Source organism: Myroides profundi, assembly GCF_000833025.1.
Lineage (GTDB): Bacteria > Bacteroidota > Bacteroidia > Flavobacteriales > Flavobacteriaceae > Flavobacterium > Flavobacterium profundi_A.
In genome coordinates this window covers 865,073-980,415 of the sequence record NZ_CP010817.1, presented here as the reverse complement: position 1 = coordinate 980,415, position 115,343 = coordinate 865,073, and the positions used below count along the sequence as shown (strand labels likewise).

Genomic DNA, 115,343 nt, shown 5'->3' with positions numbered 1-115,343 from the left:
AAACTCCTAGCAAACCCCTAGAAAGTGCAAGCCAAACGACATCAAGAACAGATTTATAGGATGAGATTCTTAGTAAGCGCAGAATAACAATAAGAGTGGATATGTAGAATGGGATTCTTCATAAGCTCTGAATAACTACTAGAGAGGATGTACAGGGTGGAATTCTTCACAGACTCAGAAAGACATTGCGAATAGAAATACGCTAGTATAAAGTCTCAGATCACGATTCTCTGACAGCGCGATAACTTTTAGCATATATTAATAATGTATAACTCTTAAGAATAAGTATATTTGTACTTTCATAAATTCAAACTATGGACACAATCTTAGACTCAAATATAGAACCTAAAGCTAAACCAAAATGGCTTCGTGTGAAACTTCCTACTGGGAAGAAGTACACTGAACTTAGAGGTTTAGTGGATAAGTATAAACTAAACACAATTTGTACCTCAGGTAGTTGCCCTAATATGGGAGAATGTTGGGGAGAAGGAACTGCTACATTCATGATATTAGGAAATATCTGTACGCGTTCTTGTGGATTCTGTGGGGTAAAAACAGGACGACCAGAAACAGTAGACTGGGATGAACCTGAGAAAGTAGCTCGCTCTATCAAATTAATGTCTATCAAACATGCTGTTATCACTAGCGTGGATAGAGATGACCTTAAAGATGGTGGGTCTATTATCTGGGCAGAAACTGTACAAGCAGTAAGAAGAATCAGCCCTGGAACTACAATGGAAACACTGATACCAGACTTCCAAGGAATAGAGAGAAATATCGATAGAATCATAGAGGTTAATCCTGAGATTGTATCTCATAATATGGAAACTGTTAGAAGACTAACTCGTGAAGTGCGTATTCAGGCTAAATATGACCGAAGCTTAGAAGTACTTAGATACCTAAAAGAAAAGGGAATCAATAGAACTAAATCAGGTATCATGTTAGGGTTAGGAGAAACAGAAGAAGAGGTAATCCAGACTATGCATGACCTTAGAGCTGTAAACCTAGATGTACTAACGATAGGTCAATACCTACAACCTAGTAAAAAGCACTTGCCTGTAAAAGAGTTTATCACTCCTGAGCAATTCGAGAAATACGAAAAGATAGGGCTAGAATTAGGATTCAGACACGTAGAAAGTGGTGCCTTAGTTCGCTCATCTTACCGAGCGCAAAAACACCTTTTATAATATAAATAAGGTCGCGTTCTCCGCGACCTTCTTCTTTTTACACTTATGAGTAAAATAAAAATAGCAATAAATGGTTTTGGTCGTATTGGCCGTAACCTTTTTAAACTCCTTTTAGATCATCCTACCATAGAGGTAGTTGCTATAAATGATCTGGCTGATACGCAGACCATGTCTCACCTACTAAAATATGATAGTATACATGGTATACTGAATAAAGAGGTAAGTTATGACAAGGACCATATCATCGTAGCAGGTAAGAAAATAGCATTCTTTAGAGAAAGTGAGATATCTGGTCTAGACTGGAAAACGTTAGATATAGACTATGTCATAGAAGCTACTGGACGTAGAAAAACCTATACCTTATTAGAACAACATATCCAGCAAGGAGCTAAACGTGTCATCTTATCTGTACCACCAGAAGACAATGTCATCAAGACTATCGTACTCGGTGTGAATCACAATATCTTGACTGGAGAAGAGCTTATCATCTCTAATGCGAGCTGTACGACTAACAATGCTGCTCCTATGGTCAAAGTAATTAAAGAATTATGTGGTATAGAACATGCTTATATCACTACTGTACACTCTTATACTACTGATCAGAGCCTACATGATCAACCTCATAAAGATCTGAGAAGAGCTAGAGGTGCTGCTCAGTCTATAGTACCTACTACTACAGGAGCTGCAAAGGCACTGACCAAAATATTTCCTGAATACGAAGGCAATATAGGTGGTGGTGGTATCCGAGTACCTGTACCAGATGGATCACTAACAGATATTACTTGTATCGTCAAAAGAAAAGTAGAAATAGAGGAAATCAATGCTGCATTCAAAAAAGCGGCAGAAGGAGAGCTAAAAGGTATCTTAGCTTATACTACAGACCCTATAGTCTCTGTAGATATCTTAGGGAATACAAACTCGTGTCTATTCGATTCTCAACTAACTTCTGTCTTAGACAAGATGGTAAAAGTAGTAGGATGGTATGACAACGAAATTGGTTATTCTTCTAGGTTAATAGACTTGATTACTTACTTCGAAAAGATTAAAAAGTAATTTTTATCGAAAAAAAAGACATAAAAAAAGCGTTATCAATATATTGATAACGCTTTTTTTATAGTGTAATGAGAATTACTTTTTCTCATTTAATTTTTGACTCATTTCCATAGAGATCGCAGAGCGCTCCATTTGTAACTTACCAGCCATCGTCTCGATAATTACTGTAGTTTCGTGTAATTCATTGATTCTACCGTGAATTCCAGACTTAGTAACAATACGATCACCTACTTTAATACTAGCTTCATAAGCTTTCTCTTGTTTCATTTTCTTTTGTTGTGGGCGAATCATTAAGAAATAGATTACCACGAACATTAAAACTATAGGTAAAAATTGTTGTAAATTTTCCATTTGGTATTATTTATAGATTATTAATTACTACGAAGACCTACGTTAGCTTTAATCGTAAGTGTCTCATTTCCTTTTTTTGTATTTGTAACCAAAGTTACTGTTTTTTGTTGTTGTCCTTCTGCCCCTGTTTGAAACTTAACAGTTAATTTAGAAGTTTCTCCTGGTTTAATAGGTGTTTTTTGATATTCGGGAACTGTACATCCACAAGATGCTGTAGCATTAATAATAACTAAATCAGCTTTTCCTGTATTCTTTAGTTCGATCTCAGTAGTTACAGATTCATTATTTGCAATATTACCGAAATCATGTACTGTTCTGTCAAAAACAATCTCTGGATACTCTCCATTAGTTTTAGAGCTCTCTACTTTAGCAGCATTCTCTCTGTCAATCAAGCTAGAAGCAGCATTATTCTCTTTACAAGAAACTACTGTAAAAGCTAACCCTAATGTTAATAATAAAATTTTTCTCATAGTTCTTTACTTAGTGTAGAAAGGTTATAGCAATCCTTTCCCGATTTTATTAAGTCTATTCTCATCGTTATACGCTTTAGAAATATTATCTAAAACTCCATTGATAAAAATACTACTTTTTGCAGTAGAATACTCTTTTGCAATCTCTAAATATTCATTAATTGTCACTTTTACTGGAATAGAGCTAAACTTCAAGAATTCACAGATAGCCATTCTCAAGACAATTGTGTCTAATTCTGCAATACGCTCAGGATCCCAGTTAGGTGTTTTATCTTCAAACTCTTTCGTTAATTCCGCAAAGTTTAAAATCGTCTTTCTATAAAGATTAATAGCAAACTCTTGGTCTTCTGAATCTTTATAAACCTTAGGTACAATGAACTGTACATCTCTTTCTTTTAACTTGCGAAGTTGTTTTTGGATCATGGTATTCACCACAGGAATATCGTCTAACCAAGTCAACTTACTGTCTTCTAAGAACTCATAGATCTTCTCATTAGGCGCGATAACTTCTGTAAAGATGTCACATACGAACTGACGATCATCTTCAAAAGTCACTTCACTCTTAGCCATATAAGCTTTAAAGAAAGTACTCTCTTTCACTTCATCCAATAACATTTGGATATAGTTATCATGTACTTGCCATGTAGTAATCTTCTTCTCCTCTATCTTATTCGATATAGAAGTAGAGCTTTCTAATAGGTCTAGAACTCTGTTCTCGATAAAACGCTTGCTTGGGTTTCGTTCTGCGGCAGTAGCTAAATGTTTTTTTTGTGCTAAGGAGATATACTCGACTTCTTTTTTTCTAATCTCTACTAAGGTTGTAATCATTAATAAGTATAGATCTTGTATATTCTCTATACTATTGATTAGAAACTTTTCTCCTGACTGAATTTGTTCAGAATTACTTTGTTGCATTGCATAAAGCGTTTGCATAACCTTTATACGAATGTGTCTTCTGTTTAACATGCTACTTAAGAACTTTAAAAAAAATAAATTATATGTTGTTTGTATAACGAGGGCAAAGGTATAAAAATATACTTTTAATCAAATCAGAAATTTAATAGAACTATATAATTTAACTTGAATTTTAATAATTTATTTAAAACTCTAAAATTTAGGATCTCTAATAATCCTTTATCTTTGCAAAGCTAGACAAGCTTTTTTTGTCTAGTTTTATCAATTATTAAAAATGCTTCTATATAGCATTTATCCCAAGTATGAGCGCATTAAGTCAATTAAATAAGTATTTCTATAAATATAAATATCGTTTCTTAATAGGTATTATTATTACCATAGTAGCACAGATATTTACATTATACACCCCTAAACTAGTCGGGGACTCTATCCGTACACTAGAACAGATGACTGTCTTCGATAAAGGAGAAGTGACCTCTATCCTACTAAATAATATTCTGTGGATACTAATCACTACCTTAATAGCAGGATTCTTAACCTTCTTAATGAGACAAACACTGATCGTGATGTCACGTCATATCGAGTTTGACTTAAAGAATGATGTCTTTAAACATTATGAGGTGTTGTCTCAGAGTTTCTATAAAAGAAATAGAACTGGAGACTTAATGAACCGCATCAGCGAAGATGTAGGTAAAGTAAGACAGTATGTAGGACCAGCAGTGATGTACTCTATCAATACATTAATCCGTTTTGCGGTAGTATTGACACAGATGTACTTAATCTCTCCACAGTTAACCCTGTATTCGTTAGTACCACTTCCTTTGCTTGGATATTTTATCTACAAATTAAGCAAACAGATTAACGAGAGAAGTTCTATCTTCCAAGCTAACTTATCTAAACTAACTACATTCTCACAAGAGATGTTCTCTGGAATAAGAGTAATCAAAGCTTATTCTATAGAACAAGAAAAGCAAAACGAGTTTAGAACACTAACACAAGAGAGTAAAGACAAATACTTAAACTTAGCGAAGTCTAGTGCTTTAATAGCCCCTCTGATGATCTTCTTAATCGGGTTGAGTAACTTAGTGGTGATTGCTGTCGGAGCCTTAATGTTCTTTAATGGTAGTATCCCTGATATCGGTATCATCGCTCAGTTTATCCTATACATTAATATGCTGACATGGCCTATTGCTTCTATTGGTTGGGTATCTTCAATGATCCAAGAAGCAGAAGCTTCTCAAAAGCGTATCAATGAATTCTTAAATGAACAACCTGAGATATACAATACAAATCCAAACCAGACTAATGTAGAAGGGAATATCACCTTTGACAATGTGTCATACACTTATGAAGACACTGGCATACAAGCTCTAAAGAATGTATCATTCACTTTAGAAAAAGGAAAAACACTTGCTATATTAGGTAAAACGGGTTCTGGTAAGTCTACTCTACTTACGCTAATCAGTAGAATGTATGATGTCACTAGCGGAAATATCTATATAGATAATACACCTATTAAGGACTGTAATCTAAAAGACCTGAGAAATAGTATCGCTGTAGTACCTCAAGATGCTTTCTTATTCTCAGATACAATCAGTAATAATATTAGATTCGGTAAAGAAGATGCTACTGAAGAAGAAATCATCGAAGTAGCTAAAAAGGCTGTTGTACACGATAATATCACTCAATTCAATGAAGGATATAACACAACACTAGGAGAAAGAGGGCTTACACTATCTGGAGGTCAGAAACAACGTGTTTCTATCGCTAGAGCGTTGATAAAAGACGCTCCTATACTAATTTTAGACGATGCATTATCTGCTGTAGATACAGAAACTGAAGAGAAAATACTACAAAATCTAGAAGAACACAGCAAAGAAATCACGACACTAATTGTCACGCACAGAGTTTCTTCTGCTAAGAATGCAGACCAAATAATCGTGCTAGACAATGGTCAAATCGTAGAACAGGGTACACACAACGAACTTATTAATACTGACGGGTACTATAGAGAGTTGTACCAAAAACAATTAAATGAAAAAGAATTGTTATAAATAGTTGGTTTATTAGGTTTTTTTTTAGACTTTTGAATGCTATATGAACAAATCAATTAATTGATAAGAAGGAATTATGAGAGATAACGAAATGTTAGAAAAAGAAGAAATTTTTTCAAAAGTACTAAGAGCGGGTAGAAGAACTTATTTCTTTGATGTTAGATCTACAAAGGCAGATGACTATTACATAACAATTACTGAGAGTAAAAAGTTCACGGAAGAAGATGGATCTTTTCACTTTAAAAAACACAAAATCTATTTATACAAAGAAGATTTCGGTGCTTTTAGAGAGATTTTAGATGAGATGACTCAATTCGTAGTAGATCACAAGGGAGAAGAAGTTATTTCTGAGAGACATCAAAAAGATTTCAAAAAAGAATATCAGTCAGAGAATGAGGTAAATTCATTTACTGATGTTAGTTTTGACGATATTTAATAGAAACACACAAAATAAAATAGGTCCGAGTTCTTTAGCTTGGACTTTTTTTTTACCTTTGACTTATTAAATCATGGGCAATGATGTCTGCCTCGAACCGCTTCTCTATAGAATGCTGATGACGTCTAACATAATAGTATACTAACGTAAAACTGAATGATAGACTATGCATTTTAATTTCTCAAGCTTTAAACAAGCCTTTAATCCAAAAAACATTTCTTTTTCTCTACTGATAAGATGGTTCATTGTTATCTTACTCTCGGGGATATTAATAGGTAGTATATCTGCACTGTTTCTATATGTATTAGAAAAGGTGACAGCAATAAGGAGTACACACACTTACTTATTATACGGTTTACCTATTGGTGGATTTATAATAGGATTATTATATCACTACTACGGCAAAGAAGCTAATCAAGGTAACAACCTAATCATAACAGAATATCACACCCCTTCTAAAACAATACCCTTCAGAATGTTTCCTTTAGTACTGTTAGGGACTTGGGTTACTCATCTCTTTGGAGGTTCTGCAGGTCGTGAAGGCACTGCTGTGCAAATGGGAGGTACTATAGCAGATCAGCTTGGTAAATATTTACATCTAGGTGCTGAGGCTAGAAAGACTATTCTACTGATGGGAGTTAGTGCTGGATTTGCCTCTGTATTTGGTACTCCTATAGCAGGCATTTTCTTTGCATTTGAATTAATGCTTCTAAGAAATTTTAAACTTCATAGTCTATTGCCTGTTGTACTGACAGCTTATATAAGTCACTACACTTGTATCGCCTGGGGAATACATCATACTATATATACTGTGGATGTACCTGTCTCAGATATGATGATTACCCTACTGAAATGTGTTGTAGTAGGAGTCGTCTTCGGTCTAGCAGCTTATTTATTCATCCTGTGTTTACAAAAATGGGGAAAGCTTTTTACAACAACAATCACCTACCCTCCCCTAAGACCATTTATAGGAGCATTACTCTTTATACTATTAATCCATACCATAGGTAATGAAAGCTACTTAGGACTCGGTGTTCCAACAATCGTAGAATCTTTTACTACTTCCATGAGTTGGGAAGTATTTATACTAAAAATAGCATTCACCACATTAATCTTAGGCTCGGGCTTTAAAGGAGGCGAAGTGACACCTCTATTCTTCATAGGAGCAACACTAGGTAGTTTTCTCTCTATCTATATAGGCTTACCTATAAGTCTTATGGCTGCTTTAGGCTTTGTAGCTGTTTTTGCAGGAGCTACTAAAACACCTCTCGCTTGTACATTTATGGGAATAGAACTTTTTGGCATAGAATATGCTATATTACTAGCAGTAGTATGCTTTGTAGCCTATTTTACATCAGGGAAACAAAGTATCTATAGCGAACAGTTTAAAAACAAGAATAAGATAATAGATATAAAATTGAAATAAGTGTATATAATCAAAGGATAAATAGCATATTTTCAAAGTACTAGTAGTAAATTAGTATTAAATTATCAATATGATATTTTCAAGGCTTTATATTCACAAAATTATAATTACAAAAACGAGGTAAATTCAAAATCTTTGCTACCTTTGCTTCGTAAATTTCATAAGGTATTGATTGATTTGAGACTAAGAAATTAGGGCAATCTTCATAAAATAACTTATGAAAAAGAATAACAAAATAAACGCTAATTCTATTACAAACTAAACAACAAAAGATTGCATTAAAATTCTATTTTATGTTTCACAAAAAATTTTTAAATCGGTTTACATTTGGACAATTAACGATGGCTATCGTTTTCCTTTACCTTATTTACGCAATTACTTCATTTGTATTGTACCAATCAACTGCTAGTATAGTAAATATCGTTATTTCAGGTTTTCTTGCAACACTTGCTATAATCGACAAAATACAAAACAAACATACAATTCGTAAAAACTACCCAATTTTTGCACGATTCAGATATATGTTTGAATCAATCAGACCAGAGATGCGTCAGTACTTTTGGGAAGGAGAATTAGACGGTAAACCATTCAATAGACGTGAGCGTTCTATTGTTTATCAAAGAGCAAAAAACGAGAAACAAACTGTTTCTTTTGGTATGCAAGATGACCCTAACCGTATCGGTTACGAATGGGCTTCTCACTCAGTATACCCTAAACATATATCAGATACAAATTTTAGAACTACTATCGGTAGTGACTTATGTAGCCAACCTTATAGTGCAAGTGTTTACAACATTAGTGCGATGAGTTATGGTGCTTTAAGTAAAAAAGCTATTACTGCTCTTAACGAAGGAGCTAAGATTGGTGGTTTTGCACACAATACAGGAGAAGGAGGTATTAGTCAATACCACCGTTCTGGAGGAGATTTAATTTGGCAAATCGGTACTGGATACTTTGGATGTCGTAATGAAAAAGGTTTCTTTGACGATACTTTATTCGAAGAGCGTTCTAACTACCCAGAGGTAAAAATGATTGAGCTTAAATTATCTCAAGGAGCTAAACCTGGTCACGGAGGTCTTTTACCTGCTGAGAAAAATACAGTTGAGATTTCTAAAATCCGTAGTATTACTCCTCACACTACAGTACACTCTCCATCAGGACATACAGCTTTCTCTAATCCTACTGAATTAGTTCACTTCATCGCTAGATTAAGAAAACTATCTAATGGTAAACCAATTGGTTTTAAAATCTGTATTGGTAAGAAAGATGAGTTCTTAGATATCGTAGCTGCAATGGTTGAAACAGGTATTCACCCTGACTTTATCACTATCGATGGTGCTGAAGGAGGAACAGGAGCTGCACCATTAGAGTTTATTGACTACATGGGTATGGCATTAAATGATGCTTTAGTATTCGCTAATAAAACATTAATCGAAAACGGATTAAGAGATAAAATAAAATTACTTGCTTCAGGACGTATTATCTCTGCTTTTGACATTGCTAAAACAATGGCTTTAGGTGCAGATGCTTGTTATAGTGCTCGTGGTATGATGTTCGCATTAGGATGTATCCAAGCTCTACAATGTGATAGTGGTCACTGTCCAGTAGGTATTGCAACTCAAGATGAGACCTTATACAAAGGATTAGACGTTACAGACAAGAGAATGCGTGTTGCTAACTTCCATAAAAACACAATGAAAGCTTTAGGTGAATTCATCAGTGCTTGTGGATATGAAAACACTCAAGAAGTTAACCCTAAAACATTCTACAAACGTATTGACCACGGAGTGATCAAAAGTTTCCAAGAAATGTATTTCGGTAACTTAGATACTAGAAAAGTAAAATAGTAAGCTGACTAAGCTTCGTTTATATAAAAGACCACAAAGTTATTGTGGTCTTTTTTTATATTAGCCCTATCAAAACAACATAATAATAAACGCCTTGAAACTTAAACTAAAACATTGGGTAACACTCATTATCCTTTCCTTAATATGGGGATCGTCTTTTATCCTTATCAAACGAGGTTTAGAATATTTCACTCCTATACAAGTAGGTGCACTTAGAATTACTTTTGCAGGTTTATTCTTGTTGCCTATTTCTCTAAAGCATATTAAAAAATTACCTAAGAAAACATTTCACTGGTTGTTTCTTACTGCTCTAGTAGGAAGCTTTATTCCTATGTTTTTATTCCCAATAGCAGAAGTACACCTAGATAGTTCTATCGCAGGAATATTAAATGCCTTAATGTCAATATTCGTAATTGTATTAGGTGTTTTATTCTTTAAGTACAAAACTCATCTAGGGGAAGTCACAGGAGTTATTCTGTCTTTTATTGGAGTCATTTTATTATTACAATCTCCAGACTCTACAGGTCTTGTATCTGATGATTGGTTCTATCATTTATTATTAGTAATCGCTTCCTTAATGTATGCTTATAGTGGTCTATTGACTCAGAAATACATGGGCAATATTCCTCCTATTGTCTGGACAGCATTTATAGAACTAGTCTTACTTATACCTGCTTTAATCGTATTGGTATCATCAGGCTTCTTTCAAACCATAGGTGAACATCCTGAAGCGTTAAAAGGACTTGGTTTTGTATTTCTATTAGCTCTATTCGGCAGTGCCTTAGCTAATATTTATTATTATAAACTAATACATGAAACAAATGCTAGCTTTGCCTCTTCTGTGTCCCTACTAATGCCTTTAGTAGCTTTCTGTTGGGGATTATTAGATGATGAAGTATTAGGTATCTTACAGATATTAGGAGGTATACTAATCGTAGCTGGACTTTACTTCGGTAGAAAAGAAATAAAACTTCCTGCTCTAAAAAAGAAACCGATATAAAAAAGGGTGTCATTAGTTTGACACCCTTTTTTAATGATTTATTCGAAAGGTAAATTATTCAAATCTACATTACCTCCTGAAAGAATTATACCTACTTTCTTTCCTGCAAAAGAAGGTCTTTCTTTTATTAATACTGCTAAAGCAACAGCACTACTTGGTTCTACAACAATCTTCATACGTTCCCATATCAAACGCATAGAACTAATAATTTCATTTTCTCGTACACGTATAATCTTAGAAACATGATCTTTAATAATAGGGAATGTAATATCGCCTAACTGGGTGCGCAAACCATCAGCTATAGTATCTGTAGTCTCATTACACTCGATCTGCCCACTCATTAAAGAACGATAGGCATCGTCAGCTTCTAAAGGCTCACCTCCTATTACCTCTATAGTCTCCTTACCAAAAGCTTTTGCTGCTAATGCAGTACCTGCAATTAGGCCTCCTCCACCTACTGGAGTGATGATAACATCTAGATCAGGGTAAGCTTCTAACAATTCCATAGCAGCAGTACCTTGTCCCATAATAACATCTTTATTATTAGATGCATGTATAAATGTCGCTCCTGTATCCTCTATTACTTGATTACAAATACGTTCTCGAGACTCTAATGTCGCAATACAATCCATAATCTCTCCTCCATAAGCTATCACAGCATTACGCTTAACATCAGGAGCGTCTTTAGGCATTACGATATAACATTTCACTCCAAGGTATTTAGCTGCAAGAGCTAAAGCCTGAGCAAAGTTACCAGAAGAGTGAGTGATTACTCCTTTTGCTCTCTGATCATCTGTTAACTGAAGAATAGCATTGGCTGCTCCTCTCATCTTAAATGCACCTGCACGTTGAAAATTCTCACACTTAAAGTACAAATCGTTACCTAAAAAGTTTTCTATTTGACCAGACTCCATAATTGGAGTATAACGTGCATACGGTCGAATACGTTCTAAACAAGCTAAGAAATCCTCTTTCATAAAATGTAATCATTTAAACAAAAAACTCCCAACTGTAAGTTGAGAGTTTTTATATAACTTATTATTTTACGTCCATTAACTCTACGTCAAATACTAAAGTAGCATTTGGAGGAATAACCCCACCTGCACCAGCTTCTCCATATCCTAAGTAAGAAGGGATAACAAATCTAGCTTTATCTCCAACGTTTAATAAAGCAATTCCTTCGTCCCATCCTTCGATTACATAACCTTGTCCTAATGGGAATTCAATAGGTTTTTTTCTTTTATAAGAGCTATCAAACTCTTGTCCATTTGCTAAAGCACCTTTGTAGTGTACAGAAACAGTTTTTCCTTTCTCTGCTTTCTTACCTGTACCTTTAACAATCATTTGATATCTTAATCCACTTGGAGTTTCTTCAAAACCAGCAGATAGCTTCTCTACTTCTACTAATGCTGCTTTTTTCGCTTCAGCTTCTCTTTTTTCTCTAGCTCCTTCGAAAGTTCTGAAAGCTTCAATAGCATTCCATTTCTCAGCAGTCTCTCCTACTCTTACAATCTCTACAGACTCTAAAATATCTCCTTGTGCAACTGCATCTACGATATCTTGTCCTTCAACAACTTTACCAAAAACAGTATGTTTACCATCTAACCAAGGTGTAGCAACATGCGTAATAAAGAACTGAGATCCGTTAGTACCAGGACCTGCATTAGCCATAGATAATACTCCAGGACCATCATGTCTTAAAGCTGGGTGGAACTCATCATCAAATTTATAACCTGGACCTCCAGAACCTTGACCTAATGGACAACCTCCTTGGATCATAAAGTCAGGAATAACTCTGTGAAACTTAAGACCGTCATAATAAGGTTTCCCTTGTGGACGTGCACTATTTTCTAAATTACCTTCTGCTAAAGCTACGAAGTTACCAACTGTACCAGGTGTTAATTCTTCTGTAAGCTTTACTAATATTGCTCCTTTTGATGTGTTGAACTTAGCGTAAATACCGTTTTCCATTGTTCTAATTTTTATCGTTTTTGAATTACTTCACTTAGTCTTAAGACTAATTCTTTCTTTTATGATTTCTTATTTGCAGCAAGATATACTACTAGAGATAATAATGCTAAACACATACCTCCTATACATACTCCACTCCATCCAAAAAACTTCCACAAATATAGTCCAAAAGCCGAGCCAAAAGCAGTTCCAAGGAAACTAAATGACATATAGACAGTATTTAATCTATTACGAGCCTCTGGTAAAAGAGAATAAATACGCGTTTGATTAGACACATGTATAGTCTGTAATCCTAAGTCTATCAAAACAATACCAATAATAAGTCCTATCACTGAGGCACCTGAAAAATAAAATATAACAAAACTTATGAATGTCATGAATATGCCATATAATATCAACTTTCTAGCTCCTCCTGCTCCCCCTATTTTTCCTACTAAAGGAGCTGCAAAAGCACCACATGCTCCAATCAGTCCGAATGCTCCTATTACAGCTGAATCATATCCGAAAGGCTCATTGTGTAAAAGTAATACCATCGTAGTCCAAAAAGTACCAAACTGGGCAAAAGCTAAAGCTGTCACTCCTGTTGATTCTCTTAATACAGGTTGTTCTTTTATTAGGACAAAAAGAGATTTATATAAGTCTTTCACCTTTCCATTAAAAGTAGGTTTATTATATGGTAATCTAATTTGAATCATGATTACGATAATAACACTTACTATAGTAGCTATCCAAAACATACCTCGCCATCCTAACCACACACCTACAAAGCCACTAAGCGTTCTAGAAAACAGTATCCCTATAAGTAATCCACTCACTACTGTTCCGATTACTTTTCCACGCTGTTCATCGGAAGATAAACTAGCAGCTAATGGCAAGACTAGCTGAGGGACAATAGAGGTCGCTCCTAATACAAAACTAATGATCTGTAATAAAAAGAAATTTTGAACAACTGCAGTTAGCGCCAAAGCAATAGTAGCAAATATCGTTGTTATAATAATTTGCTTTTTCCTTTCAAGCATATCACCTAAAGGAATCATTAAAAACATCCCGACAGCATATCCTGCTTGTGTCAGATAAGTAAGTGTCCCTGCTGAAGCTTCTGAGACACCAAATTCTTCTGATATCAAAGGAATTAATGGTTGACAATAATATAAATTAGCAATGATTAGTCCTGTAATCGCTGCCATAAATAGCACATTTGATTTTGATAAACTCATAGATACAAATTTAGACTAATTCAGATGTAGAAATCTTAAGCTAGCGTAAGAAATTATAATTTTTACAGTAAAATTAGAAGTATTACAACAGTCTATTTATTTTATTTAGACTCATGACTATCATAGAACTTAGTTTCTACTACTCATAATTACATTCTAACAAGCTATATGCCATTCCTTCTAATAAAGTACTGAACAATTCATAAATCGTAAGGTATTTTACTTTAGATGATTTCAATAGACCTAATAAAAAACTATTTTTGCAGTAAAAAAATGAAGAATATACTATTCTTACTTCTTGCTATACTCTTAGAGACTATAGCCACAACGACACTTAAAGCTAGTGAAGGTTTTACTAAGCTTATTCCTACAGCGATTACCTTATTAGGCTATGCAGGTGCTTTTTACTTATTAAGCTTGACCTTGCGTACTATCCCTATTGGTATTGCTTATGCTTTATGGTCAGGTATTGGAATTGTATTGGTAACTATAGCTGCTTATTTTTTATATAAACAAAAACTAGACACACCAGCCTTGATTGGGATAGCATTTATAATTGCAGGAGTCTTAATCATTCAGCTTTTTTCAAAAAGTCAAGCTCACTAATACAATTTTGTAGGTTACAGAATACAATTGTACATTTGCCAAAATATCAAAAGTCATTATGCGCATAGACATTATTTCCGTTTTACCAGAATTAATAGAGAGTCCTTTTCAAGCCTCAATCCTAAAAAGAGCAATAGAGAAAGGATTAGTAGAAGTACATTTTCACAATTTACGTGATTATAGTACTAATAAGCATAAGAATGTAGATGATTATCAATTCGGTGGTGGTGCTGGAATGGTTATGAGTGTAGAACCAATAGATAAATGTATTACTGCATTAAAAGCAGAGAGAGAATATGATGAAGTAATCTATATGACTCCTGATGGCGAAACTTTAAATCAACAAATGGCCAATGGAATGTCTATGCTTAAGAACATTATCATTCTATGTGGACACTATAAAGGAGTAGACCAACGTGTACGAGACCATTTCATCACAAAAGAGATTTCTATAGGAGATTATGTATTGTCTGGTGGAGAGTTAGGAGCTGCTATCTTATGTGATGCTATTATCCGTCTTATCCCAGGCGTACTTTCTAATGAAACTTCAGCATTGACTGATAGCTTTCAAGATAACTTATTAGCCCCTCCTATATATACTAGACCTTCTGAATATAAGGGTTGGAAAGTTCCGGATGTATTACTAAGTGGAAACTTCGCTGCTATAGATAAATGGAGAGAAGATATGGCTTATGAACACACTAAAACAAGAAGACCAGATTTATTAGAAAGAGAAGATTAAATATAATATTTTTCATTTATAAAGTAAACAATACTTTAATAACAAACAGAATAACAAGTAGTTATTTATTAAAAATAATCACTTATTATTCTGTTTTATTTTTTATATTTGCACTCGATTTTAGACCAACCTCTGGCGAGGTCCGTGTATGTTGTTCTGAAAAATAACTTTTATACATTATTACAATGGCAGATTTAATGAAATTCGTTCAAGACGAATTAGTTGCAAAAAAAGATTTTCCTCAATTCAACGCAGGAGATACTATCACTGTTTACTACGAAATTAAAGAGGGTGACAAAAAAAGAACTCAGTTCTTTAAAGGTGTAGTTATCCAAAGAAGAGGACACGGTACTACTGAAACTTTTACTATCCGTAAAATGTCAGGTAACGTAGGTGTAGAGCGTATCTTCCCAATCAACATGCCAGCTTTAGAAAAAATCGAAGTTAATCAAAGAGGTAAAGTACGTAGAGCTCGTATCTTCTACTTCAGAGAGCTTACTGGTAAAAAAGCAAAAATCAAAGAAAGAAGAAGATAATCAACTTTCTAAGAGTTATAAAAAAAGAGATTGTACAATGTACAGTCTCTTTTTTTTATGTCAAAAAAAGGGAAGAGATAATTAAATCCCTTCCCTATATATTAATTTACACCTTTTCTATTATCATAAGATCTTGTGTCGATCAACTTATTATATGGATCGATACCAACCTCTGTTGGTTTCTCGTCTACTATAATAGTAAAATCATTCATAATATCTGATACTTTTACTTTTTTCAGATATAAGACTTTCTCTTTACTATTTTTAGACTTGTCTTTTACATCCTCTTGTGCAAAAATCCCTATTTCTATATAATCTGCTAATGGAAGTGATTTAATTTCTACTCCTTTATCCGATTTGTAGACACGTGTATTCAGATCAGAACCAGACTTAGTCGTTGTATCCGTATAGCTCTTTTCTCCTTTATCATCAGCTCTATATTTACTTACGATAGCTTTAATTTTCACTTCATACTTACCATTGTCTAACTTTTTCACTTCTGCTTTATCTATGTAATTGTCATATAAAGTAATTGTCTCAAACATATCCTTAACTAAGTATTTCAGTGAGTCAGGAGTTGCCTCTTTAATATCCGCTACTAACTCAGATGCAGTAGTATAAGGAGCATCTTGAAAAGCTACCTTTTTAATATATCCTTTTAAAACATCATTAAGCTGCTTATCTCCCAGATAATCACTCATCGTGTAGAATACTAAAGAGCCCTTTTGATAATGGATATACTGTTGGTTTTCATTATACATCAATGCTTTTTCTTTTTTACTCTCACCACTACGTCCTCCTAAGTATCTATCTAATGCTTCTTTCAAGAACTTACGCATCTGTCCTTTTCCATATTCTGCTTCTAATACTTTTAAAGAACTATATTCAGCTAAACTCTCAGACAACATCGTTGCACCTTGGACATAAGCCCCTATCACTTGATGCCCCCACCATTGGTGCGCTACCTCATGTGAAGTTACTGCGAATGGATAATCTACCTTATTATCTGCCTCTTCATCTACTTTAGCAATAAATCCAATAGCTTCTGAGAATGGTATTGTATTCGCAAATGACTGTGCAAAAGATCCCATTGAACTAGGAAATTCAATAATACGAACTTGTTTATGTTGGTATGGACTAAATTCTTTCTCATAATAAGCTAGGGACTTCTTCACTCCATTTACCATGCGATCAATATTATATTCATGCCCTTTATGATAATACACCTCTATATTAATATCATTCCATTTATCGCGTTTCACTTCATATCTAGCAGAATTATAAGCATAGAAATTCAGCATTTTCTGATCCATTTTATAATGGAAATAGCGTCTCCCCCCTTCTGTCCACTCTTTCTGTAGGTATCCAGGAGCTATCGCTATTTGATCTGCTGATGTACTTACAGTAGTTTCAAATGTTACCCAATCTGAGTCAGAACTTATATAAGTATTTTGTAATGCTTTCTTATCTGTTTGCTCAGCCATGCGCTCTTTTGGTTTTAGACCATACTTTTTACGCACCTCATCATCTGATAATTCACCTCTACTTATATATCCGAAAGAAGGAAACAACTCACCATTATTAATGAATGTACCATTCTCTAGTACAGAAGAATTACTGCGAATAGCGGTATTTTCTTTATTCTTTACTTCAAACTTAAACACCAATTTCTCTCCATGAGCTAAAGGCTTAGTTAATTTATATAATCTAATACCAATCACAGTATCATTTAATACTTCTTTTGCTCCATCAACAGTAATGGTATTAATATATTTTTTAACATAGTTTACATAAAGACTATCTACGGCTTTCTCATTCTTGTTCTCTAGTACATACTGTCCTTTTGCTAAAAAGTCCCCTTGCGCTGGATATAAATCGAAATCTACTTTAATATCTATAATACGAGGAAGAATCATATTCTCGTACTTCTTGTAAGTCTTTTCATACTCTACTGTTAATAATTCATCTTCTTTTTCTGAAGTATACTTATTTAATACAGTATTTTCATAGTATAGATATCCACCTAAACTAAAGAATCCTATACCAAAAAGTACAATAACACTTACTATACCTTTGTTAACTCTTTTTCTAGCAAAATATAATCTCTCTTTCAAATTATTCACTATACCTCTTCTCCAGAACAATAATGTCAATCCACTTAATGAAATAATAAACATTACCCAATAAAGAGCATAGATATAATATCTACTTAAGTTAGAACCAAAACCATTCATATCAGAATAGGGTGTTCCTGGTAGTTTATTAAAAAAGAAGATACGTTGCTCAATACCTAACTTTGACAATTGTCCTCCAAATAAGAAGAACACAAATAAAACAAAGAAGCCTACTAGATAGTTTCTAAAATAAGTTTGAACCGCAATAGCTAAACCTGCCCAAATCATATACCATATCCAACTTATTCCTATTAACTCTTTAAAATATAGTCCTATCTCAAAGTTGTAATAACCATTGTGTATTTGTACAATAATCCCTCCTATCATAATCACTAATAACAAGAATAACTGTACTACGATCAGACTAAAAAGCTTAGAAAAGAAAAATACATAGTTAGGAGTTGGCGTAGCATCTATTAATAAGTCCATTCTTGACAACTTTCCTCTATGCACTAGTAATCCAGCTCCTAAGAAAGTAATAATGATGATGACCAACTGAAATGTAGATCCTGGTATTCCTAACATTAAGCGAGTTATTGGATATACTGTGGTTCCATATAAAGAAGTCGCTGAAGAAGAGACTAACAACATCATTAAAATACCTAATCCTACTAGGATCATAAACACTTTATTCTTAGCTAGATATTTTATCTCTCCTTTAGCAAAACTAAATATATTACTCCATTGTGTTCCTAATGAAAAGTTATAGCTAACCTTAGGTAATTCAATACGCACTATTCCTCCGAAATTATTCTTCGTTACGCGTTCAGATTTCTTAGACTTTCTACTAAAAGTAAATGCTTGCTGTGTAAACGTAAAGAACTTTGCAAGACCTCCTAAGAACAATAAAGATACCGCTAACCAAATTCCTCTATTTAATAGATACCACTTTTCTATAGGAAGATTATTATTGTTTATTTCATCCACTGTCCAGTACTCAGTATAATATCTTAAAGCCGAACTTCCTGAAGGATCTAATAAAGCAACTAATTCTTTATTATCCATATCATGTCCTAAGCCCCCTATTATCCCTTGTATAATCAATAAGATCACCATAGAGACAAAACCGATATACACACTTCTAGACATTGTCACTACAACAAATACAATACTACCAAAGAATATCATATTAGGAATAATGGTCAATAAATACACCTGTACATAACTCCAAAGCACATTCTCTCCTAATAAATTAGTATTAGCCCACGGTAGTAACGTCGCTAGGAATATACCAACACCTATCGTTAAACTAATTAATAAGGTTACTAAAAATGAACTTAAGAATTTTCCTGCTAAATATTCTCTTTTAGAAAAAGGATACGAGAATAGAATATGATGTACTTCATAACGAAAATCTCTATAAATAGAAGCTCCTATAATAGAAGGAAATAAGAAATAAAGTAAATTATTAAAACCTTCTATAAAATTAGCCAATACATAAGGTGAATTAAACTTCATTAGAGAACTTGACGTTACTTTCACTATATCAAAAACTCCAACGGCACTAGCCATACTTAAAAAACCTAGCAAAAAGAATAACACTAGGTATAGATAAAATACCCAGTTCTTTAACCAGCGTTTTATTTCAAATGAAAAAATAGTTCCAAACATCGTTTATCCGTTTTTAAGTGCCACAAAATAAACATCTTCTAAACTTGGCTGTACTGATACAAAACCTGCTTCTGTAAGCGAATCCTCTGAATACACTCTAATGTTTAGCTTATTATCTTGATTATATTTTCCAGACAGTATCATAAGCTCCTTATTCAGTTCTTCTGCTACTTCACGAGTAGTTTCTCTAGTCCAGATCTTACCTTCCAACTTCTGTTCAGCTTGCTTAGGTGTACTTCTTTCTAATAGATTTCCTCCATTTAGAATAGCCATCTCATGACATAGCTCATTTACATCATCTACGATATGAGTCGAGAATATCACTGTATTATTATTACCGATCTCTCTAAGTACATTTAAGAAGCGGTGTCTCTCTGCAGGATCTAGTCCAGCTGTAGGTTCGTCTACTATGATTAACTTTGGATCATTTAATAACAATTGAGCAATCCCAAAGCGTTGTTTCATACCACCTGAATATCCACTCACACTTTTACGACGAACTTCATAAAGATTCGTTACCTCTAATACTTTCGTTACTATTTCCTTTCTTTCAGTAGCTTTTGATATCCCTTTTAATCGAGCGAAATAATCTAATAGATCTACTGCTGACATATTAGGATATACACCGAAATCTTGTGGTAAGTAACCTAATAGTTTTCTGAACTCACTTTGTTGTTCTAATATATTGATATCGCCGAAGTGAATTGTTCCACTATCTGGTTTTTGAAGAGTAGCGATGGTACGCATCAGAGATGACTTACCAGCTCCGTTAGGCCCTAGCAGACCAAACATCCCTGCTCCTATCTCTAAATCTAAATTATCTATTGCCTTAACCCCATTTTTATAGGTCTTGTTCAAGTTTTTAATAACTAATTTCATAATCACATTTTTGGTTCTATATCATAAGTAGCAAAAAGTATAATTATGTTACATTATTTTTTAATCTTTTTTTAACAAGTGTGTTTTTATTCATTATTTACAATCATACATTATAGTAAGCATATCACACTTCCATTGACTTTAAAGCATAATTTCTATTGTTTCAATAAATATAACTTTATCATTTATACCTTACTTTTACACCTTCTAAACATCTATTAAATGTTACAACGCTTATTTGGTTTCCAAAATCAAAACATCAGAATTCAAAGTGAAATACTAGCCGGTCTAACCGTAGCTATGACCATGATACCAGAATCACTGTCTTTTGCCATACTAGCTGGCTTACATCCATTAACAGGATTATACGCTGCCTTTCTTATGGGGATTATAACAGCTGTTTTTGGAGGAAGACCAGGTATGGTCTCAGGAGGAGCTGGTGCTACTATCATTGTCATGATATCACTTATTGCTATGTATGGAATAGAGTACTTATTCGCAGCAGTAGTATTAGCTGGTATTATACAAGTATTAGTAGGAGTGCTTAAGTTAGGAAGGTTTGTACGATTCATACCTCAGCCTGTCATGTATGGGTTCTTGAATGGATTAGCTATTGTAATATTCTTTGCACAAATAGCCCAATTCAAAATTGATATAGAGGGAGTTAATACATGGCTTAGCGGAATGGCTCTATACATAATGATAGGATTAACCCTATTAACCATACTAGTTGTAACTATCTTTCCTAAAATCACTAAAAAAGTACCTGCTACTCTTGTTGCTATAATTGTAACTACAGCAGTTGTGTTTTTCTTCCAAGTAGACACTCGAAAAGTTATGGACATCGCTCATATCAGTGGTAGCTTACCTAGCTTTCATATTCCTTCACTCCCTTTTACACTAGAGACTTTACAGATCATCTTGCCCTTTTCTCTGGTTATGGCAGGAGTAGGTTTAGTAGAATCTTTACTAACCTTAAGTATCGTAGACGAAATCACCAATACAAAAGGAAATAGTAATAAAGAATCTATTGCCCAAGGTATAGCTAATATCACAAATGGATTCTTTGGAGGTATGGGAGGTTGTGCCATGATAGCACAGACTTTAGTTAACTTAGATGCAGGAGCTAGAAGTAGACTAGCTGCTATTATTGGCTCGCTTACCATCTTAGCCATTATATTAGTTGGCGCTCCTATCATTGAACAGATACCTATAGCTGCATTAGTAGGAGTGATGATGATTGTCGCGATTACTACATTTAAGTGGGTATCCTTTCAGTTAGTGACCAGAATGCCTAAAGCCGATATCTTTGTTTTATTTCTAGTTACTATTATTATTGTAATCACACATAACTTAGCCTTAGCTGTACTAATCGGTGTAATCGTTTCTGCTTTAGTATTTGCTTGGGACAATGCCATACGTATACGAGCTAGAAAATCTTTTGACCCTCACGGCAATAAAGTCTACGCTATTTATGGTCCATTATTCTTTGGGAGTACCACTTCTTTTATTGAGAAATTTACTCCTCTTACAGACACTCCTGTGGTATACTTAGATTTTAAAGAATCTAGAATAGTAGATATGTCTGCTATAGAAGCTTTGAAAAAGCTAATCGATAAATATCAAGAACAAAACAAACAAATCTTACTTATCAATGTCAATGCTGAAAGCAAAAGATTGTTAATCAATTCTAAGCTTTTCAACAGTAACTTATTAGAAAACAATTAGATTGATATATTCCAGTAGCCTATTATCAGAGTTAATTCTTTATATTTGAGTTTAAACCACTACAATTTTAAAAAACACTATTATTATGCTAAAAATATCACTATCTGTATTACTTGCTATTCTAGGAGGTTATCTTATTTTTTTAGGATTAAACAATGATATGTTACCTCCAACCATTACAGGAATAGGATTCTTTATAATTGCTATTATATTTAATCTACCTAAAGACAAAAAATAAGGGACTACCTCATCTATTGTCCTTTTCTATTCTAGATTATAGACATTGATAGTATCATATGATACTATCACCTATAAAAAAACACCTCTAATGAGGTGTTTTTTTGTCTAAAACGTTTCTTATTACAAGCTGTTTACCTAATCTCTTTAATTTGATGATAACTCACAGTCAATACCTTTTAATGAATTATATTCTTCGATAGGAATAATTACGATTCCATTATGTTCGTTTTCATTTACGATTAACTCATTACCACTGTCCATTACATAGTCTACATAAGTAGTTACATCCTCTGTAAAGTCACTAAAACTGATTACTTTATTCATTTTTTTAATCTTTTGAAGATACTAATACAAGTATTAGACCAAAAAATTAACATTCATAAAAAAATTACAATTTAAATTTAAATCCTCGTGGTGCATATAACTTATCCTCATCATATAGGTTTAAATAAAGACGAACAGTATCTTGTTTTCCCTTTATATAAACTGCATATATATCGAGTACTCCTCTACCGTTAAACAGTCCATTAGGAGTGTCAAAATGACAACAACTACCTACTCTGTAGAAAGATAAATTATTTCCTTCTAAATCAGTCAAATCCTTTAAATACTCTATTTGATTCTGTGGTCCTCTATTATCCTTAATCCCTCCTACTTTTATAGGATTCTCAGGTGTATATCCATACTCAAAAGTTCCTATCTCATTCACAGTAGTTACCTTGTTTTCTAATACTTGCTTAGATCTACAACTCACCCCAATAAGAACTAACAAAACGAAAAATACAGACTTTCTCATAATAAACTGATTTAAAGAATATTTACATCTCTAAGATACAGAAAATAAATAGACATTGAACTTTGTGATAGTATCATATGATACTATCAAGGATATAAAAACAATTCCATAACTACCAAAAATAAAAAAACACCTCATCCGAAGAGAGGTGTTTTTCTATATTTTAGTAGATCAAATTACTTAATATAAGTAATCTCATTTTTAGGTTCTCCATCTAAGAAGCCTTGTTGCTCCATCCATGCATCGCTATAGATCTTACTCATATAACGTGAACCGTGGTCTGGGAATAACATAACTACTACACTATTCTCGTCAAATGCTCCTTCTGCAGCATATTGTCTTGTAGCTTGTAGTACAGCACCTGAAGTATATCCTAAGAATAATCCCTCTGTACGTGCCAACTCACGTGCTGTTTGTGCAGCATCTTTATCTGTTACTTTCATAAACTTATCGATAACAGAGAAGTCCGTAGCAGTTGGAATTAAGTTCTTTCCTAATCCTTCTATCTTATAAGGAGCGATCTCATTAGGATCTAGCTCTCCTGTCTCGTGATATTTCTTTAATACAGAACCATAAGCATCTACACCTAAGATTTGAATATTTGGATTCATCTCTTTTAAGAAACGAGCTGTACCAGAGATAGTACCTCCCGTACCAGAACAACATACGAAGTGTGTAATCTTACCTCCTGTTTGCTCCCATATCTCAGGTCCTGTAGATAGATAATGAGCCTCTGTATTTAACTCATTAAAATATTGATTGATATAAATAGAGTTTGGCGTTTCTTTCTGCACCGTCTTAGCTACCTCATAGTATGAACGAGGGTCATCAGCCGCTACATTAGCAGGACATACATATACTGTAGCTCCCATCGCACGTAGCATATCTATCTTATCAGGAGAAGACTTATCACTCACAGATAAGATACATTTATATCCCTTAATAGCACTCACCATCGCAATACTAAATCCTGTATTCCCTGATGTAGTCTCTACGATAGTACTACCTGGCTTTAATATTCCTTTTTTCTCAGCTGCCTCGATAATGTGCATTGCTATTCTATCTTTTGCAGATTGTCCAGCACTGAAAGCTTCTACTTTACCATAGAAATTCCCTTTTAACTCTTTTGTTGCTTTACTCAATTTTACAATTGGCGTTTTCCCTACAAGAGCCAATACATTATCATACGCTTGAATTTCTTCTTTCATAATATCTTATTTACTATGGATAGATGTTCTTTATCTCATCTACCACTGTTATCTAACAAATTTACTAAAAAAACAAAGAGACTACTCTTTTATCCCTTCTAAATCGAACATGAAAGCAAACTCTTTTGCGACCTCTTTTAAAGCCTCAAAACGTCCTGAAGCTCCTCCATGTCCTGCCTCCATATTCGTGTCTAAATACAGTTGCTTATCATTCGTTTTCATCACGCGTAACTTCGCTACCCACTTCGCTGGCTCCCAGTATTGCACTTGAGAATCATGTAACCCTGTTGATACATACATATTCGGATAATCTTGAGCGACTACATTATCTATTGGAGAATAAGACAGCATATAGTCATAATACTCTTTCTCATTCGGATTTCCCCATTCATCATACTCTCCTGTTGTCAATGGTATTGTATCATCCAGCATAGTCGTCATCACATCTACGAAAGGTACTTGAGCAATAACTCCATTGTATAAATCAGGGCGTTTATTCACCACTACTCCCATTAATAAACCTCCAGCAGAACCACCTTCAGCATATAAATGTTCTGGAGAAGTATATCCTTCAGCAATCACGTGCTCTGAACAAGCGATAAAATCGTCAAATGTATTCCACTTCTCTAATAGCTTACCTTCTTCATACCATTGACGTCCCATATCTTCACCTCCGCGAATATGCGCTATCGCATAGATAAATCCTCTATCTAATAAGCTTAGACGAGTAGTAGAGAAATAAGGCTCCATCGAATATCCGTATGATCCATACGCATATTGTAAGAATGGATTAGTACCATCTTTCTTCATCCCCTTTTTATACACGATAGACATCGGTATTTTCACCCCGTCTTTTGCAGTTGCCCAGATTCGTTCTTCTACATAATTATTCTTGTCGAAAGTCCCTAATACTTCTTGTTCCTTCTTCACTTCTTTCTCACGCGTACGCATATTAAAGTCGATTACAGAAGAAGGCGTATTCATAGATTGGTATCCATAGCGTAGTATCTCTGTATCGAAGTCTAAATTCGTACCTGTATACGCATTATATGTTTCACTGTCAAATGGTAGATAATATGCCTCTTGGCTATCATCCCAAGGTTGAATCTTCAAATGAACTAATCCGTTAGATCGCTCTGAGATCACTAAATAATCTTTAAAGATGTCCACTCCTTCTAACAGTACCTCTTCTCTGTGAGGTATAAGCTCTACCCAATGCTCCACAGCAGTCTTGTCCTCAGGACAACGCATCAACTTAAAGTTATCTGCCTCATCTAGATTTGTCATGATATAGAAATGTCCATCATAGTGTGAGATATTATACTCTACCTCGCGCACTCTCTCTTGGAATACCCTAAACTCTCCATCAGGATTATGAGACTCTAAGATTCTGTACTCACTTGTCAGCGTACTCTCACTTCCTATCACTAGATACTTGCGCGATTTCTCTTTAAAAATATGAGTATCAAAAGTATCATCCTCTTCGAAGTACACCATCACATCCTCTGTGATAGCAGTTCCTAATTTGTGTTTATAGATTTTATCTGCACGCAGTGTTACCTCATCTTTACGAGAGTAAAACAGAGTCTTATTATCAGCAGCCCAAGTAGAACTACCTGTTGTTTTCTCTATCGAGATAGGAGATATTTCTCCTGTCACTAAGTTCTTTACTTGCAGTGTGTATTCTCTACGAGATACAGTATCTACCCCAAAAGCTACCCATTGGTTATCTTCTGATACATTAATTCCTCTTAAATGAAAATAAGAGTGCCCTTCTGCCATCACATTACAGTCAAACATGATCTCTTCATCAGCCTCTAAGCTTCCTTGTTTACGAGAAAATATAGGGTAATCTTTTCCTTTCTCAAATCGAGTGATATAATAATATCCATTGTAGAAATAAGGTACAGAACTATCGTCTTCTTTTATTCTGCTCTTCATCTCTTCAAACAAGTCTGCTTGAAAAGCCTTAGTATGTGCAGTCTGTCCTTCGTAGTATGCATTCTCAGCATTTAGGTAATCGATCACTTCTTGATCTTCTCTATCGTTTAACCAGAAATAGTTATCGATACGTGTATGATTGTGTGCTGTTAGCTCGTGAGGTTTCACTGTAGCTATTGGCGCTTGTATATCTTTATTCATTTTCAAATGTTAAAACACAAAAGTAAGGTTTTAATATTTAAATAAATGTTAGCATGATTTAAATGAATACTAATGACCTACTCGTCCACTTATTGACTCAACTGAGTAGAAACAAAAAAGCCAAAGACTCTCATCTTTGGCTTTTCTATATCATTGTATTAATCTCTATTTCTTCAAGAGCTCTAATGCTAAATTCATCTCAGCATCTTGTGCTTGCTGTAATCCCTTTTGAAAATCATCTGCTTTAATAGTATGATTAGGCAATACTCCTCTACAAGTGCGATCTTTATTCGCTATCGCATTAAAGAACACCTCACTCCTAGGCAGTGATAATATAGATTCTGTATTCGGTAATTTATAACTTAAAAACCAAGCTGCTGTTGTGAAATCACTACAGCTTCTAGTCTCCTGACCTACGATATCACCACGCTTATTCAATTGGAACAAATGTGCAAAATAAGCTGCTGCTGATACAGTATTATTATTTGACAATAAAACTACTTTACCTGTAAACGCATTTTTATCCTGTGGGTAATTCTCTACATAAGAATCATCTAGACGACTGTTTCCATAATAAAACTGATCTTCTTCATTATAATCAAATCGCTGACTCATAAAGTTATCTTGGCTAATAATATCAGCTGTATTTGCCAACTTCCCATTTCCATCTAATAAATTCTCTTTCATATTCACTTTAGGAACTCTAGTCGCATATTTATAAATATTCTTAAAGCTCTTCTCTGGACTAATAAAAGAATAAAACAAAGGAATATTAGACAATAAACCTCCTCCATTATCACGGATATCAACTACTAGCTTTTTAATATTCTTGTCTTTGATGTCTTGAAATACGTTGTTCAAGATATAATAAGCATATGTCTCTGATACACTGAATGTAGTAATTTTCAAAATATAAGTATCATCATCTAATGGATATCCATAGATTCCTTTAGAGAAGGCAACAGTACTCAGTGGTAGAACACTCTTCTGAGCATGATATTCATAGTCATTAAAGTTCACTGCTTTCAGCGTTATCGTCTTAGGGGCTGCCTCTACAGTCTCTTTATACTCGATAATGAACTCCTTAGCTTCTGGAAATATTAAAGAAGCATAATTAGAGAAATTCTTATTAGAACTAGCTTCTACTCCTCCGTCTACCTTATTTGGTATCTTATTTAATAGCTCTGCCGTACTGATATTATTTACTTTGATAATCTCAGCTCCTATCGGGATATCTAAAGTGTACTGATTAACGAACACTCTATTGTCATATACACTAGTAGCGACAGGAAAGAAATTACTTACCTTGATATAATCCTCATAAATAATATCATCCATCTCAATACTTGAATGAGCATCACGTATTAATGTAACAGGGTTACATAAGACAAAATTCTCTAAAATCGGCTTCTTCTCTAAAGTATGACGTAGTTCCTTTACCTTCTTATCAAATTCTTTTTCTGTTATAAATCGAAATGGATTAGGATGCTGTTCTTTTATTGCCGTAACTATAAAATCAAAATCAGCTAAGTAATTCTCTTTGGTAAAATCTTTCACTTTCTTCTGCCCAAATGCAAAAACCTGTAAAAATAAAACCATTATTACTATAATACCTCGAAGTTTTATCATGTTTTTATTTATTTAAATATCAAAAAGCAAATATAACAACTTAACTAACCTCTTGTAAAGAATATTTTTAATTAATCTAAAAAAACACTCTTTAGCAGTTTGTCTTACTTACCTAAACTCTTTTTATTAATTAAGTCCACTGCGTACTGTATCATCCCATACGTATTATAGTTACTTGCAGACTCAGGTACTATATGATCTATCTTTAAACCATTTCGGTGAACATTATACTCTTTATCATTTGGGTAGAAAGCGCCATAACCTGAGAAGTCTATTGTAGTATCATCTTTTAAAAGTACCCGTACACGATTAGTCACAGCGCCTCCAGTCTGCTTACCTACAGTGATACATCTTGGTGCCTGCTGAATCCCCATTCCCATATATTCAGCAGCACTCAGCGTAGTATGATCCACAAGTAGGACTACAGTTCCTTTATAATAATCCTTATTCTCATTGCCCGCCTTGAAAGGATCTATAATCTTAGCAATGCCCACCTTACTATCCCATTCTCCTAACGCTGGCCCATACCAACCTAATGCTTTAAAAAAAGTAGTTCTATGAGGTAATAGGTAAGATGTAATAAGCTCTGGGCTTATATTCTCAGGATAATTACGTAGATCTAAGATAATGCTCTGCTTACTACTATTAGCCTTAAAGAAACTCTTCAGTCTTTTCTTTGTCGCTCTACCTAGATGAAGATATCCTATATCATCACCTAACTCAGGAGCTTTCTGTTCTTTAAAAAGTGACTTTATTGTTTTAAAATTCTTAAACTCTTCTCCCTTTAATAGAGGAACCGTTCTTTCTATAATCTCTCCACTTTTCTTTTTTATACTTACTGTCATTGATTCTTGATCTCCTAAAGCAGGAAAATAAAAACTCTCAAATCTTTTTAAATAATTGGGATTAGATACACTTACATATTTTCCTATTGTACTTTCTCTATAGTCCTTTACAGACTTTCCTTCGACTCTAAAAATCACATCTCCTAGCTCTATATTACTCTCTTTAGCCTCGATAGGGTCATAAATAGTCGTTATCACTAAGGAGTCATTTATATTTTTTGTCCCATAGGTACTAAAACGTTTAACTTTAGTATTCAGATAATAGCTTGCTTGATAGTCACTATGTGAATCATTTAACTTTACGAAAAGCTCATCTTTCAGATACTCAAATTCTATTCCTTCAGTCGTATTAAACCTCGGAACAAACTCAGTCAACACCTCATCCCATGGTGTATCAGCTAGATATATATTCACATTCCCATAACGGATACTATTCCAAAAAGAAGATAAAAACAGCATACGGTGGCTTTCATTCCCATTGCTAAAATTAGGCAACGCCTTTTCGTGATCAAATTTTACGATAGAAGATATTTTACGATTAGTTAGATAATACTTACCATAATTAGTATTGTCTTTTAAGTCTGTCAAAATAGACTTTAATTCCTTATCATAGAGGTCACTGTCTATCCATTCAAACCTAGCATTAACTGTAAATAATTTATCTTCACTTACTTTAATACCATCCTTTTTTAGAGGATGTTTAGAAGAGTCAAACTGTTTTATCCATTGCTTTAAGAAGGTATTTAAAGCCTCTTCGTTCTTTATCGTTTCTATAGTAGTATATGCTTTTAAGAATTCTTGATCCATATCATAACCACCTCTACTTACATTAGGATGTTTATACTTGACTAATCCCCATACATGTATTAGACTTTCAGAACTTACCTCTTTCAACTCTCTTTGCTGAGCAAAAGAAACAGTACAAATCAATAGTGTAAACAGTGCAAAAAATTTCTTCATTATATCGTTAATTAGATGTTTTATGTTCTAAATATATTGATAACGCCACAGAGCTTTTAAGCTATTAACACTAAAATAACTTTGCTATTTACTGTCAATCAATCACCTATAAAAGAGAAAAGGTCAGAAACATACGTCTCTGACCTTTTCAAAAATAACTGAATAACTAAATAACTCCACACCTTACAGTGTGTATAAACCTCGTTTTTTGAAAGCGATTAGAACTCGTGCGTTATTGACTTATAACGCTAATAAAAAAGTAAATAAACACGCGTATTCTAACCTCTATGTACAGCTAAGGATTACTCCGCTAGATCGTATCCAAACTGAATACCTGCTGTACCTCCTAGTTCTGTAAATAACTTCATGAATCCTTCTGCAGTTTCTGTACGATTCCAGTCACGTTGTAATTCACAGAATAACTGTACTACGCTAATTGGTTTAGCACCTGCCTGTACCATTCTCATAATCGCAGCATCATGTGCCTCTTTAGAAGTACCTCCTACAGCATCTACCACGATATATACCTCATATCCCTCTTGTAACGCATCCATCACTGGGAATGTAAGACATGCTTCTGTCCACAGTGCTGTCATGATTAATTTTTTTCTACCTGCAGCTTTTACAGCCTCTACGAACTCCTTATCTTCCCATGAGTTAATCGTCGTTCTATCATAAGAAGGCACGCCTTCTAAATGTTTTCTCAGTTGAGGAACAGTCTCTTTATTTAATCCTGTTTTCACATTCACTGTAGATAGAATGATAGGCATATCATACAGTTTAGCTGCATTTACAGTTCCTCTAATATTGTTTAATAGTAACTGTCTATCCATAGAAGCGATAGAATTTACTTGTACTGGTTGATAATCAATAACGATTAATGCTGCGTTCTCACCTGTTAATAAGTGATCTTGTTTTTTGTCTCTAATTGGTAAACTTGCCATAACTTTATTTTTTAACTATTTAATCATGATACATTCTCTTCTAATCTCTCTGTCTTATAGTATCTCTTTTATTGGAGATAAAACAGTGTTCCCTAGAAGAAAATGAAATACTATACACTGTAACAAAAAAAGAATACAGACTGTATTTATAAGGCCTTTTATAAATTCAATAAATGATAGTCTAACTCCCTTTCTGATTACAAGTATAAAATTATCACATCCTCTCCCAAAACCACTTAACCTAGATTAACAAAGGATTTTCAGGCAACTTTACTACTATGCTTACACTGCTAAAACTTCACTTTATCTCTTCTACCGTCCTCTATTATATGACCTAATATTCTCTTCTCATCCTATTCTTTTGTTTACAGCACATCCTAGGAGAATAGTTGATATATAAAAGGAGCATTCTTCGACAAACAAGTCCTCCCCTCCACTAATCTCGAGGTATTGTCCATGAATTGTCGAAGGAATTCGCTCCAAGTCCCGTAAATACTACGATAAGAAGGGATAGTGCATAATGAGGTACAACACACATAAAACAAACAAAACTCTAATAATCAACAACTTAAATTAAAAAAAGCAGTTAATAGGCTAAAAAAAAATAGATATCTTTTTTCAATTAAACAGTTCAAAACCGATTAAAATAGGCTGAAAAACAAAAAAAATCCCTTCTAAAAAGACTTTTAGGTATATAAATGGCCCCAAAAAGAATTTAAAAAACAAAAAAAAGGTCAAAGATTATCTCTTTGACCTTTTATATTATTTACTAAGTATATTGCCTTACTTTATAAAGCTACTTCGTTTAATTCACTTCTATACTTTTCGATTTTCTCTTTTAGTTCTGCTGCGAGCTCACTATTTACAATACCATTCACCTCATCAAAATTTTCATAATACTTAGGCAATGCAAAGCTGTCCTTTACTTGTCCTCCAAACTGAGGGAACACTGTCTTAGCAAGGTTTAATGAATTCTGACCTCCATATCCTCCTGGTGAAGTAGACATTAAGAACATCGGTCGCTCTTGGAATAGCTTTAACTCTATTCTAGAACACCAATCAAACAAGTTTTTAAAGCATGCTGTCCAGTTGCGATTGTGTTCAGACATAGAACAGATGATAGCATCAGACTGCTTTATCTTTTCTAAGAATAACTTCGCTCCTTCTGGAAAACCTTGTTTCTCTTGATCTACAGAAAATGGAGGTACTATATAATCATTCAGATCTATCACTTCCACTTCTCCTGCTGGAAACAAAGGCACGGTATACTCAACTAACTTTTTATTAATAGAAGTACTCGATGTACTTGCTGCAAATCCTAATATTCTCATAGCTTATTTATTGTTATAGTTTATCGTATGCAGGAAACGCTCCAGATACTATTCTCTTCCATTCTGGATGACGCTTAATATAAGCATACACTAACGGACATAATGGGTACAGCTCATAGTTATGCTCTTCTATATACATCAGACTCTTCTCGATTAGAGCAGTAGCCACTCCTCTACCTGCTAGCTCTTCTGGGCTCTCTGTATGAATAAGTTTAATAATATTACCTTCTTCAGCATAATCTATAAATGCAGTATGACCATCTACTGTTAATTCAAAACGGTTAGTATCAGCATTTTTATTTACTTCTAAATTTACAAATTCTTCTTTCATATCCTATACGTTTACATGGTTAATTCTACTTTATTACAAAATTAGAACTAATTCTCTTCTACTAGACTTGACCTAGATTAAGTTTATTGTACTTTTCTACACAAAGATCATACCTACACCACCTGTGTTGATAAAATACTTTACCTTCTCTAATCCCTTTATTTAAAAGACATATTAACTACTTAAAGAAAAATAAGCAACTTATTATCTCAATAAAAAACATAAATTTTCATGTATTTATATTTTTTGGCACGATATATGTAAATTACGTATCACAACAAAAACAACAAAACTTTCTTTTTCTTAAGTGACCTAGTTACCCCCAAATAACTAGGTCACTTTTTTTATATCCGTTTGACTACTGCATTTTGATAGTGATAGATACCCTCATACACTATTATAATATAGAATATCCATCAGTTGTTATTAACTATTCTATAACAAAATCATTTATCTTAAAAAGATTTTAATATTTTTGCGCCACTAACTAAAATGTATTAAACATGTTTGGAGACTTAATGGGCATGATGGGTAAACTACAAGAGACCCAAGCTAAGATAGAAGAAACAAAGAAGAGATTAGACACCGTATTAGTAGATGATCAGAGTAATGATGGGTTACTACAAGTGACGATGACTGCTAATAGAACTATTCGTTCTTTATCTATCAGTGATGAACTAATGGAGGACAAAGAACAACTAGAAGACTACTTAGTCATGGTACTTAACCGTGCTATCGAAAAAGCGTCTGCTATCAATGAAGCAGAATTAGCTGCGGCAGCTAAAGATGGAATGCCGAATATCCCTGGACTAGATCTATTTAAATAATATTATGAAAAAAATTGTTTGTGCTCTTTTACTTGCTACTGGAGCGTTATTCGTGTCTTGTAATAAAGAGGAAACTAAAGGCAACCTTACTGTTACAGGTAAAGTAGATGGATTTAAACAAGGTAAGTTATACCTATTTCAGATTCAAGATACTGTATTTAAAGCAATAGATTCATTAAATGTAAAAGGAGATGCTAACTTTAAGTTTGACTTAAATATTGACTCTCCTGAAGTATTCTATTTAACCTTAGACCGTGGTCATTCTAACTCTCAGGATAATCAAATTATGTTCTTCGCAGAGCCAGGACAGATGACGATCAACACGACTCTTAAGAACTTCTATAACGATGCTAAAGTTACAGGATCAAAGTCTCAAGAGGTGTATGATGAATACTTAAAAACACGTTCTTTAATCATCGATAAACAGAATGGTTTATTAGTAGACATCTTTAATGCTGAAAAAGAACAAAACACAGCTAAAAAAGATAGCCTTAATAATCTATCTAAGAAACTTACAATCAGAAAGTATCTTAATGCTGTAAACTTTGCTATTAATCATAAAGACTCTGATGCGAGTCCTTATATCGCATTGACAGATTTATACAATGCTCATACTAAGTTATTAGATACGATCTATAACTCTCTATCTCCTGAAGTAACTTCTCGTAAATACGGAAAGCAACTTAATGAGTATATCAAAGAGAGAAAAGAATCAGAAGCACAAGTGACGACTACTCAGAATACAACTACTGAAGTTCAAGAATAATCAAAAAACGCCTATAAGGCGTTTTTTTTTGTATGTTTATATCTATGTCATTAGCTATTCAATTACAACAATCCTTACAACTCTCTACAGAAGAAACTTCTATAGCAGAAGGACTATTCTCTTCTATACAATTCAATAGAGGTGAGACTATTATCACTCCACTTCAGAAGAGTGCTCCTCTATACTATATCACAGAAGGGTATATCCGTATCTATGCTATAGTAGATGATAAAGAGGTCACACAGTGGATCAGTGGAGCGGGCTACTTTATGACTGATCTGTCTAATTGGTTATTTGACGCTCCTATTAAGTGGACAATAGAGGCTCTTACGCCTGTCACAGCATTACAGATTACCTCTACAGAATACAAGACGTTAGCAAAACAAATCCCTAATTGGGCAGAAAAAGAAAGATACTTCATCGGTCATTGCTTCACACAGATGGAAAATAGAATATTTCAATTCATCTCTTTAACAGCAGAGCAGCGCTACCTACACTTCATGGAGCAACTCGGTTTCTTATTTAATGAAGTGCCTCATCAGTATATCGCATCTATGCTAGGTATGACACCCGAAACACTGAGTAGAATAAGAAAAAAAACAACAAAACCTCGATAATCAAGTTATTTAAACCAACCTTCTTCTTCGTTGTGGTAACTATACTAATTCTGCTATATTTGTGTGAACCAAAACACTATAAAAATGAATTTTGAACAACAACTACAAACGAAGATAGACTTAAAGACAAAACCTCTACAAGCATTAGGACTATTAGAAAAGATAGCTTATAAAATAGGAAAGGTACAACAGACCCTAACACCTAATCTAGTAGCTCCTACCATCATCGTCTTCGCGGCTGATCATGGGTTAGCAAAAGAAGGTGTGAGTGCTTATCCTACTGAAGTCACTTATCAGATGGTGCTTAACTTTCTAAATCACGGTGCTGCAATCAATGTATTCTGTAAGCAACATAACATCAATCTAAAAGTAGTAGATGCTGGTGTGAGTAAAGACTTTGCCCCTCATCCTGACTTAATCCAAGCTAAAGCTGGTCACGGTACACATAATATGATCTCCGGTCCTGCTATAACTAAAGATGAACTAGCGTTCTGCTTCAGTTCTGGAGAGCAAATAGTGAGAGATATCGCTGCAACAGGAACTAATATTATAGGATTCGGAGAAATGGGAATAGGGAATACTTCTTCTGCTTCTTTACTGATGAGTTCTCTATTAGACCTACCTATAGATAAATGTGTAGGGAGAGGAACTGGTCTAGATGATGAAGGGTTAAAAAGAAAAAAAGAAATCCTTACCAATATCATCAATACTCATCCAAAACCTGCGAATGCGAAAGATGCTCTAGAACAATATGGAGGATACGAGATCGCTCAGATGTGTGCTGCTATGCTAGAAGCTTACAGACATAATATGATCATATTAGTAGACGGCTTTATCGCATCGAGTGCATTCTTATGCGCGGCTAACTTAGAGCCAAAAATAACTGATAACGCAATCTTCTGCCATAAATCTGATGAGATAGGTCATCACTTATTGATTCGCTCTTTTAATGAACAGGCAATTCTAGATATGAACTTACGCTTAGGAGAAGGTACTGGGTGTGCACTAGCATATCCTCTTATACAGAGTGCTGTCGCATTCTTAAACGAAATGGCTAGTTTCGAATCTGCAAATGTTTCTAACAAATGATCCGAAAAGAACTCACTTACTTTCTGACAGCTGTCATGTTCTTTACGAGAATACCTATTCCTTTTAAAGTACCTTATAGCCATGAGATCATGAATAAGTCTCAGAAATATTTTCCTCTGATAGGTTATCTAGTAGGTGGTATGGCAATACTCGTCTATTGGGCTACCTCCTATTTATTCTCTGCAGATATAGCTATCGTACTCTCTATGGTGAGTACAGTATTACTGACTGGGGCATTTCATGAAGATGGATTTACAGATGTCTGTGATTCTTTTGGCGGTGGATATGGCAAGGAGAAGATTATGACGATTATGAAAGATAGCCGTATAGGAGCGTATGGTGTCATCGGTATTGTCTTATTACTTCTGTTGAAGTTTCTTGCCTTGCATAATATTACCGAGTTATCTACTTCCTTTTTGCTTGTAGTGATGCTAAATGGGCATATCACGAGTAGATTTCACGCTGCTACAGCTATCTATACTCATCGATATGTAAGAGATACAGATGACAGTAAATCTAAACCGATGGCTAATCAAAAGCTGTCTTATTCATCCTTACTGTTTTCTCTGATTCTAGCGATCGTCCCTTACATCCTATTTGACAACTGGTTATTGATTATAGCTTTTTTTGTTAGCTACATTGGTAAAATGTACCTGACGATGTACTTTAAAAAACACATAGGCGGATACACTGGTGACTGTCTCGGCACAATACAGCAGATATGTGAAGTCTTATTTTACTTAACAACACTAACACTATGGAAATTTTTGTAATCCGTCATACGAAAGTAGACGTTCCCCCTGGCCACTGTTATGGACAGACTGATGTCAATCTACTCAATGACTATCCTGATGAAATAACTACCTTCAGAGATAAAATCCCAAATGACATCGACACGGTCATCTCTAGTCCTCTAAAGAGGTGTACTTTTATAGCGGATCACTTCTCTCAGTGGTACTCTACGGATGACAGACTCTTAGAGATGAACTTCGGAGAATGGGAGATGAAGAAGTGGGACGAAATACCAAAAGATGAATTACAAAACTGGATGGACAACCTCGCACAAACTTGTCCTCCTTACGGAGAGAACTTATCTATGGTACAAGATAGAGTGTCTTCTTTCTTAGATGAATTGAGAACAACAGATCACAAAAAAGTATTACTAGTCACTCATGCAGGACCAATAAGGTGTATGTGGAACTACCTATTACAAACTCCAATCAACAACACCTTTAAAGTACCTGTGGATTATAATGAGGTCTTTCACTTTAATCTAGGAGCCACTACTCAGGATGACTTTATTCTACAGAAAGCCTAGCTCCCTTACTTGATTACTTTTCTTGATAAATGTCAAGAGGTGATAAATAGAGATATACAACCTTTGTCTATCTAATTTACAATCTTATGACAATAGAAACGAGTATCACAATTAAAGCTACGAAGGAAGCAATATGGCAAGTATTAATGAACTTCTCTGAATATCCTGAATGGAATCCTTTTATACTATCCATCACAGGTAAGCCAATAGTAGGAAGACAAATCAAAATTAGCCTGCCTACGATGAAGTTTAAGCCTATAATTCTAACAAATAAAAAAGAACAACTCCTTAGTTGGAAAGGAAAATTAGGAATAAAAGGGATATTCGATGGACATCATCAATTCGAAATACAACAGCTAGATGAGCAACATTGTTTATTTATACATAGAGAGGATTTCAGTGGAATATTAGTTCCCCTATTCAAAAAGAAACTACAAACCGAAACTCTACAAGGTTTTGAAGCTATGAATATCGCTTTAAAAATCAGAGCTGAAAAGGCATAAGAAAACTCGTGAAGTAATTCACGAGTTTTGTTTTTATTTATCTACTTCTATTTCTGCATTGATATGAAGTGGGTCATAACTGATGACTTCCCAATCTTTACTCAACAAGTCAATATAGTAGTAGTTTACATTATCATCTTTGTCAAAAGCACCATTCTTATTGATATCTTCTATTGTTCTAAAGTACAATCTATTCTGACTATCAATAACTGTCCAATCTAACAGTTCATGCAGATCAGCACTTAACTTTTTAAAGTGTGTACCATCTCCCCTACTAATATACAAGGTCTTGATATCATTAGAGTCTACCTTACCATCTCTATTCGTATCTGCATCGAATAAGCTATATACTAATATATTCTTCTTTGTCTTCTCTGCTATTGTATTAAGGTAAGATACATTCTGTATCTGCACTTTCTTATCTGTTAATGGTCTGATCTGTAAAGAATCTTTATGTTGGAACATAAGGTTCTCTAGATACCCTGTTAGTTCAAAAGGCGCATAGTTAGATACGGTATAAGAAGTTTGGTTTACTTTACTCATACCACTTTTAGAAGAATAGCTATATACTCTAATCTCTCCTATAGGATGAATCAGGTGATCTGATTTGCCCATCAGAATAGGAAGATCAGCAATGCGAATATCTTCTGAACGGTCTCTTTCTTTTACTACTTCAGTCGTAGCAGCAGAGGTACCGTCTTCTTTATAAATAACTTTTGGTTTTTCGCCTTCTTGTTTACAAGCCGTTACTAAAACTAATGCGCTTAAAAACAGGGTTATTCTTACTTTCATAATAGAAAATTTAATACTTCAAAGATACATAATTAGTGTTTCTATACGCAACACTAGCTCAGCATTTTTTCAACAAAGCTTTATAGACAATAATACGAGATCTGTTATCCTCTAAAGAAGTGTGATTCAAAGACTCCTTCGTTTCCTACATTGTCCTTTACTTTTATAACTACATCATTTCTACCTGTCACTACTTTGCCATCACTAAACTTATGAACAATCTTACGTGTCTTGTAGTCATAATCCAATAATATCCAATTGCCATTGATAAAACCTGTAATGGTATTAATACCTGATAGATCATCTTTAATCAAGAAAGAGATCTGTGATTCTTTAGTTAACCACTGTCCTTCTGTGAAACTTGGTTTCTCTATAACAGGTGCTTTTTCATCCACTAAGATCTTATAGTCTCCAAAGCTCTTGGTATAAATCGACCACAAATTACCTTTCTTAGTCGTTTTAAAATAATCTCTTCTACCTCCATCTACTCTTGCAATAAATGCTTTATCACGATTAGAGATATTCATAGAAGACGTGTCAAATGACACAAGGATATTCTTAGCTAGAGGAACAACAGGTTTGTGTAATTTTAACACATCATCTTCTACAGACATATCCATCAAAAAGTCATTGTAAAATGTCTTAATAGGAAAACTCACTGTTACGTTCTTCTTCTCAAAAATATAATCTCTATCTGTAACTATCTTGTATTCTCCTTTTGCTTCTGACTTCTTCACTTTAGCAGTAGCATCTGTATATTCTACAGGAATATTGATCGTTTTCTTATTCCCGTGATAATCTGACAACACAATACTATAGTTATAGTTCTGCCCATTCTTAACAGTGACAATTCCTTTAGTAGGATCTACTTTTAAAACTGATAAGTTATAAGATTTCTCATAAAATAGTTTTTGTACTTTTTTCTTTGTAGAAACATAGCGTTCATAGTCAATTAAAGCATTAACATAACCCGTCTCAGAAAAAGAAAAAGTATCAAATTTATAAGAAAATAAAGCCTTTCCATTCACAAAAGTCTCTACCATATACACACCATTCTTATTTGTATTAAAATTAGCGGTATCGTGAATATCTATTCCAAAACTAATATCTCCTCTTGCCTTCACAGAAGAAGTTAAAAAACTACCATCAGTCTGTGTGACATAAGATAACTGCTGAGGAGTCTCACTATCATTAGCCATAGCTCCATCGCCAACAGGGTATACATAAAGCCCATTAACGGTAGGTGCTTGAGTATCTGTTAACAATTTATCCATTCCTTCTCTTAAAGGATTAATGATATTCTGTGTCTTCGTGTCACGGATCTCATAGTGAAGGTGAGGACCACCTGATCCTCCTGTATTCCCAGTATATGCAATGATTTGCCCTTTTTTAACTAATACTTCATTCTTACGAGGAAAAATCTCTATCTCAAAGTTCTTCTCTGAATAATGTCTATTCAAAACAAGAGTAGCAATATCACCAGCATAAGAATCTAAATGCCCATACACAGTAGTCTGTCCATTAGGATGATCAATATACAGAGCCTTACCGTATCCCCAAGTCGATACTTTGATACGAGATACATAACCATCTGCTGGAGCATAAACTGGTAAACCAATTCTCTGCTGTGTCTTTATATCAAGACCTGTATGGAAATGAGTACCTCTTAACTCGCCAAAATTACCTGAGGCATGTATGCTTATATTTAAAGGACTATCAAAGGGTTCGGTATTCTGCGCATATGCAAAAGTTCCTAATACACTTAAAAAAAGACTCGGTAGTATTCTTACTTTCATAATTTTTAAAACATTTCTGCTAAAATACATAATAACCCTAGAAAAAATAGTATTATCGCTAAAAATGAAACACATAGCTAAAAGCTGTTTAAAGAAAAAGATAAATAACCTTTTTTTTTACAGAAAACTTTTTTAAATTTAAATACTAATTGTAACTTTGTTGAAAGGATAGTGAATAACAAGTATAATGAGCGAGCTAACTGATATTATTAATTCTTTAGAGGTAAAGTTTGCTAAACTTATGCAAAGGCTAAGTGTTTTGGAAGCAGAGAACAAACAGTTAAAAACTAGTTTGGAGCAAGCTCAAAAAGAGATTCAGAAAAATGAAGAGCAATTAGACTCTATTTACAAGAAATACGAATCGATACAATTAGCAAATTCACTATTGGGCAGTGAAGAGAATAGAAGAGATACGAAACTCAAGATAAATTCATTGATTAAAGAGATAGATCAGTGTATAGCTCATCTCACAAAATAGGAGAAATATGAGTCAAAAAGATGAACAATTAAAAATAAAACTATCTATAGCTGATAGAGTATATCCACTAACGGTGGCTTATTCGCAAGAGGAAGGACTGCGATCGGCATCGAAGAAGATAGATTTAATGATACATCAATTTGAGGAAAACTATGCTGTAAGAGATAAGCAAGATGTTCTAGCGATGTGTGCGTTACAGTTCGCATCACAAAACGAACAAAAAACAATTGACACTACAGATAGTTATAACAAAGCTGTAGAACGTTTAATCAGGCTGGATGAAGCTTTAGATCGTGTACTTTCTAAAAAAATATAACAATTCGTTCTTAACATAAGATACTAAAAATACTGCTCACATTAGTACTGTTTGATAAACTCAACACAAACAAATTAAAATGGGTGAATCTTTGCAACTAAAGCATGCTGCCTTGCGCAGATCCTTGAAAAGCAAGCTAACTCAAAACTTGTTAATAAGAGAGTTTACGCGACTCAAACTAATGTGGGCTTTTTTTATATATAATTTATAGAAACATTTATGGAAATACTAATGATCGTTGGGGGAATAATACTTGGTGCTGCGATAGGCTTCATGGTGGCGAAGTACCTTGAAAAAAACCATGCTTCCTCAATATTGTCTAATGCTCAAAACGAGGCCAAAACGATATTGCGTGATGCAAAGACTGATGGAGAGGCAATTAAAAAAGAGAAAATATTACAAGCTAAAGAAAAGTTTATAGAGTTAAAATCTGAACATGAACAAGTAATCTTAGCTCGTGATAAGAAGATGGCAGAGGCTGAGAAAAGAACTAGAGATAAAGAATCTCAAATTTCGAGTGAATTAGCTAAAGCAAAGAAAGCAAATGATGAAAGTGAGAAAAAATTTGCTGAATACAGTACTAAACTTGAAATCATTGAAAAGAAACAAGAAGAAGTAGATAGACTTCACCGTTCTCAAGTAGAACAATTAGAAATCATCTCTGGTCTTACAGCTGAGGAAGCAAAAGCTCAAATCGTAGAGAGTCTTAAAAATGAAGCAAAAGCAAATGCAATGGCTTCTATACAAGAAACTATCGAAGAAGCGAAACTTACAGCTCAACAAGAGGCTAAAAAGATTATTATCAATACTATTCAACGCATCGGTACAGAAGAAGCTGTAGAAAACTGTGTATCTGTATTCAACATCGAGTCTGATGATGTAAAAGGTAGAATCATCGGTAGAGAAGGTAGAAACATTAGAGCTATAGAAGCTGCTACTGGAGTAGAAATCATCGTAGATGATACTCCTGAAGCTATTATCCTATCTTGCTTTGACCCTGTTAGAAGAGAGATTGCTCGTCTATCTCTACACAGATTAGTAACAGATGGTCGTATTCACCCTGCTCGTATCGAAGAAGTAGTGGCTAAGACGACTAAACAAATCGATGAAGAAATTATCGAAATAGGTAAGAGAACTGTTATTGATTTAGGTATTCACGGCCTACACCCTGAACTAATCAAAATAGTAGGTAGAATGAAATACCGTTCTTCTTATGGACAAAACTTACTACAACACTCACGTGAAGTAGCTAAATTATGTGGATTAATGGCAGCAGAGCTAGGCTTAAATGTTAAGTTAGCTAAACGTGCTGGATTACTTCACGATATCGGTAAAGTACCAGAAACAGAAAGTGAATTACCACACGCTATCCTAGGTATGCAGTGGGCAGAAAAATATGGAGAGAAACCTGAAGTATGTAATGCAATAGGTGCTCACCACGATGAGATAGAAATGACTACATTAATCGCTCCGATTATCCAAGTATGTGATGCTATCTCTGGTGCTAGACCAGGTGCTAGACGCCAAGTACTGGATTCATACATTCAACGTCTTAAAGATCTAGAAAGTATAGCTAATGAATTCGGAGGAGTTAAAAATGCTTATGCTATCCAAGCAGGACGTGAATTACGTGTTATCGTAGAAAGTGAAAAAGTAACTGATGAAATGGCAGCTACTCTTTCTTTCGATATCTCTCAAAAAATCCAAACTGAGATGACTTATCCAGGTCAAGTGAAGATTACTGTAATTAGAGAAACTAGAGCAATCAATATTGCTAAATAATAAAGACTACAAGTCACAAAAAAGAGCTATTCAAACGAATAGCTCTTTTTTTATATCTTACCAGCACGTGGATGAAATTCTTCTAATACCGACCTCAAACGCTCTGTACTAATATGTGTGTATATTTCTGTTGTGGTGATAGACTCATGCCCTAGCATCAATTGAATAGCTCTTATATCAGCCCCATTCTCTAATAAATGTGTAGCAAAGGAATGTCTGAAAGTATGTGGACTAATATTCTTCTCTAAACCTACTTCTACAGCTAAACGCTTAATAATAGTAAATATCATAGCACGAGTTAACTGCCCTCCTCTTCTATTCAAAAACAAGATATCAGAACTATCTTTCTTAACTACCTGATGGGAACGTATAGAATCATTATACAATACGATTAGTTCCATACTATTATGATCAATAGGTACAAAACGATGCTTACTCCCTTTACCAATAACACGAATAAACCCTTCTTCAAAAAAGAGATCAGATAACCGAAGACCTACTAATTCACTTACACGTAAGCCACAACTGTACAATACTTCTAACATCACTTTATTTCTAAAGCCTTCTGGTGTAGATTGATCAATTGCCCCTATAAGTATGTCAATTTCTTCTACACTTAATACATCAGGTAATTTACGGCCTGTCTTAGGCGTTTCTATCAACTCTACTGGAGAAACCTTTAGATAACCTTCTAAGATAAAGTAATTAAAAAAGTTCTTTAATCCTGATATTATACGCGCTTGTGTAGTAGGTGCAACTATATCAGCAATACTATATAAGAACTCCTGTACCACACTTGCATCAATAGCCTCTAATAAGACTTGCTCATCATACCCTTCTATATACCCGATAAACTTACGAATATCTAACTCGTAACTTTCTATCGAATTAGGCGAGAGCCCCCTCTCTAACTTTAAATAAGTTGTAAACATCTTAATAAACCCTTCCCAATACCCAGAAGCCATAACACATTTTTTATATTCCAAATATACAAACAAAAAAAGAGCCTCTAAAAAGAGGCTCTTTATATTCAAATAAGTTTCTTATTCTAATTAGAATTTGTAAGTTAAACTAAACTTAGCATTATCAAAGAAGTTATTGAAAATGTTTAAGTTAGATTTAGTATTAGAAACTGTTGCAACTTTTGTTCCATCAGTCTTAACATTGTAATTCTCGTAAAAGAAGATATCTCCCATATTAAATCCAAGAGCAATTTTCTCAGTTACAAAGTAATTAAATCCAACAGTAACTCCAGTTTTAATACCTGTTGCTTTTACATCAACGACTCCTCCTCTAATTTTTGCCTCATTATATCCAATACCTACTTCAGCAAAAGTTTTAAAACGTCTTCCAACTTCTAAGAAGTAGTAACGTCCAAATGCTCCTGCATATGTTGTATTAACATGGTCTCCTTTTAAACCCTCAATTCCATCAAATCCTTCAAAACTATTCAAACCAAGTTTTCCAAATCCTAATTCAACACCAACAGCAAATTTATCAGATAACATATATCCTACTTTTGGAGTGAAGTTAAATTCTGTTGTTTTGATATCAGATCCACCGTTCTTAGGTTTAACTGTTACGTCATTAATTTGGAAAGCTCCTTCAACGAATACATTAGATTCTTGGAATCCGAAAGTTGGTTTTTCTGTTTCTTGTGCGTTAGCAGTGAACCCGAAAGCTGCAACTGCAACTAATGAAAGTACTAGTTTTTTCATGTTTTTAAGCTATTTTTAATTAACAATTCAAATGTAGCGACTATCACCAATAGTGATGTAATTTTTAATGATAATATAACAGTTACATAACACATAAACTCAAATAACAACACTAACACACTAATTAACAACATTATATATATTTAAAAACATTTCATAAAAAAAAGTTAAATAAACCTATTTCAACCACAAACAAACCACTATTCTCTGATAATACGCTAAAAAAACAAAGACAAATAGTGTCTTTTAACATAAAAACATAAATATACAGCACAAAACCACTCATAAAACATATTTAGAGAACTAAAAACGCTATTTATAAAAACACTATATAAACTATATCCTAAGCATTAAATATTTTTTTAAGCAACTGATTAAGTATTAAATAATATATTTGTCAGAAGTAAATTAAACTACATGAAAATATTAATTATAAATGGTCCTAATCTGAATCTTCTAGGAAAAAGAGAACCTGATGTATATGGTCACACCTCTTTTGAAGATTACTTTGAAGTATTGAAGACTAATTATCCTGAAGTAGAACTTGAGTACTACCAGTCTAATATAGAAGGAGAACTAATTAATAAGATCCATGAAGTAGGTTTTAGCTATGATGCTATTATCTTAAATGCAGGAGCGTACACACATACCTCTATCGCTATAGCTGATGCTATCTCTGGTATCACAACACCAGTCATCGAAGTACATATCTCTAATACACATAAGAGAGAAGATTTTAGAAAGCATTCTTATATATCACCAGTATCACATGGAGTAATATTAGGCTTTGGCCTTAAAAGTTACGACTTAGCTATTGCTTCTTTACAGTTATAATGAAACAACTCTTTTCTAAGTATATTACTACTATATGTATTGTGATACTATCTATATGTGGTAGTTATGCACAAGACAATACCATAATTGGTAAAGTCATAGACTTATATGGTAATCCTATAGAGAATGCTACAGTATTTGTAAAAAAAACAGATAAACAGACTATTACCAATCAGAATGGAGAGTTTCAGATAGCTATAATACCTGGTCAATATATCTATGCTCAAAAAGAAGATTATACAATTAGAAGGATAGAGTACACTCCTAATAAAACTAATGCACAAAAGCTAGAATTAGTCCTTACTCCTTTAAAAGAAACAGATATCTTCTACGATAATCCACAAGATGAATATGCCATCTTCATTATGGATCTAGCTAGTACGCATAAAAAAACGAATAACTTAGAGAAATATACACTTGACTATTATTCTAAAGGTAATCTTCAACTTGCATCAGGCAGAGAAACATTCTTAGGACAAAAAAGAAAAGATTTAGACCCTTCACTAGATATAACAGATGTAAATAACTTTATCTATCTAGGAGAGTTATCTTCTCAACAAACCGTATTCAATGAAGATTACGGAAAAGAAAAAGTTATCGCCTTTAATGAAATAGGAAAAGCAAAAGACCTTTTCTTCTTAACAGCAACAGATAGTGATATTAATTTATACGATAAAATCGTTTCTAATCAGATCAATGTAATATCTCCTCTGATGTCCTATGCTAAGACATATTACTATTTTAAATTACTGAAAAAAGAGACTGATCCCTTAGGAAATGATATATATACGATAGGTTTTACTCCTAAAAGAGATAGAGAGCCTATCATGGAAGGTAAAATAAAAATCACTAGTGATAAATGGCAAATTACAGAACTGTATGCTGCCATGAATGGAGAAAATGTAGGATTAAAGAATGTAAAACAAGTCGTAATAACTCAACAGTATAAGCATAATCCATTACTAAATCTATATCTTAAAGAAAGTCAAAACCTATACTTGAAAGGGAAATTCTTAGTATTTGACTATGTAGGTTCATTTAAAGCACATTATACAAATTACCAAACAGACAACTCTATTAATAAATCACAATTCAGTAGTGAATTAATCCAATATTCTAACAATTTCTTACATCAGCCAGAAAGCTATTGGGAAAAAAACAGACCCTATCCTTTGTCAAAAAAAGAGATAGCTACTTTTAATGAACAAGAAATAAAAATACAAGAAGCGACAAAAGTTACTTTAGATTCTATAGATAATAGAACTAATAATTTCACCTTATTCAAATTAATCAAAGGATATCAACATTTAAACTCTTATAAAAACTCAGCTATTACCTATCGTGGACTTTTATCCACATTTGCATTTAATGCTGTACAAGGATTCAATGTTACTACTGGCTTAGACTATGTAAAAGTAAAAGACGATTACTCTCAAACTAAACTGGGTACAATCGTCAACTATGGTATCTCCGAAAATAAATATAGAGTATCAGGATATGCATCTCATATATTTAATCAGATAAACTATAATACAATCACGTTATCTGGTGGTAGTACCATATTACAGTTTAACCAAGATGATCCAATTAAAACGCCTATTAACTCATTTGCAAGTGCTTATTTTGGTAAAAACTACGCTAAGTATTTTCAAAAAAGTTACCTTCAAATCAAGTATGAACAATACGCTTTTAATAGATTTAAATTTAGTGGTTTATTAGAGTATGCTCATAGAAGATCATTAAACAATAGTCTTAACAGCCCACCATTTGCGCCACAAAAGGACTTTACTTCTAATAACCCATTAGATCCTACGGATTTTGATAATGCACCATTTAAAGATAATTCTATATTTAAATTTAACTTAGGGCTAAACATAATCTTTGACCAAAAAATAATCACTTATCCAGATTACAAACAATATTTACCGACTTCTAAGTATCCTATTATATCACTTACATTAGATAAGACATTGAATGCTACAACTAGTAATTATAACTATACTTTTGTATCATTTGCAACGCAGTACAATGATAATATCGGTAAAATAGGAAACTTATACATAGGGCTAGCTGCAGGAAAATACCTTGAACAAAATGACATAGCTTTCACTGACTATAAACACTTCAATGGGAATAGGACTTTTATAGGGTCTACTGCTGTATATAACAAACAATTCAACTTACTACCCTACTATGAATATAGTACAAATAAATCTTATGTTGAATTTCACCTAGAACACGACTTCAGGGGGTATATCATGAATAAAATTCCTCTATTAAATAAGACCCGATATTCTATCGTAGTCGGATACCATATGCTGAATGTTCCTGATAAAGATGTATATGGAGAATACAGTATAGGCTTAAACAACTTTGGTTTTGGAAAGTTTAGACCCTTTAGAATAGACTTCTTTAAAACTGTTTCGAATGGACCTTATAAGAATTTTGGTTTTGTATTCGGTATTAAAGTACTTGACTTAATCCAAAAATAATAACACTTTATTAGTATTTGATATTCAGCAAGAACGACTCTCGTTATTAATGTAGATCCTTACTTTACGAGCTTAGCTTAGTGAATTCTTAGTTGTCTACAATTACGCAAAGTATAGAATAACCACAGCTTCAAAAAGCCGATTATTAAAACATCGAAAAACTACATTCATATATAAGTATATTCTTCTCAGTGTATATTGAGTCATAAATAAAATTTGCTCTGGTATACTAGCAGATTGCTTGCACATCTCTTGCACATTTCTTCGACAAAAACACCTTCTAGGCAAGAAAACCCCTAGTAATCTCCTAGCAAACCTCTAGAAAGTGCAAGCCTTTCGCTTATATCTATTCCTAAATACTAAAATCACAACTCGTATACTAGTACCACTATTTTCGCTTTAACTTGTTTATGCCTATTGGCATTACTTTTAAACAATACTGTTATAACGTCTTTTTAATCAATATTAAGGTTACAACTAAGAACTCTCTCTAGAGAGATATACTACAAAAAAGCACAAAAAAAAAGGACTAAGCTTGACTTAGTCCTTTATAATATATTCTAATACTATTCTTCTATTCTTTCTATATGAGCTCCTAGAGCACGTAGTCTATCATCTATAGCTTCATATCCTCTATCTATTTGCTCTATATTTTGAATCTCACTTACTCCCTTAGCAGATAGAGCAGCTATCAATAAAGATATACCTGCACGAATATCAGGAGAAGACATCTTAGTAGCCTTTAACTGAGACTTAAAGTCATGTCCTATAATAACAGCTCTATGTGGATCACATAAAATGATCTTAGCTCCCATGTCAATTAGCTTATCCACAAAGAATAATCTACTCTCAAACATCTTTTGGTGGATTAATACCTCTCCTCTAGCTTGTGTCGCTACAACTAAGATAACACTTAACAAATCAGGTGTTAGTCCTGGCCATGGCGCATCTGCTATAGTAAGTATAGAACCATCTATAAAGTTTTGGATTTCATATCCATCTGTATGAGCTGGAATATAAATATCATCTCCACGTTTCTCTAATGTAATTCCAAGTCTTCTAAAAGTATTTGGTATCACACCTAAGTGCTCCCAACCTACGTTCTTAATCGTAATTTCACTCTGTGTCATCGCTGCTAACCCTATCCATGAACCGATTTCTATCATATCTGGCAACATCGTATGCTCACAACCTTTTAGTGCTGTCACTCCTTCTATAGTCAGTAAGTTAGACCCAACACCTTGGATCTTAGCTCCCATAGAGTTCAACATTTTACACAGCTGTTGGATATATGGCTCACAGGCTGCATTATAGATAGTAGTCACGCCTTCAGCTAATACAGAAGCCATTAGTATATTAGCAGTTCCTGTTACAGATGCTTCATCTAACAGCATATCAGCACCTACTAACTTCTCTGCCTCTACTCCATAAAAATACTCTTCTCTATTATATCTAAATGTAGCACCTAATTTTATAAACCCATCAAAATGTGTATCTAATCTTCTACGTCCTATCTTATCTCCTCCTGGTTTTGGGATATATCCTTTTCCAAAACGAGCTAATAAAGGTCCCACCATCATAATAGATCCTCTTAAGGCTTTACCATCTGTCTTAAAATCATCTGAGATAAGATAATCTAAATCTAACTCATCCGCTTGAAATGACATTTTATTAGGACCTAACTTTTCAATCTTAACTCCTAATTTGCCTAATAACTCTATTAATTTATTTATATCAATGATATCCGGTATATTAGAGAGTACAATTTTTTCTGGTGTTAACAAGACAGCACATAAAATCTGTAATGCCTCATTTTTAGCACCCTGAGCATATACCTCTCCTTTTAGCTTAAAACCTCCTTCAATCTTAAATGTACTCATTACTTCTTACCTTTTGAATGATAGTTATTACTTTTATATTTCTTATTGTTATTGTTGTTGTTAGAATTACTCTTTTGATTATTAGAGTGATTCGTTTTGTTAGATTGCTTTTTATTTACCTGCATTAAGTTAGCAGTAGTAGACAATTCTTCTTCTTTTTTAAATAAATTAATCTTTCCATTAGACAGTTCACATAGATGCTCGAAGATTACTTCGTCTTTCACTGTTTCTTTATTCCAACTCAGATAACTCTTCTTCATATGATTAGCGATCACTAATATCAAGGCATCCTTCATCTCACCATCTTCCCAAGCGATAGCCTTGTTTATCATATAGGTAATATTATTACCATAAAATCTATACTTAGGGTGATTCTGAGGATAGGCTAATTTACCAGGTTTTGTAAAGATAGTCTCTTGTGTTGCAATAGGAAATGGGCTATCAACATCTAATTTAAACTCAGACATCATGAACAATTGATCCCATAACTTATGTTGAAAATCTGGTACATCACGCAAATGCGGATTCATACTCCCCATCACACTAATAGCGTACTTAGCGCCATTATTTCGCTCTTCTCTATCTTCGATTTTACAGATATGATCTATCAAACTATGTAGATGACGTCCATATTCAGGTATTATCAATGGTTTTCTTAAGGAATTGTAATCTAAGTGAGTTACTGCTTCTTTGGAATCAAATTTCATATTATCTATACTGTTATATTGGAATAGTTACTTCTTACGTATTATATATAACACCTAATAAAGTAATTTATTTAAAAATAGGTAAAAAAAGGATTATAAAGAAACTATTCCTTCAATAGTTGAAACCGCAATATACTTATCAATGATTTCTTGTGCATTCTTCACTGTAAGTTTTACAGAAACGCTTGCAAATTTACCAGTACTAGAGTTCTTGATTTGAATATCAGCATTACAACCATCAAAAGCCTCTTCTACTCTCGCAATTTTCTCAGCTTCACCTGGCACTATAAATTTATAAAGGTAAGGTCTAGGCCACGTTTTATCATCTTCTAATTGCTCTTTTAATCTTTTATAAAATTCTATTGTCTTATCGTCCATATCGTTTTTATTAGGCAAATATAATCAAATTAACCACTATAATTTTCAAAAGATGTAGTTAAAACTCTTTTGCAGACCACATTTTATTGTACTTTTGCACCTTTGATATTTACAGCAAAATGGACACAAAAATAATCTTAATCATTGGAGGACCCGGATCTGGTAAAACTACGTTGATTAACGAACTTACTAACAAAGGATATGTTTGCTATCCAGAAATATCTCGTGCGGTAACGAAAAAAGCCCAAGAAAAAGGTATTGATCAATTGTTCTTAACAGAACCTCTATTATTCAGCCAATTACTTTTAGAAGGAAGAATCGAACAACATAAAGATGCTGTTAAAGAGTCAGCGAATATTGTTTTTATAGATAGAGGCATTCCTGATGTATTAGCTTATATGCATTATACAGGAGATAAATACCCTGAGAGTTTTGATATAGCATGTAAACAACATCTATACCACCAAATATTCTTATTACCACCTTGGGAATCAATTTATCAAAGTGATGAACAACGTTATGAGAATTTTGAACAAGCAAGCCAAATACACGAGCATCTTATCTCAACATACAAAAACTATGGTTACGATCTAATCGAAGTACCAAGAGATACAGTTGAGAATAGAATTGATTTTATATTAAGCAGAATTTAAGAAATCATCATATTTGAGTTAAAAGGGTTATAGTATTCAAACTATAACCCTTTTATTTACAACAAATTTCGTAAATTCGTTATCATATTTACATATTTCTGCTAGAACATGACTACACCTATTGAAATTCTACAAAAATACTGGAATTACGACAGCTTTCGAGAACCTCAGAAAGACATTATAGATTCTGTCCTAGCAAAAAACGATACTTTTGCTTTACTACCTACTGGTGGTGGAAAAAGTATCTGTTTTCAAATTCCTGCACTTCTATTACCAGGGACATGTTTAGTAGTTTCACCCCTGATCGCTCTAATAGAAGACCAAGTAAACAACCTTAACAAACTAAATATAAAAGCGACCTCTATTATAGGTGGTACGCCAATGCATGAGATAGATGCCATCTTTGATAACTGTTTATATGGAAATTATAAATTCCTTTATATTTCTCCTGAACGCTTAAAGCAGACATGGATTCTAGAACGAATAGAAAAGCTTAAAATCAATCTCATTGCCATAGATGAAGCACACTGTATCTCACAATGGGGACATGACTTTAGGCCTGCTTATCTAGAGCTTGGAAAACTACGTGAACTATTCCCTGAAATTCCTATTATAGCACTAACGGCATCTGCAAACCAAAAAGTAGTAAAAGACATCTGTACAAATCTAAAACTAAATTCTCCTAAGCTCTTCACCAAAAGCTTCTTGAGAGAAAACTTGATTTATGGCGTCTATAAAGTAGAAAACCAATTAACAATGGTTTTGCGCATACTACAAAAGAACCCTGCTCCTACAATAATATATGTACGCAATAGAAAAGAAGCTTACTTCTTCTCTAACCAATTAAATCAAATGAACCACAAGACTACTTTTTTTCACGGAGGTCTCTCTATTATTGAAAAAAAGAAAAGAATGCAAGATTGGATAGAGGAGAAAACACCAATCATAGTAGCTACCAATGCTTTTGGGATGGGGATTGACAAAAAGAATGTAAAGAATGTAATCCATATACAGATACCCGAAAACATAGAGAACTATTACCAAGAAGCAGGACGAGCAGGACGAGATGGCAATAAAGCATTTGCAACAATGTTAGTGACAGCACAAGAAATTAAGCAAAACAATGAGATGTTCGAAACGAACCTTTTTGATAAAGAATTTCTGAAACGCGTTTATCGAAAACTCAATAACTTTCTTAGTATAGCGTATGGAGAAGGGTATAATTGTACCTATAGTTTAAATTTTAATAAGTTTTGTAATCACAATAACTTCCCTCATAGAAAAGCCTATAACGCATTACAGTTCTTGGATAGACAAGGTATTATTCGATTGTCAGAAAACAATAAAAACAAAACTAAGCTACTCTTCACTGCTCCTAGTAGTGAAATATTAGACATAACGTATGACAATGAAAGCTATGAAAATATCATTCACTTTATATTGCGTACCTATACAGGTATACATGAGTATGAACAAGATATAGATTTAAGCTTAATAGAACAACATACTGGAGAAACTCAGGAGAGCATTATAGCATGTTTAAAGGAGTGTCACGATCAAAACTTATGTAACTACATTCCTGAAGAGAATGATCTCACAGTTATCTTTAATGAAGCTTGGGAAGAGGATAGAGTACTATACCGTACATTCCCTTATCTTAAGCAACAAAATGAACAAAAGATAAATCAATATAAATCACTCATATTTTATATTGAAAATGAAGATATTTGTAAAAATAAAATACTTCTAAAGTATTTTGATGAAGAGAAAACAAATGATTGTGGTACTTGTTCTACTTGTATTTCTAATAAACAAAAACACAAAACGAATAGTACGAGTATAGATAGAATATTCAATATACTATCTGATACACCTAGTTCTATTCAAGAATTAGAAACAATACATGGTATCAATAGAGAAGACATTGTCTACTCACTTCAAATATTACAAGAACAAAATAAAATTAAAATAAACCTAGAAAATCAATATTCAGTAATATGAAAGACTTACGTATCGTATTCATGGGAACTCCAGACTTCGCTGTCGGAATTCTAGATGCTATATATACAAATAACTATAATGTGGTAGCTGTAATTACTGCTCCTGATAGACCTGCTGGTAGAGGACAAAAGATTAAATACTCTGCTGTAAAAGAATATGCACTAGAGAAAAATCTACCAATTCTACAACCTACAAACTTAAAAGACGGACAATTCATAGAAGAATTAAAAAGCTACAATGCTAATCTTAATGTTGTAGTAGCCTTTAGAATGCTACCTGAAGTAGTTTGGAAGATGCCAGAGCTAGGAACCTTTAACCTACATGCATCCCTACTACCTGATTACAGAGGTGCTGCTCCAATTAACTGGGCTGTCATCAATGGAGAGACGACTACTGGTGTATCTACATTCTTTATAGATGAAAAAATAGATACAGGAGCAATCATTCTTAAAAAAGAAACTAATATTGGTAATGATGAGAATGCAGGTGAACTGCATGATAGACTAATGATATTAGGTGCTTCTACTGTACTTGAGACATTAGAGTTAATAAAGTCAGATAAGGTTATTACAATAACACAACCAAAAGAAGAAACCAAAACAGCTTATAAGCTAAATAAGGATAACACTAAAATTGACTTTACAAAAACAGGTTCTCAAATACACAACCTTATTAGAGGACTTAGTCCATACCCTACAGCATGGTGTTTCTTTAAAGACAATAACACAGAGTGGACAGTCAAAATATATGAAGCTAGTTATGAAGAACATAGTCATAATTATAACATTGGGAAAGTGGTTTCTAGCAAAAAAGAGATTAAAATTGCTGTCGAAAAAGGTTTTATCAATATTTTAAGACTTCAATTCCCAGGTAAAAAGCCTATGAAAGCCAATGATTTACTAAATGGAGTCACTTTTACAGAGGATACAATAGCCCTATAAAACACTAAAAATCAGCAATTAAGAAATTTATAGTTTATTTTAGCTTTTAATTCTCTTTGATTTATCAAATTTTTATTTTTTTTTATGCAAAAGACTTGCTTTATTACAGAATTACCCTAAATTTGTATAAGGACGTTAATAAAGTTAACCTTTAAAAAAAATTATTATGAACAAAACTGAATTAATTGATGCAATTGCTAAAGATGCAGAAATCAGCAAAGTGGCTGCTAAAAAAGCATTAGAATCATTCTTATCAAATGTTGAAACTACTTTAGGTAAAGGTGAAAAAATTTCTTTAGTTGGTTTTGGATCTTGGTCAGTATCTGATAGAGCTGCAAGAGAAGGAAGAAACCCTCAAACTGGAAAAACAATCAAAATTGCTGCTAAAAAAGTAGTGAAATTTAAAGCTGGTTCTGAATTAGAAAACGCTGTAAACAAGAAGAAAAAATAATATTAGATTAATATTAAACACTTTTTCGAAAATATAAAGCCTCACTAACTTAAGTGAGGTTTTTTTATTATATTAGAAGTTGAATTACATCTGATAGTTTTATAAATATGATTCATTCACTTTCTATACAAAGAGGAGATCAATTAATCTCACTACCTAGTGCTCATAATGCCGATCTTATTTTCTCAAGATCAATTATTTTATTAACAGAACATAGTCAGGATGGTTCAGTTGGTTTTATTTTAAATAAACCATTAGATCTCACCTTGTCTGATTTATTACCAAACGTAGAGTCGGCATTTACTATATATGACGGAGGCCCTGTTCAAAAAAATAGAATATTCTATATCCATACTAGACCAGAACTGATTCCGGATAGCATACATATTGTTGATGATCTATACTGGGGAGTAGACTTTGAAGAGTTAAGTAATATCCTGTCTTTAGGAATATTAAATAAAAATGATATCCGCTTCTTTTTAGGATATTCAGGTTGGGACTGTGATCAATTAAAAAATGAAATTGAAGATAATTTTTGGGTAACTTCTAATAAGTTAGAAACAAAGAGTATTTTTTATCAGTCTCCTAAAGACTTATGGAAAAGTTCTTTAGCTAAACTAGGAAAAAAATACTCTTTATGGTTAAATGCTCCAAAAAACCCTAATTTTAATTAAGTTATCTAGATTAGACATTCATTACATTAATCTAATTTTAGCATTCAATCTATTAATAAGATCTGCTGCTAAAGTATTAGTATATTCTTTTTTACGATATTTTGTCACAGGTTGGATCCCCATGATTACATTCGTAACAAATAATTCATCTGCTTTTTGTAGTTCAAATGGTGAAATTATACCTTCTTCAAACGTATATTCAGTTTGCTTCTGTAGTAACTCTATCACTTGCTTTCTCATAACACCTTTCACACATCCATCAGACAAAGGCGGAGTCTTTACTACATTATCCTTTACAATAAAAATATTACCATTTAATGCCTCTACAATGTTCTTAGCATCATTCAACAATAAACAGTTTTGATAACCATTCTCTTCAGCGAAGATACTACCAGTTACGTTTATCAGTCTATTATTTGTTTTTAAAGTTGATAATAAGTGTGAAGTCACATAAAAGTCCTTATACAATTCGATTTCATAATCCTTTGTATTCAGACTATATACTCCATTGTTTAAAAGCTCTGCCGAAACAATATAACCTATTTTTCTAGTCGTAGGTAGATATTTACCTTCAGCATCTCTATATGCTGTAAAACGCACTCTAAATGCATTTATAACTGATTCAAGGCTATTGATTGTTTTAAGTATTTCTTCTTGAAAATACTCCATTGTAAATTCCATAGGAATCTCCATACGCAGAATACGCATAGAAGACATTAATCTAAAGTAGTGGTCTTCTAAGAATAAAACCTTTCCATCTAAAACCCTAACTGTTTCAAAAACAGCATCACCATATAAAAAACCTCTATTATGTTCTACAGATACGTTGCTATTAGAAACAATTTTGCCGTTAACATTAATCATATATTTCTTTTCTTCTGATTACTATTAACGGCAAATATAAGTTATATTTTATGGAATTATGCAGAACCTAATACTTGTTTTAAGTCCATGATTTGATTTTCCCATAATTGTTTTGATTCATTGATTTCATCTGGTTCAGCGAAATCTGTAACGATAATAGTTACATCTTTTGTCAATTCATCTTTATTGATTTTTAACTCAAAGAAGTAATCAGTCTCTTTATCATTTTCATCTAACCATCTATATCGAACTCTCTCATCAGCTTTACGAGTCACAACACGAGCTTTCTCTTCAGAATCTCCCCACATAAAAGAATATATCTCACCACGTGAATTTACATTATCAGCGAACCACTCGCTTAGCCCTGAGGGATCCGAAATATACTGATACAATAATTGCGGAGATGAATTAATTGAGAATTCTAGTTCGTATTTTTCTTTCATAGCCTTTTATAAAATTTATAATTTTTCGAATATAATCATATTTTGCAAATAAAAAAATATTTTTTTTCTCATTCTCTATTTGCATTATAAAGTTTTTGTTCTATATTTGCACCCGCATTACAGAAGTAACGCAGCCTAATAATGGCGAGGTAGCTCAGTCGGTTAGAGCGCAGGATTCATAACCCTGAGGTCACGGGTTCAACTCCCGTCTTCGCTACAAGGTAAAAGGACATCTTATCTAAGATGTCCTTTTTTTATTTATAGACTATTGTACATTTAATAACTACCGAACTATCATAGAAATGTACCTACTACTGTCTAAAAACTCCCTGTACGTTTGTCCTCTTTAAATAATTAAATAAAGATGATAGAATACAAAACAAAAAAGATCTTAGTAATCAATGGTCATCCAGACCCATACAGTTATAATGCTGCTTTAGCACAAAGCTATTTAGAAGCTTTGCACAACACACCCAATATTGAAATAAGATATTTAGCACTACATTCATTAGAGTTCAATCCTAATTTAGAATTTGGCTATAGAAAACGCACAGAGCTAGAGCCTGATTTACTAAAAGCCTTAGATGATATAAAATGGAGCAACCATTTGGTATGGATACATCCTCTATGGTGGGTGGGTCTTCCTGCTCTAATGAAAGGTTTTTTTGACAGAGCCTTCTTACCTGGCATCGCATTTAACCATATCTCTACAACAGAAACAATAGGTCTCTTAAAAGGACGTACAGCTAGAATAATAACAACAGGTGGTGACCTTAGCCAAGAAGTTTACACAACTGTTTTTAATGATAGTGGTCTTCTTCAACTTAAAACAGGTATTTTAGAGTACTGCGGTGTAGAAGTAACAGACAGTACTTTCATCGGTTTAATGAATAATTTATCATTAGAAGATCGACAAAACTGGTTAAAGGAAGTTCAAAACTATGCAATAATAGACTCTAAACCTCATAATGTCGATATATGCCCAAAAACCTTATAAAAACAACAACCTTAATAACAACACATTAACCATAAAAATAAAATATTTTTAAAAATAAAAGCTTCTATCCCTTGCATGGTTACTATTTAGTAGTATATTTGCACCACAATATCGCGGGATAGAGCAGTAGGCAGCTCGTCGGGCTCATAACCCGAAGGTCACAGGTTCGAGTCCTGTTCCCGCTACTACCAAGGAGACTTATTTAAGTCTCCTTTTTTTATACCCTATTTTTACTTTGCCTTATCTAAATCAACTTCTCAATAATTTTATATTTTTACACTTTGATAAAAGATAAAGATGAAATATACTTCAGATACTTTCCCTGAATTAGTTACTCTTACGAATCCTAAATTAACTTTGTTGGTTCGCATTGTATTTCTACTTTTTACCACATTTTTATTAGTATTATTATATCTTCTTCCTTTTGCTTTAATAAACGACTATACAAACAGTACTGAGGCTTATATACTTATAGGTCTATATGTTTTACTACTCACCTACGGTATATATAAGTTCTTAAAAGAGTATAAAAAGAAAAATACTACTGCCATACAGAAAATTATAGTCAATAAACTAGGAATACAATACCACAAACTCAATGGAGAAATAGAACACTTATTATATAAAGACCTCAACAAGTCTAAACAACCTTATTCTAAAGATATTTTTACAAAAACAACAGGAGTCAATATAAGCAGTAAAATGGTATTAAAAGTGCTTTACAATCATCAGGAACGCACTGTATCTTTTCAGAATACTGATATTTTTTACACATCCATTTCAACTAATTCTAGAGAACTTAGACAGCACTTCTTACAAGGAGTTACATTATACAGACCAGACTTAAGAATAGCTGATAGTGTATATACTGATTTTTTTATCAATCCTAGCAGCTTTGAATTTGATAAAAAAGGATACAAAAAAACAATGATTATCGCACTCATTATATCAATAATAATATTAGCTATTGTCTTTTTATCAATCAATCTTTAACCCGCGTATTAACCATCAATCAACAGAATCCATATAACAATATGAACAAAACTCTATTAGCCTTAGCATTTCTTTGTTTTAGCTTAAATTCGATTGCTCAAATAAACCAAAGATTAAAACCAAAAGACCAAAAGTTTAAAGATATAATTGAAGAACTAGGTAATCCACTAGAAGGAACACCTAAAATGATTATCAATTATATGGGAGATAAAACAGGGAGTTATTTGTGGTTCTTTAATGAGCGAAAAGCAATCAAACCAAGTTATTTATCTAACAAACCTACAGATATATTGTCTGGCATCTATATAGAAGACCATGGTGGAATATTGGAAAAAATTAAATTCAAAGACTACGCTGAAGGTCTAGCACAGCCAGAATTTTTATATGATTACTGTATCGTTACAGATATAGATAGAGATGGTAAACCAGAATTTTACCTAACCTATTTTATGAATTCTGATGGTCTAGATGCAAAGCCATTAAAAGTAATCATATATACTGCTAAAGCAAATAGTTATGAACTTTATAAATCTAAGGTTACAGCTTATATTCCTTATCAAGAAGAAGATAAATATCACATAGAAGAAGACAATAACTTCAAACAACTTCCTGCTACAATAAAGAAAAAAGCTTTAAGTATCTTAGCTGAAGTCAAAAACAAAAACATATTATAAAAGAAAAGGCTGTCCTTCTAGACAGCCTTTTCTTTTATTCATTATCCTCTTCTTCTTCGTCATCATCGTAGAAGTCAAACCACTCCGCATCTTCACTAAGAGACTTATCAGCAAACATATCTAATTGTTCAACAAACTCGGTAGCTAAATAAAGACGTTGTGTTTTCCCGATACTTTCTGACAATCTGTGTAAACGCGGTTCTAAGCGATTTCTAAGCTGAATATCTATATCATCTATAATATACATCCTCAACTGATTTACGTCAAACCCTGCGCTTGCAAACATCTCATTCAATCGATTAGCAGTACCTATCAAGATATCATTTCCTAATGAAAGTAGATTCTTATCTTCATCTAAATCTGTATAATCATGTACTCCATAGATTCTAAGGTCCGTATATCTACTATACTCTTCGAAGACTTCCATTAATCTCTCTACCTCAAACTTATCTTTAACAACAATCAATACTCTTGTAGCGATCTCTCCTTCTACAGGTCTTTCAGTACGCTGTAGAGCTGCGATTATCATAGCCGTTGTTTTCCCCTGCTCTTTAGGTCCAAAAATCACTACATCTCTCCCACTTTTAATTGTTCCAAAAGTTTTCTTTTGAAGAGTAGTTGGTTCTAAAAGACCGTTCTTACTTAAGTTCTCTTGTAAAGTACTATTTATCTTTTTTAATTTCATATTCTATTTATTTGCAAACATCTCGACATCTTGTTTCGAAACTTCCTTGCCTCCTAATATTATTAATCTTTCTATTATGTTTCTCAACTCACGGATATTACCAGTCCAGTCATACTGTTGTAACAATTCGATAGCTTCACTACTAAACACTTTTGGAGCTGTTCCTTGCTCTTTGGCTATTTGACTGACAAAATGATCCGTTAATAAAGGAATATCATCTCTACGGTCGTTTAATGCAGGTACTTTGATTAAAATAACAGCTAAGCGATGATATAAATCCTCTCTGAAGCGTCCTTCCTCTATTTCTTTCCTAAGATCTTTATTCGTAGCCGCAATAACACGCACATCTACTTTCAAATCTTTTTCTGCTCCCACACGTGTAATCACATTCTCTTGTAATGCTCGAAGCACTTTTGCTTGAGCAGACAGGCTCATATCCCCTATTTCATCTAGAAATATAGTTCCATGATTAGCTTGCTCAAATTTACCTGGTCTATCTTTTACAGCAGAAGTAAAAGCTCCTTTTACATGCCCGAATAATTCGCTCTCTATTAACTCTGAAGGAATAGCAGCGCAATTCACTTCTACTAACATATTTTGAGCGCGATTACTTTGCAAATGTATCTGATGAGCCACTAATTCTTTTCCTGTACCATTAGGTCCCGTTATCAATACTCTTGCTTCTGTAGGAGCTACTTTTTCGATAATATCTTTTATCTGACTGATAGGTTCACTATTTCCTATCATCTCATATTTCTTCCCTACTTTTTTCTTTAAGATTGTATTCTCTACTACTAGCTTACTAGTATCTAAAGCATTTCTTACTGTAGTTAATAACCTATTTAAATCAGGTGGTTTTGAAATATAGTCAAAAGCACCTAGACGCATTGTATTTACAGCAGTCTCTAAATCTCCATGTCCAGATATCATTACGAATACTGTATCTGGCTTTATCTTTTTAGCTGCCACTAACAGTTCCTCACCATCCATCTTAGGCATCTTGATATCCGAGATTACTAAATCATAATCTTCACCTGTTATCTTTTGTAATGCCTCTTCTCCATTCTCAGCAGCGTCTACTACATACTCAGAAGACTCTTCTTCTAGAATCTTTACTAACACTCTACGAATAGCAGCTTCATCTTCTACTATTAATATTTTAGATGTTTTCCCCATATATTATAATTCAAAGCAATTTATAACACTAGTATTTAAGCCACTTATAAAGCTCTTTCCATGAAGGTCTCTTTCCGTACATTAACACTCCAATACGATATATCTTAGCCGCTATCCATACTACTAGTATAAAGGTAAGAAATAGAATAATAATTGACACTATAACTTCCCACAAAGGTACACCGAAAGGTATTCTCATCAACATAACAATCGGAGATGTAAATGGAATCATAGAAAACACAGTAGCTACTGTCCCATGAGGATCCTTCATTACAGTAAAGAAACCAATATACACACCTAACATTAAAGGCAATAAAATAGGTAATAAGAACTGTTGAGTATCTGTTTCATTATCTACAGCAGCTCCAATAGCTGCATATAATGAACTATATAAGAAATAACCTCCAATAAAGAAAATGATGAAATAGATAAACAGAGAAATCAAAGGCAAACTTAATATCTCACTCACATAGTTCTGTACATCGAACATTATTTCATTCGAAATCATCCCATTAGCAGCTTGCATAGCTTCAGCACTTCCTGCTCCTGGCATAGCATTGATACCTAATACACTACTTGCTACACCTAATAGAATGGCTCCTACTACTCCCCAGATAAGGAATTGTAGCAACCCTGCCATAGATGTTCCCACTATTTTCCCCATCATCAACTGAAAAGGCTTTACAGATGAAATAATAATTTCTATAATACGGTTTGTCTTTTCTTCTATCACAGAACGCATCACCATATTTCCATAGATAATAATAAACATCATGATAAAGTATCCAAATAACCCACCGATAATAATCTTAATTTCATTAAGCCCTTTTACAGTAGCTTCTCCATCTGCTTTCACTAGTTTTAAGTTTACATCTGCTTTAGCTTTATCTATCACAGAGATATCGATTCCACTTTGTTCTAAATTGATATGTGTTATCTTATCTCCTAACAATAACTCTACTTTGCTAACAAAACTTAGACTAGGACTTTCATTAGAAATATAAGTTACACTTTCTTGATAATCTCCTATATTATCAGACTTCGGAACATAGACTATCCCTTCGTACTTTTCCTCTTTCACTCCCTCTTTAAGAATATCTAGATCTACTGCGGATAAATCTTGATATTCAAAAGCTTCATTACTTTCAAACTGAGTTACAAATAATCCACTCTCATCGTGAATAGCTATTTTCTTTACCTCCCCTTTCATACTGCTTAGATAAGCAATAAATACAGTTAGCAAAACAAAAAATATAGGACTAACGAAAGTCATTACGATAAACGACTTATTGCGCACTTTAGCAATGAACTCTCTTTTTATTATTAATGGTAGTATATTCATATTACTTACTTACAGATTGAATAAAAATATCGTTTACAGTTGGTAATTTTTCTACGAAGTGAGTTACCTGTCCATTCACTGACAAGATATTTAATAACTCATTAGGCATTTTTGTACCTAAGTCCACTTCTAACTGTACTTCGTTATTCAGTGATTTAAAACGAGTACTCTCAAACTTAAACTTATCACTCAATTCTAAAAACAAACGCTCGACATTATCACTTAATACGCCTACTTGATATAAGTTCGTTCTATGTTCTCTTTTCACATCTACTAACTTACCTTCTATTAGTTTGTTGGATTTATTAATCAATGCAATATAGTCACACATCTCTTCCACACTTTCCATACGGTGAGTAGAGAATATGATAGTAGTACCTTTTTCTTTTAACTCTAGGATTTCATCTTTTATGATATTTGCATTAACTGGGTCAAATCCTGAGAATGGCTCATCTAAGATAAGCAGTTTAGGCTCGTGTAACACCGTTACCACAAATTGTATCTTCTGAGCCATTCCTTTTGACAGCTCTTGAATCTTTTTATTCCACCATCCCTTGATATCTAGTTTATCAAACCAATAATCTAATTGACGTTTAGCTTCAGCTTTAGACAATCCTTTTAATTGAGCCAAGTACATAGCCTGCTCTCCTACTTTCATAGTTTTATACAGACCTCTTTCTTCAGGCATATAGCCTATATCTTGAATATGTCTTGGACTTAGAGGTTCTCCATCTAGTAAGATTTGCCCTGAGTCTGGATAAGTGATTTGATTTATTATACGGATTAAAGAAGTTTTACCTGCACCATTAGGTCCTAAAAGACCATAGATTGTACCCTTAGGTACAGTGAGAGATACTTTATTTAATGCTGTTTTATCAGAATATGTCTTTACCACATCCTTTACTTCTAATATAGATTGCATCGGTGAATTCAATTAATTTCTGTAAAAATAAGTAAATATTTGAAAACGGGAGAATGGGGACAGTTATTTTCGATATGGCATAAAAAAACCCAACCTTATTTGGATAAATAAGGTTGGGAAAAATTGCTATGAAAAAGAAAATCCACTGTTTAATAAGTGTCCTACAAATGTATAACTTATTTTCAATCAAGAAAACATTTCTTTCACTTTTTCAAAAAAAGATTTGTCATTTTTAGTCGGACTTGGTTTAAAGTTTTGATCCTCAAGCATTTGTTCAAAGAATTCTTTTTGCTCTTTGTTCAACTTTTTAGGTGTCCATACATTAATATGTACTAACAAATCACCATTTCCGTAACTATTTAAGCTTGGTAACCCCTTACCTTTTAGGCGTAAAATCTTACCAGACTGAATTCCTTCTTCTAATTTGATACGTACACGTCCTGTTACCGAATCAATTTCTTTACTTCCTCCAAGAGCTGCTTCTGCAAAACTTATGTATAAATCATAATGAAGATTATCTCCTTCACGTTGTAATGTATCGTGTTCTAATTCTTCTATTACTACTAATAAGTCTCCTGGTATACTATTCTTACCTGGTGCTTCATTTCCTTTTCCAGATACCTTCAGTTGCATACCATCTGCTACACCTGCAGGTATTTTGATTGATACAGTCTCATCGCTTACAATCATACCATCATTATCCGCTCCAGCAGGTTTGTGATCCATTACTTGACCACTTCCTTGACAACTATTACAAGGAGAAGCTGTTTGCATACGTCCAAACACAGTATTAGCTACTCGCATTACTTGCCCTGTACCATTACAGGTAGGACACGTTTTATAAGTAACCCCATCTGCTTGAACTTTGCGTTTTACTTTTATTTTTTTCTCTACTCCATTAGCGATATCTTCTAAAGTCAACTTCACTTTTATACGTAAGCTAGTTCCTTTCACTCTGCGTTGACCTCCGCCACCTCCGCCAAAGCCACCAAAGCCTCCGCCTCCGAATGCACTACCAAAGATGTCTCCGAACTGACTGAAGATATCATCCATATTCATATGACCTCCACCGCCGAAGCCACCTCCGCCTTCGAATGCTGCATGTCCATATTGGTCATATCTCGCTTTCTTATCCGCATCACTTAATACTTCATAAGCCTCAGCTGCTTCTTTGAACTTCTCTTCTGCTTCTTTATCTCCAGGATTCTTATCAGGGTGAAACTCAATTGCTTTCTTACGGTATGCTTTCTTTATAGCTGCAGCATCTGCACCTTTATCAATACCTAATATTTCGTAATAATCTTTTTTCATCTTTACTGTCTTTTACTTCCTATTTTAGAAAGATTACTGTCCTATAACTACTTTAGGGAAACGAATAACCTTCTCTCCTAGTTTATATCCTCTTTCTATAACGTCTACCACTTTACCTTTCATCTCATCTCCTGCAGGAATTTGTGTCACAGCTTCTGACAAATCGGCATTAAAGTCATCTCCTGCCTTTATCTCTACCTCTACTAACCCTTTGCTAGATAATGTATCTGTAAACTTAGTAGCGATTAACTTAATCCCTGTAAGATGATCACTATCTCCATGTTTCTCTAATTCTATAATAGCACGGTTAAAATCATCTAACACAGGCAATAAAGATAACATCACACCTTCACTAGCAGTACTTAAAAGCTCTAAACGCTCTTTAGCAGTACGCTTTCTAAAGTTCTCAAATTCAGCAAACAAACGTAAGTTTTTATCTTTTTCACTTGCTAATTGTTCAGCAAGTAATTCTTCGGCACTCTTCACTTCTTGCTCTACGTTCTCTTGTGCTTCAGCAGTATCTTGTACTACTTCTTGTTGAATTTCTTCTTGTTCTTTATTTATATCTTTATTTTCAGTACTCATGATTGTGTATTTATTATTCTTATTAACTGCTAACTTCATAGCAAATCCTTTGCCAACTTAGTCAATCTGTCATTATGACATTTTCATTATTAAGCTATATTCGTGCTAATTACCTCACTTATTCACTCAAAATAGCGATTTATATCACACTCCATAAAAAAAGGAAACTCTAGCATCCTAAAGTTTCCTTCTATCATTATCTATTGTACTTCTTCTTTATCCTTTAAAAAAGTCCTTTAAAGCCGCTTTTAACGTCTTAAATTTAAAATCAAATCCTGAACTGATAATCTTTTCACTACTTACTTTTTGTCCTTCCGTTACTAAGATTGCTTTTTCTCCTAGAGCTACTCGAATAACGCTTTCTGGTATAGCAGGTAGCCAAATAGGCTTCCCCATTGCTTCCCCTAAACTATTTGTAAACGCTCTATTCGTCAAAGGCTCTGGAGCTACGCCATTATAAATTCCCTCTAGCCCACGCTCTAAGACATAGACAAACAAGTTTACTAAATCATCAATATGAATCCAAGAATAATACTGCTTCCCTGTACCAATAGGTGCTCCTAACCATAATCTAACAGGTTTTATCATCGTAGCTAATGCGCACTCATGCAAATCTAATACTAAACCTATACGCACAAGACTCACCTTAATTCCCAATTCTCTAAAAGCTAAATTACCTCTTTCCCATTGTTCTACTACATTTCCTAAGAAGTTAGTAGCTTTTTGATAATGTTCTTCATCTTGTACCTCAGCTATATTACTGTAAATACCGATAGCAGATGCCCCAATAATATGTTTTATCTGGTGCGTATTTTCTTTCAGTACTTGATACAGAAAAGCAGTTGGTATAATACGGCTATCCAATATTAACTTCTTACCAGCCTTAGACCAAGAATCGGCTATACTGGACCCCGCAAGATGAATAATAGCGTCTACTCCTTCTAAACAAGAAATATCGATTTCTCCCTTATAAGGATCCCATACAAATCCTTTTGCACCCTTTACTTCATTCTTTCCTAAAGAACGCGTAAGGTAATGTACTTCATGACCTTGATTGATTAGAGATTGAGTTACTCTACTCCCGATAAAACCAGTAGCACCTGTTATCAGTACCTTCATTATTTTTTACTTCTTATTTTTAATGTCCATTCAAAGTTCATAACAGACACCTGATCACCATCCGCATTTCTTCCAATGCTCTTCATCCATACAGTCACTCCCTCACCAGTATCTATTGTTTTCTTTATTGCTTCATCTAATAAGGCTCCATCTACACATTCAAAAAAGATGCGCCCCGTTGCCTTCTTGGTAAAACTACTATTATTATTGGCTACTAGCATAGATATTTTCTCTCCACTCTCTGCAATCTTACGCATAACTAGTGCTCCTGTAGATAATTCTGCTGCCATAGCCTGTACAGCAAAGTACATGGAATTAAATGGATTCTGATTTTTCCAACCATGCTTAACAGTTGTAACTGCCCTTACATCAGATATTTCTTTCATACGCACACCTGTCCAATAAGCAGATGGCAATTTAAAAAACAAAAACTTATTAATATTCGATACGTTAAACTTCATAAAACTTAGATTTTTACTAAATATACAAAAAATGTTTATCCCTAACATAAATTTAACAAAAGTTAATTCTGTGTTAAAAAACAGTACTATGCAATACAAAGTACCTTCCTTTAGATATATCTTTGCTATAGAAAATAAGAAACACTATTACCATGAATATAGAAAACACAAAAGCTCAAATGCGAAAAGGTATTTTAGAGTTTTGCATTCTTTCTATTCTTAAAGAGAGAGATTGTTATACCTCAGAAATACTAGACGAATTAAAAAGCGTCAAGTTGGTAGTGGTAGAAGGTACAGTATATCCTTTACTAACTAGATTAAAAAATGATGATTACCTAGCTTATAGATGGGAAGAGTCCAGTTCTGGACCTCCACGCAAATACTACAAGCTAACCGAAAAAGGAGAATTATTTTTAGATGAATTAGCTAAAACATGGTATGAGTTAGCTAACGCAGTAAAAGAAATAACTACTAAAAAAATGAACGATGAATAAAACACTTACAATCAATATAGCAGGATCAGTTTTTCACATAGATGAAAATGCTTATCTAAAACTAGATCAATATCTAAAGGCAATCAAACGTTCGTTTCCTAAAGAAGAACAGGACGAAATCATTCATGATATTGAAATCAGAATAGCAGAACTATTCTCTGAGAATATTACAGACTCTAATCAAGTAATCACAATAGCTGACGTAGACAGAGTAATCTCTATTATGGGAAGTCCAGAAGACTATATAATAGATGAAGAACCAACTGCAAAAACAGAGACTAAATATGTCTACACAGGCACCAAAAAACTATACCGAGATGGTGAGAATGCTATGGTAGGTGGAGTATTAGCTGGTCTAGGTCACTACTTTAAGATAGACACGGTATGGATGAGAATTATCTTTATGATATTAGTATTATTCTACGGAACAGGAGTTTTATTATACCTTATCTTATGGATTATCGTACCAGAAGCGAAGACTACTTCTCAGATCTTAGAAATGAAAAGAGAGCCTATAAACATCTCTACTATTGAGAAAAAGGTAATGGAAAATGTTAATTATGTAACGAGCAAAATCAATGACGTAGACTACGAGCATATCAAAAATCAAACGAAAAGAGCTGGTGAACGCAGTGGTAAAATAATCCTAAATATCATCGGTATCTTCTTTATCATCATAAGTGTATTGTCAATATTTTCAAGCATAATTGGTATCTCTGCAGCTTTGATTAATAAAGAAATTATCTTAGAAGAAATAGGTTCTGAATTTCCTTTACTTTCTGCAGGAGTTTATCCATTTTGGGTGAGTACCTTATTACTAACTTCTTTAGTTACCCTTCCTTTCATCGGATTGTTAATTATAGGGTTACGCATGATCTATACTAACATTAAGTATGTAGCCCTTATCATAATTGGGTTATTACTACTGTGGTTTATTTCTTTAGGTTTATTCTCTATACCATTCTTAAATGCTAAAAACTATGAATCACGACACATCTATAGAACTGAATATACAGAGTCTGCTAAGGCTACCTCAGAATTCAGCTTTGATGAGGCTACTGATGAAATCAAAATCACATTAGTAACAGAGGATTATTTTAAATCAGATAAGTCAAAAACGGAAGGGTTTGAAGTAAAAGAGATCAACTCTCTTTTACCTATCGAAATAGAGTTCTTACCTACATTTCAAAACGAGATATACGGTACTTCAGAAGTTAAAGACTTTACTATCAATAAAAAGAAAAACAAGATCATAGAGATAGATTTGAACTTAACCAACTTAAATCAAGAAGGAAATCAATTAATCATTTCTAACAATCTATTTCCAGAAAACAAAACAAATGCAGATACTAAAAATGCCAAAATAGTATACACTATTTATATCCCAAAAGGAAAAAAAGTATACATCAGCGAACCAGTAAAAGCATTGATAAAATCAAACGAGACACTTACAGCTGGAGCGCATTGGTATGAGATGCAAGAGGACTCTACCCTTAAATGCTCTGACTGCTAGTAATATTAATTTTGTTTCAATTATTACCAATAAAAAAGGTTCCTTTTAAGGAACCTTTTTTTGTATCATATTCATCTGATTAGTAAGAACCAGATTCGTTATAAGCATCTCTGATCATTTTATCATTTGCTTTAATCGCAAACTCTACACGTCTATTCTTAGCTTGTCCTTCTTTTGTATCGTTAGAAGCTATAGGGTCAGCTACACCGAAACCATCTGTCTTCATACGATTAGCAGCTACTCCTTTAGACGCTAAATACTGTCTTACAGATGCTGCACGTTTTTTAGATAAGCTTAAGTTATACTCTTCTCTACCAGTATTATCCGTATATCCATATATCTCGATATCTGTATCTTGATTCTCAGGATCTTTAAATACTGTAATTAACTTGTCTAAATTATCTTTCGCTCTTTGTGTCAATGTTGAAGAGTTTAAATCGAAGTTTACAGAATTCTCTCCTAATACTAATTTGATTCCCTCTCCTACACGTTCTACTTGAGCACCAGGTACCGTGTTTTCGATCTGACGTGCTTGCTTATCCATCTTGTTTCCGATCACTCCTCCAGCAGCACCACCGATTACACCTCCAAGTACAGCACCTAGAGCACCGTTACCTCCTTTACCAATATTATTCCCTAAGATCCCTCCGATAATAGCTCCACCTGCAGCACCGATAGCAGCACCGCGTTGTGTCTTATTAGAGTTTTTAGCAGCTTCACATCCTGTTAAAGATACTGAAGAGATTAATAATGTTCCTGCTAATATAAATGTGGCTGTTTTTTTCATCTTGTTTTATTGTTTTGTTATAAAAGGTATATTAATTCTTAGTAAAGCGATATGTCACATCATACGATTGTCCACCTGCATAGAATTTATCAACTAACTCAAATGTATTAGCTGTTTGATTCTTCACACGTAGAGAATACCCTGTTGTTACATTTTTAGCTTTGACCCCCTCATCGACGAATTTAAATTCGAAGTTACCATTCGGAGTGACACTCCATTTAAAATCACTTGCAAAACTAGGACAGTCTCCTCCTTTTGTCAATTCTACTACCCCTGTATTATTGTTAGAAACGAATTTCCATTGGCTTCCAATAAAACATTGTGAATCAGCAATATTAAATGAACTCACTTTTACGAACTCACCACCGATGTGCTTGATATCCGTTAAAGTCCAATTCCCTTTTATCCCTACCTGAGACTTTGTGTCCATAGTAGGCTTACACGATGCTACTGCAAGAGCCAGTGCACCAAATAATACTAATTTTTTCATAGATTTTTTATTATTGTTACGTTTTCTTTTGTGCGATACTCTTCTCAAAGTTACGAAGAAATAAGATAACCTTGAGTTTTCTGACAAAGTGACACTCTTTTTGCTTTGGTATCTTTTTTGTCCTTACAACACTGTAAAAATATTAAAAATTCAAATAACATTAAACATACAACTATGACATCTGGAAAAATTAACGTTACAGTGGAGAACATCTTCCCACTTATTAAAAAGTTCCTTTACAGTGATCACGAAATTTTTTTAAGAGAGTTAGTATCTAATGCTACTGATGCTACATTAAAACTAAAACATTTAACGAGTATAGGGGAGGCTAATGTAGAATATGGAGACCCTATCATTGAAGTTAAAATAGACAAAGACAATAAAAAACTTCACATCATAGACCAAGGTCTAGGGATGACTAAAGAAGAAGTAGAAAAATACATTAATCAAGTTGCTTTCTCTGGAGCTGAAGAGTTCTTAGAAAAATATAAAGACTCGGCTAAAGACACAGGTATCATCGGACACTTTGGTCTAGGGTTCTACTCTGCTTTTATGGTAGCGGATAAAGTAGAAATCTTCACTAAATCATTTAAAGATGAGCCTGCTGCACATTGGACTTGTGATGGTAGCCCAGAGTATACTTTAGAAGCATGCGACAAAACGACTAGAGGTACTGAGATTGTATTACATATTGCGGAAGATTCACTAGACTTCTTAGAAGACTATAAAATCCGTGAGTTATTAGTAAAATACAATAAATTCATGCCTGTGCCTATTAAGTTCGGTACGCATGAAGAAGGTGAAGGAGATGATAAAGTAGAAATAGATACTATTATCAATAACCCTAACCCAGCATGGACAAAACAACCTGCTGACTTAAGTGATGAAGATTATAAGAACTTCTATAAAGAGTTATACCCTACTCAATTCGAAGATCCTTTATTCAATATCCATTTAAATGTAGATTATCCATTTAACCTTACAGGTATCTTATACTTCCCTAAGTTAAGTGCTGATCTTCAAATGCAAAAAGACAAAATCCAATTATACCAAAACCAAGTATTCGTAACAGATAATGTAGAAGGTATCGTTCCTGACTTTTTGACAATGTTAAAAGGGGTTATTGACTCTCCAGACATCCCTTTGAACGTATCTCGTTCTTACCTTCAAGCAGATGGTAATGTGAAGAAAATCTCTAACTATATCACTCGTAAAGTAGCGGATAAGTTAAAATCGTTATTTAACGAAAACAGAGAAGACTTCGAAAGCAAATGGAATGATATCAAAATCGTACTAGAATACGGTATGTTATCTGAAGAGAAGTTCTACGAAAAAGCTGGAGCATTCATGCTTTACCCTACTGTAGATAATAAATTCTATACATTAGAAGAATTAAAAGAAGCTACTAAAGATAACCAAACTGACAAAGATGGTAATTTAGTAATCTTATATGCTTCTAATAAAGATGCTCAACACAGCTATATCGCAGCTGCACAAGAGAAAGGATACCAAGTATTATTATTAGACTCTCCTATCGTATCTCACTTGATCCAAAAGTTAGAAAGCGATAATGAGAAAACTACTTTCGTACGTGTAGACTCTGACCATATCAATAACTTGATTAAGAAAGAGGATTCTGAAATCTCTAGATTATCTGAAGATGAACAAAAATCATTACAAGAGATCGTAGAGAATATCGTACCTAAGGATAAATATACTGTGAAGCTAGAAGCTATGGATAGCACAGCAGAGCCATTCATCATTACACAGCCTGAGTTTATGCGTCGTATGAAAGAGATGAGCCAGTCAGGTGGTGGAGGTATGTTCGGTATGGGTAACTTCCCTGAGATGTATAACCTAGTGGTGAATACGAACTCTCCTCTAGCATCTAACATCATTGGTAACGCTGATGAAACAACTAGAACAGAAAGTATCAAACAAGCAATGGACCTTGCAAAACTATCTCAAGGTTTATTAAAAGGTGAAGAACTTACTGCCTTCGTAAAAAGAAATTTCAACAATCTGAAATAAGATTATAGCACTTCCAGAGAAGCCCATAACAGCGATGTTATGGGCTTTTCTTATTTACAAACAGATCCCCTCGTTTTGTAATATTCCTTTCCTTTTATCGAATATCCTATTGTCTCAACTATACTTCCTTAGTTTTTCACTTGATTTTAGTGACTTATCTAAAAGTCCTTTCTTATCTCTACACCATCCCTGTATTACACTTTCTACTAGCTAATCTTTCTATTTCATTTTAGTATACTAGCACATTGCTAGGAGTATTCTTGCACATTCCTTCGACAAAATAGCCTTCTAGGCAAGCAAACCCCAAGGATACTCCTAGCAAACCCCTAGAAAGTGCAAGCCAACCTAAGTATAGATAACTTAGAGAAACCTTAAAACAAGCATTCCTTATTTATAATTTTTAATTCCTAACTGAAGTATAGCGCTAGACATTTGTCCTAGACTGCTGAAAAAAATATGACTACCTTTGCCTCGCAAAAAGTAATAAAAATGAAAGAACAAAATACAGCAAAAGGTGTTTTCTTAGTTGCTATCGGAGCGTCTAGTTTCGGTATGTTAGCTTCGTTCGTAAAACTGGCTTATGCACAGGGATATACGACTGCAGAAGTAACATTGTCTCAAGTACTTATTGGGTTAATCTGTGTGACCTTAATCAATACGTTACGCAAGAAGTCTAGTGATGAGCAAAAGGCTACTTCTAAAGATATTAGACAATTAATCTTAGCTGGTACTTCGATGGGATTCACTTCTGTATTATACTATATGGCTGTGAGTTATATCGATGCTTCTATCGCAGTAGTTCTCTTAATGCAGTCTGTATGGATCGGTATCGTATTAGACAGTATCGCGACTAAGACTTTTCCTAATCTATTAAAGATAATCTCTGTTATCTTAATCTTATCAGGGACAGTATTAGCGACTAATGTATTGTTTAGTGAAATCAAGTTAGATATTAGAGGAGTGATATTTGGTTTTATGGCAGCGTGCTCTTTTGCTACTACATTATTTGCTTCAGGACGTATTGCTAATCATTTAGCAGCTCCTAAACGCAGTATGTTTATGCTATGTGGTGCGGCGACTATCGTATCTATCTTTGTGATCATTACACAGATAGGTCCTAATAACTCTGATGCGATGATGAACTTCTATACGATGTTCTCTGACAATACTTCTGGTATTCGTGATTTTGACTGGAGTATCTTCTACGGATGGGGACTTGTATTAGCGTTATTTGGTACTGTATTACCTCCTATATTCTTGAATATGGGATTCCCATTGACAGGAGTTGGTCTAGGAAGTATTATTTCTTCATTAGAACTACCTGCTTCTGTGACAGTAGCTTTCTTTGTTCTAAAAGAAGAAGTTATCTTCATTCAATGGATGGGAATATTAATGATACTAGGCGCTATCGTACTGATGAATAGCAACCTATTATTTAAAAAGAAAAAAATTGAGGTAGTGGAATAACCTCCTCATTGTAGTTTTTATATATAAATTTTAAAAGCCTTCTCTTGTTAATCAAAAGAAGGCTTTTTTATTGGATTGAGTTATTTTATACTCTTCTGTTCATCCCAATAGTAACTATCAGGATAGATGCGCTCTCCGAAGATAGCAGTACCTACTCTCACGATGGTAGCCCCCTCTTCTATCGCTATTTCTAGATCATGGCTCATCCCCATAGAGAGTTCTTTCATTTCTACATTAGGCAGTTGGAGAGCAATAGCCTCTTGTTGTACTTTCTTTAGTATTTTAAAACAAGGGCGTACCAGCTTCTCTTCTGCACTGAATAAGCCAATTGTCATTAGCCCCTTGATGTGTAATCGATCATACGTAGCGACTTCTTTTATAAACTCAATAGCTGCTTCTGGCGCTACCCCGAACTTACTATCTTCATCAGAAGTATTCACTTGGATTAGTACATCTATCGTTCTGTTATCCCGTTCTAAGAGTTGTTGTAATTTTTCTACTACACTGATGCGATCTATAGACTCTATACAAGTCACTCCATACTTCAGGATATCTTTAATCTTGTTGGTCTGTAGATGTCCGATAAAGTGTCTAGTACAATTATCAGTCCCTATGCCTTCATACTTATCTCTTAGCTCTTGTACCTTATTCTCTCCTATCAGAGGGTATCCCTCCTCTATCGCTATCTTTATTCTATCTGCATCTACTGTCTTAGTAGCAAGCAATAGTTGTACCTCATCTCTAGAACGACCACTGTGCGCGCATGCTGCTGTAATACGCTTTTCTATACTTGCTAAATTATCCTTTATTCTAGTTTTCATACTTCTCGATTTAAAAAAAGGATATCCCAAAGATTGTTACTAAGGGATATCATGAACTAAACAACAGTTAGATTTCACTTTAGACTATTATCCTTTACTGTTACTACAAATGTAATACTCCTTTTGATCAAATAGATAACACAGATTTAATAATATGGACTAGTCCAGATACGCACTAAGCGTCTCACTGAAAATAGTGATTTTGTGAATCAGACCATAAAATATTGCTAATATGAGAAAAAAATAAAGGAGACTTCTTTACTTTTACCATCAATAAGACACAAACAAAACCATTTAAAAAAGAACCTATGATTAAAAAGATTTTCTCATTAGCCATTTTATTCTCTACACCGATGTTCAGTCAGGTTGCACGAGATACTATCTGGGTAGATAGCTATGACTATGTAACAGCTAGAAAAAATGCTGAATCTTTTAAAATTGCAAAAGATATCAAAGGCGAACCTACACTAAAATCAATAGAGGTATATAATGCAGCTTCTAAAAAGATAGAAAGTAAAGGGAAAGGAACTCTTCAAGAAGGAGGACAAGTTCTATACACAGGAGCTGTAAACTACTATAATAAAGAAGGAAAAATAGACGCTACTTATACCTATGATCAGGATAATATGATCGCTAAAGCAGAAACTATAGATCCTCGTAATGGCAATAAATATCTATGTACTTATAACGATAATATGATCCAAGATGGTCAGGCTATTTATAACTGGCAAGGAACATATATCTATGTAGAAGCTGAAGGAGGTATATACAGTCGCTACGAGATCATCAATCCTAAGAATGAAAAGAACTACATCGCTTACTTCTTCGATGAAAATAACTATATCTCAGAAGAGAAATACTTCGATGTAAACGGAGAGGTGAAGCAACAAGCTACTTATAGTGGTGGGTCACCTTATGATGGGTATGCGACTACATTAGACTATGACAACTTCACAGTACAGTCTATCAGCGAATATAGAGAAGGAATGTTGATCTCTACTGTGGCTTACTATACAACAGGAAAAGTGAAGAGTAAATCTACCACTGTAGCTAATGTAACAACAGATGTGTACTATGATCAAGCTGGTAAAGAGATGGGTACCTTTACGAGTAAACTAGAAGATGACGGATACTCTACTTATCAGGAAGGAACGAACTACATATTCAATACGTATGATAGTCATCCTGATGAGATCTACTCTATCTATACTTATAAACAAAACGTACCTGTACTGGTAAAAGAATACTATACATTCCCTAAAAAGAATGCTGTAAAATCTATTAGATATAGCAATGAAGAGAGTTATATCCAGAAAGTAGAATACTTCAATGAAGATGGTAGTTCTAAAGGACAAATCACTTATAACGAAGATGGATATTCTCCTAAAGATGGGACGATAATAGAAGAGAATGTAAGCACTATCTATAAGAATAGCAAACTAGTAGAAAGAACAGAAACGTATGAAAATGGTAAAGTATTCGAGGTTACAAAAAACAATACTTCTGTATACTATGACCAAAAAGGAAAAGAGATAGGTCGTATTGACTTTAAACTAGACCCTATCTATGGATCTATGTCTTATATCACTGGTACTAGATATGTATTATCTAATGATTTGATTTCTACTGTTGCTAAGTATGAAAAAGAATTATTAGTATATCAAGCTGATTATGATACTAATGCTGATAAAGCAGTATTGTCAACAGAGTCATACTATTCTAACAATGCATTAATCAAAGAAGTAGAATATCATGACAATGGTAAAAAGGCAAAGGTATCTACTTACTCACCTAACTCCTACTCTTATACTCCTGTAAAAGAAACACATTTCGACAAAACAGGGAAGGAAATAGGTACATATGACTATATCGCTCAGACAGGAACTCGTATAGAGCTATCTTATGATAAACAAGTAACTTCTATCGAGAAACTACAAGATGGAAACCTTCTTTCTAAAAAGGGGTATGCCTTAAAAACAGGTAGTAACTCATACGCTAGTAACTCATATTTCTTACAGGCTGATATCGACTATAATAAGCAAGGTAAATTCTATAATGAAAAAGGAGAAATAATCTCTACAGCTACTTATAAAGATGGTGTGCCTTATGAAGGAACAGTGACTATCATAGACTCGTATTACAAAACAGAAACTGTTTATAAAAACGGACATAAAGTAGGTAAAGAGACTATTAAGTATTCTAGTGGAGATGAGATTATCAATATCAACTACTATGATGATAAAGGAGAACTTACTAAAATAGAGTCTTATGAAAACAGTACTCTAAAAACATCTAGTGAATATAAAGATAATGTGATACATGGTGTATCTACTTACTACGATAGTGAAGGAGAAGTATTATCTACGCTGACTTATCATGAAGGAATTCCTTATGAAGGAGTGTTAACTGAAGCGTCATATATAAACTTCACTACTAAAGGTTTTGAGAATGGAGAATTAACTTATGTAAAAGTATACAATGTAGATGATGCTTATTCTCCTACAAACTTACTGATGGAAGAGCATTATAGAACTAGTACTTCATTTGAGAGAACTATCTATCATGCAGAGACAGAAGCTATAGTGTATAAATATAATCTTACAGATAGTGAGCTAGATGGAGCATACCAATACTATGAAAATGGTAAGGTGAAGTATCAAGCTACTTTTAAGGACGGAACATTAGTAGATGGTTCTGTAGGTATAGTAGACTTTAATTATGAGCCATACAACTATTATTCTTCATACGAAGCTTCTGAAGATACATCTAAGTACACAGTACTAAGTAATAAAAAAGGTACTTATACAATCAGTATTTTAAATGCTGATGATAATAAAGAGGTATTTAAAATGGAAGCGAAGGTTAAGAAAGGTGATCATAGTTTAAACCCATTGGCTAGTAAAAAAATAAAACTAGAAAACTTATACCCAAACAATGAGTATAATGTAATGTCATACTACAGTAGTCCTTATGACTATGCTGTAGATGCAGCAGCTACTGCTGTAGCAGCAGACGCAGCGGCAGTAGAAGCTACTGCTAGTGCATATTATGAATAAAAATATTCTTAGATAAAAATCTCTAAATCCCAAGTGTTATACTTGGGATTTTTTTGTTTTATAGAAGTATCATATTAGTTTATTTAAATTAACTATTTTGATATTAATATTAATTTTATTAAATTAGACTTCAATAAAATTAAACAAACTATCCGCATTATGTCAATTAAGCCCAAACTACCTATACATTGCCCTAGTTGTGAAAGTGAACTAAAGGTCACCCAGCTTTCTTGTGAGCACTGCCAGACTATCGTCAATGGTAACTTCTCTTTGCCCCTACTCTTACAGCTGAGTAAAGAGGAACAGGAGTTTATCTTAGCTTTCTTTTTAAACAGTGGCAGTCTAAAACAAATGGCTTTACAGATGAATATCAGTTACCCTACTGTTCGAAACAAACTAGATGATATGATAGAACATATCCAACAATTACAGAAAAAAGAATAATCAACTACTAACCAACAACCTTATGACAAAAAACTATATTCTTAAACCGTTTGAAAGCATACAGGATAAAACGCTCTTAGTAATCGGTGTACTAACTGGAGTAGTTATTAGTTGTCTTCAACTATTGACCCATATGCGTAGTATAGCAATTCTAAAACAAGTAGCTCTCAAGTCAGCACCTACACTTGTCCAAACCTTGAGTGACTTTGCTATTACAACAATAGTAATGACACTTGCTTTATTTGTATTTGGAAAAATCATCAACAAAAAGACTCGACTAATAGATATACTCAACACCGTGTTGATTGCGCGTATATGTCTAGATATAAGTGTACTATTTGATATCAATGGATACCTAAGTGATTTCTCTCTTCAACTTATTGACAATATTGCTAATCCTGAAATATTGTTCAAAAGTAATCCACAAGGTTTTGTTTATTTTATCATTACGTCATTTGCTAGTATTCTCTGTCTAGTTGGTTTTGGATACTATATCTACCAAGGTTTCAAACTAGCTACACACCTCAAAAAGAAATATATGATTATTGGCTTCGTACTAATCATCTTACTTGTAGATACTCTGACAAGACTAATCACTACATTATATTAACCAACACAACAACACTATGAAAAAACTATTAACTACACTTACCTTATGCTTTGCTACTACATTTAGCTTTGCACAAACAGCTGTTCAGGTAGACAGTGAAATTGATGGAGACTTATATTTAGCGAATAAAGACAGTAAACAGCTTGCCATTATAATAGCAGGTTCTGGTCCTACTAACAAGAACGGAAACAATCCTGCTGGGGTAAATGCGAACTCGTATAAATACCTTGCTCAAGGGCTAAAAGAGAATGGTATCAACACCTTCACGTATAACAAAAGGATGTTTGCTCAGATGAAGAACCAGACAATGAATGAGGCAGATATTAAGTTTGAAGACAATGTGAGTGACTTAAATATAGTTATTGATTACTTCAAAAAGGAATATCCTAGTATTATCTTGATCGGACATAGCGAAGGAGCCATGGTAGCTACATTGGCTAGTCAAGACAATAGTGCTGTATCAAAGCTTATCTCGCTACAAGGGCCAGGAGAGACAATAGATAAAACACTGTATAAACAGATAACAGCGCAAGCGCCTTTCTTTGCAAAATCAATAGAAGACATTCACGTTAAACTTAGAAAAGGCGAAATAGTAGATAGCATCCCTCCTATGCTACAAAGCTTATATCGCACTTCTGTTCAGCCTTACCTTATCTCGTGGATGAAGTATGATCCTACTGTAGAAATTAAAAAAGTAAAACAACCGATTTTAATCTTACAAGGAGATAAAGACTTACAAGTCAAGACAGATCAGGGAGACAACTTAAAACAAGCTGTACCTACTGCTACTCTTGTGACAATAAAAGGAATGAATCACGTACTAAAAACAGTTGTAAAAGAGGAGGAGAACTTAGTACTATACACAAAGCCTGATGTGCCTCTTCACACTGAACTAGTACCTACTATTGTTAACTTTATAAAGAAATAATATGGAGCCTATCTTAATAACATCTGCATTATTTATCATATTGAGTTTTATCCTTACTCCTAAAACAGCAAAATACTTATTAGCAGGGTATAACACCATGAGTAAAGAGAAGCAAGAACTCTATGATATAAAAAACATAGTTCGCATACTCAATAATTCTCTAAGAATTGTGGCATTAATAATTTTGATAGGTGCAGCACTATATCAATGGTCTGGATTGGAAATTATAAGAGACATTTTTGTCATGTATTTACCTTTAGTATTTCTATTAGGAGTAAATATTTATACGAAGAAAAAATACTCTACTGATCCTATAAAACCTTTTGATATCATTATACCTATAGCAGTACTAATTTTTGTAATACTAATCACACTATGATAGCAACAGAACTACTTATATTTATGTGTCTATTTATTGTCTTGGGACTACTAGTTCCTCATGTCAAAACAATAAATAGCATACTAGGATACCGCACACACCGTGCGATGAAGAATCAACGCAACTGGGAGTTTGCACAAAAACTAAGTGGTAAGTACTTTGTATACTTAGGTATAGGTACGGGTATATACAGTGGTATCTCATATCTACTTCCTACTTACTCGAAGCTATTGAATAATTTATACTTCTTACCGATGATACTCAGTTTAGCATTTATTATTTATAAAACAGAACAAGGATTAAAGAAACTAGAAGAGTAATAAGTACAAGCCTATTAGAATTTGACATTCCTAATAGGCTTATATGTTTAAAGTACTTTTTCTTCTTTCTTTATATACTGGCCATCTGCAGTATAAGATTCTTTAATCTGTATCTTCTGCAATGACTTTGCACCTTCTTGATTCTTTATTATACGGTCTTCGATATACTCTTTCATAAAGATATTATTCTTCATTTCATATGTCACCTCTCTTGCATTAGCATTACCAATGATGATGTTATGAGCGTTCTTATAGACGCTAAACATCTCTTTATCTCTAAGTGAGTACTCGGCTTTATAAAGTCCTGTCCTAACATCGATGTTGTTAGAACAAAAGTAAAAAAGCAAATTAAATACCTCATAGTCAATTTATTTAACCTCTAATTTACTTTTAATTATTGAGACTAACACAATTTATTTGTTAGTAAAAAAATAACACAACTTAAATATACCAATCGGTATTATTATATTATATTTGTCTTGTAATACATTCTAATCATGACTAAAGCAGAAAAAACGAAACAGTTTATTATAGAGCAAACAGCTTATTTATTCAACACTAAAGGAGCTGCTGCAACTTCGTTAAGTGATATCACTGAAGCTACAGGATTGACTAAAGGAAGTATCTATGGCAACTTTAAGAATAAAGATGAGGTAGCCTTAGCTGCTTTTGAATACAATGCTTATAAAGTATACCTTGAAATTAAAAAGAGTATTTCTAAAGAAAATCAGACTCAAAGAGAAAGATTACTTGCTATAGTGACGCTCTATCGTACAGAGTGGAAGGTATTCTTTAAACTAGGCGGTTGTCCTCTACTTAATACAGCAACAGAAGCAGATGATACCTTTCCTGAGCTAAAAGAAGCCGTTGTAAAGACTTTCTCTGGCTTAGCGAATATCTTTATCAAGATCATAGAGAAAGGTATTCAAACAAAAGAATTTAAAGCAGAAATAGATAGTGAATCCTATGCTTACTTATTCATATCTCTAATCGAAGGAGGAATGCTGTTAGGAAAAACTACAGGTAATATCAAACATCTCTATATTTCTTTAGATAGAATAGAATTAATCATAAACAGTGAAATCACAGTATAAAAAGATTTCACTCTTTTTTTTAACCAACAATATACCGATTGGTATATTATAAATAATATAACTTATGAAAGATGTATTTATCGTAGCAACTAAACGAACTCCAATAGGGAGTTTCTTAGGAAGTCTATCTTCACTTACTGCACCTCAACTAGGTGCAATAGCCATTGAAGAAACATACAAAAGCATTGGGTTAGCACCTGAGCATATCGACAGTATATACATGGGTAATGTACTAAGCGCTGGCGTAGGTCAATCACCTGCTAGACAAGCAGCAATCTTTGCTAATATACCTACTAGCAAAGATGCAACTACTATTAATAAAGTATGTGCAGCAGGGATGAAGGCTACTATACTAGCTGCTCAACAAATACAGTTGGGATTAGAAGATATTGTCATAGCAGGTGGCATGGAAAGTATGAGTAATGTTCCACATTATACTCAAGTCAGAAATGGCAACAAACTCGGACATTTAAACTTAACAGACGGGATGATTAAAGACGGACTATGGGATGTGTACAATAATTTTCATATGGGAACAGCTGCTGAACTAGGCATAGACAAATTCAAACACACTAGAGAAGAACTTGATGCCTTTGCTTTATTATCTTACAAAAGAGCGCAAGAAGCTACTGAACAAAGTAAGTTTGACAAGGAATTAATTCCAATAACTATTCCCACTAAAAAAGCGGATATAATAATAGACAAAGATGAAGACATCTATAAACTCATCCCTGAGAAAGTTAACACATTAGCACCTGCGTTTCGTACTGATGGAAAGCTAACAGCAGCCAACTCAAGCAATCTAAATGATGGTGCAGCAGCTATCATTCTTGCTTCTAGTGAGGCAATAGAAAAACATCAATTAAAGCCTTTTGCTAAAATCATAGCATATGCAGATGCTGCACAAGATCCTGAGTGGTTTACCACTACTCCTGCATTAGCTATAGAAAAGGTACTAAAGCAAGCCAACTTGACTATAACAGATATAGACTTCTTTGAAATCAATGAAGCATATGTTTCGGTCATCTTGTCTAATCAACATTTATTAAACTATGACATTAATAAAGTAAATATTTATGGAGGAGCAGTAGCATTAGGGCATCCAATAGGAACTTCAGGAGCACGTATTATCACTACTCTTATCAGTGTACTAAAACAAGAAAAAGGAAGATATGGCGTAGCTGCTATCTGTAACGGTGGTGGTGGAGCTACAGCTATCTTAATTGAAAATATAACAGAATAACAAAACGAATTACAATGAAACAATTTGATATTATTGTGATTGGTTCTGGACCTGGAGGATATGTTGCAGCTATTCGCGCTACACAGTTAGGTTATAACACCGCTCTTATAGAAAAATATGCTACTCTAGGCGGTACGTGTACGAATGTAGGGTGTATACCTACGAAAGCATTATTAGATAGCACACATCACTATCACGATGCTTTACATCAGTTTAATGCACATGGTATTTCTTTTGATAGTATACAATTAAACTTTGACCAATTATACAAAAGAAAAGAAGGTGTTGTACAAAAAACTACACAAGGCTTAGATTACTTAATGAGTAAAAACAAAATTACTCACATACAAGGAACTGCTTCTTTTAAAGATAACAATACACTCGAAGTAGTAAATAATGACCAAGAAAAGAATACTTATACAGCAGACAATTTTATTATTGCCACAGGGTCTAAACCTGCTACATTACCTAATGTCACAATAGATAAGCAACGCATTATCACTTCTACTGAAGCATTAGCTTTAACAGAACAACCTAAAAACATTACAATTATTGGTGGTGGAGTGATTGGTGTAGAAATGGCTTCTATATTTCATCGTATAGGAACTAAAGTGACTATTGTAGAATATGCTGACTATTTAATTAATACCATGGATCATGAACAAGGCAAATCACTCTACAAAATATTAAACAAACAAGGTATAGACATACAACTTGGCAAAAGTGTTTATCAAGTAAATAATCTGGGTAACGTAGCAGAAGTACATTACAAAGACAAAAATGGAGAATCTCATACTATTGTATCAGAGTATGTGCTAATGGCAGTAGGGCGAAAAGCTTATACTACAGGGTTAGGATTAGAGAATACAGATGTCCAATTAGACACTCGTGGCAATATCATAGTTGATGAATTACTCAAAACACATGCTCCATCTATCTATGCTATCGGTGATGTAATCGGAGGTGCGATGCTAGCGCATAAGGCAGAGGAAGAAGCTGTCTATGTAATAGAACGTATCAATGGACAAAAACCACACATCAACTACAACGCTATCCCAGGTGTTGTATATACTTGGCCTGAAGTTGCATCTGTAGGAAAAACGGAAGAACAATTAAAAGCTGACGGAATTAGTTATAACACAGGCAGGTTCCCTTTTAGTGCCAATGCTAGAGCTAGAGCAGGTATGGACACAGATGGTTTTGTCAAAGTATTGACTGATCCTAAGTATGGAGAGGTATTAGGTGTACATATTATTGGGGCAAGAGCAGCTGATTTAATTGCACAAGCAGTAGTAGCACTCGAATACGAGGTAACAGCATCAGATCTAGCGAATATAAGTTATGCCCACCCTACTTACTCAGAAGTGCTAAAAGAAGCATATACCATTGCATCAGGAAAACCTTCTATCAATATATAGATAAGAACTAACGACAATAAATTAGTAGTTTATTGTCGTTATTCTTTAATATTGTAATCTAAATTAAATAAATGAAAACTTATATCACACTCCTCAGAGGTATCAATGTCAGTGGCAAGAACATCATCAAAATGGATGTATTAAAACAACTGTGTATTAACCTAGGTTTACAGAATGTACAGACTTATATTCAGAGTGGGAATATAATATACCAATCTGTAGAAGTAGATTCTTCAATACTATCAAAGAAGATACAAGATAAAATACTGAGTACACTAAACCTCACGGTACCAACTCTTACTTTAGATATTGATCAGTTCGAAGAAATACTTGTACAACATCCTTTTACTAAAGAAGAAGAACTAGCACAGTTATATATCACTTTTATAGATGGTACGCCTCAACAAGAGGGAATTAACAGCCTTGAAGAAAAGAAAAATACTTTAGAATTACTACATACTACTGATAATGCAATATACCTCGTCGCAAATATTGGATATGGAAAAACAAAGATTACCAATGCTTTAATCGAGAATAAACTCAAGGTAACTGCAACTACTCGTAATTACAAAACATGTTTAAAAATCAAAGCATTAGCTACTAAGTAACACTTAAAGCATTATCTTTATTGATAATTAAAAATTACTATGAAAAGACTAACTCAATTATTCTCACTATTCTTTCTTCTATTGACATTCTCTTGTTCTAATGATGACAATGTTTCTTCTAAAAAAGACGATGTCTATTTTACAATTAAAACATACAGCGAACAGGAACATACAATAGATGTAATTATCACCTATGGTACTTATGATCGTAAAGAAAATAAAACCATCTTAAAAAAGCTAGAGATAAAAGACTTCAAAGAATTTACTTCTCCAAAGATTACAACTGATCAGAATTATGCTTTCTTAACTGTAGAGAAACTAAATGATCCAAATCTAGTAACTTTTATTAAAATAAACTCTTTCGTCAATGATAGAGATATTATGACTAATGCTAGTAATAAAGAGTTTACTAATGCAGAAGTTGATATTAAGCATTTTGCAAATATGCACAAGAAATAAAAAACTGATATTATTATAATAAAAATCAAAAGCTTCGTTTATAACGGAGCTTTTCTATTTTTAATCATCACAGTCATTTCTCTAGTTTTAAAAGGAATATATAAAATACAAATCATCACTCCTTATAAATATTTATAATACTTCATCCTCTTAATTTTTTTATAATTTTTAACTACTATATTTGCGCCCAAATTTACCTACTATGAAAAAAATATTTCTTTTAATCACTTGTATAGCTCTTGGAGCATGCAGTTCTTCGATGAGTACTACTATGAGTACTACAAAAGTAAACACACCACTTAATACAGAAGTTATAGTACTTAAACTTAATGAAGATGTTCCTACACCAAATACAAAAGTAGGTAGTAGCAAATTTGGAGATTCAGGTTTTTCTGTCAACTGCAACCTAAATTATATATTAAGTAATGCTCGTAAAATTGCTCAAGACTTTGGAGCAGATGTCATTAAAATAACAAAACACAAACGTCCTAACCTATGGAGTACGTGCCATAGAGTAGACGTTGATTATTATAAAACACAAACACTTAAAAATAACAATTAATGAAAAAAACACTTTTACTAATCTCTTCTGCATTACTATTATTAAATACAAGTTGTGCTACTATCGTATCTGGAAGTAAACAAAAAATAGAGATCTACTCTACTCCTACGAACTCTACAGTCTATATAGACAATAAAGAAGTAGGTAAGACACCATATAACACTAAATTAAAGAAGAACCAATCTTATACACTTAAGATAGCAAGTGAAGGATATGACACTTATAAAACTGATTTTGAAAGAAGCTTTAATGCTTGGTACATTGGTAATATTGGTTTTGGAGGGATAATAGGACTTATTGTTGACCCTATCACTGGTGCAATCCATAAATTAAAACCTGTACAATACAACAGCACTCCTGCTAAAGATGCTGTTATCAAAGCAAATCACAGAACAATCTTTATGAACATTAGTTTAAAAGAACAAGATAAACCTAAACAATAAGAATAACAAAGCCTCGCATTTGCGAGGCTTTTTATCTTTAAAGCACTAGTAGTGCCATATCTTTTAATGCTTGTGCTGGCTTAGAATACCAGAATGGTTCAAAGTCTTCATTCGTAAACTCCTCAAAGCTCTTTTTCATTTCTTGGTAAGTCATCGTCTGAGAAGCTTTCTCCTTCAAAGTCTCCACAAAATGTACAAACCAATCCCCTACCACTCTATCTACATCTACGCCTATCGTATCTTTTTTAGTATAGAAAACCAATTGTGCCATTTCGAATACTCTGTTTTTCTTCTTTTTCTCAAAGTACTCGATATAAGGGAATGTCCCTAACCATACTACCTTTTGATTTGGTTTATACACTGTCAAAGGTTCGTTGTTTAAACAACTGAATATATAATCAGGTGATATACTTGTACGAGGTACTTTAAAATCAAACCATTCATGTAATGGCATATCAAAGCACATCCCATGCATAAAGTTAAACAGTGACTTCTTCAGTCCAAAAGAGAACTTATCATGTATCGCTCCGTTCATCTCTACGTGAGGTACATCGTTATTAGCGAATGTCCCCATCTCAGCGTTTACGCGCTCTACTTTATACTCTTCAGGGTTCATACCTACAGGAGAATGAGCAGTCATCGCAAACTGATGCCAAAAGCCCGATTGCATTACTCCTGCTTCAAACAACTGACGCACCATCTCTAGACTATCTATTGTCTCCTGTGCAGTCTGTGTTGGGAAACCATACATTAGATAAGCATGTACTAAGATACCTGCCTCCGTAAAGTTTCTATTCACACGAGCTACTTGTTCTACCGTAACTCCCTTATCTATTAATTTTAATAACCTATCTGAAGCTACCTCTAATCCTCCTGATACAGCTACACATCCAGAAGCTTTTAATAGTAAGCACAAGTCTTTCGTAAAGCTTTTCTCAAAGCGGATGTTCGTCCACCATGATACCGTTAGTTTACGTCTGATGATTTCTAACGCTACCTCGCGCATTAGTGCTGGCGGTGCTGCCTCATCTACGAAGTGAAAACCTGTCTCTCCTGTCTGCTCAATTAACGTCTGCATACGGTCTACAATCTGCTTAGCTGCTATTGGTTCATATACCTTGATATAGTCTAAACTAATATCACAGAAGGTACACTTACCCCAATAACATCCATGTGCCATCGTTAGTTTATTCCATCGTCCATCACTCCACATACGATGCATAGGATTCACTACTTCTATCACAGAGATATACTCTGTCAGCAGTAAGTCCGAATAATCTGGAGTACCTACCTCCGCCTGTTTATAGTCACGCTTCAGCGGATTATTGATATACACTACCTCACCATCTTTAGCAATAAGCGTACGCTTTAACTCCTCTTGTGCTATCTTTCCTTCTACATAGAGAATCAAGTTTTCTAGTGGAGCCTCTCCATCATCTAAAGTGATAAAATCAAAGAACTCAAATACACGCACATCTTTTAAAGAGCGTAACTCTGTATTAGGAAACCCTCCTCCCATTGTGATCTTGATATGAGGATAATTCTTCTTAATGTATTGAGCACATCTAAAACTACTGTATAAATTACCAGGGAAGGGTACAGAGAATCCCATTATCTTAGGATTAGTCTTATCTATTAACTGTTGCAATAGATCAAGGGTAATCTCATCGATATAAGTCAAGGGTTGATGTAGTGCATCATACATCTCATCAAAGGTATGAGCAGAGCGACCTAATCGCTCAGCATATCTACTAAACCCAAAGTTGGTATCTACTGTCTCAACAATGAGATCAGACAAGTCCTCTAAATACAGTGTAGATAAGTGCTTCGCCTTATCTTGTATTCCCATTGTACCGAATGCCCACTCTAATTCTTCTAGTTGTTCAAAGCGAGATGCTCGTGGAAGGTAATCTTCTTGTACGATAGCATGTGCTAATGTAGAGTTCTTTCCTTGTAAGAAAGCTATCACAGCATCTATAGTAGAGATATAATCCTCTTCTAAAGCGAGGATACGATGTATATTAGGAGAGACCTCTTCTATGTGTTCATGCACATAGTCGAACAAGTCTATCAAACCTTGTTTACTAAACAATTTCAATATAACCTCTATTCCCAAATCTGCTTGGTAGCTATCTATATTTAGGGTATTCAGAAACCCCTTAATATATGCTGTCGCTGGATAAGGTGTGTTTAACTGTGTAAACGGAGGAGTTATAAATGCTATTGTTGTATTCACTGTATCTAATTTTGGAGTGCAAAGATACTACTATTCAACCGAGTAAAAAACTGTAAAGCATTCACTTTTAATCTTTTCAAAAAACAAACTTAACACACATTTAATCAATAAATTAAACCTTTACAAAACACTTTTTATATATCTTTGCATTAAATACATATAAAATGGCAAAACCGATTAAAATAACACCCACTCTAAAAGGTAAAGATGCAGCTCGTTTTCTAAAACAAATTGAAGCGAACAAATCTACCCCTAAAGATAATGCGAGATTAGAACAGATTCGCAAGGATGCCTCTATACTAAACTCACTATTTAAGAAAATCTAGTATATGCCTATTATTGACTTTTCTAAACTAAGTTTTCTTCTACTATTAGAAAGTCATGAATTAAAACCTTTTGACTGTGGAGATAAAGACCTTAACTCTTTCTTATTTAGTAAAGCTTTACACTATAAAAAAGAATTATTAGCGACTACTTTTATTTTGGAAAATCAAGAACGAACGATTGCTTATTACACTCTTTTTAATGACTGTTTACGTGTAGAGGATACTACCTTTACAAGTAAAAGTGCAATTAATCGATTCTTAAAAACATTCCTTTCTCATCCTAAACGACATCTAAAATCCTTTCCTGCTATTAAAATAGGAAGATTAGCTATTGACGAAACATTTAAAGGTTTAGGATTAGGCAGACTAATCATTAATACAATAATCAATAATGCTATTGAAATAAATAATCATCAAGCTTGTAAGTTTATAACAGTTGATGCTTATCAAACATCATTGCTGTTTTACGAAAGGTTAGGTTTCAAATATTTATCAGATAATGATAAAAATAAAGATACAAGACAAATGTACCTTGACCTAACCCAATACATATAATCCCCTACAACACCTTACGCAGATATATCTTAGCATACCCTAAAGGATAGTCCTTCTCTTCTGCGAAAACCTCATAACCTAAAGATTGGTAAAAGTCAGAAGCTTGAAACGAAAAAGTATTCAGTGATATATACTTACAGTTGCGCTTTACAGCTACCTGCTCTGCTGCTACCATGAGTTTCTTACCAAGACCTTGTCCTCTATGACTCTCTTTCACAGCGAGATTCTGTATCTCTAGTGTTCCCCATAATGAACGGCCCAATAACCCGCCTATCACCTCTCCTTCTTCCGCTAAAGTAATCTCTAGTGATTCATTGATACATTCTGATAAATGTGTCGTATGACTTACATTATAAGAAGATAAGATCTCCTTAATCGCCATCGCATTACCATCATCTATCTCTGTAGTTATCTTTATTTCCATCCTAGCTCGTGTTTCAGATTATACTAGTCTAAAGTACTAAATCTTAATCACACCATAACTTATTTCTATTCAATCACCATTTAAAGAATTTAACATATTCCTATCTTTGCCTAAAATATTAGAAATATGGAGAACAATAGTATTCCAATTTACAACATCTGTAACCTACTCGACAATAATAATATATCACAAGACTGTGTAGTATATCGACTTGAAGAGTTTATTTCTAATAGACCGAATATGGTGTCTGCTCCTCACAGACATGCATTCTATCAAATCCTCTTCGTAGCAGAAGGGAAGGGAATACACTCTATTGACTTTGAGAAATTCTCTATTGAGGAAAAATGCTTATTTTATCTCAACCCTTCACAAGTACACAAATGGGAATTCGAACCTGGTACCAAAGGGTTTCTTATCAATTTCAATGATAACTTTCTGCGTACATTCTTAGTTAACCCGAACTATCTAAAGGAGTTTACCTTCTTCGGAGGTAATGCGCAGTACTCTAAGTTCTCTTGTGAGAAGTGCTATGAGACACTACACACTAAGTTCGAAAAGATGTATTATGCCTATACAGAAAACCAACCTTTACAGAAAGACTATATCAAAGTCTTAATGTTAGAACTGTTCTTAGAGACACAGCTATTCTTAGTCAAGAAAGTATTCGAGCCAGAAGAACCTAATGAGACGAAGGGTGCACACTTCATCATTAAGAATTTTGAGAAGCTTGTAGAAGACTATTTTATAGAGAAGAGATTACCTGGAGAATACGCTGATATGCTACACATCACTCCTAATCACCTCAACTCTTTATGCAAAAAGGTAGTAGGAATAACAGCTGGTGAAGTTATCCGTAACAGAGTGATCTTAGAATGTAAACGATTATTGGTCAATGCCGATTTATCGATTACAGAAATCTCTTATGAACTCGACTTTAAGAACAATGCTTACTTCTCTAGATTCTTTAAAAAGAATACAGGGCTATCCCCAGAAGAATTCAGAAAACAGAACTAAGAATTGATTACTTAAATACAATTCGCTTTTATCACACTGTTCTAAATTGATTAGTGTAAATATCACCACGTTTAGTGTAATATATTTCAGTAGGTAGGGTTCTAACTTTGCTGAAAAATAATACATTATGGATTTCCCTCTATTTCATTTAGACTGGTTGAACGATCGTTTCCTCATTGCGATGATAGCGATTATTCACGTATTTATAAACCATGGGCTAGCCGTTGGGTTCTTGCCTTATATTACATTATTAGAACAACAAGGAGTAGTCAAAAGTGGACCAGAAGACATCACTGATCTTGCCTGGGATAAGATGGTACACCGTATGATGATGGTTGGCTTTGTGATCACGACCACAATGGGAGCGATGACAGGAGTCGGTATATGGTTCTCAGCAGCACTAATTAGTCCTAACTCTATTGGTAGTTTAATCCGTGTTTTCTACTGGGGATGGTTTACAGAATGGATTGTATTCGTATTAGAAGTAGTTTTTATCATGATCTACTTCTTAACCTGGAAGAACTCTAATAAATCTCTACGTGCTAAACAACGCCATATCCGATTCGGTTGGTTCCTTTCTGGATTCTCATGGCTGACTATGGCTATTATCGTAGCGATATTAGGATTTATGATGGATCCTGGTAACTGGATACAAGAACAATCTTTAGTAAGTGCATTGACTAACCCTATTTACTTACCCCAACTATTATTTAGAACACCTACAGCGATGGTCGTAGCAGGAGCCTTTGGCTTCTTACTGATTATGTTATTCACTAAGAAGTCTAGTGCGATCAGACCTACGGCTCTTAAGACTACAGCTATATGGGTATTACTATGGTTACCACTATCTATTCTAGCTTCTATTTATTACTATAACGTGATACCTGATGCGATGACAGCGAATATGAGTACAGCGGTAGGTACTATGGACTTTGCGAAATACTATGATTTATTAAAATACATTATCCTAATAGCGACTAGCTCACTAGCTCTGTTAGCAATCTGGACACTGTGGAAACCTAAGAAAGTCAATCTTATCATTGTGATCGTTCCTTTTGTACTATCGCTTGGTTTCTTAGGAATATTCGAACGTGTACGAGAATTTATCCGTAAGCCTTATGTCATCGGTAACTATATGTACTCTAACCTGATCAGAGAAGAAGACTATCCTCTGCTACAGCGAGACGGTATCCTGAAGCACTCTACTTATACCTCTATCACAGAGATTACAGAAGAGAATAAACTAGAAGCTGGTAAAGATGTGTTTATGATAGCGTGTTCTCGATGTCATACCAGTCAGGGGATTAACTCTATCATATTCGTATTCGAAAAAATGTATGGAATAGGAAAGCCTTTAGATATCAACTCGATGAAAGCATATATACCTAATATGCACAACGGTAGAACCTATATGCCTCCTTATCCAGGTAACGAAGAAGAACTAGATGCACTAGCACATTATATTTTCTATTTACAACAGAGTGGTGCGACACTAGAAGGGGCACAGAGTGCTGGAGCACATCTTAACCCTACTCACTCTGTAGAACACTTTATAGAACAAAAATCAAACAATAACAAAGATGAATAATACTCCATTACCTAAAGATATACCCTTAGACTTACCATTACCAGAATGGTTACTAGTTATTCTATTAGTAGTTTCATTCTTAGCACATATTGTGTTTGTAAACTTAATGGTAGGAGGTTCTATAGCTACGCTATGGGCAGAAATAAAAGGACTTAAAAACAAAGAATACGATGTACTAGCACAAGAAATAGCTGCGACAATAACAGTAAACAAATCATTAGCTGTAGTACTAGGGGTAGCTCCTCTACTGAGTATTAATGCACTGTACACAATCTATTTTTACACAGCTAACTCCTTGACAGGGATTATGTGGATATTGATTATCCCTATGGTAGCGATTGTTTTCCTATTGACCTACTTACACAAGTACACTTGGGAAGCAATGGCGAATATGAAATTGTTACACATATCTATCAATGCTCTAGCAGTGATTATGTTCTTATTCATTCCCCTAATCTTCTTAGTGAATATCAATCTGATGTTATTCCCTGAAAAATGGATGAGTGTAAGAGGATTCTTATCTGCTTTAGCCTTGCCAAATGTATTCCCGAGATACTTCCATTTTATCTGTGCATCACTAGCCCTGACAGGTCTATTTATCACTTGGTATATGGGACGTAAGAACTATCCTTTTGAAGAATACTTTAAAGTATTCACTAGAGCGAAGGTTAAACGTCTTGGGTATCAGTTAGCGTTAGGAGCATCAGTAGCTCAGTTCTTATTTGGCCCTATCGTGATGGCTACTTTACCTGCCAAAGGGTTTAGTTGGGCTATGATGGGAGTGATCTTATCTGGTGTAGCTGTAGCTGTATATGCAGTGTACTATATGATCAAAACACTAAGAGGTACAGATGACCAACTAGACAGATACTTCAGAAGAATAGTGATCTCTATGGGGATTGTAGTCGTATTCATGGGAAGTGGACGCCATGTCTATAGAGCGAATGCTATCAACCCACACCGAGAACTGATGGCTCAAAAGACAGCCGAATTTGAACAAGCATCAAAAGAAGCTAGAGAACAAGCAGCTAACCAACAAGAAGAAGAAAAACAAGCGATAGCTACTGCCGAAGCTTCTGGTGATAATACAGCTAAGGGTAAAGCAGTCTTTAATAGCTACTGTGCTGCCTGTCATAAAGAGAAGACACCACTAGTAGGGCCTCCTGTGACAGAAATGCAAGAAATATATGCAAACAATAAAACAGATCTAATCAAGTGGATTAAGTCTCCAGGTAAGAAACGTCCTGATGCACCACAGATGCCTACATTCCCTCAGATCAATGATACGGATATGGAAGATCTGACTCAATATATCTTAAACATTAAATAAGAAGACTATGATTATTACGATATCACTATTTCTCATCTTAGCCATACTGATCATCTCTGGTGTTATCATTTCTAAGGTGATTAAAATCTATCTCTACTCTTCTAAGAATAAAGAGATGTGGAAAAAAGAAATTAAAGAAGAAAAAGACTATCAGTTTATAAAAGGTCTTTACTAACACAGTGTTCTCCCCAGCACTGCGCACATCGTATCCCTCATTAGTAGATAAGTATTGTATTTCCTGTAAGGTAATCTATTATTGTCATATCAAGAGAACGCTCCCAAAACTCTCTTTTTTATAGATTACTTACATCACTGTTCCCAATATCTTATCTGTTCTAATGGGGGATATTTTTATTCTCTCTACTTCAGTTTTTATCATTATAATTTACTTCTCAGACCAGTTACTCAATTCCTCTTCAGCATCATATACAGACTGTGCATACCATGCATAGATATTCATAATCATATATCTTTCTATGCTTCCATCTACACTCTTCATAGATACCATGATGAGGTGAATACGTCCAAGTTTATACTTTTTTATATTGACTAACTGCTTAGCTGTATACTGTTTCTCACTTCTAAAGTACTTTTTGAGTATCAGTTTATCTCCTCTTATATAAGCAGTACAGAGGTATATAACCTGACTCACTGTTATACATGTAACTAACACCGTAATTACATACTTTATAATCACAAACCAATAATCACCAACATCGTGACTGATTGTAGCAATGCTACAAAACAGAATGGTCAACAATATATTTAATATCAGATGTCCTAATGAATACCGATAGGACAATCTCTTTTCTTGTGCAATCATCTAGTTAAAGAGTTTAGTTGTTCCAAAGAAAAGATTTTAACCCCTATATATCAAATCCTATAATCATAAACCATAACAAACTACACGATATAGGGCATAATTAGCTATAATCAGGGATAAGATAACACCTACTCTACTGCTAATAATTAGGTTCAAATAAGATATCGCGCTCTAACAAAATCTCCTACATACAAGCTCTCCATCTCCTTAAGCTTCCTTCTCCAACTATTCACTTACTAATAAGGCATAGCACGATAGTAATATTATGGGATAGTGATACCATAGTGGTCGCATTAAAATAGGCTAAAATTATGCTACCACTATGCGACCACAAGCCGACCACTATGCGACCACGTCAAAAAAAGACTGTCTCGTCCTACTATAGCTGTACAGTTATTGATTATAATCCTACTCTTAACTGTACACTTATTTATGTTTTTTATTCTTCAAAAGATGAATTGATTTTTTAACTGATATAATTCTTTTAAAATAAAGTACTTTTAACCAGGGTAATTCAATTACTAAAATGAATTTTCTAACACCATATCAACCATTGTAATAGACATCGTAAGAAATCGAGTTCAATAACAAGTAATATGTTCAAATACAAATACATCTTCTAAATGATAAAGTTACTTATAGAAAGACATAAAGGGATCATCACGTATGACACCTTATCTCATTTAAATTTTAATGGCTCTCCTGCTGAGGTAATAGATGAGTTAAAAGAAGATTTGTTTCAAGCAGAGTTTGGCAACCATACCTTACTTGATATTGGTTGGTATCCAGAGTTTGATGCCGATGGCCATTTCTGTGTACAAGTTATTTCTAATTATGACTGGGAAGCCCCCTTATATAAAGAGAACTGTAAGTCATTTACCTCTTTAGAAGAGAGCGTGCTCCATGCCCTTCAATACTGTTTATAAATATACACTATGCAACAACAAGATATACTATTAGCCATGATACCCGCTTTCTTAGGTGTCATAGATTATCATATCAGAGCTATCGCTTATGACTATACAGAAGATACAATCTCTCTATATGTTTATACAAATACCATCCCTACAGAAGAGGATTACGAGACTATAGATATCGCTGTCACAGAGATAATGGCCTCTCTGCCTCAGCTCCTATATCAGCATATAAAGATTATACAACACACAGCTCCTATTAGAGAACTTAATTGTTATAAAGGATGGTTCTTTGTAAGGAGAGAATAATGTTTTATACCTTATTCTCGATTGATTTATTGATAGATTAGTCTTAATAGCCTTCTACTCTGTTTCCTTTTTTAAATTAAACTTTAATCTTTAAACAACGTTAAACCTTCATTTAAAAACTGATTATTGTTTAAATTAGCAAAAAATAAACACTATGCCTTTAGACAAAATTACGTTTCAGAACGCGGGCTATTTTTCAAAACTAATGGTAGATTACCTTAATCAAAAGGCTAATCTAAAACACTTATATAATCACTTTCCTACTATAGAAAACTTTAAACAACAGTTAGACGAGAAGCGTGCTAGCTATCCGATAGAACACAGAAGTGTACTCTGTCAGGCGTTGTTAAGTCAATATAAAAACACAAAGACTTCTGAGAAGACTTTAGAGCATATAAACGCATTAGCGAAAGAAAATACATTTACAGTTACGACTGGACACCAGTTAAACTTATTTACGGGTCCGTTATACTTCTTATACAAAATCATCTCTGTGATTAACTTAGCCAAAGAACTGAAAGCTAAGTATCCCAACGAAAACTTTGTCCCAGTATACTGGATGGCAACAGAAGATCATGACTTCGAAGAAATTAATCACTTCGTATTTGAAGAAAAAGTGATTTGCTGGAACAGAGAGAGCAAAGGACCTGTAGGACGATTAAGTACAGAAGGTCTCGATAAAGTATATGAAGTATTCCAATCTCATATCGGAGTAGGTAGTAATGCTACTTATATCAAGGAGCTATTCGAAAATGCTTATCTAAAACACGATAATCTGACGGATGCTACACGTTACTTAGCAAATGAACTATTCGCAGAGTATGGACTGGTAATCATAGATGGTGATGACGCTGAACTGAAAAAGTTATTTGCTCCTCATATCAAAGAAGAATTACTTCATCAGAGTGCTATCAAAGAAGTTGAAAAAAGCTATGATACCCTATCAGAATACTTCATACAGGTCAACCCTCGTGATATAAACTTATTCTATATACAGGATAATCTTAGAGAAAGAATTATCTATGAAGATGAGGTATATAAGGTAAATAATACGTCGATCACCTTCACTAAAGAAGCAATACTAACAGAACTAGAGAATCACCCAGAATGCTTTAGTCCCAATGTGATACTGAGACCGTTATATCAAGAAGTAATATTGCCTAACCTATGCTATACTGGAGGTGGTGGAGAATTGGCATACTGGTTAGAATTGAAGAAAGTATTTGATTTACACAAGATCACTTTCCCGATGCTATTACTGAGAAATTCAGTGCTATTAGCGACTTCTAAACAAGTAGAGAAAATGGATAAACTAGAGCTCTCTTGGAAAGATATGTTCATGAAACAAAGTTACTTAATCAATGCGAAAACGAAAGAGTTCTCTTCTATTCAATTTGATTTTGAACAACAACGCCAGTTCTTAGAAGAGCAGTTCAAAACACTAGAAGAAATAGCTTTACAAACGGATAAATCTTTTATCGGAGCAGTAAATGCACAGAAAGTCAAACAACTAAAAGGATTAGACAACTTAGAGAAAAGACTGCGTATCGCTGAGAAAAGAAATCACGCTGACAAGCTAGAGCGCATTACATTATTACAGAATGAACTATTCCCTAATAATAGCCTACAAGAGCGTATCGTTAACTTCTCTGTGTATTACAAAGAATATGGAGACCATCTGATCAAGGTACTATTTGCACAATTAGAGCCACTAAATCAAGAATTTGACATTGTCATTCTGTAATACAAAGCAAAAACTAGTATATTAACTATTACAGAAACATATTTAGATTAAAATAAAGATATTAGTGAATAAATGCCATTTATAGCACAGATGGCATTTATTTTTATAAGATATTGAATTTTAATGTATTTAGGGAAATGTTGATAAATAAGATTTCGTAGAGTCGCAAATAATCGTATTTTTACCAATTATAAAAACATTCTTTTGGTAAAATGGGTAAAATCATTGCTATTGCTAATCAAAAAGGTGGTGTAGGAAAAACTACAACATCAGTTAATCTTGCTGCTTCATTAGGAGCACTAGAGAAAAAAGTACTTATCATAGACGCAGATCCTCAGGCCAATGCTTCCTCAGGATTAGGAATCGATGTAGACTCTGTAGAGATTGGTACTTACGAAATATTAGAGCACAGTAATACGCCAGAAGAAGCTATTGTGGAATGTACAGCTCCGAATGTATATCTAATCCCCGCCCACATTGACTTAGTGGCTATTGAAATTGAGTTGGTGGATAAACCAAACCGAGAATATATGCTTAAAGAAGCACTTAAATCTGTCAAAGATAAGTTTGATTATATCATAATCGACTGCGCTCCTTCTTTAGGTCTACTTACCTTAAATGCGTTGACAGCTGCTGATTCTGTAGCTATTCCGATTCAATGTGAGTACTTTGCATTAGAAGGTCTTGGTAAATTATTAAACACAATTAAAAGTGTTCAAAAAATACACAATCCTAATCTAGATATAGAAGGATTGTTATTAACGATGTACGACTCTCGTTTACGCTTGTCTAATCAAGTGGTAGAGGAAGTACAGAAACATTTTAACGATATGGTATTTGATACTATTATCCAGCGAAATGTAAAATTAAGTGAAGCACCTAGCTTTGGCGAAAGTATCATTAACTATGACGCTACTAGTAAAGGAGCTACGAATTACATCAATCTAGCAGAAGAAATTATTCGAAAAAATAGTTAGATTTCTCTAGAATTATTATTTAGAATATTATGGCAAAGGCAATTAAAAAACAAGCTTTAGGAAGAGGACTATCGGCTCTATTAAAAGATCCAGATAACGATATTAGATCAATTGAAGATAATAATGCAGATAAAGTAATCGGCAATATTATAGAGTTAGACATAGACTCTATTGAGATAAATCCATTCCAACCTAGAACGAACTTTAACGAAGAGTCTTTACAAGAGTTAGCTACAAGTATTCGAGAATTAGGTGTAATACAACCTATTACCGTTAGAAAAATTGAGTTCAATAAATATCAATTAATCTCTGGTGAGCGCCGTTTAAGAGCTTCTAAAATAGTAGGACTAGACTCTGTACCTGCTTATATCCGTATAGCGAATGACAATGAGTCTCTAACTATGGCTTTAGTAGAGAATATCCAACGTCATGATCTAGACCCTATCGAGATAGCACTGTCGTATCAACGTCTAATGGAAGAAATAAATCTGACACAAGAACAAGTAAGTGATCGCGTAGGAAAGAAACGTTCTACTATTGCTAATTACTTGCGCCTACTGCGTCTAGATCCAATCATTCAGACAGGGATAAGAGATGGATTTATCACTATGGGACATGGTCGTGCCATTATTAATATAGAAGACTTAGACGTACAGACAGATATCTATCACAAAATCATTACAGAAAACTTATCTGTAAGAGAGACTGAGGCTATCGTAAAAAAATATCAAGAACAACTAAGAGGTATAGTATCACCTGCTCTACCTAAGAAAAATACAGAGTTTAATGTTCCTGAAAGTTATTCGAGATCATTCGGACAATTCTTTGGAACAAAAGTAGATATTAAAGTTTCTAATAATGGAAAAGGAAAGATATCTATTCCTTTCCACTCTGAAGAAGACTTAAATCGTATTATCAAACTATTAGAAAATTAGTGAAACACAAGTTATTAATCCTATTATTCTTCATAGGAGCAGTCTGTCACCCCACCTATGCACAGTCTGTAAGTGAAGAAGATGAACCTACTACGAAAAAAGAGTCTGCAGATTATAAACCATTAGATCCTGTAGCTCCTTCTCGTGCGGCATTCTATGCCTCTGTTATTCCTGGAGTAGGTCAAATCTATAATAAGAAATATTGGAAAGTACCATTAGTATATGCAGGTATAGGAATACCTACATACTTCTGGATGGATAACCAAAGACAGTATAATAGATATAGAGACGAATATAAGAAACGTCTACAAGGTGTTAACGATCCTAACGACCCTACTTTTGGAGGATTAGACAACGATCGTATATTAGAAGCTCAAAAGTTCTATAGACGTAATAGAGACTTATCTGTCGTAATCACAGTTGGTTTTTATGTTCTAAGTATCATCGACGCTAACGTAGATGCTCACTTAATGCAGTTCAACGTTAATGAGAACTTGACTATTAAGCCTGCCTTTGAGATAGACAGAATGAATCTTCAGAATCAAAATCAGTTCCAATACGCGATAAATGTAGAATATCGCTTTTAAAATATTTATCCAATGAAAATTGCTTTATTAGGATATGGCAAAATGGGTCAAATCATTGAAAGAATTGCCATAGAAAGAGGTCACGAAATAGTACTTCGCAAAAGAAGTTCTGATACTTATGAAGGACTAAAAGATGCAGATGTAGCGATAGACTTCAGTGTGCCTTCTGCTGCTGTACAGAATATTACAACTTGTTTTGAACTAAATATCCCTATTATATCAGGTACCACAGGTTGGTTAGAAGAATATGATAAGATGGTAGATCTATGTACAAAAAGCAATGGTGCTTTTTTATATGGATCTAATTTTAGTTTAGGAGTAAACCTATTCTTTGAGCTAAACAGTTATTTAGCTAAGATGATGAATAATCTTAATGATTATAAAGTATCTATGGAAGAAATACACCATACCCAAAAATTAGATGCTCCTAGTGGAACAGCTATTTCTTTGGCTAATGGTATTATCGAAAACACGAATTACACAGCGTGGACATTAGATACACCAGATACTAATCAGATACATATCGATGCAAAACGCATAGATAGCGTGCCTGGTACACACAGTGTATTCTATGACTCTACTATCGATCAGATAGAGATCAAGCACACAGCTCATAATAGAGAAGGCTTTGCTTTAGGAGCAGTAGTAGCTGCTGAATGGATACAAAATAAAAAAGGAATATTCTCTATGAAAGATGTTCTGAATCTAAAAAAATAATTACCTTCACTAATAATCATTAAACAATATTAAACTATGACAATGTCTCAATGGTTTTTGTTTTTTCTTTTAGTACAAGTTATACACTTTCTTGGAACTTGGAAATTATACGTAAAAGCTGGAAAGAAAAGCTGGCAAGCTATCGTGCCTGTATATAATGCTGTGGTCTTAATGCAAATCATTAACCGTCCTAGATGGTGGGTTATCTTATTGTTTGTACCTATTGTGAATTTAATCATGTTTCCAGTAGTTTGGGTAGAGACACTTAGAAGCTTCGGAAAAAACAAAACAGTAGACACTATACTAGGAGTAGTAACACTAGGTCTTTATATCTATTATATCAACTATGCTGTCGATGTAAAATATGTAGAAAACAGAAGTACAAAAGCAGCTACAAGCTCAGGTGAGACAGTTAGTTCTATTCTATTTGCTGTTGTAGTAGCTACAGTGATTCACACTTATGTAATTCAACCTTATACAATACCAACGTCTTCATTAGAAAAGACTTTACTAGTAGGAGACTTCTTATTCGTAAGTAAGTTTCACTATGGGGCAAGAACTCCGATGACTACGGTAGCGTTACCAATGGTACATGATACTTTACCATTTACAAAGAAAAATTCTTACTTAAAGAAACCACATCTACCATACTTTAGATTACCTGGTTTTCAAAAGATACAACACAACGATATCGTCGTGTTCAACTGGCCAACTGATACTGTTTATCAGTTCAACGATCCACTTAGAAGACCTGCTGTAGATAAACCAATCGACAAGAAAACAAACTATGTTAAACGTGCTGTAGGTTTACCAGGAGAAAACATTTCGTTAGTTAATGGTGATGTTTACATCAATAATGAGAAACTAAAACTAAATGATCGTGCTAAATTACAGAACACGTATACTGTAAAAACAGACGGTACACCAATAGATCTAAATGCTTTAGTAAAACGACTAGATACAAGAGAGGGTATTGAATACTTTAACAATGATCCGAAAACTCTAATCTTCGCTGCTTTAACAGATGAGAATGTTGAAGTTTTAAAGTCTATGTCTCAAATAGTAAGTGTTACAAAAGGATATCCAGAAGAAGCTAAAGCGTATATTCAAGCAGCGTATGCTAATGTAATATTCCCTCATAACTCTAAAACTTGGACAAATGATGACTTAGGTCCTCTACATATCCCTGCTAAAGGAGAAACAATTACTCTAAATGCTGATAACTTCCCAATGTACCAAAGAGTTATTCAGGTATATGAAGGTAATAAATTAGAGGTTAGAGACAATAAAATCTATATCAACGATGTAGCTACAGATAAATACACTTTCCAACAAGATTATTACTTCATGATGGGAGACAACAGAAACAGATCTGAAGATAGTAGATATTGGGGATTTGTACCTGAAGATCACATTGTAGGAAAACCTGTTTTTGTATGGTTAAGTTTAGATCAATACGTACCATGGTCAAAAGCATTAGATAAGATTCGTTGGGATAGAATGTTTACTACAGTTAATGGTAATGGTAAGCAGACTTCTTACTTCCCTTACTTCTTAGTAGCTGTGATAGGTTTAGTAGGTTATAATACTTACAAAAAGAGAAAAGAAAAAAAGAATTCAAAATATTAAATTAAAACATGAATAACATACTTATTCATCCTAGTTACTTCCCTTCTATCAGTCACTTTGTAACTATGCTACAAGCAGACAAAATAACATTTGAGATGGAAGATAACTTTCAAAAGCAAACCAATAGAAATAGAACATTCATCTATAGTGCTAATGGAAAGCAAATGCTTAATATTCCGATCAAGCACTCAGAAGAATCTAAACAAAAATATAAGGATGTAAGAATAGAGCATGCTTTTGGCTGGCAAAAACAGCATTTTAAGAGCCTAGAAGCAGCTTATAGAACTTCTCCTTACTTCGAGTACTTTGAAGATGAGATTCGTCCTATTTTTGAAGGAAAACCAGAGTTTATGTTAGATCTTAACCTTCAAATACATGAAGTGTTATGTTCTTGCTTAGGGATAGACCTCCCTTATGAACAAACTAAAGACTACCATAAAGAAGTAAGTAATGACATTACTGATTTGAGAACTTTAATAAATGGTAAGAAAGATACTAATATCTACACTCCATACATCCAAGTTTTTGATGAAAAACATGGCTACTTAAACAATCTAAGTATTCTAGACTTATTATTCAATGAAGGAAGACATGCTATAGATTATCTTAAAAAGCAGTCATTAAGCATATAAAAAAAAGCTGACCAGTGGTCAGCTTTTTTTCTTTCATAGCGCAATTTTATACTTTTATTTTAAGTACTATAACGATAAATTATAAGTAACAAACAATCAACATATCTTTTCCTTTTCATAGCATTAAAAATCGTTGATGACTTTATCGTTATACACTTAAGACAATAATTCTGAAAAAAGTCACATCATTTTATACAATTTATTTAAAATAAATCGTACTTAACTAACAATCAGCCTCTCCCCTTACAAAAAGATTTAAATTATCTGGAGATAAAAAAGGAATATCTAATCCTAGGCCACGTATAATAAACAACATTCCAAAGATTACAATAACATAAGGGTAATACTTCATAATACCGTTTCTTACTTTAGGAGAAAACATATCTCTTACATAAATAATAGAACTCATCAAAGGAATGGTTCCTACTCCAAATAGAGCCATATAAAGCATCCCTATAGATACACTCTGTGTAGCTAATGCGCCAAACAATGCTACATAGACCATACCACATGGTAAAAAGCCATTAAAAAAACCAATAAAGTATAATGTTCCTTTATTTTGTTTTTTAAACTGACCTCCTAGTTTAGTTTTAATCTTACTCACTACAAAGTAAAAAGGCTTTAGAAAGCCAAAGTTTCCAAGCTTGTTTTGTGGTATTAATATAAAGACAATCATTAAAATCCCTACAACAATAGACATCTGCTGCTGTAGTCCTGCTAAGTAAAGACCTTTACCAAACATACCAAAAACAAGTCCTAAAATAGAATATGCAGATATTCTCCCTAAATGATAGGTGAATATCTGCATAGCTTTTTTAGTACCATTACTCTTAGAAACTGGTAACATCATAGCTATAGGTCCGCACATACCAATACAATGCAGACTACTAATCAGTCCAAAAATAAGAGCTGTAATCACTAGTTAATCTTTTTTTACAGTTAAACTTTGTTTATTTCTGTAATCTGATCCATTATAAGACCATTCTACTGCAATATCCCAACGACCGTCTACCAGCGTATTGTTAGGTATGAGCAAATTGGAAGAAGACAGTGATATAGGCATATCAAAGTCTAATTTCTGGTTAGACGGTCTGTATAGGAATATTTTTCCTGTAATATTTTTTGCGTCAAAATCTGAAGGAAACACAATAGATATATCTCCTGTAGTAGTTGATTCGATAGACACTGGAGTTGCAAGCTTTAATGCAGCTACTTCTCTATCGTGCTTACCATCTACTTCTATTTCTTGCTGATAATAATTCTCAGTAACTAACTCATTATCATATTTACTATCAATCTGTACTCTTATAACATATTGCAGAATGAAGACCATAAAAATCCCCATAGCAATAACAATACCTGTTCCAAAATTAAACTTCATACCTAACAAATTTTAATATTAATCCAATGTTCTAGGGCCTAAGAAGTTTGTTGATGTTGTTTGAATCAACTTATCTCCTTCATAAACCTCTATTTTAACTTTTGTACGATGACTTTCTAACAAGAACTGTGGAACATCAATAAACATAGTTCCTTCTGCATAACCTTCTTTCTCCACTTTTATAATTGGGTTCCCTACTAAAGTAATAGCACCTGTTTCTGGTGAAGATAACTTAAAGCTTACATTCTCGAAATCCTTCATCGTTTTATTTACTACCTTAAAGGTATAAACGTTTCTAATATTCTCTTTATCATCTACAGTGACGTGTGTATAAGTTTGACCTGCTACACGAAGCACTGTAGCTTCAATATCTGTTCTTAAGAACAATAACCCTACCAGAATAGTCATTAGGATACAAAGAACAGCTACATAACCTTTCTGACGTAGACTAAACTTAAACTTAGTACCTTCTGATATTTCTGACTCAGATGCATAACGTATTAAACCAGTAGGTAAACCAACACTCTCCATCATGTGATCACACTCATCAATACAAGCTGTACAGTTCACACACTCTAACTGAGTACCATTACGTATATCAATACCTGTTGGACATACATTTACACATTGTTTACAGTCGATACAATCTCCAATTCCTTCTGCAGTTCTATCAATCCCTTTTTTAAACTTAGCTCTTCCGTTTGTCGCTTCACCACGTACGTGATCATAAGCTACGATTATAGATTTATTATCTAATAATACTCCTTGTAATCTACCATAAGGACAAGCGATAACACATACTTGCTCTCTAAACCATGTAAATACAAAATAAAAAGCTCCGGTAAATATCATCAGTCCCATAAAACGTCCCATATGATCTGCTGGTCCATCTTTCATCATTTGAAGGACTACATCACTTCCAATAATATAAGCTAAGAAAACATTAGCAATCAAAAAGGAAATAACGAAGAAAATAAACCACTTTAATACTCTCTTTCTAATCTTCTCAGAAGTCCAAGGTTGTTTATCTAAACGCATTTGAGCCCCTCTATCACCATCAATCCAATATTCAATACGTCTAAAAACCATTTCCATAAAAATCGTTTGAGGACAGATCCAACCACAAAATATACGACCAAATGAAACTGTAAATAGGGTAACAAAAACTACCCCTATAATCATAGATATTACTACAAGATAAAAATCCTGTGGCCAGAAAGGAAAACCAAAAATATTAAACTTTCTATCTATTACATTAAACAATAAAAACTGGTTCCCATTTATCTTAATAAATGGCGCCGCAAAAAGAAACAATATAAGAGCGTAACTTACGATCTTACGTTTATTATAAAAAGGGCCCGAAGGTTTTTTAGGATAGATCCAAGCTCTTTTACCATCTTTGTCAATTGTACCTATGGAGTCACGGAAACTCTCATCATGTATTGTAGCCATAGTAAAATGTTTTTCAATGAGTAATAAAGTAATAAACTACTTATACTCTATTCTTATTATGTTAGTTTATAATAGTGCCTAAGCACAAGTTTTTGACAGATAATCTGTCAGAAATCTTTTAATTATTGTCGCCTAAAAGATCCCTTATTATCTTAATCTGAAATATATCTAACTGTTCCGCTTTTCCTAACCAAAGTAAAAACACAAACAATCATATTCGTTTATTAAAAAGATAAGATTTACTTCTCATCTACTGTTATATCAACATCTATATGTATCAAACCTAAAACAGTATAATCACTTCTAAATACCTTACCCTTCAAACAGTTTAACTCTACCAAGTCCTCGTTTAATAATTAAATAAAACCTTGACAGACATAAACTTTTTTATACTAGAAAGGTACGAAAAAAGCTCTCAATACGCACTGTATTTATGATAATAATACTATAGATAATGTCTTTATTAATACCAATAAACTAAATAAGTCAACACCTCTTGATCAATAGAAAATATTTGGTATAAAAGAGGGCTAAATTGTCAACCTTAGCCCTCTATTCTTTTTACCAGTCTATACTAAATAATACAGTTAGCATAGACTATATTATTTTTAATTCTTTACTTCAGGAGTTTCTGCATCTACAGCAACCTCTTCTGAAGCTTCTTCTTTTGCACCTTCTTCTGAAGCATCTCCTCCTGTCAATTCTGCTTTAGACCATACGATATCTCCTTCTGGAGCTTTAGCCTCTGCAGGAACTGTACCATTAAGAGAAATAACATAAGAAGCTAACTTTTCAATTTCAGATGGTTTGAAATTTGACTTCCAAGGCACCATTCCTTTTCCAGGACGTCCACCTTCAGAAATAGTGTTGAAGACATTTTTCATTCCACCACCTAAGATCCAATGATCATCTGTTAAGTTAGGTCCGATAGCTCCACCACCATCATTCTTATGACATACAGCACAGTTAGTATCAAAAAGTGCTTTACCAGCAGCTAATACAGTTGGATCGTCAGAGAATACTGCTTGATCCGCTGTTAACATGTCAGGAGCATTTTTCTTGTACTCCTCAACTTGTTCTTTAGCAGCTATCATTTCTTTTTCAAACTCAGCAACTTGATTATCTGCATCAAATACGTGATATCTCAACATATAGATTACAGCAAAAATTGCAGTTACATAGAAAAGTCCAACCCACCATGGTGGTAAATCATTATCTAACTCTTTAATTCCATCATAATCATGATCCATCATGATATCGCCTTCTTGCTCAATTGTTTTAGTGTTAGTCAATTTCTGCATTAAGCGTTTTACCCAAGGGGCATCTCTTAATGGACGACTAGCTTCTTTTTGTTTTAGAGCTCTCTCTTCAGGAGTCATTAAGCGATCCAAAATCTTGTTTGTTGCAGATGCTACAATTTCAACAGCAATCAATGCGAACAAGAATAAACCTAATAATATTAGAACAACGGGATGTTCTACAAAAGCCGGTTTATCACTATCCCCCCCTACTAACCATTCTATCGCTAAAAAGAAAATAGCAAATAGAAGAGGAACTCTTACATATACTGGAAAAAACTTTTTCATAATTTTCGTGAATTACTATCAACATTGTGCTCTTCATCATCCATGAATGGCATATTGCTCAATTCTTCTATTGTGTCTTTCTTATAAGTAGCAACCCACACGAAAAGTCCAACAAAGAATGTAAAGAAAATAATAAGTGATATAATAGGGAATATCTCCACTCCACCTATTGTTTCCATATTATGTTTAATGAATTTTAGCATATTGATTCATTTTAAATATTATTCTTCTACCTTTTTAATGTCGGTACCTAAACGTTGTAGATAAGCAATCACTGCTACAATCTCACGATCACTCATAGGTATAAACTCTTCACCTTTTGCTTGTGCACGTTTTTTACTATCCTCGTATGACTTAACATAGTCAGGATCTCCTTCTAAATTCTTAGCAATCTCTTCAGATTGTGCTTTAATAGAAGCTTTTGCGTTAGCAATATCCTCATCTGTATATGGAACTCCTAAAGTTCTCATTACACTCATTTTAGTTTCTATGTCTGAGTAGTCTGCATTTTTATTAGCAAATAACCATTTATATCCAGGCATGATTGAATTTGGAGATGTTGACTGAGGGTCATACATGTGGTTATAATGCCAACTATCAGAATACTTACCTCCTACTCTAAATAAATCTGGACCTGTTCTCTTAGACCCCCATAAGAATGGGTGATCGTAAACATATTCTCCTGATTTTGAGTACTCACCATATCTTTCAACTTCTGAACGGAAAGGACGAATCATTTGTGAGTGACATCCCACACAACCTTCTCTAATATATAGGTCACGACCTTCTAATTCTAAAGGAGTATATGGTTTAACACTTGTAATAGTAGGAATATTTGATTTCACAAATATTGTAGGAACAATCTGTACTAATCCTCCAATTAAGATAGCTACTGTAGTTAAAATAGTAAACTGAATAGGTCTTCTCTCTAAATGAGTATGCCATCCTTCTCCTTTTAATCTACCAGCAGAAATTCGTTGTAATGCAGGTGCTTCAGCTAATTCATCTTGAACTGGTTGACCAGCTTTTACAGTTTTATAGATATTGTAAATCAATACTAATACCCCTGCTAAATACAATGTACCTCCAATAGCACGCATTGCATACATTGGCATAATAGCTGTAACTGTTTCTAAGAAGTTACCATATTTTAAAGTTCCATCAGGGTTAAAGTCTTTCCACATTAAGTGTTGAGAGAAACCTGCTACATATAATGGAATAGTATATAAGATAATACCTAATGTACCAATCCAGAAGTGGAAGTTAGCCGCTGCTTTAGAATAAAGCTCTGTTTTAACCATTCTAGGAATTAACCAGTACACCATACCAAATGTCATGAATCCGTTCCAAGCTAATGCTCCAACGTGTACGTGAGCTACGATCCAGTCAGTATAGTGAGCAATAGCGTTTACGTTTTTAAGAGATAACATTGGTCCTTCAAAAGTAGCCATACCATATCCAGTAATACCTACTACGAAGAATTTTAATACTGGATCAACTCTTACTTTATCCCAAACTCCACGAAGAGTTAAAAGACCGTTGATCATACCTCCCCAAGATGGTGCAATTAACATTACTGAGAACACAACTCCTAAGTTTTGAGCCCATTCTGGTAATGCTGAATACAATAAGTGGTGAGGACCTGCCCAGATGTATAAGAAAATTAAAGACCAGAAGTGAATAATAGATAGTCTATAAGAATAAACTGGTCTATTCGCTGCTTTTGGTAAATAATAATACATTAACCCTAAGAAAGGTGTCGTTAAGAAGAATGCCACCGCATTATGTCCATACCACCACTGTACTAATGCATCTTGTACCCCTGCATACACAGAGTAAGATTTAAATGCACTTACAGGTAACTCTAAAGAGTTAAAGATATGTAATACTGCTACGGTAACAAAAGTCGCTAAGTAGAACCATATTGCAACATAAATATGACGCTCTCTTCTTTTGATAATCGTCATAATCATATTAACACCGAATGTTACCCAAATCACTGCAATCGCAATATCAATAGGCCATTCTAATTCAGCGTACTCTTTTGATGTTGTAAAACCTAATGGTAAGGTAATTACAGCACCAATTAAAATTAATTGCCATCCGTAAAAGTGAAGATTACTTAAAAAGTCACTGTACATTCTGGCTTTACATAACCTTTGTAAAGAATAGTATATTCCTCCGAAAATTGCGTTACCAACGAACGCAAAAATCACAGCATTAGTATGCAATGGACGCAATCTCCCGAAACTCAACCAAGATATTCCATCTGTTAAGTTAGGAAATATAAACATCACTGCTAAAACTAATCCTACAAGCATCCCGACAGCTCCAAAAAATATTGAAGCATAAAGAAATTTCTTTACAATTTTGTTGTCATAATAAAATTGTTGCACTTCCATAGTTGTTTATATTTGATTTTCTTTTTGTTTATTATCTGTTTTTTTGTCTTTCTTCTCTTTTGAAGTGATTTTCACTTCGTCATCAAAAAGCATACGCACTGAAGGTGTGTACGCGTCATCAAACTGACCGCTTTTTACTGACCGAATAAATAAGTATAGAAATATACCAGCTACTACTACACTGATACTAATTAAGAAATATATAACACTCATACCTAATATTTACTTGTCAAAATTAACATTATCTGATACCTTAAAACATGATAACTATCATATTTGGCTTTTTATCTTAATCTTTCTTTATAATCCTCTTTGCAAAGTAATTACTCATGATCGTTACAAAGCTGATTATAGAAACAGTGCTTATTGGCATTAATATAGCCGCTACTAATGGAGACATTTTATTCATTATAGAAACTGTTATACCAATCACATTATAGCTCAAAGCTAAGATATAACTTAATTTAATAATTTTAACAGATTTCTTTGAATAATTTAAGAACGACTTTAAACTTTCAAACATTCTTGCATCTAGTATAGCATCACTTGCTGGAGTAAATACATTAACATTCTCAGAAACAGACACTCCTACATTACTTTGAGCTAATGCCCCAGCATCATTTAGTCCATCACCTACCATCATTACATTCCCTCCATTTTCTTGTAGCTTTTTGACATATTCTAATTTTTCTTCTGGCTTCTGATTAAAAACCAACGAAGTAGAACTAGGAAGCAACTTTTCTAATACTTCTCTTTCACCATCATTATCTCCAGAAAGAATAGCTAGCTTATAACCTAGTTTTGTTAAATTATCAAACAATTTACTAACACCTTCTCTATAATGATTAGCAAATACAAACTTCCCTTTATACTCTCCATTAATTTGGATATGAACTGACGTTTCATTTAACACTTGTTCACTTTGAATTCCTAACAAACTTGGAGATCCTATTAGATAACTTTTTTTGTTTATTGTACCTAACAGTCCTTTTCCTGGTATTTCTTCAAATATCTCAGGTTTGACAACCACCTTTGTAGACAAAAAGTTATACAGCTTTCTACTCAAGGGATGATTAGATGCTCTAATAATATTTCTAATATCGCCTTGTTCTTCTCTAGATAACTCCTCTCCGACATACTGTATAGTTGAACTTGCATTAGTAGTAATAGTTCCTGTCTTATCAAAAACAATAGTATTCACCTTTGCCATTTGTTCTACGACAGTAACATTTTTTAAATAAAACTTATTTCTACCATAGATACGAATAGCATTACCTAAAGTAAATGGGGCTGTCAACGCTAGCGCACAAGGACAAGCTACGATTAGAATAGCTGTAAACACATTAAACGCTGCATTGATATCTACAAAAGCCCAACCTATAAAAGCAGTTATAGATATAAGTAATAATACAGGTGTAAAATAATGACTAATCGTATCTGTAATAGTTTTATACTTAATATCCACTTTCTTCTGGAAGACATCATTGCTCCATAATTGAGTTAGATAACTTTGAGAAACAGTATTCACAGCTTCTATTTCGATAACATCCCCTACTTGTTTTCCTCCGGCAAAAACTTTATCTCCTGATTTCTTTTCTACAGGAACAGCTTCACCCGTTACAAAACTATAATCAATAAAAGCTGATTCTGAAATCAATATTGAATCTACAGGCACTAGTTCTTGGTTACGAATCAGAAGACGATCCCCTTTTACAACCTCATAGACTTGAATAGGTTCTTCTACTCCATCTTCGCCAATCTTAGTAATTGCAATAGGAAAATAGGATTTATAATCTCTTTCAAAAGATAAGAAGTTATATGTACGTTGTTGAAACAGTTTCCCTAACAGCATAAAGAAGACTAACATAGTCATACTGTCAAAAAAACCAGGCCCTAAATCAAATAGGATATCAATTGTACTTCGGATAAACATCACTATAATTCCTAAAGACATAGGAATGTCTATCGTATAATTTTTTGTTTTAATCCCTTTCCAAGCAGCCAAGTGGTAAGGAGAAGCAGAATAAAAAAATACAGGTAACGAAATTAGTAATATAAGCCATCTAAAAAAGTCTTTATACTCCCTCATCCAGATATCATCGATATTAAAATACTCTGGGAAAGAAAGCATCATAACATTCCCAAAACTAAAGAATGCTATTCCTATTTTATAAATTAAACTTCTGTCTACGGCTTGAGGCTTATCCTCGTAATTTTTTAAGCTTATATAAGGTTCATAACCTATCTTAGTTAGTAGAAGAACTAACTCTTTTAAAGAAACGTTTTCTGAATTAAATGTAATTGTTGCTTTCTTTTCAGGGAAATTAACTAATACTCTAATCACTCCATCATTTAACCTATGTAAGTTTTCTAATATCCAGATACAAGAACTACAATGAATATGTGGAATATATAAAGACACTATATTAGTTGACCCTTCATTGAACTCAAGAAGTTTGTTAATAATTTCTGTTTTCTCTAAAAAGTCATACTTACCATTAGCTTCTTCTGGAGTAGCGCCTGGAGTAGCTTCCATATCGTAATAACAGCTTAAATCATTCTCGCTAAAAATCTCATAAACTGTCTTACATCCATTACAACAAAATTCTTTATCATCGAAGTCAATGCGGTTAAAGGTTGTCACCTCATTACCACAGTGATAACACTTATTTTTATCCATAAATTTTTGCTCATTTTACCTATACCAAAGGTCTACGTTTAATAATGGAGAATATATGACATTTATCATAAAAAAACACTATCTTTGTAGGGTTATTTTAACAAAAACTACTTGGTCATGGGCAGATGTGAACAGTGCATTATTAGAGAGTTTAGTTCTTTAAAAGCATTAACTAGAGAAGAGCTTTTAACAATATCTGAAACTAAAACTCACTTTATCGTAAAAAAAGGAGAAACCATCTTTACTGAAGGAGATAACCTTAATGGCGTATTTTGTATAAAAGACGGTTTTTGTAAATTAACAAAACTAAACTCTAATGGTAAAGACACTATTGTTAAGCTTGCTAAGAATGGAGACCTTCTAGGGCAACGCTCTATCATTAATGAAGAAACATCAAATCTTACCGCAACAGCGATTGAGGATATGCAAATCTGTTTTATCCCTAAGAAAGAAATGATGGAATACTTCACAGATAACAATAAATTCTCTTTACTTGTAACTAGAGACATCTGTAACCACTTAAAAGATGCAGATAAAGGCCTAGCTGACCATACTCACAAAACAGTTAAAGAGCGCCTTGCTATTATACTTCTAAAACTTGAAGAAGTAGGAGGTATTAATCCTGAAAACAATGCATTAAATATCCAATTATCAAGAGAAGATCTTGCTAATATGGTAGGTACAGCCACAGAAAGTTGTATTCGTTTATTATCTGAACTTAAAAAGGATGGTATAATAGAATTATCAGGCAAAAAGATCATTCTAAAAGACAAAAACGAATTAAAAGCATTAGCTCAATAATATCATTCATTCTTTAACGTAACTTTTTATCATTTAAACTTAGATATCATTATTTAATATTCTTAAAATAATGTATTTTCGCAACATGATGAATGAAAAATATATAGAGCAGCTACAATCTATTTTAAGCTCGCCAAAAAAGATAAGTATTATCCCTCATAGAAACCCTGATGGTGACGCCATTGGTTCTACACTAGGGCTTTACCATGTATTAAAAGCTTTAGGACATGAAGCGTATATTATATCTCCTAATGATTTTCCACACTTCCTTGCCTGGATGCCTGCAAGTGAAGATATAATCATCTTTGATAAAAAAAGAGAATTAGCTAATCAGATTCTTTCTTCTAGTGACTACATCTTCACATTAGACTTTAATATTCTATTAAGAACAGGAGATGAAATGGAGAAAGTTCTTGAAAAAATGACTGCTCCATTTGTAATGATAGACCACCACCAAATGCCTGGTGATTATGCTACATTAACCTTTTCTAATCCGGAGTTTGGATCTACGTGTGAACTTCTATACACTATTATACAAGCATTAAAACTAACTCATTTAGTTGATAAAGATGCTGCTACATGTATATATACAGGTATTGTAACTGACTCAGGTTCTTTTAGATTTCCTAAAACAAATGCTAACACTCACCGTGTTATAGCAGAACTGATAGACAAAGGAATAGACAACCCTGCTATACACAATGCTTTATTTGACAACAGTAATTATAACAGACTACAGTTATTAGGTAAAGCACTCCAAAACATGGTAATATTACCTGAATACAATACATCATATATATTTCTTACAGATAAAGAACTTAACGAATTCCAACATCAAAAAGGAGATACAGAAGGTTTTGTTAACTACGGTTTATCAATTAAAGGGATTGATCTAACCTTTTTCTTTATTGAAAGAAAAGATGAAGGCATTGTAAAAATATCACTAAGATCACAAGGCAATATGGACGTAAACCAACTAGCTCGTAAATATTTCGAAGGAGGAGGACACGTAAATGCCGCAGGTGGTAAATCAACTTTATCACTAGAAGATACAATAACACGATTTACAGACATCATTAAAAAGCATAAAAAAGAATTCTATGTATAAATCTATTCAGTTTCTAAGTATAGCATTATTTGCTGTTTTTGCTACTAGTTGTAATCAAGATAAAGAAGCAAGAAAACCGATATCGAAGTCAAAAGAAAGTATTATACAAAGCTCTGCTTTGAAAAATATGGATATGGTTAAAAGTGAAGAAGAACTCATAAGCCAATACATAGAAACAGATAAAGAAAATACATATATTAATTCTAAAAACGGTTTTTGGTACAGTTATAAAGAAAGAAAAATACATGACTCTATCAGACCATCAGAAGGTAATACTGTCATGTATACTTATGAAATAAGCACTTTACAAGATAGTTTACTATACTCTACCAATGACATTGGTGTTCTATCCTATATCGTAGACAAAGAAGATATACTTCCAGTACTAAGACACTCTATTAAGCTCATGAAGAACAATGAGACAATAAAAGTACTTAGTCCCTCTATACTAGCTTACAGCTATTTAGGAGATAGAAATAAAATAGGAAAAAACCAACCTTTAATATTCACTATAGATCTAAAATCAATAGAAAAAAGTAACTAAAATAATATGAAAAAAATGACAAGTTTAATTCTAAGTATTGTAGCATTAGCTGCTTCTTGTACTTCAGCTAAGACAGATTTACCTGATGGTTTATATGCTGATATCAAAACATCAAAAGGTAATATCGTTGTTGAACTAGAATATGAAAAAGCACCAGTAACAGTTGCTAACTTCGTTTCATTAGCAGAAGGTAACAACCCTTTTGTAGACAAACAATATAAAGACAAACCTTATTTTGATGGTATCGCATTTCACAGAGTAGAACCTA

The 115,343-nt window shown here is 33.7% G+C and carries 117 protein-coding genes, 2 tRNA genes, 1 other RNA gene and 1 riboswitch (1 of these 121 cut by a window edge); of the genes, 71 read left to right on the top strand and 49 right to left on the bottom strand.

Going from position 1 to position 115,343, the window contains the following annotated elements; all coding sequences use genetic code 11:
- The first annotated feature begins 314 nt into the window (after positions 1-314).
- Together lipA and gap are read left to right on the top strand one after the other, a co-directional pair.
- Positions 315-1,187 carry a lipoyl synthase gene (gene lipA / locus MPR_RS04475; RefSeq protein ID WP_041889613.1) on the top strand — a complete coding sequence of 291 codons (873 nt, stop codon included), beginning with the start codon at positions 315-317 and terminating at the stop codon, positions 1,185-1,187.
- Between the two features lie 45 nt (positions 1,188-1,232).
- Positions 1,233-2,240 carry a type I glyceraldehyde-3-phosphate dehydrogenase gene (gene gap, locus MPR_RS04470; protein ID WP_041889610.1) on the top strand — a complete coding sequence of 336 codons (1,008 nt, stop codon included), beginning with the start codon at positions 1,233-1,235 and terminating at the stop codon, positions 2,238-2,240.
- A gap of 75 nt (positions 2,241-2,315) precedes the next feature.
- Here the strand turns inward: gap and yajC are convergent, their stop codons facing one another.
- From yajC to nusB, 3 genes are read right to left on the bottom strand one after another with little or no spacing between them, the layout of a single operon-like run.
- Positions 2,316-2,591 (bottom strand): preprotein translocase subunit YajC, encoded by a 276-nt coding sequence (gene yajC / locus MPR_RS04465; protein ID WP_006256993.1) that lies wholly within the window; start codon positions 2,589-2,591, stop codon positions 2,316-2,318.
- A gap of 20 nt (positions 2,592-2,611) precedes the next feature.
- Complete coding sequence (locus MPR_RS04460) at positions 2,612-3,061, bottom strand: DUF1573 domain-containing protein (RefSeq protein ID WP_041889607.1); 450 nt, start codon at positions 3,059-3,061, stop codon at positions 2,612-2,614.
- Between the two features lie 24 nt (positions 3,062-3,085).
- Positions 3,086-4,027 (bottom strand): transcription antitermination factor NusB, encoded by a 942-nt coding sequence (gene nusB, locus MPR_RS04455; RefSeq protein WP_041889604.1) that lies wholly within the window; start codon positions 4,025-4,027, stop codon positions 3,086-3,088.
- A 251-nt stretch (positions 4,028-4,278) separates the two neighbouring features.
- Here nusB and MPR_RS04450 point away from each other — a divergent pair, with 251 nt between their 5' ends.
- The 5 genes from MPR_RS04450 to MPR_RS04430 all read left to right on the top strand — a co-directional run bounded on the left by MPR_RS04450 (position 4,279) and on the right by MPR_RS04430 (position 10,739).
- Positions 4,279-6,030 (top strand): ABC transporter ATP-binding protein, encoded by a 1,752-nt coding sequence (locus MPR_RS04450; RefSeq protein ID WP_041889601.1) that lies wholly within the window; start codon positions 4,279-4,281, stop codon positions 6,028-6,030.
- A gap of 76 nt (positions 6,031-6,106) precedes the next feature.
- The gene (locus MPR_RS04445) at positions 6,107-6,466 is read left to right on the top strand and encodes a PUR family DNA/RNA-binding protein (protein ID WP_041889599.1); all 360 of its coding nucleotides are present in this window, start codon (positions 6,107-6,109) and stop codon (positions 6,464-6,466) included.
- A gap of 67 nt (positions 6,467-6,533) precedes the next feature.
- Positions 6,534-6,601, top strand: a riboswitch (Fluoride riboswitch).
- A 31-nt stretch (positions 6,602-6,632) separates the two neighbouring features.
- The gene (locus tag MPR_RS04440) at positions 6,633-7,892 is read left to right on the top strand and encodes a chloride channel protein (protein WP_041889597.1); all 1,260 of its coding nucleotides are present in this window, start codon (positions 6,633-6,635) and stop codon (positions 7,890-7,892) included.
- Between the two features lie 293 nt (positions 7,893-8,185).
- Positions 8,186-9,739, top strand: coding sequence for an FMN-binding glutamate synthase family protein (locus tag MPR_RS04435; RefSeq protein WP_041889595.1), 1,554 nt, complete (start codon positions 8,186-8,188; stop codon positions 9,737-9,739).
- 94 nt (positions 9,740-9,833) lie between these two features.
- Positions 9,834-10,739: a DMT family transporter gene (locus MPR_RS04430; RefSeq protein ID WP_041889593.1), complete on the top strand. Its 906-nt coding sequence runs from the start codon at positions 9,834-9,836 to the stop codon at positions 10,737-10,739.
- A 38-nt stretch (positions 10,740-10,777) separates the two neighbouring features.
- Here MPR_RS04430 and MPR_RS04425 read toward each other — a convergent pair whose 3' ends face one another.
- From MPR_RS04425 to MPR_RS04415, 3 genes are all read right to left on the bottom strand, one after another.
- Positions 10,778-11,716, bottom strand: coding sequence for a pyridoxal-phosphate dependent enzyme (locus MPR_RS04425; RefSeq protein WP_041889590.1), 939 nt, complete (start codon positions 11,714-11,716; stop codon positions 10,778-10,780).
- Positions 11,717-11,777: 61 nt separating this feature from the next.
- Positions 11,778-12,710, bottom strand: a complete 933-nt coding sequence (locus MPR_RS04420; protein ID WP_006257002.1) for a peptidylprolyl isomerase — start codon at positions 12,708-12,710, stop codon at positions 11,778-11,780.
- Positions 12,711-12,769: 59 nt separating this feature from the next.
- Positions 12,770-13,927, bottom strand: coding sequence for an MFS transporter (locus MPR_RS04415; RefSeq protein WP_041889587.1), 1,158 nt, complete (start codon positions 13,925-13,927; stop codon positions 12,770-12,772).
- 273 nt (positions 13,928-14,200) lie between these two features.
- Here MPR_RS04415 and MPR_RS04410 point away from each other — a divergent pair, with 273 nt between their 5' ends.
- The 3 genes from MPR_RS04410 to rplS all read left to right on the top strand — a co-directional run bounded on the left by MPR_RS04410 (position 14,201) and on the right by rplS (position 15,811).
- Positions 14,201-14,533 carry a DMT family transporter gene (locus MPR_RS04410; RefSeq protein ID WP_041889584.1) on the top strand — a complete coding sequence of 111 codons (333 nt, stop codon included), beginning with the start codon at positions 14,201-14,203 and terminating at the stop codon, positions 14,531-14,533.
- Between the two features lie 58 nt (positions 14,534-14,591).
- Positions 14,592-15,275 (top strand): tRNA (guanosine(37)-N1)-methyltransferase TrmD, encoded by a 684-nt coding sequence (gene trmD / locus MPR_RS04405; RefSeq protein WP_041889581.1) that lies wholly within the window; start codon positions 14,592-14,594, stop codon positions 15,273-15,275.
- A gap of 185 nt (positions 15,276-15,460) precedes the next feature.
- The gene (gene rplS / locus MPR_RS04400) at positions 15,461-15,811 is read left to right on the top strand and encodes a 50S ribosomal protein L19 (protein ID WP_006263034.1); all 351 of its coding nucleotides are present in this window, start codon (positions 15,461-15,463) and stop codon (positions 15,809-15,811) included.
- 101 nt (positions 15,812-15,912) lie between these two features.
- On the opposite strand, the gene MPR_RS04395 is transcribed toward rplS, so the two are convergent.
- Positions 15,913-19,596, bottom strand: a complete 3,684-nt coding sequence (locus tag MPR_RS04395) for a M1 family aminopeptidase (protein WP_041889578.1) — start codon at positions 19,594-19,596, stop codon at positions 15,913-15,915.
- Positions 19,597-19,599: 3 nt separating this feature from the next.
- A complete protein-coding gene (locus MPR_RS04390) occupies positions 19,600-20,475 on the bottom strand; it encodes an ABC transporter ATP-binding protein (RefSeq protein ID WP_006263032.1) in 876 nt (291 codons plus the stop codon).
- Positions 20,476-20,697: 222 nt separating this feature from the next.
- On the opposite strand from MPR_RS04390, the gene MPR_RS04385 reads away from it, so the two are divergent.
- On the top strand, positions 20,698-22,203 hold the full coding sequence (locus MPR_RS04385) for a SulP family inorganic anion transporter (protein WP_041889573.1): 1,506 nt from the start codon (positions 20,698-20,700) through the stop codon (positions 22,201-22,203).
- 85 nt (positions 22,204-22,288) lie between these two features.
- Positions 22,289-22,441, top strand: coding sequence for a hypothetical protein (locus MPR_RS18725; RefSeq protein WP_006257013.1), 153 nt, complete (start codon positions 22,289-22,291; stop codon positions 22,439-22,441).
- A gap of 146 nt (positions 22,442-22,587) precedes the next feature.
- On the opposite strand, the gene MPR_RS04380 is transcribed toward MPR_RS18725, so the two are convergent.
- The 9 genes from MPR_RS04380 to MPR_RS04340 form a co-directional block, all read right to left on the bottom strand.
- The gene (locus MPR_RS04380) at positions 22,588-22,767 is read right to left on the bottom strand and encodes a type II toxin-antitoxin system Phd/YefM family antitoxin (RefSeq protein WP_041889570.1); all 180 of its coding nucleotides are present in this window, start codon (positions 22,765-22,767) and stop codon (positions 22,588-22,590) included.
- A 64-nt stretch (positions 22,768-22,831) separates the two neighbouring features.
- On the bottom strand, positions 22,832-23,239 hold the full coding sequence (locus MPR_RS04375; RefSeq protein ID WP_041889567.1) for a hypothetical protein: 408 nt from the start codon (positions 23,237-23,239) through the stop codon (positions 22,832-22,834).
- A 176-nt stretch (positions 23,240-23,415) separates the two neighbouring features.
- Complete coding sequence (gene capA, locus MPR_RS04370; protein ID WP_006257016.1) at positions 23,416-24,447, bottom strand: cysteate synthase; 1,032 nt, start codon at positions 24,445-24,447, stop codon at positions 23,416-23,418.
- A gap of 81 nt (positions 24,448-24,528) precedes the next feature.
- The gene (locus tag MPR_RS04365; protein WP_041889564.1) at positions 24,529-26,589 is read right to left on the bottom strand and encodes a S9 family peptidase; all 2,061 of its coding nucleotides are present in this window, start codon (positions 26,587-26,589) and stop codon (positions 24,529-24,531) included.
- A 165-nt stretch (positions 26,590-26,754) separates the two neighbouring features.
- Positions 26,755-28,218, bottom strand: a complete 1,464-nt coding sequence (locus tag MPR_RS04360; protein WP_041889561.1) for a S41 family peptidase — start codon at positions 28,216-28,218, stop codon at positions 26,755-26,757.
- A 104-nt stretch (positions 28,219-28,322) separates the two neighbouring features.
- Entirely contained in the window at positions 28,323-30,023 is a 1,701-nt protein-coding gene (locus MPR_RS04355) for a S41 family peptidase (RefSeq protein WP_041889558.1), read from the bottom strand.
- Positions 30,024-30,325: 302 nt separating this feature from the next.
- A complete protein-coding gene (locus MPR_RS04350) occupies positions 30,326-30,967 on the bottom strand; it encodes a hydrolase (protein ID WP_041889555.1) in 642 nt (213 codons plus the stop codon).
- 788 nt (positions 30,968-31,755) lie between these two features.
- Positions 31,756-32,298 carry an NADPH-dependent FMN reductase gene (locus tag MPR_RS04345; RefSeq protein WP_041889552.1) on the bottom strand — a complete coding sequence of 181 codons (543 nt, stop codon included), beginning with the start codon at positions 32,296-32,298 and terminating at the stop codon, positions 31,756-31,758.
- A gap of 13 nt (positions 32,299-32,311) precedes the next feature.
- Entirely contained in the window at positions 32,312-32,629 is a 318-nt protein-coding gene (locus MPR_RS04340; protein ID WP_041889549.1) for a GNAT family N-acetyltransferase, read from the bottom strand.
- A 503-nt stretch (positions 32,630-33,132) separates the two neighbouring features.
- Between MPR_RS04340 and MPR_RS04335 the strand changes: the two genes are divergently transcribed.
- The 7 genes from MPR_RS04335 to MPR_RS04305 all read left to right on the top strand — a co-directional run bounded on the left by MPR_RS04335 (position 33,133) and on the right by MPR_RS04305 (position 37,749).
- Positions 33,133-33,456, top strand: a complete 324-nt coding sequence (locus tag MPR_RS04335) for a YbaB/EbfC family nucleoid-associated protein (protein ID WP_006257023.1) — start codon at positions 33,133-33,135, stop codon at positions 33,454-33,456.
- A gap of 4 nt (positions 33,457-33,460) precedes the next feature.
- A complete protein-coding gene (locus tag MPR_RS04330) occupies positions 33,461-34,222 on the top strand; it encodes a DUF4369 domain-containing protein (RefSeq protein WP_041889546.1) in 762 nt (253 codons plus the stop codon).
- Between the two features lie 44 nt (positions 34,223-34,266).
- Complete coding sequence (locus tag MPR_RS04325) at positions 34,267-34,839, top strand: Crp/Fnr family transcriptional regulator (protein WP_041889543.1); 573 nt, start codon at positions 34,267-34,269, stop codon at positions 34,837-34,839.
- Between the two features lie 84 nt (positions 34,840-34,923).
- On the top strand, positions 34,924-35,928 hold the full coding sequence (cobT, locus tag MPR_RS04320) for a nicotinate-nucleotide--dimethylbenzimidazole phosphoribosyltransferase (protein ID WP_041889540.1): 1,005 nt from the start codon (positions 34,924-34,926) through the stop codon (positions 35,926-35,928).
- On the top strand, positions 35,925-36,701 hold the full coding sequence (locus MPR_RS04315; protein WP_041889537.1) for an adenosylcobinamide-GDP ribazoletransferase: 777 nt from the start codon (positions 35,925-35,927) through the stop codon (positions 36,699-36,701). The genes cobT and MPR_RS04315 overlap by 4 nt, the downstream gene beginning before the upstream one ends.
- Positions 36,686-37,246 (top strand): histidine phosphatase family protein, encoded by a 561-nt coding sequence (locus tag MPR_RS04310; RefSeq protein ID WP_041889534.1) that lies wholly within the window; start codon positions 36,686-36,688, stop codon positions 37,244-37,246. Before MPR_RS04315 ends, MPR_RS04310 begins: the two co-directional genes overlap by 16 nt.
- An 86-nt stretch (positions 37,247-37,332) precedes the next feature.
- Positions 37,333-37,749, top strand: coding sequence for an SRPBCC domain-containing protein (locus MPR_RS04305; RefSeq protein ID WP_041889531.1), 417 nt, complete (start codon positions 37,333-37,335; stop codon positions 37,747-37,749).
- A 33-nt stretch (positions 37,750-37,782) separates the two neighbouring features.
- Here MPR_RS04305 and MPR_RS04300 read toward each other — a convergent pair whose 3' ends face one another.
- Entirely contained in the window at positions 37,783-38,541 is a 759-nt protein-coding gene (locus tag MPR_RS04300; RefSeq protein WP_006266460.1) for a hypothetical protein, read from the bottom strand.
- A gap of 104 nt (positions 38,542-38,645) precedes the next feature.
- The gene (locus MPR_RS04295) at positions 38,646-40,412 is read right to left on the bottom strand and encodes a M23 family metallopeptidase (RefSeq protein ID WP_041889529.1); all 1,767 of its coding nucleotides are present in this window, start codon (positions 40,410-40,412) and stop codon (positions 38,646-38,648) included.
- A 112-nt stretch (positions 40,413-40,524) separates the two neighbouring features.
- Here MPR_RS04295 and MPR_RS04290 point away from each other — a divergent pair, with 112 nt between their 5' ends.
- The 4 genes from MPR_RS04290 to rny all read left to right on the top strand — a co-directional run bounded on the left by MPR_RS04290 (position 40,525) and on the right by rny (position 42,913).
- Positions 40,525-40,815: a hypothetical protein gene (locus tag MPR_RS04290; RefSeq protein ID WP_041889528.1), complete on the top strand. Its 291-nt coding sequence runs from the start codon at positions 40,525-40,527 to the stop codon at positions 40,813-40,815.
- 7 nt (positions 40,816-40,822) lie between these two features.
- On the top strand, positions 40,823-41,131 hold the full coding sequence (locus MPR_RS04285) for a cell division protein ZapA (protein WP_006257033.1): 309 nt from the start codon (positions 40,823-40,825) through the stop codon (positions 41,129-41,131).
- Between the two features lie 58 nt (positions 41,132-41,189).
- Positions 41,190-41,297, top strand: a non-coding RNA gene (gene ssrS, locus MPR_RS18255) — 6S RNA.
- A gap of 53 nt (positions 41,298-41,350) precedes the next feature.
- Positions 41,351-42,913: a ribonuclease Y gene (gene rny / locus MPR_RS04280; protein ID WP_041889525.1), complete on the top strand. Its 1,563-nt coding sequence runs from the start codon at positions 41,351-41,353 to the stop codon at positions 42,911-42,913.
- A 50-nt stretch (positions 42,914-42,963) separates the two neighbouring features.
- On the opposite strand, the gene xerD is transcribed toward rny, so the two are convergent.
- Together xerD and MPR_RS04270 are read right to left on the bottom strand one after the other, a co-directional pair.
- Positions 42,964-43,878, bottom strand: coding sequence for a site-specific tyrosine recombinase XerD (gene xerD, locus MPR_RS04275; RefSeq protein ID WP_041889522.1), 915 nt, complete (start codon positions 43,876-43,878; stop codon positions 42,964-42,966).
- A gap of 87 nt (positions 43,879-43,965) precedes the next feature.
- Entirely contained in the window at positions 43,966-44,631 is a 666-nt protein-coding gene (locus MPR_RS04270) for an outer membrane beta-barrel protein (RefSeq protein ID WP_041889519.1), read from the bottom strand.
- 417 nt (positions 44,632-45,048) lie between these two features.
- Here MPR_RS04270 and aroQ point away from each other — a divergent pair, with 417 nt between their 5' ends.
- Complete coding sequence (aroQ, locus tag MPR_RS04265; RefSeq protein ID WP_041889517.1) at positions 45,049-45,465, top strand: type II 3-dehydroquinate dehydratase; 417 nt, start codon at positions 45,049-45,051, stop codon at positions 45,463-45,465.
- Positions 45,465-47,957 (top strand): DUF5686 family protein, encoded by a 2,493-nt coding sequence (locus tag MPR_RS04260; protein WP_041889514.1) that lies wholly within the window; start codon positions 45,465-45,467, stop codon positions 47,955-47,957. The genes aroQ and MPR_RS04260 overlap by 1 nt, the downstream gene beginning before the upstream one ends.
- A gap of 566 nt (positions 47,958-48,523) precedes the next feature.
- Here MPR_RS04260 and murA read toward each other — a convergent pair.
- The 3 genes from murA to MPR_RS04245 form a co-directional block, all read right to left on the bottom strand.
- Positions 48,524-49,837: a UDP-N-acetylglucosamine 1-carboxyvinyltransferase gene (gene murA, locus MPR_RS04255; protein ID WP_041889510.1), complete on the bottom strand. Its 1,314-nt coding sequence runs from the start codon at positions 49,835-49,837 to the stop codon at positions 48,524-48,526.
- Positions 49,837-50,544 (bottom strand): DUF4290 domain-containing protein, encoded by a 708-nt coding sequence (locus MPR_RS04250; RefSeq protein WP_006257041.1) that lies wholly within the window; start codon positions 50,542-50,544, stop codon positions 49,837-49,839. The genes murA and MPR_RS04250 overlap by 1 nt, the downstream gene beginning before the upstream one ends.
- Positions 50,545-50,637: 93 nt before the next feature.
- Complete coding sequence (locus MPR_RS04245; protein ID WP_041889507.1) at positions 50,638-50,922, bottom strand: DUF493 family protein; 285 nt, start codon at positions 50,920-50,922, stop codon at positions 50,638-50,640.
- 119 nt (positions 50,923-51,041) lie between these two features.
- On the opposite strand from MPR_RS04245, the gene MPR_RS04240 reads away from it, so the two are divergent.
- The 5 genes from MPR_RS04240 (at position 51,042) to MPR_RS04220 (ending at position 55,642) form a co-directional block, all read left to right on the top strand.
- Complete coding sequence (locus MPR_RS04240) at positions 51,042-51,575, top strand: AAA family ATPase (protein ID WP_006257043.1); 534 nt, start codon at positions 51,042-51,044, stop codon at positions 51,573-51,575.
- Positions 51,576-51,683: 108 nt separating this feature from the next.
- Positions 51,684-53,576, top strand: a complete 1,893-nt coding sequence (locus MPR_RS04235; RefSeq protein ID WP_041889504.1) for a RecQ family ATP-dependent DNA helicase — start codon at positions 51,684-51,686, stop codon at positions 53,574-53,576.
- Positions 53,573-54,517, top strand: coding sequence for a methionyl-tRNA formyltransferase (fmt, locus tag MPR_RS04230; RefSeq protein WP_041889501.1), 945 nt, complete (start codon positions 53,573-53,575; stop codon positions 54,515-54,517). The genes MPR_RS04235 and fmt overlap by 4 nt, the downstream gene beginning before the upstream one ends.
- A gap of 166 nt (positions 54,518-54,683) precedes the next feature.
- The gene (locus tag MPR_RS04225; RefSeq protein ID WP_041889498.1) at positions 54,684-54,968 is read left to right on the top strand and encodes an HU family DNA-binding protein; all 285 of its coding nucleotides are present in this window, start codon (positions 54,684-54,686) and stop codon (positions 54,966-54,968) included.
- Between the two features lie 107 nt (positions 54,969-55,075).
- Positions 55,076-55,642, top strand: coding sequence for a YqgE/AlgH family protein (locus MPR_RS04220; protein WP_041889495.1), 567 nt, complete (start codon positions 55,076-55,078; stop codon positions 55,640-55,642).
- Between the two features lie 21 nt (positions 55,643-55,663).
- Here the strand turns inward: MPR_RS04220 and MPR_RS04215 are convergent, their stop codons facing one another.
- Both MPR_RS04215 and MPR_RS04210 read right to left on the bottom strand, forming a co-directional pair.
- A complete protein-coding gene (locus tag MPR_RS04215; RefSeq protein WP_041889491.1) occupies positions 55,664-56,506 on the bottom strand; it encodes an aminotransferase class IV in 843 nt (280 codons plus the stop codon).
- A gap of 56 nt (positions 56,507-56,562) precedes the next feature.
- A complete protein-coding gene (locus MPR_RS04210; protein ID WP_041889488.1) occupies positions 56,563-56,949 on the bottom strand; it encodes an START-like domain-containing protein in 387 nt (128 codons plus the stop codon).
- A gap of 143 nt (positions 56,950-57,092) precedes the next feature.
- Here MPR_RS04210 and MPR_RS04205 point away from each other — a divergent pair.
- The 5 genes from MPR_RS04205 (at position 57,093) to MPR_RS04185 (ending at position 59,613) form a co-directional block, all read left to right on the top strand.
- Positions 57,093-57,166, top strand: a tRNA-Met gene (locus tag MPR_RS04205).
- A 147-nt stretch (positions 57,167-57,313) separates the two neighbouring features.
- A complete protein-coding gene (locus MPR_RS04200) occupies positions 57,314-57,946 on the top strand; it encodes an NAD(P)H-dependent oxidoreductase (RefSeq protein ID WP_041889485.1) in 633 nt (210 codons plus the stop codon).
- Between the two features lie 112 nt (positions 57,947-58,058).
- Positions 58,059-58,131 (top strand) — tRNA-Met (locus MPR_RS04195).
- Between the two features lie 112 nt (positions 58,132-58,243).
- Positions 58,244-58,939, top strand: coding sequence for a hypothetical protein (locus MPR_RS04190; protein ID WP_041889482.1), 696 nt, complete (start codon positions 58,244-58,246; stop codon positions 58,937-58,939).
- Positions 58,940-58,980: 41 nt separating this feature from the next.
- On the top strand, positions 58,981-59,613 hold the full coding sequence (locus MPR_RS04185) for a hypothetical protein (RefSeq protein ID WP_041889479.1): 633 nt from the start codon (positions 58,981-58,983) through the stop codon (positions 59,611-59,613).
- Positions 59,614-59,647: 34 nt separating this feature from the next.
- Here the strand turns inward: MPR_RS04185 and MPR_RS04180 are convergent, their stop codons facing one another.
- The 8 genes from MPR_RS04180 to MPR_RS04145 form a co-directional block, all read right to left on the bottom strand.
- Positions 59,648-60,298 (bottom strand): DEAD/DEAH box helicase, encoded by a 651-nt coding sequence (locus MPR_RS04180; protein WP_025124418.1) that lies wholly within the window; start codon positions 60,296-60,298, stop codon positions 59,648-59,650.
- Between the two features lie 3 nt (positions 60,299-60,301).
- Positions 60,302-61,474, bottom strand: a complete 1,173-nt coding sequence (locus MPR_RS04175) for a sigma-54-dependent transcriptional regulator (RefSeq protein ID WP_041889476.1) — start codon at positions 61,472-61,474, stop codon at positions 60,302-60,304.
- Between the two features lie 28 nt (positions 61,475-61,502).
- Positions 61,503-62,816, bottom strand: coding sequence for an ABC transporter permease (locus MPR_RS04170; protein WP_041889473.1), 1,314 nt, complete (start codon positions 62,814-62,816; stop codon positions 61,503-61,505).
- A 1-nt stretch (position 62,817) separates the two neighbouring features.
- A complete protein-coding gene (locus tag MPR_RS04165) occupies positions 62,818-63,738 on the bottom strand; it encodes an ABC transporter ATP-binding protein (protein ID WP_041889468.1) in 921 nt (306 codons plus the stop codon).
- Positions 63,739-63,924: 186 nt separating this feature from the next.
- Positions 63,925-65,049, bottom strand: a complete 1,125-nt coding sequence (gene dnaJ, locus MPR_RS04160) for a molecular chaperone DnaJ (RefSeq protein ID WP_006257057.1) — start codon at positions 65,047-65,049, stop codon at positions 63,925-63,927.
- A 33-nt stretch (positions 65,050-65,082) separates the two neighbouring features.
- On the bottom strand, positions 65,083-65,673 hold the full coding sequence (locus tag MPR_RS04155) for a nucleotide exchange factor GrpE (RefSeq protein WP_041889465.1): 591 nt from the start codon (positions 65,671-65,673) through the stop codon (positions 65,083-65,085).
- A 177-nt stretch (positions 65,674-65,850) separates the two neighbouring features.
- Complete coding sequence (locus MPR_RS04150) at positions 65,851-66,753, bottom strand: TIGR01777 family oxidoreductase (RefSeq protein ID WP_041889463.1); 903 nt, start codon at positions 66,751-66,753, stop codon at positions 65,851-65,853.
- Complete coding sequence (locus tag MPR_RS04145) at positions 66,753-67,214, bottom strand: DUF4442 domain-containing protein (RefSeq protein ID WP_006257060.1); 462 nt, start codon at positions 67,212-67,214, stop codon at positions 66,753-66,755. The genes MPR_RS04150 and MPR_RS04145 overlap by 1 nt, the downstream gene beginning before the upstream one ends.
- A 152-nt stretch (positions 67,215-67,366) precedes the next feature.
- Here MPR_RS04145 and MPR_RS04140 point away from each other — a divergent pair, with 152 nt between their 5' ends.
- Positions 67,367-67,708 (top strand): PadR family transcriptional regulator, encoded by a 342-nt coding sequence (locus MPR_RS04140; RefSeq protein WP_006257061.1) that lies wholly within the window; start codon positions 67,367-67,369, stop codon positions 67,706-67,708.
- The gene (locus tag MPR_RS04135; RefSeq protein ID WP_041889460.1) at positions 67,701-69,221 is read left to right on the top strand and encodes a PspC domain-containing protein; all 1,521 of its coding nucleotides are present in this window, start codon (positions 67,701-67,703) and stop codon (positions 69,219-69,221) included. Before MPR_RS04140 ends, MPR_RS04135 begins: the two co-directional genes overlap by 8 nt.
- Before the next feature lie 79 nt (positions 69,222-69,300).
- Here MPR_RS04135 and MPR_RS04130 read toward each other — a convergent pair whose 3' ends face one another.
- Complete coding sequence (locus MPR_RS04130; RefSeq protein WP_041889457.1) at positions 69,301-70,008, bottom strand: YiaD family glycine zipper/OmpA-like lipoprotein; 708 nt, start codon at positions 70,006-70,008, stop codon at positions 69,301-69,303.
- 31 nt (positions 70,009-70,039) lie between these two features.
- Positions 70,040-70,585: a lipocalin family protein gene (locus MPR_RS04125; protein ID WP_041889454.1), complete on the bottom strand. Its 546-nt coding sequence runs from the start codon at positions 70,583-70,585 to the stop codon at positions 70,040-70,042.
- Between the two features lie 87 nt (positions 70,586-70,672).
- On the opposite strand from MPR_RS04125, the gene htpG reads away from it, so the two are divergent.
- Together htpG and MPR_RS04115 are read left to right on the top strand one after the other, a co-directional pair.
- Complete coding sequence (gene htpG / locus MPR_RS04120) at positions 70,673-72,529, top strand: molecular chaperone HtpG (protein ID WP_041889451.1); 1,857 nt, start codon at positions 70,673-70,675, stop codon at positions 72,527-72,529.
- 489 nt (positions 72,530-73,018) lie between these two features.
- On the top strand, positions 73,019-73,996 hold the full coding sequence (locus MPR_RS04115; protein WP_041889448.1) for an EamA family transporter: 978 nt from the start codon (positions 73,019-73,021) through the stop codon (positions 73,994-73,996).
- Positions 73,997-74,076: 80 nt separating this feature from the next.
- Here the strand turns inward: MPR_RS04115 and MPR_RS04110 are convergent, their stop codons facing one another.
- Positions 74,077-74,817 (bottom strand): YggS family pyridoxal phosphate-dependent enzyme, encoded by a 741-nt coding sequence (locus MPR_RS04110; protein ID WP_041889445.1) that lies wholly within the window; start codon positions 74,815-74,817, stop codon positions 74,077-74,079.
- Positions 74,818-75,125: 308 nt separating this feature from the next.
- On the opposite strand from MPR_RS04110, the gene MPR_RS04105 reads away from it, so the two are divergent.
- From MPR_RS04105 to MPR_RS04080, 6 genes are all read left to right on the top strand, one after another.
- Entirely contained in the window at positions 75,126-77,873 is a 2,748-nt protein-coding gene (locus tag MPR_RS04105) for a toxin-antitoxin system YwqK family antitoxin (protein ID WP_041889442.1), read from the top strand.
- A gap of 159 nt (positions 77,874-78,032) precedes the next feature.
- Positions 78,033-78,317: a DUF2089 family protein gene (locus MPR_RS04100; RefSeq protein WP_041889439.1), complete on the top strand. Its 285-nt coding sequence runs from the start codon at positions 78,033-78,035 to the stop codon at positions 78,315-78,317.
- Positions 78,318-78,339: 22 nt separating this feature from the next.
- On the top strand, positions 78,340-78,927 hold the full coding sequence (locus tag MPR_RS04095) for a hypothetical protein (protein ID WP_041889436.1): 588 nt from the start codon (positions 78,340-78,342) through the stop codon (positions 78,925-78,927).
- A gap of 16 nt (positions 78,928-78,943) precedes the next feature.
- Entirely contained in the window at positions 78,944-79,855 is a 912-nt protein-coding gene (locus MPR_RS04090) for an alpha/beta hydrolase (protein WP_041889434.1), read from the top strand.
- Between the two features lies 1 nt (position 79,856).
- Positions 79,857-80,234 (top strand): DUF3784 domain-containing protein, encoded by a 378-nt coding sequence (locus tag MPR_RS04085; RefSeq protein WP_041889431.1) that lies wholly within the window; start codon positions 79,857-79,859, stop codon positions 80,232-80,234.
- Positions 80,231-80,554, top strand: a complete 324-nt coding sequence (locus MPR_RS04080; RefSeq protein ID WP_006266446.1) for an SdpI family protein — start codon at positions 80,231-80,233, stop codon at positions 80,552-80,554. The genes MPR_RS04085 and MPR_RS04080 overlap by 4 nt, the downstream gene beginning before the upstream one ends.
- Before the next feature lie 47 nt (positions 80,555-80,601).
- On the opposite strand, the gene MPR_RS04075 is transcribed toward MPR_RS04080, so the two are convergent.
- Positions 80,602-80,820, bottom strand: a complete 219-nt coding sequence (locus MPR_RS04075) for a hypothetical protein (protein ID WP_041889428.1) — start codon at positions 80,818-80,820, stop codon at positions 80,602-80,604.
- Positions 80,821-81,051: 231 nt separating this feature from the next.
- On the opposite strand from MPR_RS04075, the gene MPR_RS04070 reads away from it, so the two are divergent.
- The 7 genes from MPR_RS04070 (at position 81,052) to MPR_RS04040 (ending at position 86,381) form a co-directional block, all read left to right on the top strand.
- Positions 81,052-81,648 carry a TetR/AcrR family transcriptional regulator gene (locus MPR_RS04070; protein WP_041889425.1) on the top strand — a complete coding sequence of 199 codons (597 nt, stop codon included), beginning with the start codon at positions 81,052-81,054 and terminating at the stop codon, positions 81,646-81,648.
- 64 nt (positions 81,649-81,712) lie between these two features.
- Positions 81,713-82,891, top strand: coding sequence for an acetyl-CoA C-acyltransferase (locus MPR_RS04065; protein WP_041889423.1), 1,179 nt, complete (start codon positions 81,713-81,715; stop codon positions 82,889-82,891).
- 14 nt (positions 82,892-82,905) lie between these two features.
- Positions 82,906-84,309 (top strand): dihydrolipoyl dehydrogenase, encoded by a 1,404-nt coding sequence (gene lpdA, locus MPR_RS04060; RefSeq protein ID WP_041889421.1) that lies wholly within the window; start codon positions 82,906-82,908, stop codon positions 84,307-84,309.
- Positions 84,310-84,380: 71 nt separating this feature from the next.
- Positions 84,381-84,917, top strand: a complete 537-nt coding sequence (locus MPR_RS04055; protein WP_041889419.1) for a DUF1697 domain-containing protein — start codon at positions 84,381-84,383, stop codon at positions 84,915-84,917.
- A gap of 39 nt (positions 84,918-84,956) precedes the next feature.
- Positions 84,957-85,376 (top strand): hypothetical protein, encoded by a 420-nt coding sequence (locus MPR_RS04050; RefSeq protein ID WP_041889416.1) that lies wholly within the window; start codon positions 84,957-84,959, stop codon positions 85,374-85,376.
- Between the two features lie 202 nt (positions 85,377-85,578).
- The gene (locus tag MPR_RS04045; RefSeq protein ID WP_041889413.1) at positions 85,579-85,938 is read left to right on the top strand and encodes a hypothetical protein; all 360 of its coding nucleotides are present in this window, start codon (positions 85,579-85,581) and stop codon (positions 85,936-85,938) included.
- Positions 85,938-86,381 (top strand): PEGA domain-containing protein, encoded by a 444-nt coding sequence (locus tag MPR_RS04040; protein ID WP_041889411.1) that lies wholly within the window; start codon positions 85,938-85,940, stop codon positions 86,379-86,381. Before MPR_RS04045 ends, MPR_RS04040 begins: the two co-directional genes overlap by 1 nt.
- A gap of 37 nt (positions 86,382-86,418) precedes the next feature.
- Here MPR_RS04040 and MPR_RS04035 read toward each other — a convergent pair whose 3' ends face one another.
- Positions 86,419-88,617, bottom strand: coding sequence for a B12-binding domain-containing radical SAM protein (locus tag MPR_RS04035; RefSeq protein WP_041889407.1), 2,199 nt, complete (start codon positions 88,615-88,617; stop codon positions 86,419-86,421).
- Between the two features lie 164 nt (positions 88,618-88,781).
- On the opposite strand from MPR_RS04035, the gene MPR_RS18720 reads away from it, so the two are divergent.
- Complete coding sequence (locus MPR_RS18720; RefSeq protein ID WP_167541463.1) at positions 88,782-88,943, top strand: hypothetical protein; 162 nt, start codon at positions 88,782-88,784, stop codon at positions 88,941-88,943.
- Between the two features lie 3 nt (positions 88,944-88,946).
- The gene (locus MPR_RS04030) at positions 88,947-89,498 is read left to right on the top strand and encodes a GNAT family N-acetyltransferase (protein WP_041889405.1); all 552 of its coding nucleotides are present in this window, start codon (positions 88,947-88,949) and stop codon (positions 89,496-89,498) included.
- A 4-nt stretch (positions 89,499-89,502) separates the two neighbouring features.
- Here the strand turns inward: MPR_RS04030 and MPR_RS04025 are convergent, their stop codons facing one another.
- A complete protein-coding gene (locus MPR_RS04025; protein ID WP_041889402.1) occupies positions 89,503-89,922 on the bottom strand; it encodes a GNAT family N-acetyltransferase in 420 nt (139 codons plus the stop codon).
- Between the two features lie 126 nt (positions 89,923-90,048).
- Here MPR_RS04025 and MPR_RS04020 point away from each other — a divergent pair, with 126 nt between their 5' ends.
- The 4 genes from MPR_RS04020 (at position 90,049) to MPR_RS18715 (ending at position 94,029) form a co-directional block, all read left to right on the top strand.
- Positions 90,049-90,936 (top strand): AraC family transcriptional regulator, encoded by an 888-nt coding sequence (locus MPR_RS04020; protein ID WP_041889399.1) that lies wholly within the window; start codon positions 90,049-90,051, stop codon positions 90,934-90,936.
- 127 nt (positions 90,937-91,063) lie between these two features.
- Positions 91,064-92,524 (top strand): c-type cytochrome, encoded by a 1,461-nt coding sequence (locus MPR_RS04015; protein ID WP_041889396.1) that lies wholly within the window; start codon positions 91,064-91,066, stop codon positions 92,522-92,524.
- On the top strand, positions 92,517-93,854 hold the full coding sequence (locus MPR_RS04010; protein WP_041889393.1) for a c-type cytochrome: 1,338 nt from the start codon (positions 92,517-92,519) through the stop codon (positions 93,852-93,854). Before MPR_RS04015 ends, MPR_RS04010 begins: the two co-directional genes overlap by 8 nt.
- Positions 93,855-93,861: 7 nt before the next feature.
- Positions 93,862-94,029: a hypothetical protein gene (locus MPR_RS18715; protein ID WP_006257085.1), complete on the top strand. Its 168-nt coding sequence runs from the start codon at positions 93,862-93,864 to the stop codon at positions 94,027-94,029.
- A gap of 210 nt (positions 94,030-94,239) precedes the next feature.
- On the opposite strand, the gene MPR_RS04005 is transcribed toward MPR_RS18715, so the two are convergent.
- A complete protein-coding gene (locus MPR_RS04005) occupies positions 94,240-94,677 on the bottom strand; it encodes a hypothetical protein (RefSeq protein WP_041889391.1) in 438 nt (145 codons plus the stop codon).
- Between the two features lie 623 nt (positions 94,678-95,300).
- On the opposite strand from MPR_RS04005, the gene MPR_RS04000 reads away from it, so the two are divergent.
- From MPR_RS04000 to MPR_RS03960, 9 genes are all read left to right on the top strand, one after another.
- On the top strand, positions 95,301-95,603 hold the full coding sequence (locus MPR_RS04000) for a hypothetical protein (protein ID WP_041889389.1): 303 nt from the start codon (positions 95,301-95,303) through the stop codon (positions 95,601-95,603).
- Positions 95,604-95,612: 9 nt separating this feature from the next.
- Positions 95,613-95,900: a MafI2 family immunity protein gene (locus tag MPR_RS03995; RefSeq protein ID WP_041889386.1), complete on the top strand. Its 288-nt coding sequence runs from the start codon at positions 95,613-95,615 to the stop codon at positions 95,898-95,900.
- A 154-nt stretch (positions 95,901-96,054) separates the two neighbouring features.
- Positions 96,055-97,644, top strand: a complete 1,590-nt coding sequence (bshC, locus tag MPR_RS03990) for a bacillithiol biosynthesis cysteine-adding enzyme BshC (RefSeq protein WP_041889383.1) — start codon at positions 96,055-96,057, stop codon at positions 97,642-97,644.
- 212 nt (positions 97,645-97,856) lie between these two features.
- Positions 97,857-98,621, top strand: coding sequence for a ParA family protein (locus MPR_RS03985; protein WP_006257090.1), 765 nt, complete (start codon positions 97,857-97,859; stop codon positions 98,619-98,621).
- Between the two features lie 29 nt (positions 98,622-98,650).
- On the top strand, positions 98,651-99,556 hold the full coding sequence (locus tag MPR_RS03980; RefSeq protein WP_025124439.1) for a ParB/RepB/Spo0J family partition protein: 906 nt from the start codon (positions 98,651-98,653) through the stop codon (positions 99,554-99,556).
- Positions 99,556-100,143 carry a DUF5683 domain-containing protein gene (locus MPR_RS03975; RefSeq protein WP_006257093.1) on the top strand — a complete coding sequence of 196 codons (588 nt, stop codon included), beginning with the start codon at positions 99,556-99,558 and terminating at the stop codon, positions 100,141-100,143. The genes MPR_RS03980 and MPR_RS03975 overlap by 1 nt, the downstream gene beginning before the upstream one ends.
- Before the next feature lie 12 nt (positions 100,144-100,155).
- On the top strand, positions 100,156-100,860 hold the full coding sequence (gene dapB, locus MPR_RS03970; protein WP_041889380.1) for a 4-hydroxy-tetrahydrodipicolinate reductase: 705 nt from the start codon (positions 100,156-100,158) through the stop codon (positions 100,858-100,860).
- 36 nt (positions 100,861-100,896) lie between these two features.
- Positions 100,897-102,489 (top strand): signal peptidase I, encoded by a 1,593-nt coding sequence (lepB, locus tag MPR_RS03965; protein ID WP_041889377.1) that lies wholly within the window; start codon positions 100,897-100,899, stop codon positions 102,487-102,489.
- A gap of 8 nt (positions 102,490-102,497) precedes the next feature.
- Positions 102,498-103,121: a WbqC family protein gene (locus tag MPR_RS03960; RefSeq protein WP_041889374.1), complete on the top strand. Its 624-nt coding sequence runs from the start codon at positions 102,498-102,500 to the stop codon at positions 103,119-103,121.
- A 223-nt stretch (positions 103,122-103,344) separates the two neighbouring features.
- On the opposite strand, the gene MPR_RS03955 is transcribed toward MPR_RS03960, so the two are convergent.
- From MPR_RS03955 to MPR_RS03920, 8 genes are all read right to left on the bottom strand, one after another.
- Entirely contained in the window at positions 103,345-104,040 is a 696-nt protein-coding gene (locus tag MPR_RS03955) for a sulfite exporter TauE/SafE family protein (RefSeq protein WP_041889370.1), read from the bottom strand.
- A 3-nt stretch (positions 104,041-104,043) separates the two neighbouring features.
- Complete coding sequence (locus tag MPR_RS03950; protein ID WP_041889367.1) at positions 104,044-104,502, bottom strand: FixH family protein; 459 nt, start codon at positions 104,500-104,502, stop codon at positions 104,044-104,046.
- A gap of 18 nt (positions 104,503-104,520) precedes the next feature.
- Positions 104,521-105,954, bottom strand: a complete 1,434-nt coding sequence (gene ccoG, locus MPR_RS03945) for a cytochrome c oxidase accessory protein CcoG (RefSeq protein WP_041889364.1) — start codon at positions 105,952-105,954, stop codon at positions 104,521-104,523.
- Positions 105,955-106,562: 608 nt separating this feature from the next.
- Positions 106,563-107,540 (bottom strand): cbb3-type cytochrome c oxidase N-terminal domain-containing protein, encoded by a 978-nt coding sequence (locus MPR_RS03940; RefSeq protein WP_041889361.1) that lies wholly within the window; start codon positions 107,538-107,540, stop codon positions 106,563-106,565.
- A complete protein-coding gene (locus MPR_RS03935) occupies positions 107,537-107,743 on the bottom strand; it encodes a CcoQ/FixQ family Cbb3-type cytochrome c oxidase assembly chaperone (protein WP_006257102.1) in 207 nt (68 codons plus the stop codon). Before MPR_RS03935 ends, MPR_RS03940 begins: the two co-directional genes overlap by 4 nt.
- Positions 107,744-107,761: 18 nt before the next feature.
- Entirely contained in the window at positions 107,762-109,942 is a 2,181-nt protein-coding gene (ccoN, locus tag MPR_RS03930; RefSeq protein ID WP_006257103.1) for a cytochrome-c oxidase, cbb3-type subunit I, read from the bottom strand.
- 6 nt (positions 109,943-109,948) lie between these two features.
- Complete coding sequence (ccoS, locus tag MPR_RS03925) at positions 109,949-110,155, bottom strand: cbb3-type cytochrome oxidase assembly protein CcoS (RefSeq protein WP_041889356.1); 207 nt, start codon at positions 110,153-110,155, stop codon at positions 109,949-109,951.
- Positions 110,156-110,231: 76 nt separating this feature from the next.
- The gene (locus tag MPR_RS03920) at positions 110,232-112,622 is read right to left on the bottom strand and encodes a heavy metal translocating P-type ATPase (protein WP_041889353.1); all 2,391 of its coding nucleotides are present in this window, start codon (positions 112,620-112,622) and stop codon (positions 110,232-110,234) included.
- 117 nt (positions 112,623-112,739) lie between these two features.
- On the opposite strand from MPR_RS03920, the gene MPR_RS03915 reads away from it, so the two are divergent.
- The 4 genes from MPR_RS03915 to MPR_RS03900 all read left to right on the top strand — a co-directional run.
- Positions 112,740-113,423 (top strand): Crp/Fnr family transcriptional regulator, encoded by a 684-nt coding sequence (locus tag MPR_RS03915; protein ID WP_041889350.1) that lies wholly within the window; start codon positions 112,740-112,742, stop codon positions 113,421-113,423.
- An 85-nt stretch (positions 113,424-113,508) separates the two neighbouring features.
- Positions 113,509-114,531 carry a DHH family phosphoesterase gene (locus MPR_RS03910; RefSeq protein ID WP_041889347.1) on the top strand — a complete coding sequence of 341 codons (1,023 nt, stop codon included), beginning with the start codon at positions 113,509-113,511 and terminating at the stop codon, positions 114,529-114,531.
- Positions 114,524-115,075 carry a gliding motility-associated peptidyl-prolyl isomerase GldI gene (gene gldI, locus MPR_RS03905; RefSeq protein WP_041889344.1) on the top strand — a complete coding sequence of 184 codons (552 nt, stop codon included), beginning with the start codon at positions 114,524-114,526 and terminating at the stop codon, positions 115,073-115,075. Before MPR_RS03910 ends, gldI begins: the two co-directional genes overlap by 8 nt.
- A gap of 6 nt (positions 115,076-115,081) precedes the next feature.
- Positions 115,082-115,343, top strand: the beginning of a protein-coding gene (locus MPR_RS03900) for a peptidylprolyl isomerase (RefSeq protein ID WP_006262988.1). It continues 818 nt past the right edge of the window; only the first 262 of its 1,080 coding nucleotides appear in the window; the start codon lies at positions 115,082-115,084; its stop codon lies off the right edge, out of view.

Bases quoted from the DNA above. Each gene is read 5' to 3' on its own strand.
- lipA (WP_041889613.1), top strand. From the start codon at position 315: ATGGACACAATCTTAGACTCAAATATAGAACCTAAAGCTAAACCAAAA.
- gap (WP_041889610.1), top strand. From the start codon at position 1,233: ATGAGTAAAATAAAAATAGCAATAAATGGTTTTGGTCGTATTGGCCGT.
- yajC (WP_006256993.1), bottom strand. From the start codon at position 2,591: ATGGAAAATTTACAACAATTTTTACCTATAGTTTTAATGTTCGTGGTA.
- MPR_RS04460 (WP_041889607.1), bottom strand. From the start codon at position 3,061: ATGAGAAAAATTTTATTATTAACATTAGGGTTAGCTTTTACAGTAGTT.
- nusB (WP_041889604.1), bottom strand. From the start codon at position 4,027: ATGTTAAACAGAAGACACATTCGTATAAAGGTTATGCAAACGCTTTAT.
- MPR_RS04450 (WP_041889601.1), top strand. From the start codon at position 4,279: ATGAGCGCATTAAGTCAATTAAATAAGTATTTCTATAAATATAAATAT.
- MPR_RS04445 (WP_041889599.1), top strand. From the start codon at position 6,107: ATGAGAGATAACGAAATGTTAGAAAAAGAAGAAATTTTTTCAAAAGTA.
- MPR_RS04440 (WP_041889597.1), top strand. From the start codon at position 6,633: ATGCATTTTAATTTCTCAAGCTTTAAACAAGCCTTTAATCCAAAAAAC.
- MPR_RS04435 (WP_041889595.1), top strand. From the start codon at position 8,186: ATGTTTCACAAAAAATTTTTAAATCGGTTTACATTTGGACAATTAACG.
- MPR_RS04425 (WP_041889590.1), bottom strand. From the start codon at position 11,716: ATGAAAGAGGATTTCTTAGCTTGTTTAGAACGTATTCGACCGTATGCA.
- MPR_RS04420 (WP_006257002.1), bottom strand. From the start codon at position 12,710: ATGGAAAACGGTATTTACGCTAAGTTCAACACATCAAAAGGAGCAATA.
- MPR_RS04415 (WP_041889587.1), bottom strand. From the start codon at position 13,927: ATGAGTTTATCAAAATCAAATGTGCTATTTATGGCAGCGATTACAGGA.
- MPR_RS04410 (WP_041889584.1), top strand. From the start codon at position 14,201: ATGAAGAATATACTATTCTTACTTCTTGCTATACTCTTAGAGACTATA.
- trmD (WP_041889581.1), top strand. From the start codon at position 14,592: ATGCGCATAGACATTATTTCCGTTTTACCAGAATTAATAGAGAGTCCT.
- rplS (WP_006263034.1), top strand. From the start codon at position 15,461: ATGGCAGATTTAATGAAATTCGTTCAAGACGAATTAGTTGCAAAAAAA.
- MPR_RS04395 (WP_041889578.1), bottom strand. From the start codon at position 19,596: ATGTTTGGAACTATTTTTTCATTTGAAATAAAACGCTGGTTAAAGAAC.
- MPR_RS04390 (WP_006263032.1), bottom strand. From the start codon at position 20,475: ATGAAATTAGTTATTAAAAACTTGAACAAGACCTATAAAAATGGGGTT.
- MPR_RS04385 (WP_041889573.1), top strand. From the start codon at position 20,698: ATGTTACAACGCTTATTTGGTTTCCAAAATCAAAACATCAGAATTCAA.
- MPR_RS18725 (WP_006257013.1), top strand. From the start codon at position 22,289: ATGCTAAAAATATCACTATCTGTATTACTTGCTATTCTAGGAGGTTAT.
- MPR_RS04380 (WP_041889570.1), bottom strand. From the start codon at position 22,767: ATGAATAAAGTAATCAGTTTTAGTGACTTTACAGAGGATGTAACTACT.
- MPR_RS04375 (WP_041889567.1), bottom strand. From the start codon at position 23,239: ATGAGAAAGTCTGTATTTTTCGTTTTGTTAGTTCTTATTGGGGTGAGT.
- capA (WP_006257016.1), bottom strand. From the start codon at position 24,447: ATGAAAGAAGAAATTCAAGCGTATGATAATGTATTGGCTCTTGTAGGG.
- MPR_RS04365 (WP_041889564.1), bottom strand. From the start codon at position 26,589: ATGAATAAAGATATACAAGCGCCAATAGCTACAGTGAAACCTCACGAG.
- MPR_RS04360 (WP_041889561.1), bottom strand. From the start codon at position 28,218: ATGATAAAACTTCGAGGTATTATAGTAATAATGGTTTTATTTTTACAG.
- MPR_RS04355 (WP_041889558.1), bottom strand. From the start codon at position 30,023: ATGAAGAAATTTTTTGCACTGTTTACACTATTGATTTGTACTGTTTCT.
- MPR_RS04350 (WP_041889555.1), bottom strand. From the start codon at position 30,967: ATGGCAAGTTTACCAATTAGAGACAAAAAACAAGATCACTTATTAACA.
- MPR_RS04345 (WP_041889552.1), bottom strand. From the start codon at position 32,298: ATGAGAATATTAGGATTTGCAGCAAGTACATCGAGTACTTCTATTAAT.
- MPR_RS04340 (WP_041889549.1), bottom strand. From the start codon at position 32,629: ATGAAAGAAGAATTTGTAAATTTAGAAGTAAATAAAAATGCTGATACT.
- MPR_RS04335 (WP_006257023.1), top strand. From the start codon at position 33,133: ATGTTTGGAGACTTAATGGGCATGATGGGTAAACTACAAGAGACCCAA.
- MPR_RS04330 (WP_041889546.1), top strand. From the start codon at position 33,461: ATGAAAAAAATTGTTTGTGCTCTTTTACTTGCTACTGGAGCGTTATTC.
- MPR_RS04325 (WP_041889543.1), top strand. From the start codon at position 34,267: ATGTCATTAGCTATTCAATTACAACAATCCTTACAACTCTCTACAGAA.
- cobT (WP_041889540.1), top strand. From the start codon at position 34,924: ATGAATTTTGAACAACAACTACAAACGAAGATAGACTTAAAGACAAAA.
- MPR_RS04315 (WP_041889537.1), top strand. From the start codon at position 35,925: ATGATCCGAAAAGAACTCACTTACTTTCTGACAGCTGTCATGTTCTTT.
- MPR_RS04310 (WP_041889534.1), top strand. From the start codon at position 36,686: ATGGAAATTTTTGTAATCCGTCATACGAAAGTAGACGTTCCCCCTGGC.
- MPR_RS04305 (WP_041889531.1), top strand. From the start codon at position 37,333: ATGACAATAGAAACGAGTATCACAATTAAAGCTACGAAGGAAGCAATA.
- MPR_RS04300 (WP_006266460.1), bottom strand. From the start codon at position 38,541: ATGAAAGTAAGAATAACCCTGTTTTTAAGCGCATTAGTTTTAGTAACG.
- MPR_RS04295 (WP_041889529.1), bottom strand. From the start codon at position 40,412: ATGTGTTTCATTTTTAGCGATAATACTATTTTTTCTAGGGTTATTATG.
- MPR_RS04290 (WP_041889528.1), top strand. From the start codon at position 40,525: ATGAGCGAGCTAACTGATATTATTAATTCTTTAGAGGTAAAGTTTGCT.
- MPR_RS04285 (WP_006257033.1), top strand. From the start codon at position 40,823: ATGAGTCAAAAAGATGAACAATTAAAAATAAAACTATCTATAGCTGAT.
- rny (WP_041889525.1), top strand. From the start codon at position 41,351: ATGGAAATACTAATGATCGTTGGGGGAATAATACTTGGTGCTGCGATA.
- xerD (WP_041889522.1), bottom strand. From the start codon at position 43,878: ATGGCTTCTGGGTATTGGGAAGGGTTTATTAAGATGTTTACAACTTAT.
- MPR_RS04270 (WP_041889519.1), bottom strand. From the start codon at position 44,631: ATGAAAAAACTAGTACTTTCATTAGTTGCAGTTGCAGCTTTCGGGTTC.
- aroQ (WP_041889517.1), top strand. From the start codon at position 45,049: ATGAAAATATTAATTATAAATGGTCCTAATCTGAATCTTCTAGGAAAA.
- MPR_RS04260 (WP_041889514.1), top strand. From the start codon at position 45,465: ATGAAACAACTCTTTTCTAAGTATATTACTACTATATGTATTGTGATA.
- murA (WP_041889510.1), bottom strand. From the start codon at position 49,837: ATGAGTACATTTAAGATTGAAGGAGGTTTTAAGCTAAAAGGAGAGGTA.
- MPR_RS04250 (WP_006257041.1), bottom strand. From the start codon at position 50,544: ATGAAATTTGATTCCAAAGAAGCAGTAACTCACTTAGATTACAATTCC.
- MPR_RS04245 (WP_041889507.1), bottom strand. From the start codon at position 50,922: ATGGACGATAAGACAATAGAATTTTATAAAAGATTAAAAGAGCAATTA.
- MPR_RS04240 (WP_006257043.1), top strand. From the start codon at position 51,042: ATGGACACAAAAATAATCTTAATCATTGGAGGACCCGGATCTGGTAAA.
- MPR_RS04235 (WP_041889504.1), top strand. From the start codon at position 51,684: ATGACTACACCTATTGAAATTCTACAAAAATACTGGAATTACGACAGC.
- fmt (WP_041889501.1), top strand. From the start codon at position 53,573: ATGAAAGACTTACGTATCGTATTCATGGGAACTCCAGACTTCGCTGTC.
- MPR_RS04225 (WP_041889498.1), top strand. From the start codon at position 54,684: ATGAACAAAACTGAATTAATTGATGCAATTGCTAAAGATGCAGAAATC.
- MPR_RS04220 (WP_041889495.1), top strand. From the start codon at position 55,076: ATGATTCATTCACTTTCTATACAAAGAGGAGATCAATTAATCTCACTA.
- MPR_RS04215 (WP_041889491.1), bottom strand. From the start codon at position 56,506: ATGATTAATGTTAACGGCAAAATTGTTTCTAATAGCAACGTATCTGTA.
- MPR_RS04210 (WP_041889488.1), bottom strand. From the start codon at position 56,949: ATGAAAGAAAAATACGAACTAGAATTCTCAATTAATTCATCTCCGCAA.
- MPR_RS04200 (WP_041889485.1), top strand. From the start codon at position 57,314: ATGATAGAATACAAAACAAAAAAGATCTTAGTAATCAATGGTCATCCA.
- MPR_RS04190 (WP_041889482.1), top strand. From the start codon at position 58,244: ATGAAATATACTTCAGATACTTTCCCTGAATTAGTTACTCTTACGAAT.
- MPR_RS04185 (WP_041889479.1), top strand. From the start codon at position 58,981: ATGAACAAAACTCTATTAGCCTTAGCATTTCTTTGTTTTAGCTTAAAT.
- MPR_RS04180 (WP_025124418.1), bottom strand. From the start codon at position 60,298: ATGAAATTAAAAAAGATAAATAGTACTTTACAAGAGAACTTAAGTAAG.
- MPR_RS04175 (WP_041889476.1), bottom strand. From the start codon at position 61,474: ATGGGGAAAACATCTAAAATATTAATAGTAGAAGATGAAGCTGCTATT.
- MPR_RS04170 (WP_041889473.1), bottom strand. From the start codon at position 62,816: ATGAATATACTACCATTAATAATAAAAAGAGAGTTCATTGCTAAAGTG.
- MPR_RS04165 (WP_041889468.1), bottom strand. From the start codon at position 63,738: ATGCAATCTATATTAGAAGTAAAGGATGTGGTAAAGACATATTCTGAT.
- dnaJ (WP_006257057.1), bottom strand. From the start codon at position 65,049: ATGAAAAAAGATTATTACGAAATATTAGGTATTGATAAAGGTGCAGAT.
- MPR_RS04155 (WP_041889465.1), bottom strand. From the start codon at position 65,673: ATGAAGTTAGCAGTTAATAAGAATAATAAATACACAATCATGAGTACT.
- MPR_RS04150 (WP_041889463.1), bottom strand. From the start codon at position 66,753: ATGAAGGTACTGATAACAGGTGCTACTGGTTTTATCGGGAGTAGAGTA.
- MPR_RS04145 (WP_006257060.1), bottom strand. From the start codon at position 67,214: ATGAAGTTTAACGTATCGAATATTAATAAGTTTTTGTTTTTTAAATTG.
- MPR_RS04140 (WP_006257061.1), top strand. From the start codon at position 67,367: ATGAATATAGAAAACACAAAAGCTCAAATGCGAAAAGGTATTTTAGAG.
- MPR_RS04135 (WP_041889460.1), top strand. From the start codon at position 67,701: ATGAATAAAACACTTACAATCAATATAGCAGGATCAGTTTTTCACATA.
- MPR_RS04130 (WP_041889457.1), bottom strand. From the start codon at position 70,008: ATGAAAAAAACAGCCACATTTATATTAGCAGGAACATTATTAATCTCT.
- htpG (WP_041889451.1), top strand. From the start codon at position 70,673: ATGACATCTGGAAAAATTAACGTTACAGTGGAGAACATCTTCCCACTT.
- MPR_RS04115 (WP_041889448.1), top strand. From the start codon at position 73,019: ATGAAAGAACAAAATACAGCAAAAGGTGTTTTCTTAGTTGCTATCGGA.
- MPR_RS04110 (WP_041889445.1), bottom strand. From the start codon at position 74,817: ATGAAAACTAGAATAAAGGATAATTTAGCAAGTATAGAAAAGCGTATT.
- MPR_RS04105 (WP_041889442.1), top strand. From the start codon at position 75,126: ATGATTAAAAAGATTTTCTCATTAGCCATTTTATTCTCTACACCGATG.
- MPR_RS04100 (WP_041889439.1), top strand. From the start codon at position 78,033: ATGTCAATTAAGCCCAAACTACCTATACATTGCCCTAGTTGTGAAAGT.
- MPR_RS04095 (WP_041889436.1), top strand. From the start codon at position 78,340: ATGACAAAAAACTATATTCTTAAACCGTTTGAAAGCATACAGGATAAA.
- MPR_RS04090 (WP_041889434.1), top strand. From the start codon at position 78,944: ATGAAAAAACTATTAACTACACTTACCTTATGCTTTGCTACTACATTT.
- MPR_RS04085 (WP_041889431.1), top strand. From the start codon at position 79,857: ATGGAGCCTATCTTAATAACATCTGCATTATTTATCATATTGAGTTTT.
- MPR_RS04080 (WP_006266446.1), top strand. From the start codon at position 80,231: ATGATAGCAACAGAACTACTTATATTTATGTGTCTATTTATTGTCTTG.
- MPR_RS04075 (WP_041889428.1), bottom strand. From the start codon at position 80,820: ATGTTTAGCGTCTATAAGAACGCTCATAACATCATCATTGGTAATGCT.
- MPR_RS04070 (WP_041889425.1), top strand. From the start codon at position 81,052: ATGACTAAAGCAGAAAAAACGAAACAGTTTATTATAGAGCAAACAGCT.
- MPR_RS04065 (WP_041889423.1), top strand. From the start codon at position 81,713: ATGAAAGATGTATTTATCGTAGCAACTAAACGAACTCCAATAGGGAGT.
- lpdA (WP_041889421.1), top strand. From the start codon at position 82,906: ATGAAACAATTTGATATTATTGTGATTGGTTCTGGACCTGGAGGATAT.
- MPR_RS04055 (WP_041889419.1), top strand. From the start codon at position 84,381: ATGAAAACTTATATCACACTCCTCAGAGGTATCAATGTCAGTGGCAAG.
- MPR_RS04050 (WP_041889416.1), top strand. From the start codon at position 84,957: ATGAAAAGACTAACTCAATTATTCTCACTATTCTTTCTTCTATTGACA.
- MPR_RS04045 (WP_041889413.1), top strand. From the start codon at position 85,579: ATGAAAAAAATATTTCTTTTAATCACTTGTATAGCTCTTGGAGCATGC.
- MPR_RS04040 (WP_041889411.1), top strand. From the start codon at position 85,938: ATGAAAAAAACACTTTTACTAATCTCTTCTGCATTACTATTATTAAAT.
- MPR_RS18720 (WP_167541463.1), top strand. From the start codon at position 88,782: ATGGCAAAACCGATTAAAATAACACCCACTCTAAAAGGTAAAGATGCA.
- MPR_RS04030 (WP_041889405.1), top strand. From the start codon at position 88,947: ATGCCTATTATTGACTTTTCTAAACTAAGTTTTCTTCTACTATTAGAA.
- MPR_RS04025 (WP_041889402.1), bottom strand. From the start codon at position 89,922: ATGGAAATAAAGATAACTACAGAGATAGATGATGGTAATGCGATGGCG.
- MPR_RS04020 (WP_041889399.1), top strand. From the start codon at position 90,049: ATGGAGAACAATAGTATTCCAATTTACAACATCTGTAACCTACTCGAC.
- MPR_RS04015 (WP_041889396.1), top strand. From the start codon at position 91,064: ATGGATTTCCCTCTATTTCATTTAGACTGGTTGAACGATCGTTTCCTC.
- MPR_RS04010 (WP_041889393.1), top strand. From the start codon at position 92,517: ATGAATAATACTCCATTACCTAAAGATATACCCTTAGACTTACCATTA.
- MPR_RS18715 (WP_006257085.1), top strand. From the start codon at position 93,862: ATGATTATTACGATATCACTATTTCTCATCTTAGCCATACTGATCATC.
- MPR_RS04005 (WP_041889391.1), bottom strand. From the start codon at position 94,677: ATGATTGCACAAGAAAAGAGATTGTCCTATCGGTATTCATTAGGACAT.
- MPR_RS04000 (WP_041889389.1), top strand. From the start codon at position 95,301: ATGATAAAGTTACTTATAGAAAGACATAAAGGGATCATCACGTATGAC.
- MPR_RS03995 (WP_041889386.1), top strand. From the start codon at position 95,613: ATGCAACAACAAGATATACTATTAGCCATGATACCCGCTTTCTTAGGT.
- bshC (WP_041889383.1), top strand. From the start codon at position 96,055: ATGCCTTTAGACAAAATTACGTTTCAGAACGCGGGCTATTTTTCAAAA.
- MPR_RS03985 (WP_006257090.1), top strand. From the start codon at position 97,857: ATGGGTAAAATCATTGCTATTGCTAATCAAAAAGGTGGTGTAGGAAAA.
- MPR_RS03980 (WP_025124439.1), top strand. From the start codon at position 98,651: ATGGCAAAGGCAATTAAAAAACAAGCTTTAGGAAGAGGACTATCGGCT.
- dapB (WP_041889380.1), top strand. From the start codon at position 100,156: ATGAAAATTGCTTTATTAGGATATGGCAAAATGGGTCAAATCATTGAA.
- lepB (WP_041889377.1), top strand. From the start codon at position 100,897: ATGACAATGTCTCAATGGTTTTTGTTTTTTCTTTTAGTACAAGTTATA.
- MPR_RS03960 (WP_041889374.1), top strand. From the start codon at position 102,498: ATGAATAACATACTTATTCATCCTAGTTACTTCCCTTCTATCAGTCAC.
- MPR_RS03950 (WP_041889367.1), bottom strand. From the start codon at position 104,502: ATGAAGTTTAATTTTGGAACAGGTATTGTTATTGCTATGGGGATTTTT.
- ccoG (WP_041889364.1), bottom strand. From the start codon at position 105,954: ATGGCTACAATACATGATGAGAGTTTCCGTGACTCCATAGGTACAATT.
- MPR_RS03940 (WP_041889361.1), bottom strand. From the start codon at position 107,540: ATGAAAAAGTTTTTTCCAGTATATGTAAGAGTTCCTCTTCTATTTGCT.
- MPR_RS03935 (WP_006257102.1), bottom strand. From the start codon at position 107,743: ATGCTAAAATTCATTAAACATAATATGGAAACAATAGGTGGAGTGGAG.
- ccoN (WP_006257103.1), bottom strand. From the start codon at position 109,942: ATGGAAGTGCAACAATTTTATTATGACAACAAAATTGTAAAGAAATTT.
- ccoS (WP_041889356.1), bottom strand. From the start codon at position 110,155: ATGAGTGTTATATATTTCTTAATTAGTATCAGTGTAGTAGTAGCTGGT.
- MPR_RS03920 (WP_041889353.1), bottom strand. From the start codon at position 112,622: ATGGATAAAAATAAGTGTTATCACTGTGGTAATGAGGTGACAACCTTT.
- MPR_RS03915 (WP_041889350.1), top strand. From the start codon at position 112,740: ATGGGCAGATGTGAACAGTGCATTATTAGAGAGTTTAGTTCTTTAAAA.
- MPR_RS03910 (WP_041889347.1), top strand. From the start codon at position 113,509: ATGATGAATGAAAAATATATAGAGCAGCTACAATCTATTTTAAGCTCG.
- gldI (WP_041889344.1), top strand. From the start codon at position 114,524: ATGTATAAATCTATTCAGTTTCTAAGTATAGCATTATTTGCTGTTTTT.